Origin of the sequence: Pseudoblastomonas aquimaris, from assembly GCF_035481675.1 — a bacterium.
In the GTDB taxonomy this organism is placed as follows: Bacteria; Pseudomonadota; Alphaproteobacteria; order Sphingomonadales; family Sphingomonadaceae; genus Alteriqipengyuania_B.
Map to the genome: position 1 here is coordinate 447,719 of NZ_JAYJJW010000001.1, position 115,011 is coordinate 562,729.

At 65.1% G+C, this 115,011-nt stretch carries 104 protein-coding genes and 1 tRNA gene (2 of these 105 only partly in view); 35 read left to right on the forward strand and 70 right to left on the reverse strand.

What is annotated here, in order from left to right:
- Positions 1-450, forward strand: partial view of a hypothetical protein gene (locus VCJ71_RS02205; protein WP_324638740.1) — the 3' portion only. Its footprint begins 849 nt before the window's first position; only the last 450 of its 1,299 coding nucleotides appear in the window; its start codon lies beyond the left edge, outside the window; the stop codon is at positions 448-450.
- 75 nt (positions 451-525) lie between these two features.
- On the opposite strand, the gene VCJ71_RS02210 is transcribed toward VCJ71_RS02205, so the two are convergent.
- Both VCJ71_RS02210 and VCJ71_RS02215 read right to left on the reverse strand, forming a co-directional pair.
- On the reverse strand, positions 526-1,245 hold the full coding sequence (locus VCJ71_RS02210; protein ID WP_324638741.1) for an NYN domain-containing protein: 720 nt from the start codon (positions 1,243-1,245) through the stop codon (positions 526-528).
- Positions 1,245-1,895, reverse strand: a complete 651-nt coding sequence (locus VCJ71_RS02215) for a carbonic anhydrase (protein WP_324638743.1) — start codon at positions 1,893-1,895, stop codon at positions 1,245-1,247. Before VCJ71_RS02215 ends, VCJ71_RS02210 begins: the two co-directional genes overlap by 1 nt.
- 59 nt (positions 1,896-1,954) lie before the next feature.
- On the opposite strand from VCJ71_RS02215, the gene lipA reads away from it, so the two are divergent.
- Both lipA and VCJ71_RS02225 read left to right on the forward strand, forming a co-directional pair.
- A complete protein-coding gene (lipA, locus tag VCJ71_RS02220) occupies positions 1,955-2,905 on the forward strand; it encodes a lipoyl synthase (protein ID WP_324638744.1) in 951 nt (316 codons plus the stop codon).
- Positions 2,905-3,366, forward strand: coding sequence for a type II toxin-antitoxin system RatA family toxin (locus VCJ71_RS02225; RefSeq protein ID WP_324638746.1), 462 nt, complete (start codon positions 2,905-2,907; stop codon positions 3,364-3,366). Before lipA ends, VCJ71_RS02225 begins: the two co-directional genes overlap by 1 nt.
- Here VCJ71_RS02225 and VCJ71_RS02230 read toward each other — a convergent pair.
- From VCJ71_RS02230 to VCJ71_RS02240, 3 genes are read right to left on the reverse strand one after another with little or no spacing between them, the layout of a single operon-like run.
- Positions 3,327-3,830 (reverse strand): CinA family protein, encoded by a 504-nt coding sequence (locus VCJ71_RS02230; RefSeq protein WP_324638748.1) that lies wholly within the window; start codon positions 3,828-3,830, stop codon positions 3,327-3,329. The two genes, VCJ71_RS02225 and VCJ71_RS02230, sit on opposite strands and share 40 nt — an antisense overlap.
- 4 nt (positions 3,831-3,834) lie before the next feature.
- Positions 3,835-4,329 (reverse strand): hypothetical protein, encoded by a 495-nt coding sequence (locus tag VCJ71_RS02235; RefSeq protein ID WP_324638750.1) that lies wholly within the window; start codon positions 4,327-4,329, stop codon positions 3,835-3,837.
- 19 nt (positions 4,330-4,348) lie between these two features.
- Positions 4,349-5,557, reverse strand: a complete 1,209-nt coding sequence (locus tag VCJ71_RS02240) for a bifunctional 2-C-methyl-D-erythritol 4-phosphate cytidylyltransferase/2-C-methyl-D-erythritol 2,4-cyclodiphosphate synthase (RefSeq protein ID WP_324638751.1) — start codon at positions 5,555-5,557, stop codon at positions 4,349-4,351.
- A gap of 76 nt (positions 5,558-5,633) precedes the next feature.
- Here VCJ71_RS02240 and dusB point away from each other — a divergent pair, with 76 nt between their 5' ends.
- From dusB to hflX, 7 genes are all read left to right on the forward strand, one after another.
- Positions 5,634-6,650 carry a tRNA dihydrouridine synthase DusB gene (gene dusB / locus VCJ71_RS02245; RefSeq protein ID WP_324638752.1) on the forward strand — a complete coding sequence of 339 codons (1,017 nt, stop codon included), beginning with the start codon at positions 5,634-5,636 and terminating at the stop codon, positions 6,648-6,650.
- Positions 6,647-7,693: a two-component system sensor histidine kinase NtrB gene (locus tag VCJ71_RS02250; protein ID WP_324638755.1), complete on the forward strand. Its 1,047-nt coding sequence runs from the start codon at positions 6,647-6,649 to the stop codon at positions 7,691-7,693. The genes dusB and VCJ71_RS02250 overlap by 4 nt, the downstream gene beginning before the upstream one ends.
- Positions 7,693-9,090: a nitrogen regulation protein NR(I) gene (ntrC, locus tag VCJ71_RS02255; RefSeq protein ID WP_324638756.1), complete on the forward strand. Its 1,398-nt coding sequence runs from the start codon at positions 7,693-7,695 to the stop codon at positions 9,088-9,090. Before VCJ71_RS02250 ends, ntrC begins: the two co-directional genes overlap by 1 nt.
- Before the next feature lie 83 nt (positions 9,091-9,173).
- Positions 9,174-11,396: a sensor histidine kinase gene (locus tag VCJ71_RS02260; RefSeq protein ID WP_324638758.1), complete on the forward strand. Its 2,223-nt coding sequence runs from the start codon at positions 9,174-9,176 to the stop codon at positions 11,394-11,396.
- A gap of 23 nt (positions 11,397-11,419) precedes the next feature.
- A complete protein-coding gene (gene ntrX, locus VCJ71_RS02265) occupies positions 11,420-12,799 on the forward strand; it encodes a nitrogen assimilation response regulator NtrX (protein ID WP_324638760.1) in 1,380 nt (459 codons plus the stop codon).
- 121 nt (positions 12,800-12,920) lie between these two features.
- Positions 12,921-13,466, forward strand: a complete 546-nt coding sequence (hfq, locus tag VCJ71_RS02270; RefSeq protein ID WP_324638762.1) for an RNA chaperone Hfq — start codon at positions 12,921-12,923, stop codon at positions 13,464-13,466.
- Between the two features lie 53 nt (positions 13,467-13,519).
- Positions 13,520-14,779, forward strand: coding sequence for a GTPase HflX (hflX, locus tag VCJ71_RS02275; RefSeq protein ID WP_416379136.1), 1,260 nt, complete (start codon positions 13,520-13,522; stop codon positions 14,777-14,779).
- Here the strand turns inward: hflX and mazG are convergent.
- The 3 genes from mazG to VCJ71_RS02290 form a co-directional block, all read right to left on the reverse strand.
- Positions 14,776-15,528, reverse strand: coding sequence for a nucleoside triphosphate pyrophosphohydrolase (gene mazG / locus VCJ71_RS02280; RefSeq protein ID WP_324638764.1), 753 nt, complete (start codon positions 15,526-15,528; stop codon positions 14,776-14,778). The two genes, hflX and mazG, sit on opposite strands and share 4 nt — an antisense overlap.
- Positions 15,525-17,522, reverse strand: a complete 1,998-nt coding sequence (locus VCJ71_RS02285) for a tetratricopeptide repeat-containing sulfotransferase family protein (RefSeq protein WP_324638766.1) — start codon at positions 17,520-17,522, stop codon at positions 15,525-15,527. The genes mazG and VCJ71_RS02285 overlap by 4 nt, the downstream gene beginning before the upstream one ends.
- Positions 17,523-17,616: 94 nt before the next feature.
- Positions 17,617-20,241 carry a TonB-dependent receptor gene (locus tag VCJ71_RS02290; RefSeq protein ID WP_324638768.1) on the reverse strand — a complete coding sequence of 875 codons (2,625 nt, stop codon included), beginning with the start codon at positions 20,239-20,241 and terminating at the stop codon, positions 17,617-17,619.
- On the opposite strand from VCJ71_RS02290, the gene VCJ71_RS02295 reads away from it, so the two are divergent.
- On the forward strand, positions 20,240-20,377 hold the full coding sequence (locus VCJ71_RS02295) for a hypothetical protein (RefSeq protein WP_324638769.1): 138 nt from the start codon (positions 20,240-20,242) through the stop codon (positions 20,375-20,377). The genes VCJ71_RS02290 and VCJ71_RS02295 overlap by 2 nt on opposite strands.
- Before the next feature lie 355 nt (positions 20,378-20,732).
- Entirely contained in the window at positions 20,733-22,412 is a 1,680-nt protein-coding gene (locus tag VCJ71_RS02300) for a BCCT family transporter (RefSeq protein WP_324638770.1), read from the forward strand.
- On the opposite strand, the gene leuB is transcribed toward VCJ71_RS02300, so the two are convergent.
- From leuB to VCJ71_RS02360, 12 genes are all read right to left on the reverse strand, one after another.
- Positions 22,409-23,452: a 3-isopropylmalate dehydrogenase gene (gene leuB, locus VCJ71_RS02305; protein WP_324638771.1), complete on the reverse strand. Its 1,044-nt coding sequence runs from the start codon at positions 23,450-23,452 to the stop codon at positions 22,409-22,411. The two genes, VCJ71_RS02300 and leuB, sit on opposite strands and share 4 nt — an antisense overlap.
- Positions 23,449-24,027: a 3-isopropylmalate dehydratase small subunit gene (leuD, locus tag VCJ71_RS02310; RefSeq protein ID WP_324638773.1), complete on the reverse strand. Its 579-nt coding sequence runs from the start codon at positions 24,025-24,027 to the stop codon at positions 23,449-23,451. The genes leuB and leuD overlap by 4 nt, the downstream gene beginning before the upstream one ends.
- Complete coding sequence (gene leuC, locus VCJ71_RS02315; RefSeq protein WP_324638775.1) at positions 24,017-25,438, reverse strand: 3-isopropylmalate dehydratase large subunit; 1,422 nt, start codon at positions 25,436-25,438, stop codon at positions 24,017-24,019. Before leuC ends, leuD begins: the two co-directional genes overlap by 11 nt.
- Positions 25,439-25,445: 7 nt before the next feature.
- Entirely contained in the window at positions 25,446-27,005 is a 1,560-nt protein-coding gene (locus VCJ71_RS02320) for a 2-isopropylmalate synthase (RefSeq protein ID WP_324638776.1), read from the reverse strand.
- Positions 26,989-27,267: an ACT domain-containing protein gene (locus VCJ71_RS02325; protein WP_290135053.1), complete on the reverse strand. Its 279-nt coding sequence runs from the start codon at positions 27,265-27,267 to the stop codon at positions 26,989-26,991. Before VCJ71_RS02325 ends, VCJ71_RS02320 begins: the two co-directional genes overlap by 17 nt.
- On the reverse strand, positions 27,257-28,957 hold the full coding sequence (ilvG, locus tag VCJ71_RS02330; RefSeq protein ID WP_324638779.1) for an acetolactate synthase 2 catalytic subunit: 1,701 nt from the start codon (positions 28,955-28,957) through the stop codon (positions 27,257-27,259). The genes VCJ71_RS02325 and ilvG overlap by 11 nt, the downstream gene beginning before the upstream one ends.
- A gap of 23 nt (positions 28,958-28,980) precedes the next feature.
- Positions 28,981-29,988 (reverse strand): ketol-acid reductoisomerase, encoded by a 1,008-nt coding sequence (ilvC, locus tag VCJ71_RS02335; protein ID WP_324638780.1) that lies wholly within the window; start codon positions 29,986-29,988, stop codon positions 28,981-28,983.
- A 10-nt stretch (positions 29,989-29,998) separates the two neighbouring features.
- A complete protein-coding gene (gene ilvD, locus VCJ71_RS02340; RefSeq protein WP_324638781.1) occupies positions 29,999-31,675 on the reverse strand; it encodes a dihydroxy-acid dehydratase in 1,677 nt (558 codons plus the stop codon).
- A gap of 407 nt (positions 31,676-32,082) precedes the next feature.
- Positions 32,083-33,543, reverse strand: coding sequence for a sugar MFS transporter (locus VCJ71_RS02345; protein ID WP_324638782.1), 1,461 nt, complete (start codon positions 33,541-33,543; stop codon positions 32,083-32,085).
- A gap of 110 nt (positions 33,544-33,653) precedes the next feature.
- Positions 33,654-34,865, reverse strand: coding sequence for an MFS transporter (locus VCJ71_RS02350; RefSeq protein WP_324638784.1), 1,212 nt, complete (start codon positions 34,863-34,865; stop codon positions 33,654-33,656).
- Entirely contained in the window at positions 34,858-35,922 is a 1,065-nt protein-coding gene (locus tag VCJ71_RS02355; RefSeq protein WP_324638786.1) for a LacI family DNA-binding transcriptional regulator, read from the reverse strand. The genes VCJ71_RS02350 and VCJ71_RS02355 overlap by 8 nt, the downstream gene beginning before the upstream one ends.
- A gap of 176 nt (positions 35,923-36,098) precedes the next feature.
- The gene (locus VCJ71_RS02360; protein WP_324638789.1) at positions 36,099-39,347 is read right to left on the reverse strand and encodes a TonB-dependent receptor; all 3,249 of its coding nucleotides are present in this window, start codon (positions 39,345-39,347) and stop codon (positions 36,099-36,101) included.
- 208 nt (positions 39,348-39,555) lie between these two features.
- Here VCJ71_RS02360 and VCJ71_RS02365 point away from each other — a divergent pair, with 208 nt between their 5' ends.
- The gene (locus tag VCJ71_RS02365) at positions 39,556-41,073 is read left to right on the forward strand and encodes a tryptophan halogenase family protein (protein ID WP_324638791.1); all 1,518 of its coding nucleotides are present in this window, start codon (positions 39,556-39,558) and stop codon (positions 41,071-41,073) included.
- 12 nt (positions 41,074-41,085) lie between these two features.
- On the opposite strand, the gene VCJ71_RS02370 is transcribed toward VCJ71_RS02365, so the two are convergent.
- Positions 41,086-41,391 carry a hypothetical protein gene (locus VCJ71_RS02370; protein WP_324638792.1) on the reverse strand — a complete coding sequence of 102 codons (306 nt, stop codon included), beginning with the start codon at positions 41,389-41,391 and terminating at the stop codon, positions 41,086-41,088.
- A gap of 255 nt (positions 41,392-41,646) precedes the next feature.
- Here VCJ71_RS02370 and VCJ71_RS02375 point away from each other — a divergent pair, with 255 nt between their 5' ends.
- A complete protein-coding gene (locus tag VCJ71_RS02375; protein WP_324638795.1) occupies positions 41,647-43,209 on the forward strand; it encodes a hypothetical protein in 1,563 nt (520 codons plus the stop codon).
- 96 nt (positions 43,210-43,305) lie between these two features.
- Entirely contained in the window at positions 43,306-46,017 is a 2,712-nt protein-coding gene (locus VCJ71_RS02380; protein ID WP_324638798.1) for a TonB-dependent receptor domain-containing protein, read from the forward strand.
- Positions 46,018-46,079: 62 nt separating this feature from the next.
- Here the strand turns inward: VCJ71_RS02380 and VCJ71_RS02385 are convergent, their stop codons facing one another.
- The 14 genes from VCJ71_RS02385 to VCJ71_RS02450 form a co-directional block, all read right to left on the reverse strand.
- Positions 46,080-46,754, reverse strand: a complete 675-nt coding sequence (locus VCJ71_RS02385; RefSeq protein ID WP_324638799.1) for a response regulator transcription factor — start codon at positions 46,752-46,754, stop codon at positions 46,080-46,082.
- Positions 46,755-46,929: 175 nt separating this feature from the next.
- A complete protein-coding gene (locus VCJ71_RS02390; RefSeq protein WP_290135066.1) occupies positions 46,930-47,097 on the reverse strand; it encodes a hypothetical protein in 168 nt (55 codons plus the stop codon).
- Positions 47,094-47,861, reverse strand: a complete 768-nt coding sequence (locus VCJ71_RS02395) for an MBL fold metallo-hydrolase (RefSeq protein WP_324638801.1) — start codon at positions 47,859-47,861, stop codon at positions 47,094-47,096. The genes VCJ71_RS02390 and VCJ71_RS02395 overlap by 4 nt, the downstream gene beginning before the upstream one ends.
- Positions 47,858-48,634, reverse strand: coding sequence for a TatD family hydrolase (locus tag VCJ71_RS02400; protein ID WP_324638803.1), 777 nt, complete (start codon positions 48,632-48,634; stop codon positions 47,858-47,860). The genes VCJ71_RS02395 and VCJ71_RS02400 overlap by 4 nt, the downstream gene beginning before the upstream one ends.
- Entirely contained in the window at positions 48,634-50,193 is a 1,560-nt protein-coding gene (gene metG / locus VCJ71_RS02405) for a methionine--tRNA ligase (protein WP_324638805.1), read from the reverse strand. The genes VCJ71_RS02400 and metG overlap by 1 nt, the downstream gene beginning before the upstream one ends.
- Before the next feature lie 41 nt (positions 50,194-50,234).
- Entirely contained in the window at positions 50,235-51,179 is a 945-nt protein-coding gene (locus VCJ71_RS02410) for a DNA polymerase III subunit delta' (RefSeq protein ID WP_324638807.1), read from the reverse strand.
- Positions 51,176-51,814, reverse strand: coding sequence for a dTMP kinase (tmk, locus tag VCJ71_RS02415; RefSeq protein WP_324638808.1), 639 nt, complete (start codon positions 51,812-51,814; stop codon positions 51,176-51,178). The genes VCJ71_RS02410 and tmk overlap by 4 nt, the downstream gene beginning before the upstream one ends.
- Entirely contained in the window at positions 51,811-52,923 is a 1,113-nt protein-coding gene (locus tag VCJ71_RS02420) for a D-alanyl-D-alanine carboxypeptidase family protein (protein WP_324638809.1), read from the reverse strand. The genes tmk and VCJ71_RS02420 overlap by 4 nt, the downstream gene beginning before the upstream one ends.
- 116 nt (positions 52,924-53,039) lie before the next feature.
- Positions 53,040-53,987 carry an SPOR domain-containing protein gene (locus tag VCJ71_RS02425; protein WP_324638810.1) on the reverse strand — a complete coding sequence of 316 codons (948 nt, stop codon included), beginning with the start codon at positions 53,985-53,987 and terminating at the stop codon, positions 53,040-53,042.
- Entirely contained in the window at positions 53,971-55,002 is a 1,032-nt protein-coding gene (locus VCJ71_RS02430) for a lytic murein transglycosylase (protein ID WP_324638811.1), read from the reverse strand. Before VCJ71_RS02430 ends, VCJ71_RS02425 begins: the two co-directional genes overlap by 17 nt.
- Before the next feature lie 114 nt (positions 55,003-55,116).
- Positions 55,117-56,286, reverse strand: coding sequence for an alkaline phosphatase D family protein (locus VCJ71_RS02435; RefSeq protein WP_324638812.1), 1,170 nt, complete (start codon positions 56,284-56,286; stop codon positions 55,117-55,119).
- A 4-nt stretch (positions 56,287-56,290) separates the two neighbouring features.
- Positions 56,291-59,725 carry a TonB-dependent receptor gene (locus tag VCJ71_RS02440; RefSeq protein WP_324638814.1) on the reverse strand — a complete coding sequence of 1,145 codons (3,435 nt, stop codon included), beginning with the start codon at positions 59,723-59,725 and terminating at the stop codon, positions 56,291-56,293.
- Positions 59,726-59,931: 206 nt separating this feature from the next.
- Positions 59,932-60,849 carry an isopenicillin N synthase family dioxygenase gene (locus VCJ71_RS02445; protein ID WP_324638815.1) on the reverse strand — a complete coding sequence of 306 codons (918 nt, stop codon included), beginning with the start codon at positions 60,847-60,849 and terminating at the stop codon, positions 59,932-59,934.
- A 13-nt stretch (positions 60,850-60,862) separates the two neighbouring features.
- A complete protein-coding gene (locus VCJ71_RS02450; RefSeq protein WP_324638816.1) occupies positions 60,863-62,179 on the reverse strand; it encodes a NupC/NupG family nucleoside CNT transporter in 1,317 nt (438 codons plus the stop codon).
- A gap of 137 nt (positions 62,180-62,316) precedes the next feature.
- Between VCJ71_RS02450 and VCJ71_RS02455 the strand changes: the two genes are divergently transcribed.
- Together VCJ71_RS02455 and VCJ71_RS02460 are read left to right on the forward strand one after the other, a co-directional pair.
- Positions 62,317-62,406, forward strand: a tRNA-Ser gene (locus VCJ71_RS02455).
- Positions 62,407-62,442: 36 nt separating this feature from the next.
- Entirely contained in the window at positions 62,443-63,657 is a 1,215-nt protein-coding gene (locus VCJ71_RS02460) for a DUF819 family protein (protein ID WP_324638817.1), read from the forward strand.
- Here the strand turns inward: VCJ71_RS02460 and VCJ71_RS02465 are convergent.
- The 8 genes from VCJ71_RS02465 to VCJ71_RS02500 all read right to left on the reverse strand — a co-directional run bounded on the left by VCJ71_RS02465 (position 63,654) and on the right by VCJ71_RS02500 (position 69,634).
- Entirely contained in the window at positions 63,654-63,815 is a 162-nt protein-coding gene (locus VCJ71_RS02465; protein WP_324638819.1) for a hypothetical protein, read from the reverse strand. The genes VCJ71_RS02460 and VCJ71_RS02465 overlap by 4 nt on opposite strands.
- Before the next feature lie 71 nt (positions 63,816-63,886).
- A complete protein-coding gene (locus VCJ71_RS02470; protein WP_324638820.1) occupies positions 63,887-64,615 on the reverse strand; it encodes a sulfotransferase-like domain-containing protein in 729 nt (242 codons plus the stop codon).
- Positions 64,612-65,565 carry an aminotransferase class IV gene (locus VCJ71_RS02475; protein WP_324638822.1) on the reverse strand — a complete coding sequence of 318 codons (954 nt, stop codon included), beginning with the start codon at positions 65,563-65,565 and terminating at the stop codon, positions 64,612-64,614. The genes VCJ71_RS02470 and VCJ71_RS02475 overlap by 4 nt, the downstream gene beginning before the upstream one ends.
- Positions 65,565-66,977, reverse strand: coding sequence for a dihydrolipoyl dehydrogenase (gene lpdA / locus VCJ71_RS02480; RefSeq protein ID WP_324638823.1), 1,413 nt, complete (start codon positions 66,975-66,977; stop codon positions 65,565-65,567). The genes VCJ71_RS02475 and lpdA overlap by 1 nt, the downstream gene beginning before the upstream one ends.
- Positions 66,978-66,985: 8 nt before the next feature.
- Positions 66,986-67,339 carry an acyl-CoA thioesterase gene (locus VCJ71_RS02485; protein WP_416379154.1) on the reverse strand — a complete coding sequence of 118 codons (354 nt, stop codon included), beginning with the start codon at positions 67,337-67,339 and terminating at the stop codon, positions 66,986-66,988.
- Between the two features lie 38 nt (positions 67,340-67,377).
- Positions 67,378-67,872, reverse strand: a complete 495-nt coding sequence (locus VCJ71_RS02490) for a hypothetical protein (RefSeq protein WP_324638828.1) — start codon at positions 67,870-67,872, stop codon at positions 67,378-67,380.
- Positions 67,873-67,894: 22 nt separating this feature from the next.
- Positions 67,895-68,317, reverse strand: a complete 423-nt coding sequence (locus VCJ71_RS02495; protein ID WP_324638830.1) for a hypothetical protein — start codon at positions 68,315-68,317, stop codon at positions 67,895-67,897.
- A 3-nt stretch (positions 68,318-68,320) separates the two neighbouring features.
- Entirely contained in the window at positions 68,321-69,634 is a 1,314-nt protein-coding gene (locus VCJ71_RS02500; protein WP_324638832.1) for a pyruvate dehydrogenase complex dihydrolipoamide acetyltransferase, read from the reverse strand.
- Positions 69,635-69,765: 131 nt separating this feature from the next.
- On the opposite strand from VCJ71_RS02500, the gene VCJ71_RS02505 reads away from it, so the two are divergent.
- Positions 69,766-70,209: a universal stress protein gene (locus tag VCJ71_RS02505; RefSeq protein WP_324638834.1), complete on the forward strand. Its 444-nt coding sequence runs from the start codon at positions 69,766-69,768 to the stop codon at positions 70,207-70,209.
- Positions 70,210-70,230: 21 nt separating this feature from the next.
- Here the strand turns inward: VCJ71_RS02505 and VCJ71_RS02510 are convergent, their stop codons facing one another.
- The 9 genes from VCJ71_RS02510 to radA all read right to left on the reverse strand — a co-directional run bounded on the left by VCJ71_RS02510 (position 70,231) and on the right by radA (position 80,523).
- Positions 70,231-70,746 carry a peroxiredoxin-like family protein gene (locus VCJ71_RS02510; protein WP_324638836.1) on the reverse strand — a complete coding sequence of 172 codons (516 nt, stop codon included), beginning with the start codon at positions 70,744-70,746 and terminating at the stop codon, positions 70,231-70,233.
- Between the two features lie 46 nt (positions 70,747-70,792).
- On the reverse strand, positions 70,793-73,087 hold the full coding sequence (rnr, locus tag VCJ71_RS02515; protein ID WP_324638838.1) for a ribonuclease R: 2,295 nt from the start codon (positions 73,085-73,087) through the stop codon (positions 70,793-70,795).
- Positions 73,088-73,134: 47 nt separating this feature from the next.
- Positions 73,135-74,679, reverse strand: coding sequence for an aminoacyl--tRNA ligase-related protein (locus VCJ71_RS02520; RefSeq protein ID WP_324638839.1), 1,545 nt, complete (start codon positions 74,677-74,679; stop codon positions 73,135-73,137).
- A gap of 104 nt (positions 74,680-74,783) precedes the next feature.
- A complete protein-coding gene (phaR, locus tag VCJ71_RS02525; RefSeq protein WP_324638841.1) occupies positions 74,784-75,338 on the reverse strand; it encodes a polyhydroxyalkanoate synthesis repressor PhaR in 555 nt (184 codons plus the stop codon).
- Positions 75,339-75,442: 104 nt separating this feature from the next.
- Positions 75,443-76,480, reverse strand: coding sequence for an alanine racemase (gene alr / locus VCJ71_RS02530; protein WP_324638842.1), 1,038 nt, complete (start codon positions 76,478-76,480; stop codon positions 75,443-75,445).
- On the reverse strand, positions 76,477-78,111 hold the full coding sequence (locus tag VCJ71_RS02535) for an MFS transporter (RefSeq protein WP_324638843.1): 1,635 nt from the start codon (positions 78,109-78,111) through the stop codon (positions 76,477-76,479). The genes alr and VCJ71_RS02535 overlap by 4 nt, the downstream gene beginning before the upstream one ends.
- 33 nt (positions 78,112-78,144) lie before the next feature.
- Positions 78,145-78,543 (reverse strand): iron-sulfur cluster assembly scaffold protein, encoded by a 399-nt coding sequence (locus VCJ71_RS02540; RefSeq protein WP_324638845.1) that lies wholly within the window; start codon positions 78,541-78,543, stop codon positions 78,145-78,147.
- A gap of 29 nt (positions 78,544-78,572) precedes the next feature.
- Positions 78,573-79,121, reverse strand: a complete 549-nt coding sequence (locus VCJ71_RS02545) for a CvpA family protein (RefSeq protein ID WP_290135092.1) — start codon at positions 79,119-79,121, stop codon at positions 78,573-78,575.
- A 34-nt stretch (positions 79,122-79,155) separates the two neighbouring features.
- On the reverse strand, positions 79,156-80,523 hold the full coding sequence (gene radA, locus VCJ71_RS02550) for a DNA repair protein RadA (protein ID WP_324638847.1): 1,368 nt from the start codon (positions 80,521-80,523) through the stop codon (positions 79,156-79,158).
- A 73-nt stretch (positions 80,524-80,596) separates the two neighbouring features.
- Here radA and VCJ71_RS02555 point away from each other — a divergent pair, with 73 nt between their 5' ends.
- A complete protein-coding gene (locus VCJ71_RS02555; protein WP_324638848.1) occupies positions 80,597-82,903 on the forward strand; it encodes a patatin-like protein in 2,307 nt (768 codons plus the stop codon).
- Positions 82,904-82,910: 7 nt separating this feature from the next.
- On the opposite strand, the gene VCJ71_RS02560 is transcribed toward VCJ71_RS02555, so the two are convergent.
- The 3 genes from VCJ71_RS02560 to dnaK form a co-directional block, all read right to left on the reverse strand.
- Positions 82,911-83,378 carry a low molecular weight protein-tyrosine-phosphatase gene (locus VCJ71_RS02560; protein ID WP_324638849.1) on the reverse strand — a complete coding sequence of 156 codons (468 nt, stop codon included), beginning with the start codon at positions 83,376-83,378 and terminating at the stop codon, positions 82,911-82,913.
- On the reverse strand, positions 83,375-84,508 hold the full coding sequence (gene dnaJ, locus VCJ71_RS02565; RefSeq protein ID WP_324638851.1) for a molecular chaperone DnaJ: 1,134 nt from the start codon (positions 84,506-84,508) through the stop codon (positions 83,375-83,377). Before dnaJ ends, VCJ71_RS02560 begins: the two co-directional genes overlap by 4 nt.
- Before the next feature lie 87 nt (positions 84,509-84,595).
- Positions 84,596-86,521, reverse strand: coding sequence for a molecular chaperone DnaK (dnaK, locus tag VCJ71_RS02570; protein ID WP_324638852.1), 1,926 nt, complete (start codon positions 86,519-86,521; stop codon positions 84,596-84,598).
- A gap of 171 nt (positions 86,522-86,692) precedes the next feature.
- Here dnaK and VCJ71_RS02575 point away from each other — a divergent pair, with 171 nt between their 5' ends.
- From VCJ71_RS02575 to VCJ71_RS02585, 3 genes are all read left to right on the forward strand, one after another.
- Positions 86,693-87,178: a copper chaperone PCu(A)C gene (locus VCJ71_RS02575; RefSeq protein WP_324638855.1), complete on the forward strand. Its 486-nt coding sequence runs from the start codon at positions 86,693-86,695 to the stop codon at positions 87,176-87,178.
- Complete coding sequence (locus VCJ71_RS02580; protein WP_324638857.1) at positions 87,178-87,687, forward strand: vgr related protein; 510 nt, start codon at positions 87,178-87,180, stop codon at positions 87,685-87,687. The genes VCJ71_RS02575 and VCJ71_RS02580 overlap by 1 nt, the downstream gene beginning before the upstream one ends.
- A gap of 79 nt (positions 87,688-87,766) precedes the next feature.
- Positions 87,767-88,312: a hypothetical protein gene (locus VCJ71_RS02585; protein ID WP_324638859.1), complete on the forward strand. Its 546-nt coding sequence runs from the start codon at positions 87,767-87,769 to the stop codon at positions 88,310-88,312.
- A gap of 13 nt (positions 88,313-88,325) precedes the next feature.
- Here VCJ71_RS02585 and grpE read toward each other — a convergent pair whose 3' ends face one another.
- The gene (grpE, locus tag VCJ71_RS02590) at positions 88,326-88,922 is read right to left on the reverse strand and encodes a nucleotide exchange factor GrpE (protein ID WP_324638861.1); all 597 of its coding nucleotides are present in this window, start codon (positions 88,920-88,922) and stop codon (positions 88,326-88,328) included.
- Between the two features lie 18 nt (positions 88,923-88,940).
- A complete protein-coding gene (hrcA, locus tag VCJ71_RS02595) occupies positions 88,941-89,984 on the reverse strand; it encodes a heat-inducible transcriptional repressor HrcA (protein ID WP_324638862.1) in 1,044 nt (347 codons plus the stop codon).
- A gap of 133 nt (positions 89,985-90,117) precedes the next feature.
- Between hrcA and rph the strand changes: the two genes are divergently transcribed.
- Both rph and rdgB read left to right on the forward strand, forming a co-directional pair.
- Positions 90,118-90,831: a ribonuclease PH gene (gene rph / locus VCJ71_RS02600; RefSeq protein ID WP_324638864.1), complete on the forward strand. Its 714-nt coding sequence runs from the start codon at positions 90,118-90,120 to the stop codon at positions 90,829-90,831.
- Positions 90,828-91,457, forward strand: a complete 630-nt coding sequence (rdgB, locus tag VCJ71_RS02605) for an RdgB/HAM1 family non-canonical purine NTP pyrophosphatase (protein WP_324638866.1) — start codon at positions 90,828-90,830, stop codon at positions 91,455-91,457. The genes rph and rdgB overlap by 4 nt, the downstream gene beginning before the upstream one ends.
- Here the strand turns inward: rdgB and VCJ71_RS02610 are convergent, their stop codons facing one another.
- From VCJ71_RS02610 to VCJ71_RS02620, 3 genes are all read right to left on the reverse strand, one after another.
- A complete protein-coding gene (locus tag VCJ71_RS02610) occupies positions 91,458-91,877 on the reverse strand; it encodes a CAP domain-containing protein (protein ID WP_324638869.1) in 420 nt (139 codons plus the stop codon).
- 367 nt (positions 91,878-92,244) lie between these two features.
- Entirely contained in the window at positions 92,245-92,709 is a 465-nt protein-coding gene (locus VCJ71_RS02615) for a CAP domain-containing protein (RefSeq protein WP_324638871.1), read from the reverse strand.
- 114 nt (positions 92,710-92,823) lie between these two features.
- A complete protein-coding gene (locus tag VCJ71_RS02620) occupies positions 92,824-93,363 on the reverse strand; it encodes a CAP domain-containing protein (RefSeq protein ID WP_324638872.1) in 540 nt (179 codons plus the stop codon).
- Positions 93,364-93,410: 47 nt separating this feature from the next.
- Between VCJ71_RS02620 and hemW the strand changes: the two genes are divergently transcribed.
- Complete coding sequence (gene hemW / locus VCJ71_RS02625; RefSeq protein ID WP_324638874.1) at positions 93,411-94,562, forward strand: radical SAM family heme chaperone HemW; 1,152 nt, start codon at positions 93,411-93,413, stop codon at positions 94,560-94,562.
- Positions 94,559-95,455, forward strand: a complete 897-nt coding sequence (locus tag VCJ71_RS02630; RefSeq protein WP_324638875.1) for a tyrosine recombinase XerC — start codon at positions 94,559-94,561, stop codon at positions 95,453-95,455. Before hemW ends, VCJ71_RS02630 begins: the two co-directional genes overlap by 4 nt.
- Positions 95,456-95,458: 3 nt before the next feature.
- Here the strand turns inward: VCJ71_RS02630 and gshB are convergent, their stop codons facing one another.
- Genes gshB through rsmI form a run of 3 tightly spaced genes read right to left on the reverse strand, consistent with a single transcriptional unit; the run spans position 95,459 to position 97,669 of the window.
- On the reverse strand, positions 95,459-96,427 hold the full coding sequence (gene gshB / locus VCJ71_RS02635) for a glutathione synthase (RefSeq protein ID WP_324638877.1): 969 nt from the start codon (positions 96,425-96,427) through the stop codon (positions 95,459-95,461).
- Between the two features lie 34 nt (positions 96,428-96,461).
- Entirely contained in the window at positions 96,462-96,812 is a 351-nt protein-coding gene (locus VCJ71_RS02640; protein WP_324638878.1) for a YraN family protein, read from the reverse strand.
- On the reverse strand, positions 96,809-97,669 hold the full coding sequence (gene rsmI / locus VCJ71_RS02645; protein WP_324638880.1) for a 16S rRNA (cytidine(1402)-2'-O)-methyltransferase: 861 nt from the start codon (positions 97,667-97,669) through the stop codon (positions 96,809-96,811). The genes VCJ71_RS02640 and rsmI overlap by 4 nt, the downstream gene beginning before the upstream one ends.
- A 39-nt stretch (positions 97,670-97,708) precedes the next feature.
- On the opposite strand from rsmI, the gene VCJ71_RS02650 reads away from it, so the two are divergent.
- From VCJ71_RS02650 to VCJ71_RS02660, 3 genes are all read left to right on the forward strand, one after another.
- Positions 97,709-98,881, forward strand: coding sequence for a penicillin-binding protein activator (locus tag VCJ71_RS02650; protein ID WP_324638882.1), 1,173 nt, complete (start codon positions 97,709-97,711; stop codon positions 98,879-98,881).
- A 58-nt stretch (positions 98,882-98,939) separates the two neighbouring features.
- Entirely contained in the window at positions 98,940-100,946 is a 2,007-nt protein-coding gene (parE, locus tag VCJ71_RS02655; RefSeq protein ID WP_324638884.1) for a DNA topoisomerase IV subunit B, read from the forward strand.
- Between the two features lie 76 nt (positions 100,947-101,022).
- On the forward strand, positions 101,023-101,874 hold the full coding sequence (locus VCJ71_RS02660) for an AAA family ATPase (protein ID WP_324638886.1): 852 nt from the start codon (positions 101,023-101,025) through the stop codon (positions 101,872-101,874).
- A gap of 13 nt (positions 101,875-101,887) precedes the next feature.
- On the opposite strand, the gene VCJ71_RS02665 is transcribed toward VCJ71_RS02660, so the two are convergent.
- Positions 101,888-103,360: a methyl-accepting chemotaxis protein gene (locus tag VCJ71_RS02665; protein ID WP_324638887.1), complete on the reverse strand. Its 1,473-nt coding sequence runs from the start codon at positions 103,358-103,360 to the stop codon at positions 101,888-101,890.
- A 95-nt stretch (positions 103,361-103,455) separates the two neighbouring features.
- On the opposite strand from VCJ71_RS02665, the gene VCJ71_RS02670 reads away from it, so the two are divergent.
- Positions 103,456-104,637 carry a vWA domain-containing protein gene (locus VCJ71_RS02670; protein WP_324638889.1) on the forward strand — a complete coding sequence of 394 codons (1,182 nt, stop codon included), beginning with the start codon at positions 103,456-103,458 and terminating at the stop codon, positions 104,635-104,637.
- 52 nt (positions 104,638-104,689) lie between these two features.
- Positions 104,690-105,520, forward strand: coding sequence for a DUF817 domain-containing protein (locus VCJ71_RS02675; protein ID WP_324640855.1), 831 nt, complete (start codon positions 104,690-104,692; stop codon positions 105,518-105,520).
- Here the strand turns inward: VCJ71_RS02675 and VCJ71_RS02680 are convergent.
- The 3 genes from VCJ71_RS02680 to VCJ71_RS02690 are packed head-to-tail and all read right to left on the reverse strand — an operon-like array spanning position 105,480 to position 108,461.
- Positions 105,480-106,724, reverse strand: coding sequence for a M24 family metallopeptidase (locus VCJ71_RS02680; protein WP_324638891.1), 1,245 nt, complete (start codon positions 106,722-106,724; stop codon positions 105,480-105,482). The genes VCJ71_RS02675 and VCJ71_RS02680 overlap by 41 nt on opposite strands.
- 10 nt (positions 106,725-106,734) lie before the next feature.
- Complete coding sequence (locus VCJ71_RS02685; RefSeq protein ID WP_324640856.1) at positions 106,735-107,937, reverse strand: exo-beta-N-acetylmuramidase NamZ family protein; 1,203 nt, start codon at positions 107,935-107,937, stop codon at positions 106,735-106,737.
- Between the two features lie 2 nt (positions 107,938-107,939).
- Positions 107,940-108,461 (reverse strand): DOMON domain-containing protein, encoded by a 522-nt coding sequence (locus tag VCJ71_RS02690; protein ID WP_324638892.1) that lies wholly within the window; start codon positions 108,459-108,461, stop codon positions 107,940-107,942.
- Positions 108,462-108,549: 88 nt separating this feature from the next.
- Between VCJ71_RS02690 and tyrS the strand changes: the two genes are divergently transcribed.
- The 4 genes from tyrS to cysK all read left to right on the forward strand — a co-directional run bounded on the left by tyrS (position 108,550) and on the right by cysK (position 112,490).
- Positions 108,550-109,782, forward strand: coding sequence for a tyrosine--tRNA ligase (gene tyrS / locus VCJ71_RS02695; protein ID WP_324638895.1), 1,233 nt, complete (start codon positions 108,550-108,552; stop codon positions 109,780-109,782).
- Between the two features lie 92 nt (positions 109,783-109,874).
- A complete protein-coding gene (locus VCJ71_RS02700) occupies positions 109,875-110,213 on the forward strand; it encodes a PilZ domain-containing protein (protein ID WP_324638897.1) in 339 nt (112 codons plus the stop codon).
- Positions 110,214-110,310: 97 nt separating this feature from the next.
- Entirely contained in the window at positions 110,311-111,576 is a 1,266-nt protein-coding gene (locus VCJ71_RS02705; protein WP_324640857.1) for an MFS transporter, read from the forward strand.
- Entirely contained in the window at positions 111,573-112,490 is a 918-nt protein-coding gene (gene cysK / locus VCJ71_RS02710) for a cysteine synthase A (protein WP_324638898.1), read from the forward strand. The genes VCJ71_RS02705 and cysK overlap by 4 nt, the downstream gene beginning before the upstream one ends.
- 69 nt (positions 112,491-112,559) lie before the next feature.
- Here cysK and VCJ71_RS02715 read toward each other — a convergent pair whose 3' ends face one another.
- The 3 genes in view from VCJ71_RS02715 to hisI are tightly spaced (at most 52 nt apart) and all read right to left on the reverse strand, a layout consistent with a single transcriptional unit that may run on beyond the window.
- Positions 112,560-114,365 carry an acyl-CoA dehydrogenase C-terminal domain-containing protein gene (locus VCJ71_RS02715; RefSeq protein ID WP_324638899.1) on the reverse strand — a complete coding sequence of 602 codons (1,806 nt, stop codon included), beginning with the start codon at positions 114,363-114,365 and terminating at the stop codon, positions 112,560-112,562.
- A gap of 52 nt (positions 114,366-114,417) precedes the next feature.
- The gene (locus VCJ71_RS02720) at positions 114,418-114,867 is read right to left on the reverse strand and encodes a MerR family transcriptional regulator (protein WP_290135128.1); all 450 of its coding nucleotides are present in this window, start codon (positions 114,865-114,867) and stop codon (positions 114,418-114,420) included.
- Between the two features lie 31 nt (positions 114,868-114,898).
- Positions 114,899-115,011 carry the end of a phosphoribosyl-AMP cyclohydrolase gene (gene hisI, locus VCJ71_RS02725; RefSeq protein WP_324640858.1) on the reverse strand. The gene runs 259 nt beyond the window's last position, so only the last 113 of its 372 coding nucleotides appear in the window; the start codon falls outside the window, past its right edge — the gene reads right to left on this strand; the stop codon is at positions 114,899-114,901.

Genomic DNA, 115,011 nt, shown 5'->3' on the forward strand with positions numbered 1-115,011 from the left:
GACCTTGCCGAGCATATCGAAGCAGCCAATCCGATGCGCCGTCCGGGCGAAGTCGTGGCGATCATCGATCGCGGCTATGAAAAGGGCATTATCGAGCGCAGTGACCAGGCCTTCGCGACTTGGCGCAGCGAAGCGGCCGCGCGTGTCGATGAAGACCGCGGTACGCTCGCCGAAGCGGCGGCCGACGTTCGTGCAGGCGGCAACGCTGGCCTCGCGATCGGTACCGGTGATGGCTACCTGGGTTACGGCATGGCAGCGGAAGCGGAAGAAATGTACCGCGCCGCACTTACGAAACCGGGCGTGAATACCGAAGTGGCGATGATCCGTCTCGGCATCGCGCTGGTGGACCAGGGCAAGTATGCCGAAGCGTCCGAAGTGTTCGCCAAGGTCGAAGGCGCCCGCAAGGCTGTTGCCGACGTCTGGGCGGCCTACGCAGCCAACGCTTCGTAACGACCACAACCATCGAAACGCAAACGGCGCGGCATCCCCAGGGACGCCGCGCCGTTTTCTTTTGCTTGCGAGCTTTTAGCGCAGGCGCTTGATCAGGACCTGATTGCTGTCGTCCCGGTCGACCACGAAATTGTCGAGGCTGCCGAAGAGTTCGGACAGGCTCTTGTAGCCGTAGTTGCGCACGTCGAAGCTGGAGCGATTGCCGGCGATCTGGCCCACCGCCTGCAGCTTCGCGAAGCCGTTCTGGTCCTTCTTCGCTTCCTTGTAGGCGGCCCCGATCAACTCCATCAGGTCGTCGTCGTCGGTCGGCTTGTTGCGCGGGGTCTTGCCGTTCGGCTTGTCGTCCGCATTGTTGGCGATCAGCTGGTTGATATCGATGAAGCGCGTGCAGACCGATTTGAAAGCGTCCGGCGTCTTCTTCTCGCCGAAGCCATAGACGACGATGCCGTCCTGCCGCAGCCGAGTGACGAGCGGGGTGAAATCGCTGTCGCTCGTCATCAGGCCGAAGCCGTCGACCTTCCCCTGATAAAGCAGGTCGATGGCGTCGATCGTCATCGCCATGTCGGTGGCGTTCTTGCCCTTAGATACGTCGAATTGCTGCTGCGGGCGGATGCCGAATTTGTTGGTGATCTTGTCCCAGCGGGATAGGTTGTCCTTGGCGAAATTCCCATAGGCGCGGCGGATGTTGACCTGCCCCAGCTCGGCCATGACCGTGAGGACCGGGTCGATGCCCTGCGGCGTGGTGTTGTCCGCGTCAATCAACAGCGCGATATTCTTGAGGGTCTGTTCGGCCATCAGTCGGCCGCCGGCCGGAATTCGCCGCTGTCTTCGTCGAGCAGGTAGAGGATGCCGTCGGTGATGGCGAAATAGGCGCCGCGTACGGCCAGTTCGCCTGCGGCCTCTTTCTCCTTCACGTAGGGGAAGCTGCGCAGGTTCGCGATGCTGACCTTGACTGCGGCGAGCTCCATCGCCCGCTCGGCGTCGCGCCCGGTGGTGCCCATTTCCTCCGCGATCGGATCGCGCGCGTCATCGAGCATGTGGACCCAGTTGGCGACGAACCCGCCTTCGCCCAGCGCGTTGCCGTGAAGGTCGCGGGTCAGCGCCGCCTGGCAGCCGCCGCACATGCCGTGTCCCATCACCACGACCTGCTCCACTTTGAGGAACTGCACCGCGAATTCGAGCGCGGCGGACACACCGTGCTGGCCGGGGCTGGTTTCGTACGGCGGGGCGAGGGCGGCCACGTTGCGGACCACGAAAAGCTCGCCCGGCGATACGTCGAAGATCTGCGCCGGATCGACGCGGCTGTCAGAGCACGAAATCACCATCGTGCGCGGCGACTGGCCTTCTTTCAAAGAGGCCCACCGCTCATGCTCTGCGGCATAGCCCGTTTCGTGGAAGCGCCGGTACCCGGCGACAAGCTCGTCCATCGCGTTTGTCGTGTTCATGGCTGCTGCCTTGCCCCGCGCCATTGCCACTTGCAAGTGGGCAAACTACATGGACCCCCATGAACGACCTGGCCTCCGCCCCCCAGCCCGAAAAGCGCCCAGAAGAGCGTCCCGTGCGGCAGCGCAAGCCCGACTGGATTCGCGTGAAGGCTCCGGTCAGCAAGGGCTATCACGAGACGCGCAAGCTGATGCGCGACCTCAGCCTGAATACCGTGTGCGAAGAGGCGGCGTGCCCCAACATCGGCGAATGCTGGACCAAGAAGCACGCCACGGTGATGATATTGGGCGACGTCTGCACCCGCGCCTGCGCTTTCTGCAACGTCAAGACCGGCATGCCGCGCATCGTCGACCCGATGGAACCGGAGAATACCGCGATCGCGGCGGCGCAGATGGGGCTCAACCACATCGTCATCACCAGCGTGGACCGCGACGACCTGCCCGATGGCGGCGCGGGCCAGTTCGTGAAGGTGATCAAGGCGCTGCGGCGCGAGACGCCGGACACCACTATCGAGATCCTGACGCCCGACTTTCGTGGCAAGATGCGCGCGGCGGTGGAAGCGATCTGCGAAGCGGGGCCGGATGTATACAACCACAACCTGGAGACCGTGCCGCGGCTTTATCCCACCATCCGCCCGGGCGCGCGCTACTATGCTTCGCTCCGGCTGCTGGAAGAGGTGAAGAGCCACGACCCGATGATCTTCACCAAGTCCGGCATCATGCTGGGCCTGGGCGAGCAGCGGCTGGAAGTGCACCAGGTGATGGACGACATGCGCAGCGCAGATATCGATTTCATCACCATGGGCCAGTACCTCCAGCCCACGCCGCGCCACGCGAAGGTCGAGGATTTCGTCACGCCCAAGCAGTTCGACGCCTACGGTGCGATCGCGCGGGCCAAGGGTTTCCTGCAGGTCGCCTCCAGCCCGCTCACCCGCTCGAGCTACCACGCAGGCGACGACTTTGCGAAAATGAAGCAGGCGCGCGAGGACAAGCTGGCTCGCGCTAACCGCTGATGCCCGGCATTCGCGAGACCCGCAGGCTGCCTTACAGCGCGCAACAGATGTTCGACCTCGTGGCGGACGTGAAGCGCTATCCCGAATTCCTGCCGTGGGTGATCGCCACCCGCGTGCGCTCCGACAGCGAGACCGAAATGGTCGCCGACATGGTCGTGGGCTTCAAGGCGATCCGCGAGAAATTCACCAGCCGGGTGGAGAAGGACCGGCCGGAATGGCTGCGCGTCCACTATATCGACGGGCCTTTGCGCGATCTCGACAACCGTTGGGGTTTCCGCGACATCGGGCCGGGCGAGTGCGAAATCGACTTCTGCGTGGACTTCGCCTTCCGCAACCCGGTGTTCGAACGGCTGGCGGGCCAGTATTTCGACCGGGCCTTCCGCAAGCTGGTAGGCGCGTTCGAAACGCGCGCGGACCAGCTTTACGGCAGCAGCAGCTCCAGCGCACAAAGCGTCGCCTGACGTCGCACTTCGCTGCGGCTCGTGTCGCCGAACTGCTTGCGCTCGGCCATCGGGTCGCCTTCGGCATCCCGCTCCGCCTTGGCGAAGACGACGGTGCCGACCGGTTTTTCTTCCGTCCCGCCGCCCGGTCCCGCAATCCCGCTGATCGCCACGGCGACGTCGGCCTCGCTCGCCGCGAGGGCGCCCTTGGCCATCGCCCAGACGCAAGCGATGCTGACCGCGCCGAATGCCTCGATAATGTCGGTGCTGACATCGAGCTCGGCCATCTTGGCCTCGTTCGAATAGGTCACGAAGGAGCGGTCGAGCACGGCGGAGGAGCCAGCGATTTCCGTCAGCGCCGCAGCGACGAGGCCGCCGGTGCAGCTTTCGGCCAGCGCGACCGTGCGGCCGGCAGCCGCATTCTCCTCCACGACGCGCCGGGCCAGCGCGACGATGTCTTCGGGCAGCAAGGAATCGTCAGCCATCGGATCAACCGCGGCGCGGTGCCTTGCCGTTGCTGGCAGCCTGGTAGATCGTGCCGATCAGCCGCGCGACATTATCCGCCGGCATCGGATCGAGTTCGCGCATGATGTTCTCGATCGTACCGCAATTATCCGGCTTGATCTCTTTCGCGACCATCTGGCCGATCATGGCGAGAACGAAGGGCTGGAGCGCGTCGTCGGGCATCGCACCGAACAGGCCCGCATCGTCTCCGGCGAAGCTTTCCAGCCCGCTCTTGGCGGCCGGCCAGTACGCCTGCGACCCGGCGGTGAACTTGGCCGTCAGCGCCGTGCGGTTGCTGCGCATGTAACCGTCGGCGGCGAAGCGGTTGCCGCACTTGGTGTAGGTCGTGTCCAGCAGTGTCGGCATGGCGAAGCGGATCATCGCGCTGACCTGTTCGCCCGTCAGCTCCTTGTCCTGCGCCTGCGCGGGGGTTGCGGCGAGGCCGGCAAAGGCGGCGAGAGCGAATGCAAGTGTCTTCATGTGCTTGAATCCTTGTTAATCAGCCGAGGACCACGGCGGCACTGGCCTGTGCGGCGATCCCTTCGCCGCGGCCGGTGAAGCCCAATCCTTCGGACGTGGTTGCCTTGACGCTGACGGCATCGACATCGAGGTCGCAAATCGCCGCGAGGCGTTCCCGCATCGCCTGGCGGTGCGGCCCGATCTTCGGTGCCTCGCAGACGAGCGTGACGTCTATATTCGCAATCCTGTACCCCGCATTGCCGACGAGGTCGCAGGCGTGCGCGAGGAACCGATCCGACGATGCGCCGGCCCATTTCGGGTCGCTGGGCGGGAAATGATCGCCGATATCGCCCGCCGCAATCGCGCCGAGCAGCGCGTCGACGATGGCATGGATGCCAACGTCGGCGTCGCTGTGGCCGGCAAGTCCGTGCGTGTGATCCAGCTCCACGCCGCACAGGACGAGGCACTCGCCCCGTTCCAGCCGGTGGACGTCGTACCCGGTGCCGAAGCGGACGGGTGGCTGCTCCGCCGCGCGCCGGACAGGTGCAGGCGCGGGGGCCGGTGCGGGCTGGCTCACCTGCGTTTCGGCAAAATCTTCCGCGAAAGTGACTTTCTTCAGCCGCTCGTCGCCAGCGACGAGTACCACGCCGCCCCCGGATTCGCGCAGCACCTGCGCATCGTCGGTCGCCACGGGTTCGCCCGGCCAGCCGCGGTGGGCGCCGAGGATGGAGCCGAAGTGAAACGCTTGCGGCGTCTGCACTCGCCGCATCGTGCCGCGCGGCGCGGTCTCTCCCATCAGGTCGCCATCGGCCTGCAGCAGCGTGTCCACGACCTCCAGCACGGGAATCGCGCCGTGATGCTGGCGCAGGCCATTGAGCAGCCGCTCGATCACGTCGCGCGGCAGGTCGGGGCGGGCGGCATCGTGGATCAGCACCAGCGAAGGCTCGAATTCGGCGAGCTCCTCCAGCGCGTTGTAGACCGACTGCTGCCGCGTCGCGCCGCCGGTCACGAAGCGGATCTGCGGGAAATCGCCCAGCGCCGTCATCGCCTGCAATTCCGCGCCCTTGGGAATGGCGATCACGATCGGGTTGGCCCCGGCATCGACCAGCGCTTCGGCGGAATGGGCGACCAGCGGCTTGCCGCGATAGTCCGCAAACTGCTTCGGCAGCGCCTGTCCTGCGCGCGAGCCCGAGCCGGCAGCGACAATGATGGCCGCAAAGGGCGGCAATGGCATGGATTCCCCCGTCATCAGCGCAGCGCCTACCGCCTTGCTGCATTTGCTGCAATGCACTATGGCGCTGCCTGACTTTTAAGCAGTTAACACGATGAGCGAAATTCCCGCCCCTCCGCCGCTGAAGCCCATTCAGGTCGGCCCGGTCACGATCGACACGCCCGTGGTGCTCGCGCCTATGACGGGGGTGACCGATCGGCCGTTCCGTGCACTCGTGCGCCGGTATGGCAGCGGGCTCAACGTGACCGAGATGATCGCGAGCGAAGCCGCCATCCGCGAAACGCGCCAGTCAGTGCAAAAGGCGGAATGGGCCCCGATCGAGGATCCGGTGTCTATGCAGCTGGTCGGCTGCGATCCTGCCAGCATGGCAGAAGCCGCGAAGCTGCAGGAAGGCAACGGCGCGGCCATCATCGACATCAATTTCGGCTGCCCGGTCCGCAAGGTCGTGGGCCAGCTCGCCGGGAGTGCCCTGATGCGCGAAGTCCCGCTGGCCACCAGGCTGATGGAATCGACGGTCAAGGCGGTGGATGTTCCGGTCACGGTCAAGATGCGCATGGGCTGGGACCATGCCAGCCTGAACGCGCCCGAACTCGCCCGGATTGCAGAAGACCTGGGCGTCAAGATGATCACGGTCCACGGCCGCACCCGCAACCAGATGTACAAGGGCAGCGCCGACTGGTCCTTCATCCGGAAGGTGAAGGAAGCAGTGTCGATCCCCGTCATCGTCAACGGCGACATCTGCACCATTCAGGACGCGGCGACCGCGCTGGAGCAATCGGGTGCCGACGGGCTGATGATCGGCCGCGGCGCCTATGGCAAGCCGTGGCTCCTGGGCCAGGTGATGCATTGGTGGAAGACCGGGCAGGTCCTCGAAACCCCCAGTTTCGACGAGCAGTACGAAACGCTGGTCGAACATTATCGCGACATGCTGGATCATTACGGGGCCAATGTGGGCGTGAAGATCGCCCGCAAGCACCTCGGCTGGTACACCAAGGGCATGCACGGATCGGCCGACTTCCGGAACAAGGCCAACTTTATCGACGATCCGGCAGTCGTGCTGGACGAGATCGAGCGCTTCTACACCCCCTTCCTCCACCGCCGCGCGGCATGACCGTGGGGCCCGCGCCGGCCGAGCAGCTTTCGGGGCTGATTTTCGCGCTGCTGCTGGTCGATCCTTCGGGCGCGATTGCGGAGGCGAACCCTGCGGCGGAGGTCATGCTGGGCAAGAGCCGCGAACGGCTGGCGGGCCGCCCGCTGGAAGAGGTGCTGCAGCTGTCCGACGAGGCCATCCGCCAGCGCCTCGCCGCCTCCGACACCCAGCTGACCGCGCGGCGTATCGGCGTGCAGCTGTCGGAGCGGCGGCAACTGATCAACCTCACCGTCTCTCCGCTCGCCTCGCATCCCGGCTGGCGGGTCGTCACCCTGTCCGATGCGCGCAAGGACGATGGCAGTTTTGAGGATTCCGGCCGCGCCCCGGCCATCCTCGCGCACGAGATCAAGAACCCCCTCGCGGCCATTCGCGGCGCGGCGCAGCTGCTCGGCAAGAAGCTCGGGGAAAGCGAAATGAAACTGACCACGCTGATCGCGTCCGAAGTGGATCGCATCGCCGGCCTGGTCGACCGCATGCAGTCGCTCGGCAGCGAGCGGGCGCTGGAGCTTGCGCCCTGCAATGTGCACGAACCGATTTACCGGGCGCGCGAGACCTTCACGGCGACCGCACCGGGTATCTCGCTGGTGGAGGAATACGATCCCTCCATCCCGCCAGTGATGATCCACGCGGACAGCCTGGTGCAGGTGGTGCTCAACCTCCTTGCCAACGCCCGCGACGCCCTGCGCGAGACGCCGGAGCCCACCGTCATCATCCGCACCCGCTTTGTCAGTGGCATGACCGTGCGCGCCTTGCGGCTGGGGCGGCCGCTACGCCTGCCCGTGGAGGTGCGGGTGTGCGACAACGGCCCCGGCATCGACCCGGCCATATCCGATCACGTGTTCGATCCCTTCGTTTCCAGCAAGGCGGACGGTGAGGGGCTGGGCCTCGCCCTGGTCAAAAAACTGGTGCGCGACATGGGCGGGCGCATTTATCACGAGAGAAACGAGGCGGCAGGGCGGACGGATTTCGTCATCAACCTGCCGCTCGCCGGAAAGGACGGCTGATGCGGGCACTGCTGGTGGAAGACGACAAGGGCATCGCCACCGTCGTCGAAAGCGCGCTGGAGGGGGAGGGGTTCACCGTCACCGCCTGCGACAGCGTGGCGGCGCGCGACCGGGCGCTGGCGGACGGCAGCTTCGACGTGATGGTAACCGACATCATGCTGGGCGATGGCGATGGGATCGGCACGCTTGACGCGGTGCGCGAACGCCATCCCGACCTGCCGGTGATCGTGATGAGCGCGCAGAACACACTCGACACCGCGGTGCGCGCCAGCGAGACTAACGCTTTCGAATATTTCCCGAAGCCCTTTGATATCGACGAGCTGACCCGCGCCGCGCGGCTGGCGGCCACGGCAAGCGGGCGAACCGAAGCGGCCTCGGGGCCGGCGCAGGAGCTGCCGCTGATCGGGCGCAGTGCGGCGATGCAGGACGTCTACCGGCTGATCACCCGGCTGCTCGACAACGACCTGACCGTGCTTGTCACCGGCGAGAGCGGGACGGGCAAGGAGCTGGTCGCCGAGGCGATTCACGAGCTTGGCCATCGCCGCACGGGGCCCTTCGTGGCGCTCAACATGGCAGCGATCCCGGCAGAATTGATCGAAAGCGAGCTATTCGGGCACGAGAAAGGCGCTTTCACCGGCGCCGTGGCGCGCCAGCTAGGCAAGTTCGAACAGGCGAGCGGCGGCACGCTGTTCCTCGACGAGATCGGCGACATGCCTATGGAGGCGCAGACCCGTCTGCTTCGTGCGCTACAATCGGGCCGCATCCGGCGCGTGGGCGGGGCGCAGGAGATTTCCGTCGACGTCCGCATCATCGCGGCGACCAACCGCGACCTTGCTCCCATGATCGGCGCGGGCACGTTCCGCGAGGACCTGTTCTACCGCCTCAACGTGCTGCCCATAGCACTGCCGCCCTTGCGGGAGCGGCGGGAAGACATCCCGGAACTCGCACGCCACTTCCTTGCGCAGGCACCGGACGAAGGCCTGCCCGTGCGGACGCTTTCGCCCGACGGGGCGAAGCTGCTGAGCGCGCACGACTGGCCCGGCAACGTGCGCGAACTGCGCAACACGATGCTGCGCGCGGCCTTGCTGGCCCGCGAGGAGGAGATCGAGGTGGCCACCCTGCGCCCGATCGTCGGCGAACCGAAAGCCGGCGGCACTGCGGGCACAGGCGAGACAAGCTTCGCCGCGGCGATCGGCGCTTGGCTGGAGCGGGAGGGACCGCCCGAGGGCGCGCTCTATCACCGAGCGCTGGCGACTTTCGAAGTGCCGCTGTTCGAGCATGCCTTGCGCAGCACCAACGGCAATCAGCTGCAGGCAGCCAAGCTGCTCGGCATTAACCGTAACACGCTGCGCAAGCGAATCGTCGACCTCGGCATCGATGCCGACCGCTTTGCCTGAGGCCGGAGATTGCGCCGAATCCGAGGGATAGCCGCCCATTAACCCTTGCAAAAATGCAACAGTGTTGTTGTAACGCCGCAACGATGGACGCCACCTCGCACCCGAGCGGCTCCCGGCCGGTCAAGCGCACGCCGCGCTGGTGGCGCCGCGCGGTCGTGGCATCGCGCAAGGCGAACCTGTTCCTCCTCCTCGAAATCGCAGCGCTCGTCGGGCTGATCGTCATGGCCTGGGCCAGCTATGTCGCCGTGTCCCGTGCGCCGGAAGCCGAGGTGCTCCCGTCGGCACAGGCCGCGACCTTGCTCGTCGGCACGCTGATCCCGGCACTCGCGCTGCTTGTGTTGCTCGGCCGGCGGGCGGCGATCCGGCGGCAGAAGGGCAGCGGTGGCCGATTGCACACGCGGCTGGTGTTTTTCTTTTCGATGGTCGCCGCCGTGCCGACCCTGCTGGTCGTGGTCTTCGCCAGCTTCCTGTTCCAGTCCGGCGTCGAATTCTGGTTCTCCGACCGCTCGCGCGGACTGGTGGAGAACGCCAACCAGTTGGCGCGCGGCTATTACGACCAGAACCAACGCGATATCTCCAACCAGACCGTCACGATGGCGGACGACCTGCGTTCCTACCTCGCACAATATTCGATCGCCTCGCCCGAATTCCAGGAGGGCTATTCCTTCCAGGTCCTCAACCGCGGATTGAGCGAAAGCGCGATCATCCAGCTGGGCGAAGACGGTGTGTCGCGCATCGTCGCCATCGTGGATCCGGACGAGGACGAGCGGCAGCGCATCTCGGGCCCCACTTTCGAGCGGCTGCTGGGCGGCGAAACCGTAGTCACCGACACAACCGAAACGGGTATCGAGGCGATTACAGCCATCGATCTTGAACTTGGCCTCTTCCTCTACGCTGGCCGCACTTCGGATATTCTCACGCTTAGCCAGTACAACAACGCGCAGAACGTCGTCGAAGCGTATGACGAGCTCGCCGGACGAGCGCGAGCATTGCAATTGAATTTCAACATCGCGCTGTTCTTCGTCAGCCTCGCGCTGGTCGGCATCGCCATCTGGTTCGCGCTGCGCTTTGCCGACCGACAGGTTACGCCGTTGACCGACCTCGTATCCGCAGCGCGCAGCGTCGGTGCGGGCAATTACGCCTTACGCGTCGAAGGGCGGCGCGGGGCGGACGAGATCGGCCTGCTCAACCGCGCCTTCAACCGCATGACCGAGCAGATCGAGCGCCAGACGACCCAGCTGGTCGGTGCCAACACCCAGCTCGACGAACGCCGCGCCTTCATCGAAGCGGTGCTGGAATCTGTAAGCGCGGGCGTGCTGTCGGTCGACAACGCGGGCACCGTGCAGCTCATGAACGGTTCGGCACAGAAGCTGTTGCTCGACAAGCAGGGGCCGACGCCGGTGGGTGCTAGCCTCGCCGACCTGGCGCCGCAGATCGAGGCCCTGCGCGAAGCGAACTTGCATAATGGCCTCGTGCAATATTCGAAGGACGGAGAGCTAAAGACCCTCGCCGTGACGCTCGCCAGCGACCGCGAAGGCCATGTGATCACTTTCGAGGACATCACCCGCCAGCTGCTCGACCAGCGGCAGGCGGCATGGTCGGACGTGGCGCGGCGGATCGCGCACGAGATCAAGAACCCGCTCACCCCGATCCAGCTGGCCACAGAGCGTCTGCGCCGCCGTTACGGCAAGCAGATCGAAACCGATGTGGAGCTGTTCGACGAACTGACCGGCACAATCGTCCGCCAGGTCGCGACCTTGCGCAAGATGGTCGACGAATTCTCCAGTTTCGCGCGGTTGCCGAAGCCGGTGTTCCGTAGCGAGGATGCGGTCGACCTGGTCCGCCAGGCGCTGTTCCTGCAGGAAGTCGCGCATCCAGAAGTCGATTTCGGCCTCGCAACCGACAGCGACGCGCTGCTGCTCGCCTGCGACCGGCACCAGGTGGGGCAGGCGCTTACCAACGTGCTCAAGAACGCTGTCGAGGCGGTCGAGGCGCGCAGCCGCACGGCCGAACCGGATTATCGCGGTCGTATTGCCGTGGAGCTGTCTTCGACCGAGGATCACGTCAGCGTGGCGGTGAGCGACAACGGACCCGGCCTGCCCAAGGAAGGCGCGGCGGTGGTCGAACCCTATGTCACGACGCGCGAGAAGGGCACCGGCCTCGGCCTCGCGATCGTCAAGAAGATCGTCGAGGAACACGGCGGCGAGATGCAGCTGGCGCAAGTGGCGGACGGCGGCACGCGCGTGACGCTGAGCTTCGCCCGCGATCCCGCATCGCAGCGGCGCACCGCGGAGGCGGCGGAATGAATACAAGGAAAGGTGAAGTCTGAATGGCGCTCGACATCCTAGTGGTCGATGACGAACAGGATATCCGCGAACTCGTGGCCGGCGTCCTGAGCGACGAGGGCTACGAATGCCGCACCGCGGGCGACAGCACCAAGGCGCTCGCAATGATGGACGAGCGGCGGCCCAGCCTGGTCTTGCTCGACGTGTGGCTGCACGGCAGCCAGATGGACGGGCTGGAAGTGCTCGACGCGATCAAGGCGCGCGAGCCGGACCTGCCCGTCATCATCTTTTCCGGCCACGGCAACATCGACACGGCGGTGTCGGCCATTTCCCGCGGGGCGATGGACTTCATCGAAAAGCCGTTCGAGGCCGAGCGCCTGCTCCACCTCGTCGACCGGGCGACCGAGACCGAGCGGCTGAGGCGCGAGAACGCCAGGCTGCGCGAAGGCTTCGCCTCGTCGGAGGAATACACCGGCAATTCCAGCGCCATCAACGCGGTTCGCGCCACGCTCAAGCGGGTCGCCAGCACCGGCAGCCGCGTGCTTATCACCGGGCCCGCGGGCGCCGGCAAGGAAGTGGCCGCCCGCCTCCTGCATTCATGGAGCCCGCGCGCCGATCAGGCCTTCGTCACCGTCAGTTCCGCCCGCATTACGCCCGAACTGTTCGAACACGAACTGTTCGGGGAGGAGCAGGACGGGAAGCTGGTGCGGCCCGGCCTGCTCGAAAACGCCGACGGGGGAACGCTCTATTTCGACGAGGTCGCGGACATGCCGGAAAGCACGCAGGCCCGCATCCTGCGTGTGCTGACCGAACAGAGCTTCGTACGCGTTGGCGGATCGCGGCAGATCGGTGTGGACGTGCGCGTCGTATCCTCCACCGCGCGCAACCTTGAAGAGGAAATCGCCGCCAAGCGCTTCCGCGAGGACCTGTTCTACCGCCTCGCCGTGGTGCCGGTGGAAATCCCCAGCCTGGCCGAACGGCGCGAGGATATTCCCGCGCTCGTCACCCATTTCTTCGCCCGCTACGCCGCCGAACAGGGGCTTCCGCAGCCGGAGGTCAGCCCCGAGGCGATGGCGGCGCTGCAGGCCTACGACTGGCCCGGCAACGTGCGCCAGCTGCGCAACGTGGTCGAACGCACGATCATCCTCACCCCGCGCGACAAGCTGGGCATCATCCAGCCCGACATGCTGCCCGCGGAAATCTCCGGGGCATCGTCCGACGGGGACGACGGGATCGCGCCGCTGATGGGGGTGCCGCTGCGCGAGGCGCGCGAAAGCTTCGAACGGCAATATCTGCGCATCCAGATTCGCCGCTTTTCGGGCAATATCTCGCGTACTGCGGGCTTCATCGGGATGGAACGCTCCGCGCTCCACCGCAAGCTCAAGCTGCTCGGCATGGCGGATCGTCCGGACGGCAAGGAATAGGTCGCCTGGGCCCGGGCCGATTGGTTCGGAACCGCCCGCCTTCGTGAAGCATTTCAGGCAGGATAGCGCCCATGCGCCAAGCCTGCATGTGCCCCCGCACCAAGAACAGGAGTCATGCTAAATGGCCGACGGAACCCTCTCTGCACGTCCCCGATCCAAGCCGGAGCCTGCTGCGACCGACAAGAGCGGAGCCTCGCAGCGCCCGCAGAACCTGCAGGACGTCTTCCTCAACTACCTGCGCCGCAACAAGATTCCGGTGACCATGTTCCTGGTAAAAGGCGTGAAACTGCAAGGCATCGTTACCTGGTTCGACAATTTCTCGATCCTGCTGCGCCGCGACGGGCAAAGCCAGCTCGTCTACAAGCACGCCATTTCCACCATCATGCCGGGGCAGGAGCTGGACGTCGATCAGTTCACCGGTAACGATGGCGGACGCAAGTCCAGGCAATTGCAGGACATTTTCCTCGCCAAGTGCCGCGACACGCAGGTGCAGGTGACAATGTTCCTGGTCAACGGCGTGATGCTGCAGGGGGAGATTGCCGCATTCGACCTGTTCTGCATGTTGCTGGAGCGTGACGGTTACGTCCAGCTTGCCTACAAGCACGCCGTCAGCACGGTGCAGCCTGCCGAAACGCTCGACCTGACGGACGAAGAGGACGACGCCTGAGTTTCCTGGAAGACAGTGCCGAGGAAGTCACCCGCGGGGCGCGGGCCCTTGTCGTGTGCCCGGACATCCGCAGCGAACGCCGCGACGATGATCCGGACGCGCGGCTGGAGGAGGCGAAGGGCCTTGCGCTGGCCATCGGCCTGGTCATTGTCGACGCCTTCATACTACCCGTTCGCGAGGTTCGGCCGAACACGCTGTTCGGCTCGGGCCAGGTCGAGAATATCGCAATCGCCTGCGAACAGGGGGAAGCGGAGCTGGTCGTGGTGGACGGCGCGCTCAGCCCCATCCAACAGCGCAATCTCGAAGACCGGCTAAAGCGCAAGGTGATCGACCGGACCGGGCTGATCCTCGAAATTTTCGGCGAGCGTGCGGCGACGGCGGAAGGCCGGTTGCAGGTCGAGCTTGCTCATCTCGATTACCAGCAAAGCCGCCTCGTACGCAGCTGGACCCACCTCGAGCGCCAGCGCGGCGGTTACGGCTTCCTGGGCGGTCCGGGCGAGACCCAGATCGAGGCCGACCGCCGGATGATCCGCACCCGCATGGGCCGGCTGCGCAAGGAACTGGAGCAGGTCCGCAAGACCCGTACGCTGCACCGCGAGCGGCGCGGCCGCGCCCCTTGGCCGGTGGTGGCGCTGGTCGGCTATACCAACGCCGGCAAGTCCACGCTTTTCAATCGCCTGACCGGCGCGGACGTGATGGCGGAAGACCTGCTCTTCGCCACGCTCGACCCGACAATGCGGGCGATCCGGCTGCCGGGCGTCGAAAAGGCGATACTGTCGGACACGGTGGGCTTCATCTCGGACCTTCCGACACAGCTGGTCGCGGCGTTCCGTGCCACGCTCGAAGAAGTGACCGCGGCCGATGTCATCTGCCACGTGCGCGATATGGCCAACCCGGACAATGCGGTGCAGAAGCGCCGCGTGCTCGAAGTGCTGACAGACCTCGACGTGATCGACGGCGAGGACGGGACCAGCGAAATCCCGCTTATCGAGGTCTGGAACAAGGTCGACCTCGTCGAAGGCGAGGCGCTGGAGGACTTGCAGTCGCAGGCCGCCGCAGCCGACGATGTCGTCGCCATTTCCGCCGCCACCGGGGAGAATGTCGAGGCCCTGCTGGAGCGTGTTAGCGAATTGCTGACCGCCAACGCGAAGACGTACGAATTCGTGCTCGACGCCGGCGAGGGGCAGAAGATCGCCTGGCTGCACCAGCACGGCGAGGTACTGGCCGACGAGGCCGCGGGCGAAGGCGGTCTCGACCGGCGGGTCGAAGTGCGCCTGACGCCCAAGGAAGCCGGCCGCTTCGCTGCACTTTAAGGCGCTTCGTCCGCTTTCACGGCCTGCCAGAGCGCTTCCTGCTCCTCCAGCAATAGAGCCGAAAACGTCTGGGCCTTTGCCTCCATGGCGCGATAGCGCCGCTCGAACTTGTCGTTCGCCTTGCGCAGCGCCTGTTCTGGCGAAATGCCGTAGGCGCGCACCAAGTTGACCGCGGCGAAAAGCAGGTCGCCCGCTTCCTCCTCCTGCTTTTCCGCCGGGGCCTCGCGCAATTCCGCGACTTCCTCTGCCACCTTGGCGGCAGGGCCTTCGCGGTCGGGCCAGTCGAACCCGTCGCGCGCCGCCCGTTTCTGGAGTTTTTCGGCACGCAACAAGGCGGGAAGCGCGCGGGCGACACCGTCCATGGCGCTCCGCTCGCCCTTGTCGGCGCGTTCGGCGGCTTTCATCTCTTCCCACCGGCCTTCGGACATCGTCCCGCCGGCATCGCCGAAGATATGCGGATGGCGCGCTTCCATCTTGTCGCCGATCGCCCGGGCGACATCCTCGAATGCGAATAGCCCGGTTTCCTCCGCCATGCGCGCATGGAACACGACTTGCAGCAACAGGTCGCCCAGCTCGCCGCGCAGCTCGCCGTAATCCCCGCGCTCGATGGCGTCGGCCACTTCGTAGGCTTCCTCGATCGTATAGGGCGCGATGGTGGAGAAATCCTGCGCGAGGTCCCATTCGCATCCCCGCTCCGGATCGCGGAGGCGGGCCATGATTGCGAGCAGGCGGTCGATCTGTTTCGTCATTTGGAGCCTTCCGGCGCATGGGGACCGAGGGCGGCCTTCACCTCTCCCAGCCACGCTTCATAGGGTTTCCACGCATCCTGCCCCTTGCGATTGATGGGCTGGCGCACCTGTTCGCTGCTGGCGGTTCGCACCGCGCGGTCGGTCTTGTGAAAATCGATGCACGCCTGTTCGAACGGAAGGCCGCAAAAATCCAGCAGCCGGCGGACCTGTCCTTCGAGGTCGTCGAGCACGTCCTCGTGCTGCACCTTCAGGACTTCGCCCGGCAAGACGCGGTCCCAGTGATCCATCAGCCGCACGTAATCGGCGTAGTACCGGCCGACTTCCTTGAGCCCGTATGTGAACTCCTGTCCTTCGGCGAACAGCTGCTTGTAGCCGGAAAAGCAGCAATCCATCGGGGCGCGGCGGGCGTCGATGATCTTTGCGTTGGGCAGGATGAGCTTGATGAGGCCGATATGCCGGAAATTGTTCGGCATCTTGTCGATGAAAAACGGGGCATCGCCGCGATGGACGCGGGTGCTGGCGATGAAATCCGCACCCATTCTTGCAAGCTGCTCGCCAGTCAGGTCGTGCAGGTTGGCCGGATAGGCCGGATCGGATGGCCTGTTTCCGCGCAGCCGGTGGGCTAACGAAAGGATGTTCGGCAGTTCCATCGTCCCGTCGACCTGGCTGTGGCTGGCCAGGATTTGTTCGAGCAGGGTGGATCCCGCTCGCGGCAGGCCGACGATGAAGATCGGGTCGGGTGATGGATCGCCGGCGCCGGCATGTTTCGCGAAAAGCTCCGGCGTGCAGAATTCGCGCTGCCGTTCCAGCTCTTCGCCCATGCGATCCGCATCGTAGCGGGTCTGGCGGCGTTTCAGAGTGTTGCCCAGCTCGTAATTGCGGAACGAAGCTTCGTAATTGCCGGCGTCTTCGTGCGCCTTGCCGAGTGCGAAGGCGAAGTGGACCCGGTCCATGAATGCGAGGTCAGGCCGCGCAGCCTGCCGCTCCATTTCGGCGATTTCGCTTTCGGAGAAGCGATAGGTCTTCAGGTTGGCGAGCGCATAGTAGGCGTCCCCATGGTCGGGCTTCGCAGCAAAAGCCGCGCGGTAGCTCGCCACTGCGTCATCGTGCCGCCCGCGCGTCTTGAGCGCATGGCCGCGGGAAGTCAGCGTGGCCGGGTCGTTCGGCAGTTTTTCCAGAACCTGTTCGAACAGCTCGAAGGCCTGATCGAAATCGCCGGTCTGCATGCTTTCGATGGCCAGGTGGCTCTGGAATAGCGGGTCGGCGGGATTGCGGCGATGAAGCCATTCGGCCTGCTCGCGCGCCTCGGCAAATTTCTGGCGCTGGCGCAGCACCTGGATCGCGTCGAGCCTGAGTTGGAGGTTTTCCGGATCGAGTTCGATGGCGGTTTCAAGCAAGAATTCCGCATCGTCGAGCACCCCGAACTTGGCCGCGATGGCGGCGAGTAGGCGCATGCCTTCGACATTGCGGGGATGCTGGCGCTGGTAATGTCGGCAGATTTCCTCGGCCCTCAGCAGCCGGCCTTCGTGAAGGTGGTTGGTGACAGCGACCAATTCAGGGGGAAGCGCCTCGATCCGCCGCGCCTGCGCCGCCGATGCCTCCGCCATAGCAGAACGACCCGCCACACCGGCAAGTTCGGCTTGCGCTTTCCAGCTTGCCACCAGCGCCGGGTTGAACCGTGTTGCCCGTTCAAAAGCGGCCAGCGCACGCGCATCGTCACCCTTGGCGCGGGCAAGGTGGCCTTCTTCCTGCCATGCGCGACCGTATTCCGGCATGGCAGCGTGAAGCCGCTTGAGCAGCGCCGAAGCAGCCGGAAAATCCTTTAGATAGCGCCGCGCAACTGCGGCGATGTACAAGGCTTCGCCGTCTTCCGCATCATCAGCCAGAACCGTGTTGGCAAGCCGGGCGCCGCCGGCAAAATCACCTGCCTGGAGGGCGGACTGGGCGCCCTTCAACAATGCTGCACGGTCGTCTGTCGCAAGCGTGGTGGTCATGGCTCGGCCCTGCCAGAATTTGCCGGAGCGGAAAAGCGAAGCGGCGGGCAAGGCTTTTGCCCGCCCGCCGCCGCAGTTCGCAGTTCAGGCGCGATCAGTAATCGTAGCCGATACGCACACCCACGGTAAGCGGACGGTTCGTGGTGATCCGCTCGCGGTCGTTGATGTAGTTGCCGGCGACTTCGGCACGCTCGTCGAACAGGTTCGAACCGAACACCTCGATGCGGTAATCCGCCGTCTGGACGCCCGCCGACAGATCCACGATCGTGTAGGAATCGAGTTCGATCCGGTTGATCGTGATGATGTCGGTGAACTTCGATGCCGAATAGGAAACCTGCGGCTGGATGAAGCCGGTCAGGTCGTTGCTGACGTCGAACTCGTACCGCACCCGCAAGTTGCCCTGGAAGGGCGGCGCGTAAGCGAGTTCGTCTCCCACGATCACGTCGTTGGTCGGAGTCAACACTTCGGTGATTTCCGTGTCGAGGATGCTGAAGGCACCCGCAACCGTCAGGCCCGGCACGTCGTACGGTGCGAAGGTGATGTCGCCTTCCACGCCGCGCACTTCCGCGTTCGCAGCATTGTCGCTGAAGAAAAGGTTGGTAATGCTGGGATCGAAAATCGTCGTCTGCAGACGCGCGATATCGACGTAGAACGCGCTGGCGTTGAACCGCAGCTGGCGATCAAGCAGGTCCAGCTTGAAGCCGGCCTCGTAGTTCTTCACCTCGTCCGTCTGCAATTCGAACGGGACGGTGAAGCCCGCGCCGTTGGTTGCGCCGCCAGGGCGGTTCAGCAGACCGGGCCGGAAACCTTCCGAATAGGTCGCGTAAAACAGCATCTCTTCGGTCGGCGTGTAGGTGAGCGTGCCCTTGAAGATCACGCCCTCCGCTTCGGCCTTGTCCGGAGCGTTCAGCGCGTTGAACACTTGCGTCGCCTGCGCGGTCGTCAGGCCGGCAGCTTCGATATCGGCGATGCTGTCACCCTGGTTGAAGGTCTGGCGCAGGGCCGGATTGCAGCTGCCGATGAAGGTGAACTGGCCATCCCCGTCATAAAGGTCGGAGATATTCGTGCCGAACGCATCCTGGTCTTCGGCGGAAAAGCTGTTGCAGAACGAACTGTTCGCATCGCCTTCGAAGTCGACCTTGATATCGTAATACCGAAGGCCGCCCGTCAGCGTGAGGACATCCGGCACGATGTCGAAGCTGGCTTCCCCGAACAGGCCGAATTGTTCGTCCGTCCGCAGAATGTCGTTGCGGAAGATCGTGTCGGCAGGGAAGGGGCCCGGATCGCTCTGGTATCCGCCGGGGAAGGGGAAGTTCGGCTTGAAGGGGCCGAACGGGGCCGCCGCGACGTTGCCGGGGTAGCTGAAGTCGTTCCGCTCGGCGAGCTCGAGGTCGGAATAGAACGCCCCGACGGTCGCGCGAAGCCGGTTTTCCTGTGGTGTGCTGACGCGGAATTCCTGCGTGAACACCGTCGTGTCGGTGACCGATGCGACGTACAGGTTCGGGGCCTGGCAGGTGCCCGACGGCTCGTTGCCTGCGCCCGGATAGGTTACGCTGCCATCGCAGATGTAGTAGGGCAGGTACTGACCGACGAAGAGGTAGTCGGTGTAGTCGACCCGCTGGTTGGCTTCGCGATCGGTGTAGGCGCCGGTATATACCAGCTCCAGGAAATCGAGACGTCCTTCCAGCGTCCAGCTGGTGTTGGAGAAGTTGTCCTCGATCCGGTCGTCTTCGAAGCGCTGCACCTGCAGATCGTCCAGCCCGCCAAGATCGGGATCGGCGAAGAACACGCCGTCGCTTTCCACGCTCTGCCGCGAATGGCTGACGTTGAGGCGCCAGTCGGGCGTGAATTCATACAGGGCCGACAGACGGAAGCCCGCGTATTGCGTGTCGTTGAAATTCTCCCTCGCGATGCCGGCGTTGTCGGCCGCGAGGAAGGTGACGTTGGGGTTGTTGACCGGGTTTAGCTCGTTATCGAAACCCTGGAAACCTGCACGCAGCGCACTGACCGGTACGCCGTTGGAGCGCACGGTGCCTTCCGGCCGGAAACGGGCGCTGCCGGTTAGGTCGATGGTTCCGGCCACATTGTCGATGTAACCGCCCTGGTCGTCGAGATAGACCACACCGCGAAGGGCGAAGCTGTCCGTGACCGGCACATTCAGCATGGCTTCCGCGTTGTAGCTTTCTTCCCCGCCCTTGGTGAAGGACACGCCGCCGCGCAGGCTGGCAGCGAAGGCGCCGAGTTCGGGCTTGTTGGTGATGAGGCGGACGACGCCGGCCTGCGAGCTAGCGCCGAACAGCGTGCCCTGCGGGCCTGCAAGCACTTCGATCCGTTCGAGGTCGGCAGCATAGACGTCGAGGTTGCGGCCCGGCTGCGAGAGCGGCTGTTCGTCGAGGTACAGCGCCACGTTGGGGGCGAGGCCGGCGACGCCGGCCGTAGTCAGGTTCGGCGTGGTCGAGGCTACACCGCGGATATAGATCGTGCTCTGGCCGGGGCCGGAACCGCCTGCGGTCACGTTTGGCAGCTGCTCGAGATAATCCTCGAACGTGTCGATGTTGAGTTCTTCCAGCGACTCCGCATCGATCGCGTTGATGGCGATCGGCACGTCCTGCAGGTCTTCGGACTGCTTGGTAGCGGTCACGACGATCGTATTCACGCCGCCCTGGCGTTCCTGCGCGGCGGGAGTTGCAGCGTCCTGCGCCGCCGCGGGTGCGGCCATGAGCACGGCAATCGTCCCTAGAGACGCGCCGGTTCGAAAGCTTTTCATCTGTTTTCCCCTGTGGATGAGCGCCGGTGCGGATGTCCGGCTGAAAGGCTTCGCAGTCGCCAAGGCGATTTGCGAGAAAAAGACGTGAAACCATAAAGGATTCTCGACCTCGAAGAGTCGAGTAGGCAGCCGAGTATGCGAATCCAACTGGTCGCGGAGACTTATCCAAAGATTGACTCCGGGCGTTGCCAAATTGCGACACGACCTATATCGGACAATCAACATAAATCCGCGGATCGGGAGGCCCGCGTACACGGTGCATCGATTTTTTTCGTTATGGTAAATACGGAAAAGTCGAGCATCCTTACTTTCAGTATAAATAACAACAGATCAATCTGTACTTGAAAATACGCAAGTGCAGCTAGAACAGGTTGCAAGTCAAAACCAGAAACGTTCACATTTGGTCTTGGCCAATGTTTCGATACACTTGGGGAGTTGGATAATTGTCCGAAACCGCCGCCGATCGCATGGCGCCGCCGCTGACCGAACTGTCGATCGAAACGGCAAACTCCGGCTTTTACAACGGCTTCAGCACGGCTGTTACTATCCCCGCGAAGGCGATAGTTGCTTTGCTGATCGGCTGGGTCGTGTTGTTTCCCGAGCAGGCGGCGAGCGCACTCGATGCCGCAAACGCTACCCTGATCCGCGATTTCGCCGGCTGGTACGTGTATCTCGTGGCGTTCCTGATGCTCATCGCGCTGGTGCTCGCCATCGTCCCGCAGTCGGGCAAGCTCAGGCTCGGTGAGCCCGGAGAGGAGCCGGAGTTCGGATATTTCAGCTGGTTTGCGATGCTTTTCGGCGCCGGGATCGGCATCGGCATGCTTACCTATTCGACTGGGGAGCCGCTGGCGCACTTCCAGAATAATCCCGACATCATTCGCGGCGTGCTGGAACCGGTGACACCGGAGGCGGTCCGACCGGCCTATATCTACACCTTCCTGCATTGGGGCTTCGCGGCCTGGGCCACCTACGCGCTCGTGGGGCTCGGCGTCGGCTATGTAGCCTATCGCCGCGGTTTGCCGCTGACGATCCGTTCCAGCCTGGCACCGCTGTTCGGCAAGGCCATGTCCGGGGTCGCCGGGCACATTGTGGACATCGTCGCCGTGGTTGCGACTGTGTTGGGCGTGGCGGTGACGCTTGGCCTCGGCGTCGAGCAATTCGTCGCCGGGCTTTATCGCGTCGGCCTGGGCGACTGGCTTCTGAACGATGAAGGGACGGCTTCGACCGTGGCCATCATCGTCGCGCTCGTGCTGCTGGTGGGGGCATCGACCCTGTCTGCGCTCTCCGGGGTAGGGCGGGGCATCAAGTGGTTGTCCAACCTCAACATGGGCCTGTCCTTCATCCTGCTCGCCGTCTTCGTCATTTTCGGCGCCGGTGTGCTGGGCTTCCAGCTTCTGGCGCAGGGGATCTGGGATTATCTGGTAAACCTGCCGCGACTGGCCCTGACGCTATTTTCCGACAGCGACGGGGAGACCGGCGCGGCAATGCTGCAATGGCAGCTCGACTGGTCGATATTCTACTGGGCCTGGTGGATTGCGTTCGCGCCCTTCGTCGGCATGTTCGTTGCCCGCGTTTCGCGCGGGCGAACCGTGCGCGAGTACGTCCTTGGCGTGGTGCTGGTGCCGTCGCTAATGTGCTTCATTTGGATGGCAATCGTCGGCGGGACGGCCATCGACATGGAACTGTCTGGCGCTGCGGGGGGCACGATCCTCGGTGCGGGCATTTCCGACCAGCTTTATGCAACCATTGCCGTGCTCGCCAGCGAAGGATGGGCGCTCATCCTGTCGGGTCTCGTCGTGATCCTGCTGATGACGTACCTGATCACCTCGGCGGACAGCGCGATCCTGATCGTCAACACCATCAATGCCGCGGGCGAAGATCATGGCTCGCGCCGCCGCCATATCCTGTTCTGGGGCGTCGCGCTGGCGCTGGTGGTCGGCAGCATGCTGATCCTTGGGGGGATCGACGCGATCTCGACGACGATGATCATCGGCGCGCTGCCGTTTAGCTTCGTGGTCGGCCTGATGGCGATTTCCGTGCTGAAGGCGATCGTCTGGGATGTCCGACGCAAGGCGCAAGGAGTGCCGGTCACGTCCGACGCTTGCGCCGAGGCTGCCGACTAGGCCGCGATCCGCTCGCAAACTGCTCCGGCAACGGACCGTGTGGTCGCAGTGCCACCGAGGTCCTCTGTGCCCACGCCCGCACCCAATGCCCCCCGCACGGCTTCTTCAACGGACCGCGCGGCAACCTCCTCGCCCAGCGCGTGGCGCAGCAACATCGCGAACGACAGGATTGCGCCGACGGGGTTCGCCTTGCCCTGGCCGGCGATGTCCGGGGCGGATCCGTGGATCGGCTCGTACAGCCCGCCATGGCCCGAACCTATCGATGCGGAAGGGGCGAGGCCGATCGAGCCCGAAATTACCGACGCCTCGTCGGACAATATATCGCCGAACAGGTTTTCCGTGAGCACGACATCGAATTGCGCGGGGCGCTCGATCAGCTTCATCGCCATGGCGTCGACAAGCACGTGGTCGAGCGCGATGTCGGGATAGTCCTTCGCGACATCCTCGACCACGGCGCGCCACAGGCGGCTGCTGGCGAGGACATTGGCCTTGTCGACCGACGTTACCCGCCCGCCCCGCTGGCGGGCCGCGTCGAAGGCGATGCGTGCGACGCGCTCCACTTCCTCGCGGGTGTAGGTGCACAGGTCGGATGCGGTTTCAGTGCCCTCCGTCTTGTCCCCGAAATAGAGCCCGCCGGTAAGCTCGCGCACGATCAGCATGTCGGTGCCCGCCGCGCGTTCGGGGCGCAGGGGAGAGAGATGCTCCATACCCTCGAAAAGCGAGATGGGACGCAGGTTTGCGAAGACGCCGAGGGCTTTGCGCAAGCCCAGCAAACCCTGTTCCGGGCGCACGCTGCCGCCCTCCCACTTCGGTCCGCCAACAGCGCCGAGGAAAATGGCATCGGCAGCCATGCACGCGTCCAGCGTGGCATCGGGCAGAGGGGTGCCGTAGTTGTCGATGGCGATGCCGCCGAAGTCGTGTGCTTCGGTTTCGATCTCCAGCCCGTGCTTGGTGGCGACAGCGGCGAGAACCGCCTCCACTGCCGCAGTGACCTCCGGCCCGATTCCGTCGCCCGGCAACAGGACGATTTTCGCGCTCACGTCGCCGCCTCGTATGCCGCGATCTCGCCATCGTGCGCCAGCAAGTGGCCGAGCGGATCGACCCCGTTCAGCAGGCAATGCCGCGCGAATGCTTCGGTATGGAAGGCCACCGTCCGCCCCTCGGGCAAGCGCAGCTCTCCTGCCTCGAGATCGAGCGTGACCTCGGCGCCCGGGTTGGCCAGCAGCCATTCGTGTACGTCGGACGGCACCTGCACCGGCAGCAGTCCGTTTTTCAGCGCATTACTGGTGAAGATGTCGGCGATGTCGGAACTGATGACCGCGCGGAACCCGTAGTCGAGCAGCGCCCACGGCGCGTGTTCGCGGCTCGATCCGCAGCCGAAATTGCGGCCCGCGACCAGGACTTGCCGCTCGCCCGCGCCGCTGACGGGGAAGGGCGAGGTGTTCTTGGCCGAACCGTCGGCGGTGTAGCGCCAGTCGTAGAACGCCGCCTTGCCCAGCCCGTTTCGCGAAGTCGTGGTGAGGAACCGCGCGGGGATGATCTGGTCGGTATCCACATTCTCCTGCCGCACGACGAGCGTCTTGGCGGTCAGCGTCGTGAAGGGCTCAGGCTGCATCGCGCGCCTCCTTCAGATAGGCCCGCGGATCGGCGATATGGCCGGCGATGGCGGACGCCGCAGCGGTGGCGGGGCCGGCCAGTACGGTGCGCACATCCTTGCCCTGCCGGCCGACGAAATTGCGGTTGGACGTGCTGACCACCAGCTCGCCCGGCTCGCCCCGGTCGCCGTTCATGGCGATGCACATCGAACAGCCCGGTTCGCGCCATTCTGCGCCGGCAGCGAGGAAAATTTCGTGCAACCCCTCGGCCTCGGCATCACGGCGCACGGCTTCCGATCCCGGGACAACCAGCGCGGTGACGCCGCTCGCCACGGTGCGACCACGCATGACCTCGGCCGCTTCGCGCAGATCCGACAGGCGCGAATTGGTGCAGCTGCCGATGAATACGCGGTCGACCTTCGCAGCGGCAAAGTCCTGCCCGGCGGCAAAGCGCATGTAGTCCGCCGCGTCCTGTTCGTTGGCGTTGGCGGGGCTCGGCATGGCGGCGCTGGCCGCGGTCGCCGCATCGGGGGAGACACCGTAAGTGATCATGGGCTGGATCGCGCCGGCATCGACCGTCACGTCCTTGTCGAAGACGGCATCCTCGTCGGACTGCAGGGTCCGCCAGTCCGCGACAGCCGCTTCCCATGCCTCGCCCTTGGGAGCGCGCTCTCGGCCTTCGAGCCAGGCGACGGTGGTCTCGTCCGGGGCGACCATGCCGACGCGTGCACCGGCCTCGATAGCCATGTTGCACAGCGTCATGCGCCCTTCCATCGACAGGCTGCGCACGGCCTCGCCGCAAAATTCGATCGCGTGGCCGGCGCCGCCGTCCGCGCCTACTTGCGCAATCATCGCGAGCGCCATGTCCTTGGCGCCCACGCCTTCGCCCAGCGTGCCTTCGAACACGACGCGCATCGACTTGGGCTTGCGCTGCAGCAGGCACTGGGTCGCGAGCACATGGCCGACCTCGGTCGTGCCGATGCCGAATGCAAGCGCGCCGAATGCACCGTGGGTGCTTGTGTGGCTGTCCCCGCAGACGATGGTCTTGCCGGGCTGCGTCAGCCCCAGTTCCGGTCCGACGACATGCACGATCCCGCGTCGCTCGTCGCCGAGGTCGAGCAGGTCGATACCGTGCTTCGCGCAATTCGCCTGCAACTGGGCGACCTGCTTTTCCGCCGCCTCCGTGGCGTAGGGCAGGGTGCCGTCCGCCCGCGCGGGGAGGGTCGGCACGGAATGGTCGATGGTGGCGAGCGTCAGGTCCGGGCGCCGCATCGCCAGCCCGCGCTCTTCCAGCACGGCAAAGGCCTGCGGGCTGGTGACTTCGTGAACGAGATGCAGGTCGATGTAGAGGATCGCCGGGCAATCCTCGCTCTCGGGCACCACGACGTGGCGTTCCCACAAGCGGTCGAGCAGCGTTTTCGCTTCGGTCATTTGCGCCTCACGCAGCCTGGTGTGCGGCGGTGGCCTGCACCATCCGGTCGTGGTTGTTGAACGCGGCGAGCAGCGCTTCGGCGGCGGCGACGATCACATCGGTGTTCTGGCTGCGACCGGACACCTTCTTGCCGTCCACCGTCAGTCCGACCTCGATGTCCATCTCCCGCGCCAGCTGGTGCGCGTCGATGGCATCGAGCGAACCGTCCACTTCGGCCGCAATGCAGAATGCGTCGGTCAGCGCTTCGAAGGGGCCGGTGCCGTGGCCTATGGTCGTCAGGCGGCCGCGTTCCTTGTGGTCGAGCACCAGCTTTGCAGTGGGCTGGTCCTTTGCCTTCGTGCCGGTGCGCAATTCCGCGCGAACGAGATGCCAGGTCAGCGCATCCTCGCCGCCGGCCATCAGCGCGATCAAATCGTTGTCCGTCACTTCGCGGCGCGTATCGGCGACGTCCTTGAAGGCGGGAAACAGTTCGGCAATGCGGTTGTCGCCGAGTTCGAAACCCAGGTCGGCCAGCCGGGCGCGCAGGGCATGCTTGCCGCTGTGCTTGCCCAGCACCAGCGTTTGCGCCGGCACGCCGATGTCGTCCGGGTGCATGATCTCGTAAGTCTGGCGATTGGCGAGCACGCCGTGCTGGTGGATGCCGGCCTCGTGCGCAAAGGCGTTGCGGCCCACGATAGCCTTGTTGCGCGGCGGGGCGTTGCCGGTGCATTCGGCCAGCAGCGCGCTGGCGGCATAGATGCCGCGCGTCTGCACGCCCGTGTCGGCGCGGTAATGGTCGGTGCGGGTGCGCAGCGCCATCACCACTTCTTCCATTGCGCAGTTGCCCGCCCGTTCGCCGATACCGTTGAGCGCGCATTCGATCTGGCCCGCGCCTCCGCGCACCGCGGCGAGGCTATTGGCGACCGCCATGCCGAGATCGTCGTGGTTGTGGGTCGAAAAGATGACCCCGTCGCGCACGGAGACGCTTGCGGTGAGGTCGCGATAGAGCTCGTAAATCTCTTCGGGCGAGGTGTAGCCGACCGTGTCGGGCACGTTCAGCACGTCCGCCCCCGCATCGGCGGCACATTGCAGCGCTTCCTTCAGGAATGCGCGTTCGGTCCGGATCGCGTCCTCGGCGGAAAATTCGATCTCGTCGAACCGGCCGGCGCAGGATTTCACGCTGCGCTCGATCTGCTTCAGCACTTGGTCGGTCGAAAGTTTCAGCTTGAATTCGCGGTGCAGCGGGCTGGTGCCGAGGAACACGTGGATCCGCTTGCGCTGCGCCGGTGCGAGAGCGCGCTCGGCCGCGTCGATATCGCCTTCGGTCGAGCGGGCAAGTGAGCACATGGTCGGCCCCTCGATCTCGCCCGCGACGCGACGGATGGCCTCGGCATCGCCCGGACTGGCGGCGGCAAAGCCGACTTCCATGACGTCCACTTCCAGGGCGGCGATGGCCTTGGCCACCATCAGCTTACGTTCCGGCGTCAGGGAGAAGCCGGGCGCCTGCTCCCCGTCGCGCAGGGTCGTATCGAAAATACGGATGCGACGTACGTCGCTTTCTCCGGCTTGGTCAGGCGACTGCGGCACGCGGCACCTCCATGATCGGCGGGGCGTTGGTCAGTTCGGTCGCTTCGGTGACCAGGTGCAGGCGCTGGATCTGGCGCAGCAGCGTGGCCGTGCGGCGCGTGCCGTCGCGCGGGTCGATGGCGACCGTCATGGTCGAGAATTCCATGTCGCTGCCCATCTGCATCGAGCGGATGTTGAACCCGCGCGCTTCGATGAGGCCGAGCACCCGACGTAGCGTGCCTTCGCCGGACTGGAAGGTGATGCGGATATGCTCAAGCGTCATGTTTCGTCTCCATCATTTCGGAGTTGGACTTGCCCGGCGGGACGAGCGGCCAGACGTTTTCTTCCGGGTCGATCCGGACATGGGCCAGGATCGGCCCCTTCGCGGCGCGAAGCCGCTCTATCGCGCCGTCGACTTCCTCGCGGCGCTCGACCGCGAAGGCCTCGATGCCGAAGGCGTGGGCGACTTCGACAAAGTCCGGATTGTCGGACAGGTCGACTTCGGAATAATTGCCTTCGAAGAACAGCTCCTGCCACTGGCGGACCAGCCCCAGCATCGCGTTGTCCAGAAGGACGATCTTGACCGGGATCTGGTAGCGCCGCAGCGTCGCCAGTTCCTGCAGGTTCATCTGGAAGCCGCCGTCGCCGCTGACGCAGTAGACTTCCTTCTCCGGCTCGGCGAGCTTGGCGCCGATGGCAGCGGGCAGGCCGTACCCCATCGAACCGAGACCGCCGCTGGTGAGGTGGTGCTTGGGCGAGGAAAAGCGGCAGTGCTGCGCGACCCACATCTGGTGCTGGCCGACATCGCATGCGGCAACGAAGTCGTCGCCGACCTGCTCCGACAACGCCTTCAGCATGGCGGGCGCGTAAATGCCGTTGCCCGGCGCGTCGTATCGCGGCGCGGTGGTGGCCTTGCTCTGGGCGCACGCAGCTTGCCAGTCGCCGATGTCGCCTGCGGCGAAGTCGATCTGGCGCAGCGCGCGCTTCAGGTCGCCGCAGATGGCGGCATTGGCGCGGCGCAGCTTGTCGAATTCCGCTGCGTCGGTGTCGATATGGACAACGCCGGCGTGGGGCGCGAACGTATCGAGCTTGCCGGTGGCGCGGTCGTCGAACCGTGCGCCGATCACGATCAGCAGGTCGCTTTCCTGGACCGCCTTGTTTGCGGCGATGCTGCCGTGCATCCCCAGCATGCCGAGGAACTGTTCATGCTCGGGCGGCAGGATACCGAGGCCCTGCAAGGTGGCGACTGCGGGGATGCCCGACGCCTCGATAATCTCGCGAGCCAGCGGCGTGGCGTTCGCCCGGGCGACGCCGCCGCCGAGGTAGAACAGGGGCTTCTTCGCGCCTGCGATCAGCTTCTCGGCCTCGGATATCGCTTCCGCCGAAGGGGTGGGCCGCAGCGCGTCGGCCTCCGCGCGGTAGATCGCCGTGCCGGCCTGCGCCTGCTGGACGTCCTTGGGCAGGTCGATCAGGACCGGGCCGGGGCGGCCACCCTCGGCAATCGCGAAGGCCTCTTCCAGCGCGCCCGGGATTTCGTCCGGGTGGCGGACGATCATGGAGTGCTTCACGATCGGCAGGGTCATGCCGAACATGTCGATTTCCTGGAAAGCGTCGGTGCCCATGAACGGCTGCGCGACCTGGCCGGTGATCGCGACCATCGGGACGCTGTCCATGTATGCGTTGGCGATGCCGGTGATGAGGTTGGTCGCGCCCGGACCGCTGGTGGCGAGGCAGACGCCGGCGCGGCCCGTAATCCGGCCATAGGCATCGGCGGCAAAGGCCGCGCCCTGTTCGTGGCGGCACAGGACGTGGCGGACATTGCCGCGCGCGATCGCATCGTAAACCGGCATGATCGCGCCGCCGGGATAACCGAAGATGCAGGTGACCCCCAACGCCTCCAGCGTGTCCACCACCAGCTCCGCCCCGCTGCGCGGAGTGAAGCTGGTGGTGGCGGGGGATGCTTGGGCGTTCATCGGTCTATCCTGCAGCCGCGCGGTTACGCGGCCTTGTCTTTCTTCTGCTGGAGCCACGGCATCATGCCGCGCAATTCCTTGCCGGTGGTCTCGATCGGATGGGCGAGGTCCTCGGACAGCATCCGGTCGTATTCGGGCTTCCCGGCCTCGTTCTCGGCGATCCAGTTCTTGGCGAACGTGCCGTTCTGGATGTCGGTGAGGACGTCCTTCATCCGCGCACGGGTTTCGTCATTGACGACGCGCGGGCCGGAAACGAGGTCGCCGTAGATAGCCGTTTCGCTGATGAATTCGTGCATCTTGGCGAGCCCGCCTTCGTACAGCAGGTCCACGATCAGCTTCAGTTCGTGGAGGCATTCGTAATAGGCAATTTCCGGTGCGTAGCCCGCATCGGTCAGCGTTTCGAAGCCGGCAAGGACCAGTTCGGTCGCGCCGCCGCACAAGACGGCCTGTTCGCCGAACAGGTCGGTTTCGGTTTCTTCCTTGAAACTGGTCTCGATGGCGCCTGCCGTCGTGCCGCCGATCAGGCTGGCGTAGGCCAGCGCCTTGTCGCGTGCTTCCCCGCTGGCATCCTGATGGACGGCAAACAGGGCGGGGACGCCCGCACCGCGCTCGTACTCGCGGCGGACGAGGTCGCCCGGGCCCTTCGGCGCGACGAGGATGACGTCGATGTCGCTGCCCGGCTTGATCCGTTCGTACAGGACGGTGAAGCCGTGCGCGACCAGCAGCGCGTCGCCGGCCGACAAGTTGGGCGCAATCTCGCTGGCAAAGATCTTCTCGTGGCTCATGTCCGGCGTCAGCAGCGCGATGAGGCCTGCGGCCTTCGTCGCTTCGGCGACCGACATGACGGTCAGGCCGTCGGCGCGCGCCTTGGCCGCCGTGGGCGATCCGTCGCGCAGGCCGATGATGACCTCGCAGCCGCTGTCGTGCAGGTTCAGCGCATGGGCACGGCCCTGGCTGCCGTAGCCGATGATGGCGACCGGCTTGCCCTTGACGGCGGCGGGCTTTGCATCGGTATCTTTGAAAACTTTCATGGGTCTTTCCTCAATTCGCAGGGGCTTCGGTCGTGATCGCGCCGTAGGCGGCGGACCCGACCAGGCGGGCATATTTGTCGAAGGCGCCGCCCATGCGCTTTGGCGGGCGGGGCGTGTGGGCGGCGCGGCGCGCATCCCAGTCGATGTCGGCGTCGATCCGGCGCGTCTCGGCGTCGATGGTGATGGTGTCGCCTTCCGCGATCAGGGCGATCGGGCCGCCGACCTGCGCTTCGGGAGAGACGTGGCCGATGACGAAGCCGTGGCTCGCGCCGGAGAAGCGCCCGTCGGTGATCAGTGCGACCTGTCCGGCAAGGCCCTGTCCGGCGATGGCTGCGGTGACGGCCAGCATCTCGCGCATGCCGGGGCCGCCCTTGGGCCCTTCGTAGCGGATGACAACCACGTCGCCGGCCTTGATGCGGCGGTTGGTGACGGCCTCGAAACAGGCTTCCTCGCCGTCGAACACGCGGGCCGGGCCGGTGAAGCTCCTGGTGCCGTAACCGGCGGTTTTCAGGACCGCGCCGTCAGGGGCCATGTCGCCATAGAGGATCGACAGGCCGCCGGTCCGCTTGAACGGGTTGGCGGGCGAGTGGACGACTTCCTGTCCGGGCACCTCTTCGGCTTCTGCCAGTTCTTCATGCATCGAACGGCCCGTGCAGGTCGGCGTGTCGGCGATCATGCCCGCATCGGCCAAGCGCTTGCCGAAGAGGCGGATGCCGCCGGCGGCGAACAGGTCGCGTGCGAGGAACCGACCGCCCGGCTTCAGGTCGGTGATGACCGGGACTTCGCGCGACAATTCGTCGAATGTCTCGATCGGGAAGGCGAAGCCGGCTTCCGCGGCGATTGCGGGCAAGTGGAGGACGGCGTTGGTGGAGCCGCCGCTGGCGACGACGGCGGTCGCCGCATTGCGCAGCGATGCCGGCGTCAGGAACGTGCGGGCGGAGGTGCCCTCGTGCGCCAGTCGTGCAGCCAGCTCGCCGCAGCGGCGCGCCTCGTCGGGCTTGGCGTCGTCGACGGCTGGCGGATCGGCTGCGCCCATGGGCGAAATGCCCATCATCGTCAGCGCCATCGCCATCGTGTTGGCGGTGAACTGGCCGCCGCATGCCCCCGGTCCAGGGCAGGCGTGGCGTTCGATCTCGTCCAGCTCGGCGTCGTCGATATCGCCCTTGGCATGTGCGCCGACGGCTTCGAAAACGTCCTGGATCGATAGGTCCTTGCCCTTGCAGTTGCCGGGCAGGATAGTGCCGCCGTAGAAGATGAGGCCCGGAATATCGAGCCGCGCCAGCGCCATGGCGGCGGCGGGGATGGTCTTGTCGCAACCGACGAGGATGACTGCCGCATCCAGCGAGTGGCCGCGCACCGCGACTTCGATGGAATCGGCGATGACTTCGCGGCTGATCAGGCTGGCGCGCATGCCTTCGCCGCCCATGGTAATTCCGTCGGAGACGACGATAGTGTTGAAATCGACCGGCGTCGCTCCGCCGGCGCGCAGGCCTTCGCGGACCGGCTCCGCCAATGCCTGCAGATGCATGTTGCACGGGGTGACGGTGGACCACGTGTTGACGACCGCGACCATCGGCTGCGCCATCGCCGCATCGTCGTAGCCCGCCGCACGCAACATCGCGCGCGCCGGGGCCTTGGCGGGGCCCTTCGTGATGGCGTCGGAAATCTTCGGTTTCGGGTCGGTCATGGTGTCTCGCGAAGTCGGGGAGGGTGAGGGGCCAATAAAAAACCCCGCTGCCGGTGTGGGAGCGGGGTTTCGGAGGTCCGTGTCAGCCTGTGTCAGCCGATGGGCGCTCCTCCCCGCGTGATCAGGAGTACGAGTACTACGAGCACTAGCTGCACGAGGTCGGCCACGGGTGCCCGATCCTTCGCAAGTGCAGCAGTGGCAACGCGTGCCGACATCGTCTCGTTCCTCGTTCCACGGCAGAGCGCCGCGTTCGCCAGCCTCTTTATATCCCGAGATCCTTCTTGCAAGTAAAAATATTGCGCGAAGGTGAGAAAATCGGGAATGATTTCATCTGAAACCGGTTTGCTGCACAAGCGAAAGGCCGACCCCCGCGTGGAAGCCGGCCTTTGCTGTGACTGCGAAGAGCATCAGGCTGGGCGGCGAGCGAAGATGCCGAAAGCCGCGATGATGGCGTAGCAGACGATCGGCAGGATCATGGCCGTCCTCAAGTCCCCGCCGGCTGCGTCGGCGATAACGCCGAACAGCAGCGGCACCACGGCTCCGCCGAAGATCGCGACATTGATGATACCGGATCCATCGGCGGCCTTGGGTCCAAGCTTCTCGCAAGCCAACGAGAAGATCGTCGGGAACATGATCGAGTTCATGAGACCGACAGCCAGCAGCGTGAAGCCGGCGAGCTCTCCCGAAGACTGGGTCGAGATCGCGATCAGCGTGATAGATCCGATCGCATTGAAGGCGAGGATCTTGCCCGGGCTGAAGACACGCAGGGCCGCCGAACCGATGAAGCGACCGACCATTGCGCCACCCCAATAAAGGCCGATCATCCACTCGACCGCATTGGGATCGCTCCCGAACATCCCATTGAGGAACGAGGTAACGGGGCCGCCGTCGGCCATGACACCGTCCAGCAGCAGGTAATTGATGATGACCGAACCGATGGCCACTTCCGCACCGACATAAAGGAAGATGCAGAGCGCCCCGAACCGGAAGCGCGAGCGGCGAAGCAGTTCGTTGTCGTACAGCCAGATCGCCGGGGCGAGCAGGATGACGAGGAGGCCGACAGCAGCATTCACTTGCAGCGCAAGAAACACACCGGCTGCGACAAGGGCGAGGCCGACCAGATAGCGTCCGGTCGAGACGAATGCGCCTTCGCCCATGATCTTCGGATCGTGCGGCAGGCGGTTGCGGAACATCCAGACCGCTGCAGCGACGATGGCGATCAGGATGGCGACACCAAGGTAACCCTGCCAGATCGCCTGGCTTTCGGCCTGCCGATATTCCTGCAGGGCCGCGCCGGAAAGCTGGTCTGCCGAGACCGTGGCGAGACTGCCAAGAATGACCGCGGTGCCCACGATCGGGAATACGGTGGTGCCGAGTGAATTGAAGGCTTGTGCGAAGGTAAGCCGGCTGTGTGTGGTCGATGGCGGGCCGAGGAGGCTGATGAGCGGGTTCGCCACCACCTGGACGATCACGACGCCGCTAGCCAGAATGAAAAGCGCCCCCAGGAAAATGGGATAAGTCGCCGTCTGGCTTGCCGGAATGAACAGGAGACAGCCGATTATCATCGTCACGAGGCCTGCAACCGCGCCGCGCATGTAACCCAGCTTCTTCACCAGCTTTGCGCCGGGAATACCGATGAGCAGGTATGCGGCGAAAAAGCAGAACTGGACCAGCATCGCTTCGGTCCAACTCAGCGTGAAAAGCTCCTTCAGCTTCGGGATGATCACATCGTTGAGCGAGGTGATACCGCCAAAAATGAAGAACAGGCCGAATACGAAATAGTTGAGACCCGGCGCGTCGACCGGCGGGCGGTCATCCTCGATCGGATTCGGATCGGTGCTTGTGGCAACGTCTGGTGCCAAGGCCATAATGGTACTCTCCCTTTGGTCCGGCCGCGTGCACGGTCAGGACATTCCCTTGTTGGCAGCGTGGCGCAGGGTGGCGGCCCTGTCCAACGCAAATTCGTATGCGCGGCGGCTCATGCCGTTCGCGCGATGCTAAGCAGCAATGCACCCGCCGCAACGACCAGCGCGGCAAGCGCAATGAACAGGCCGGAAAAGCCGAAAACGGGCACCAGCAACAGCGTCAGCCACGGCATGATCATCGACGGCATGGTGTTGGTCAGGTTGAAGATCCCAAGGTCGCGCCCGCGGGTCTGCGGACGGGGCAGGACGCGCAGGGTCTGACTGGTGTGGAGGGCGAGGAACACGCTCGCCGCGAGGCCGAAGGCGACATACCCGGCGATAGCAATGTCGCGTTGGCCTGCCATCGCCATAACGACGAGGCCGACCGATGAAATCAGGCAAGCCGTGCCGAGCGGCAGGATCGGCCGGTTCGTGCGGTCCGACCAGCGCCCCACCACGAGTGCGAAAGGCACCGCGCTCGCCAGGACCAGCCCGAAGATCGTGGCGGCCGTGTTCTCCGTGCTGGAGGGCGAGATCGAGCGGAACCACAGCAGGAAGAACGCAAAGAGCGAGGCTTCGGCAACCTGCACCAGAAGCCGTGCGAGCCACATGCGGAACACGGCGGGTCGGCTGCGCAACGCGTCTCGCTCCGCGATTTGCTCGCGGGCTACGGGGGTCATGAGGCCGGGAGTCGGGACCGGCCGGGCGAGGAGCAGCGCCGGCAGCACCAGCGCGCCGACCAGCGCCACCACTACGGGGAAACGCATTTCGACCGGGACAAGCCAGGTCGAGGTGACGAGCGCGCCGGACAACGCACCGGTCGCAGGCGCGAACGCAAGCATTCCGCCGAGCCGCCCCTTCTGGTCGTCCGGCACGCAATCGCCCGCCCACGCGGCGATAGGGGCGAGCATCATGTTCAGCGCCAGCTGCCATGCCACGATGGCCGCGAGCAGGGCGGGGAAGGTCCCGAAAGAAGGCATGAGCAGCAACAGCGCGGAACTCAGCGCGAACCCCGCCAGCGCCCAGCTTCTGCGGTTGGCGGTAAGATCGCTCGCCCAGCCGAACCCGATATTGGCCACGCTGGCGGCGACCGCCCCGGCCAGCGCTATCCACGAGAGCCACTGGACGACCCCGTCGCCGGCGAGGCTGCTGACATGGACAGGCAGGAGGATGGTGAGGAAGGGGACGTAGGCGACCGCCCCGCCGGCCACCGCTGCGGCATAAAGCCACAGGAACCGCGCCGATTGCTGCGGTTGTCCGGTGGCCGGGATGGCGGCGCTAGCCATGCGATGCCGCGCGGGGAGGGGCGGTGGAATCCCGCACGACCAAGCGTGCGGGGATGACCGCGCGTTCCTCGTCCTCCAGCTCCCCGCGCTTCGCCTGGATCAGCTTCTCCACTGCAAGCGAGGCGAGCTCCGCGATAGGCTGGTCGATGGCAGTCATCGCGGGCACGGAACCGCGCAGCACGGGCGTGTCGTCGAAGCTTATCACTGACAGGTCGCCCGGCACCGACAGGCCAAGTTCGCGTGCGACGTCGAGCGTGGCCATCGCCATATGGTCGCTGCTGGCGATGACCGCGGTGGGAAGGGTTTCGCCGGAAAGGAGGGCGCGCGCGGCTTTTCCGCCGCTTTCGTAACCGAAGTCGCCTTCCCCGAACAGTCCGGCGACAGCGTGGCCGGCTTCGCGCATGGCGTCTTTCCAGCCGTTCGTGCGCCAGTGGCTGAGCTCGTAATAGGGCGAGCCGGCGATGAAGCCGATCCGTTCGTGACCGAGGTCCAGAAGGTGCTGCGTCGCTTCGCGTGCGGCCAGCCGGTCGTCCATCGCCAGCGCGATGCCGGGGGTGGTGCCTTTCGAGCCGATCCGCGCGAAAGGAATGTGCCGCTCTTCCAAAAGGTCGATCATCAGCGCGTTGTCGGAATGCGGCGGGGTCAGGATGACGCCATCGGGCTGCAGGGCAGCAATCGCGTTGCCGAGCTCACGCTCCACGTGCTGACTGTCGGTATCGACCAGCTCGATCAGGATGCGATAGCCGTGCTCTGCCGCCTTGCGCATGCCGCCCAGCAACATCTGGTCGATCCAGTCGCGCCCTTCGCGCGCTTCCCAGTCGGCGATGGTGCGCGCGCGGTCGTTGATCGAGAGGATAAGGTAGGAACGCGACCCGCTCATGCGCTGGGCGGCGATGGAGGGGACGTAGCCGAGCTTGTCGATCGATGCCTGCACGCGCTCGCGCATGGTGGCGCGCACGTTCGGCTCCTTGTTGATGACGCGGCTGACCGTCTGCAGCGAAACGCCCGCATCGGCGGCCACATGCTTGATGGTTACGGATTGGCGGCGGCGAGCCATTGCCCTTCTATCCCTGTCCTACGCGACGATGAAGTCCTTAGCCGCATCGCGGCAGAATTCCCAAGCGGCGGCGGCCTGTTTCCAGACGTTTTACGCGTCCATCCTTCGTGCAAACGACAGGGGCGGACCGCTGCATACACAGTGGCCCGCCCCCGCTTGCGCGTTCGCCTGCTTCCTTAGAAGTCGAAGCGCAGCGCGATGCTGTAACGGCGGTCGTTGCGGAACGCCGAGCGGGTGACCCGCGTGCCGTCGAAGTCGAACACCTGGCTGGTGCGGGTGACTTCGTCGAGCAGGTTCACGCCCTGGATGCCGACCTTCAGGTTTTCCAGAACGTCGATGAACAGCGAACCGTCCAGCTGACCGGTGCTTTCCCCGTAAATCGGCGAGAACGGGAAGATCACGTCACGCGGAGTCTGCAGGAATTCCGACCGCCAGTTGTAGGCGAGACGTGCTGCAATCGGGCCGCGTTCATAGAAGACGACGGCGTTGACCGTGTGCTTCGAGATACCGGCAAGCGGCAGGCCGAGCGAGAACGGACTCTGTTCGGCGCCCAGCGTGTTGTTGGTGAACTCGCCGCCATCGACGTAGGTGTAGGTCAGCTGCGAACCCAGACCGCCGAGCGGGCCCGGCAGGAAGTCGTAGGTCTGCTGGTAAGCCAGCTCGAAACCCTTGAGCGTCCCGTCGTTCACGTTGATCGGGCCGTTGACCAGCACCGGCAGGTCGAGGCCATCGGGGTTATCGAGCACGATACGCGTCGCGCCCGGATTTTCCAGATTGCTCACATCCTTCATGAACAGCGTCGCGGTGAGCGAGCCGACGGCATCGAAGTACCATTCCGCCGACAGGTCGTAGTTCCATGCTTCGGTCGGGCGCAGGTTGCGGTTACCCGTGTTGAGGCCGAACAGCAGGCCGGTGTCGCCGATATCCTGGTTCACGATGTTGAGCGTGTTGTCGAACAGCGCGCCGCCGGTGCGGAAAGCCGCGAGATCGGGGCGGAAGATCGCCTTCGAGACCGCACCGCGGAACAGCAGGCCATTGCCAAGGTCCAGCTTTACGTTGAAGCTGGGGAGCCAATGGTCGTAGGTTTCGTCTGCGAAGTCGTTGAAGATATCGCCGTTCAGGCCTTCAACGAATTCGATCTGCCGCTCTGTCGAGAGATCGCAATAGCCGAGTGGAGTTTGCTCGATCGGGTTGGCGCATCGGTTCTGCAGGTCGGACAATTCCGCAACCCCATCGCCGTCACCACCGCGGTTCGGTGAGGTCGGATCTCCCTCTACTTCATATTCGGGATCATCGACGTAGCCAGGAGTGATGTAACCGATCTGGCCTTCCGAGCGGACATTGGTGCGGGCGTAACGCACGCCGATGTTGCCCGAAAGCGTCGCGCCGCTGGAGAAATCGCGACCGAAATCGAGCCGCAGGTAGGCCGCGCTGGTCGTTTCCTCAATGGGCGTGATTTCCGAAGGACAGAATGGCGAACACGGGATTTCTTCGCCGGTCACCGGGTCGAGATAAATCCGGCCGTCGATCAGCGGGCGACCTTCCGGGGTCAGGGTGAAGGCCTTGATGGCGTTCAAGTCCTGCGCCAGCTCGCCGGAGAGATACTCGCCGACCAGATCGTCACCACCATAGAAGATGGCCGCACCGTCGCCGACAGGCACGGGCACGTTGCCGCGCTGGAAGTTGTCGCCGAAGACATTGCGGACATCGGCACTATCCGGGAAGTCGTAGGCATAGGCGCCGCCACCCGTGGGGAAAGTCCCGGTGCGCGGAGCGCCCCAGTCGCCCTGGCGGGCTGCCCAGGTTGCACCCAGGTTCGACCAGTTCGAGAAGTTCGCCGTGCGCGTCACGCGGCTGCGTTCCGCCCAACGGGCACCGAAGCGGGCCGAGCGCAGGAAGCCGGTGTCGGAGATGTCGTATTCGAAATCGCCGCGCAGCGAGTAGAGGTCGCCTTCGTTGGCCACCTGGTTGTCGAGGTGGAACCAGAAGTAGGTGTTGGCGGGATCGGTGAAATACGCCGCCGGGGACTCGTTCGTCCCCACCTGCAGGAACTGGACGGCCGGGGTTTCACCGCTGTTGTCGATGAACAGGTCGGCGTAAGTCTGCATCGCGAGGATGATGCCGGCTTCGCTGCGGTTGGAGTTGATGTACTGGCCTTCGAAATTCGCGCGCAGGCGATCGGTGATCGCGATATCGAAATCGAGGGAGAAGTCCTCCGTCATCGCCTCGTCCTCGCGCTCGAAGCGCAGGGTTTCGGTCGAGATGCCGGGAACGCCCTGATCGGAGATCTGCGTCAGCGTGCCCGATTGGAACACGTTGCCGTTGAACACGATGTCGTTCGCCGCGGTCGGTACCGGGAAGAACGCATCGTTGTTCACCAGCGCCAGGACCGCGAATTCGCTGAGCGAGGACTGGGTTGCGGCGCGCAGGTATTCCGCAGTGACGACAACGCCGCCGTCCAGCGATTCATACTGCGCGACGGCCGAGTATGCCTGGCGGTCGCGGGTCAGTTCGGTGGTGCGCACGCCGGCGCCCTTGGGAACGATGACGGTGCCTTCGGGCGGGAAGGTGTCGGGCGTCGCGGCATCGCCGGCGAAACCGCCGGAGCCGACCGGACGCGCACGGATACAGCCGGACTGCAGGTCCGCCGCGCGGTAGCAGGGGTCGGTGATCTGCGAGGCATCGGTGCGGGTAACAAGGCGCTGCTGCGCGTAGCCGAGCTGCACGGCAAAGGTGCCGATGCCGGTGTCGAAGGTGTTGGAGCCGAGAAGCGAGAAGCCCGGGGCCCACTCGTCAGCAAGGTCGCCCTTGTTGATTTCGAACGTGCCGGCGAAATTGAAACCAGGATTGTCGAGCGGCTTGCGCGTGACGAGGTTCACGGTGCCCGAAATGCCGCCGTCGATCATGTCGGCGGTGGTGTTCTTGTAGACCTCGACGCGGCCGAGAAGTTCGGGCGAAATGTCGTTGAAGCCGAGCGTGCGGCCGCCGTTTGCGGAGAAGATGTCGCGGCCGTTGAGTTCGGAGCGAACGAAGGGCAGGCCGCGGATGATTACGCCCGAACCTTCGACCGAGAAGCGGTCGGGGTCGTCGCGCTGTTCGAAGCGGCTGATGTTGACACCGGGCACGCGCTGCAGTGCTTCGGCCACCGAACGGTCGGGCAGGGCGCCGATATCGTCCGCCGTCACCACGTCCACGAACGTGTCGGCGTCGCGCTTGATCGACTGTGCGTTTTCGAGCGCTGCGCGGATGCCTTCGACGACGATGACGTTTTCGTCGTCGATCGTGGCATCTTCCTGCTCTGCCGGCGACGCGTCCTGCGCGTAGGCGGGCCCGGCCATGGCGAAGCCCAGCGCGAGGCCGGACACGGTGCAGAAGGCAGTGCGCTTCAGGTGGCGCTGCCGCGGGGTAACGGTGGTGGTTTTCACGAATCTCTCCCTCGTGAGATGCCGGAATCGGCAATTCTGTCCAATGATCCGCGCTTGGCGTAACGGCAATTGTGAACATTCACAATGGGCCGATGTGAACATTCACATTTTTACCGCGCCATCTATTGCAGAAAGGTCACAATTGCCGCATTTCCATCCGTAAGGAGCGCCTGCTAGGGCGTGTGAAACCGACAGCTGCGGAGCGTTTATGCCCATTTCGAAAATCGTGATCGTCGGCGGCGGCACCGCCGGGTGGATGGCGGCGGCAGCCTTGTCGAAGATCAAGGAAGGGGAGGGCGCGCGCCCCGATCGCCCGCTCGACATCACCCTCGTCGAATCCGAAGCGATCGGGACCGTCGGCGTGGGCGAGGCGACGATCCCGCCCTTCGTGGATTTCAACTCGCTGCTGGGCGTGGACGAGGCCGAGGTGATGGCCGCGGTCGGCGGCACGTTCAAACTGGGCATCCAGTTTTCCAACTGGGGCCAGGTCGGGCAGAGCTACCTCCACCCCTTCGGGCAATACGGCTACGAAGTGGACGGGGTCGCCTTCCACCAGATCTGGCAGATGATGCGCGAGCACGGCGACAAGCGGCCGATCCAGGTCTTCAGCCCGGAGACGATGGCGGCCTATTTCAACCGCTTCGCCAAGTCCGAAATGCTGCCCCAGCGCGGCGACTTGCCGAGCATCAATTACGCCTACCACCTCGATGCCGGGCGCTATGCAAAGTTCTTGCGCGACTTTGCGGAAACACGGGGCGTCGTGCGCAAGGAAGGCAAGGTTGCCGATGTCGCGCTGGACGGGGAAAGCGGGTTCGTCTGTTCGGTGAAGCTGGAAGACGGCACCTCGATCGAAGGCGACCTGTTCGTCGATTGCTCCGGCTTTCGCGGGCTGTTGATCGAGCAGGCGCTGGAAACGGGCTATGAAGACTGGACCCACTGGCTCCCGTGCGACCGCGCCGTGGCACTGCCGTCCAACCGCCCCGGCCCGCCGCTGCCCTATACGAAGGCGACCGCGCATTCGGCGGGCTGGCAATGGCAGGTCCCGCTGCAGCACCGCAATGGCAACGGCCATGTCTATTGTTCGAAATACATGGAGGCGGACGAGGCGCTCGACATCCTCCTCGCCAATATCGAAGGCGAGCCGGCCGCCGATCCCAACCACCTGCGCTTCGTCACCGGGCGCCGCAAGAAGTTCTGGAACCGCAACGTGGTGGCGCTGGGCCTGTCGGCAGGCTTCATGGAGCCGCTGGAATCGACCTCCATCCACCTCATCAACACCGGCATCAACAAGCTGATGGCGCTGCTGTCGCTGGACGGGGTGGACCAGGCGCAGGAGGATGCCTTCAATCGTCTGACCGCGAAGGAATATGTGCGGATCCGCGACTTCCTGATCCTGCACTACAAGGCGACCAGTCGGACCGACAGCGACTTCTGGAACTATTGCCGGACAATGGACATCCCCGACACGCTGGAAGAGAAGATCGCCCTGTTCAGGGCGAACGGGCAGATTTTCCGCGAGGAGGACGAGCTGTTCACCGCGACCAGCTGGGTGGCGGTGATGATGGGGCAGGGGATCGAGCCCGGCGGAACCAACGCCATGGCCTATTCACTCGGCCGCGATGTGCTGAAGACGGAGATCGACGGCATCGAGCAATCGATCCGCTACCTCGTCAACGCCATGCCGCCGCACGAGCAGTTCGTGGAGAAATACTGCCCCGCGACATAGCGGGCCGTTGCGCTAGCGCGCCGCCATCCGCGTGCCGTCATCCCGCCGGTCGAGCGCAAGCAGGGCGCGGCGGGCGAGGTGGCGCGAATCCAACCATTCGCCGCTCGCCAATTCGACGCGCCAGCGCGTTTCGTCGGTAACGACTTCTTGCAGGATCGCCCGGGCGGCATCGATTTCGCCCGCATCGGCAAGCTCCATTGCCGTGGCGATCGCCTGGGCGGGATTGGCCGCTTCGGCAGTCACCTCGACCTGGGCTGCCTCCTGCGCGGCAGCGGGCAGCGGGGCGATCAGGGCCATTGCGAATACCATTTTCTTCATCGTGTCTCTCCCAAGACATTTCGTCACGATAGCAGAAATGTGCGTCCTGACCGCGAACTGCAACAAAAACGTAACAGTGTCATAAAACTGTAATTTATTGCTTTGGTTGTCACAATCGTCACACCGTTGTCGCAATCAAGTCACCGTAAAATAAGGGGTTTTGCAAAGAAACTGTCACGCGAGGGGCCTAGTTGAGCGGCCAACGCAGGAGACGCTGCGTCCGATTCTCGGCTTTTCCCAAGGGGGGTTCTTCCCGTGACCAAGTTTACCAGCTCGCTGATCCTCGGCTGTTCCGCGCTCGTATTGTCCGCTTGCGGTCCCGACGACCTCGCGTCGCCCGGCACCGGCGGCAACATCACCATCAACAACCCGCCGGCAACGCCCGCACCCACACCGGCGCCGACCGGGACGCCGACCGTCACCGCAGCCGGCAGCTGCCCGACGATCAACGGCCCGGCTCTGGTCGACAACGGCACGATTTCGGGCCCGACCGGTTCGTATCGCCGCTGCACCCTGCCGGCGCGCTTCACCGCATCGACCACGCTGCCGTACTTCGCCGGCGTGATCTACGAGATGGACGGCCGCGTCGATGTCGGCTCCGACGGCGGCCCGACCCCCGACGGCAGCGACGGTGCGGACGATACCAACGTGACCCTGACGATCGAGCCGGGCGCCATCATCTACGCCAGCGGATCGTCCTTCCTGATGGTCAACCGCGGCAACGAGATCCAGGCAGTCGGCACCGCCGCACGTCCGATCATCTTTACCAGCCGCGACAACGTGGTCGGCTTCAACAGCGACACCTCGTCGGGCCAGTGGGGCGGGATCGTCCTTGCGGGCCGCGCTCCGGTGACGGATTGCATCGCGCCGGGCGCAACCCCGGGCACGACCGGCTGCGAACGCCAGGTCGAAGGCGCCGCCCAGCCAGCCCTGTTCGGCGGCGCGACGCGGAACGACAGTTCGGGCCGCATGAGCTACGTCCAGATCCGCTATTCCGGCTTCGTCCTTTCGGGCGACAACGAACTGCAGTCGCTCACCACCGGCGGCACCGGCACCGGCACCCAGCTCGACAACATCATGAGCTTCAACAGCTCCGACGACGGCGTCGAATTCTTCGGCGGTTCGGTGAACGTGAAGAACCTGATCGTGGTCGGCGCGGAAGACGATTCGCTCGATACCGACACCGGTGTGAAGGCGAACCTGCAGAACGTGCTCGCAATCCAGCGCGAAGGGGCGGGCGACGCCATCATCGAGGCGGATTCGACCAACGCCCTGATCGACAGCACGCCGCGCCAGAACACGCGGATCAGCAACGCGACCTTTATCCACCGCAACGCAGCCGCCGGCCAGGCCCTGCGCTTCCGCGGCGGGACGGACTATGCGCTGACCAACACCGTGGTCTTCGCGCCGAATTCCACCTGCGTGCGGATCGATGACAGTGAAACCATCCGCGCCGCCAACGCTGCACTCGACGATGTAGGCCCGGTGCGGTTCGAATCGGTCGTGCTGACCTGTGCCGACCCGTTCCGTTCGGGCAGCAACGGCGTGAGCGAAGCCGATGCGACCACGCTGTTCAACAACGGCTCGAACACCGAAGCCAGCTTCACCAGCACGCTGATGACCTTCATCAACGGCGCCAACGAGAACGGCGTCGCCGCCTTCGATCCGACGGTCTTCGGCTCGTTCTTCACGAACCTCGGCTACATCGGGGCAGTGAACAGCAGCGGCAACGCCTGGTACGCCGGCTGGACCTGTAACTCGGCCGCCGCCGACTTCGGCACCAACACCGGCAGCTGCAGCACCCTTCCGGTCTACTGAGCCGACGAGATGCGAAGGGGAGGGGAGCGCTGATCGTCGCTTCCCTCCCCTCGATTGTTACGGGGCCAGCGCGCCCCATCCGGGAGCATGATTGAAATGACACGTCCCAGCGTTTTCGCGCGCCGCCTGTCCGCCCTGTTGCTGGTCGGGACCGCCATGACCGTGCCGGCGCTTGCCGTCGCCCAGGGTGCAGGCGCCGCGCCGGCCCTGCCGCCCACCGACACCGCGGAAACGCCCGGGGTCGGTCAGGACGTGGCGCAGGATCCGGTCGCGACGCAAGACGAAACGCTGCAGGACGAGGATATCTCGATCCCCGGCGGCGGCATCATCGTGGTCACCGGCGATGCGATCCAGAACGTGGAGCGCAGCTCGACCCAGGTGGTCAACGTGCTGTCTTCCGAAGACATCGCCCGTACCGGGGAAGGGGACATCGCCGGCGCGCTGGGCCGCGTGACCGGCCTGTCGGTGCAGGGCAACGGCAACGTATTCGTGCGCGGCCTTGGCGATCGCTATTCGCTCGCCTTGCTCAACGGCCTGCCGCTGCCGAGTCCGCAGCCGCTCAGCCGCGTGGTCCCGCTCGATATCTTCCCGACCAACATCGTCGCTTCCAGTCTGGTCCAGAAGACCTACTCGGCCAACTTCCCGGGTGAATTCGGCGGCGGCGTGATCAACCTCACCACCCGTGCCATTCCCGACGAGAGCTTCCTGACCCTGTCCGCCGGCATCAGCGGCGATACGGAGACCACCTTTTCCAACGGGCTCGCCTATTACGGGTCCGACACCGACTGGACCGGCTTCGATGACGGCACCCGCGACACGCCGCCCGCCTTGCAGGCCTTCCTCGACAGCGGCGCGCGCATTTCCGATACGGGCGTGGACCAGACCGCAATCCTGAAGCAGCTGGGCAACCCCAACCTGACGCTGCTGCAGCGCATCGGCGAGCAGCGGCCCAATTTCTCCGGCGGCATCACCGGCGGCACGGCTTTCGACATCAGCGGGGATGCGCGCCTTGGCGTGGTCGCCACGGCTTCTATCAAGAACGGCCTGCAGAACCGCGTTGCCATGAAGCAGAGTGCGATCAACGCCGACCTCGACCTCGACAGCGAATTCGTCGACTTTATCACCGACAACCGCATCCTTGTGAACGGCCTGCTCGGTTTCGGGCTGGAGCTGGGCGAGCACCGGTTCCGCTGGACCAACCTCTATATCCGCGACACGCTGAAGCAGTCGTCGCTGTCGCAGGGCGAGGATTTCCAGTCGGGCTTCTCCAAGATCCGTCAGGAAAACGGCTGGTTCGAGCGCGAGCTGCTCGACACGCAATTCGTGGGCGAGCTGGAGTTCGACGACCTGTCGGTTGACCTGCGCGCCGGATATGCCCGGACCCAGCGCGAGGCGCCGTACGAGTATTCCTTTGAATACGTCCGCACAAACATCGCCAACGATCCCAACGGTGACCGGTTCATCAACGTGCTGGACCGCCAGCGCGGCAGTGCCTCGGTCGTGTTTTCGGACCTCGAGGAAGACCTTTATTACGGTGGTCTCGACATCAGCTACCCGGTTGCGGACTGGCTCGCGGTGACGGTGGGCGGCGCATATACCGACACCGACCGCTTCTCCACGCGGCGCGAATTCCTGATCGATGCCAATACCGACTTCCCGGACAGCGTCGGCGCCTTGCGGCCCGACCTTCTGCTGGGCGATGCGGTGGTCGAATATTTCGACTTCGGCCTGATCGAGACGACGCAGGCCGACCCGGCCTTTGCCGCAGGGCTCGAAATCAAGGCCGCCTATGCCAAGGCGCAGATTTTCCCCGTGTTCGGCGTGACCATCGACGTCGGCGTGCGGTATGAGGATGCGATCCAGACGGTCGACCCGGTGGAAGTGTTCGCCACGCCGACCAATTCTGCCAGTTCCACGTTGCTGGAAAACGACTATTTCCTGCCGGCCGCGACCATCACTTGGGAAGCGACCGACCAGCTGCAGTTCCGCCTGAGCGGATCGAAGACGATCGCCCGCCCGCAGTTCCGCGAGCTGATCTTCCAGACTTATTACGATCCCGACACGAACCGACAGTTCAACGGCAACCCGCTGCTGGTCGACAGCCAGCTGGTCAACGCCGAGGCGCGCGCCGAATACTACTTCGACCGCGACAATCGCGTGTCGCTGGCAGGCTTCTACAAGGATATCGACAATCCGATCGAGGCCTATTCCAGCTTTTCAGACAACGAGCAGATCACCAGCTTCGCCAACGCCCCGCAGGCCGAACTCTACGGCGCCGAGCTGGAGCTGCAGCTGAAGCGCAGCCTCGATACGCTGGGCGGCGGTTTCTTCGAAACCAAGGACGCGGTGCTGGTGGCGAACTACACCTACACCGATTCCGCGATCGCCGTTGCCGAGGGCGACGTGACGCAAATCTTCCCGCGCGGCGCGCAGCCGGCGAGCAATTTCTTCTTCGACGGCGTGCCGCTGACCGGGCAGTCAGACCATCTCGTGAACGTTCAGTTCGGTTTCGAGGACTGGGACAAGCTGCAGCAGCTGACCCTCCTTCTGGCCTATGCCAGCAAGCGGGTGACCAGCCGCGGGACCAGCGGGCTGCCCGACATCCTCGAAGACCCGGGCCTGCGCGTCGACATCGTCGGCCGCCAGGGGCTGACCCTGTTCGGCGTCGAGACGGAGTTGAAAGCGGAGGCGCGCAACATTTTCGGGCGCGGCAAGTTCGAATACCAGGCAACCGACACGAACCGCATCGAGATCAACAGCTACGACCGCGGGACCAGCTTCTCGCTGTCGATCTCTGCGAATTTCTAAAGGGGAAGAGGGCCTTTCCAGATCCCGCCGGCGTTTCAGGCGCGGCGGGAGAGGGGAGGCCCTTACTCGATTTCCAGCAGGTAGCCGCGCGAGCGGACCGTTCGCAGCAGGCCGGCCGCACCGACATCCTTCAGCGAACGGCGCAGGCGGCTGATCCACGCATCGACCGTGCGCTCGTCCACCGGCTCGCCCGTGCGGCCGAGGCCCGCGATGAGGTCCTGCCGCGAATGGAGCCGGTTGGGGTTCTCAATGAAGAAATGCAGCAGGCGGAACTCGCTGGGGCTGAGCCTGACGAGCTGCTTCTTCCAGCGCGCCTGCATCGCCGCAGGATAAAGCGCGAAGTGCCCGGCGATGATATGCGATTGCAGGGCGGCCGGTGCGGCGGAGCTCGTTACGGTCAGCACGCGGTCGAGCAGGCTCTGGCGGGTCACGGGCTCTGTCACATAGCCGTCGGCCCCGGCGCGCATGCAGCGCTTGCGGTCGTCCGCGGTGGCTTCCTCGAGGATGATCGAGATATGGCTGTCGGCCCAGCGGGAATCTGCGCGCAGCGCCTGGCAGAATTCCAGGCCGGAGAATTGCGGCAACAGCCATTCGATGAAAATCCAGCACGTTCCGTCGATCGGATGGATCGGATTGGACGGATCGATCCTGCCGAAGCGAATGACGCGTTCGTCATCGGTGTAGCTTTCCGCCTGCGCCAGTTCCGCGCGCGTCGTGAGGATATTGATCGTGTGCATGCGATCCGCTCGTGAATTCTCTCATGAGCGGAGTGGCGAGCTTATGTGACGCGCCTATGACTGGAGGGGAGATGTTTTGCGACATGGCTCCGCCCGCCGGTATTGCGATGATAATATATATTATGTAAAGTAGTGGCAAGTCGTCGAAGGGGCGAGGCATGGCCCCGGCGCTCCTTCAGATCAGCAAATTGATCAGCAGCGTGACGCCGGTGAAGATCGCGGCCCATGTCAGCGCAAGGACCGCCGACTTCTTCCAGCTCAGGCGATAGGATGCCAGCGCGCTGCCGGCCAGGATCAGCCACCCGAGCAGCAATACGATCTGCAGCGTATCGATATCGTTCACAGCGCGATCTCCATCCCGTCGTATCCGACGTGCACGTTTGCGGGCGTTTCCCGCGAGACGGCATCGTAGTCCATCGAACTGTCGAGATGCGTCAACACCGTCTGTCGCGCGCCCGTCCGCTTCGCGAGATCGAGCGCCATGGCAAGGTTGGCGTGCGTCGGATGCTTTTCCCGGCGCAGGCAATCGCAAACCAGCAGGTCAGCGCCCTTGAAAGTTTCGACCATCTGCTTCGAAATGGCGCTGAAATCCACGGCGTAAACTACCGTTTTCCCATCACAATCGAAACGGAAGCCGGTGCTCTCCGTTGGCCCGTGCGCCATCTGGCACCATTCCACGCCGAAACCGGCGGCCATGCGCAGCCGGTCCAGCGTCTGGAGGTTGACGATGGTCGGGTAGCCGTGCTGGCCTTCGAACACGTAGTCGAAACGCCGCGTAAGTCTCTCTGCGGTCAGCGAAGATGCATAGCCGGCAATCGGCCCGCCGCGCCCGAAGCGGAGCGGCCGCAGGTCGTCGATGCCGTGGCAATGGTCCGCATGGTCGTGGGTCCAGAATACCGCGTCGAGCCGGTCGATACCGTTGTCGAGCATCTGCTGGCGCAGGTCGGTCGATGTATCGACGAGGATCCGCGAGCCCGCCTTGCTCTCGAGCGCAATGGATACCCGGCTACGGCGATTTTTCGGATTGGCCGGATCGCAGCTACCCCAGTCGTTGCCGAGCCGGGGGACGCCGGTCGAAGTCCCGCAACCGAGGATCGTGACCTTCACGCAGTCGCCTTGGCGAACAGGCGATAGAAATTCGCGGTGGTCGTCGCTGCCAGCTCGTCGGGCGCGATGCCGCGCAGATCGGCGACGAATTCCGCGGTGTTGCGGACGAAGGCAGGCTCGCAGGTCTTTCCCCGGTGCGGCACCGGCGCAAGGAACGGGCTGTCGGTTTCCACCAGCAGCCGGTCGGCCGGCACGCGCGCGGCGACCTCCTGCAGTTCCCTGGCGTTCTTGAACGTCACGATGCCGGAGACGGAGATATAAAGGCCAAGCTCGAGCACGATATCGGCAAAATCCGACGATGCCGTGAAGCAGTGGATCAGCGCGGGAAACGCGCCCTTCTCCATCTCCTCGCGAAGGATCCGCGTCGTGTCTTCCTCGGCATCGCGCGTATGGATGATGACGGGCAGTTGCACATCGCGCGCCACGCCGATGTGCATGCGGAACAGGTCCTGCTGCACCTGCCTGTCCGACTTGTCGTAATAATAATCGAGCCCGGTCTCGCCGATGGCGATCACACGCGCATCGTCGGTCGCGGCGCGCAGTTTCTCCGCGCCGAGGTCTTCATGCGCGTCGGCCTCGTGCGGGTGGATGCCGACGCTGGCCCATACGTCCTTCTCGCGGCGGGCCGTGCCGACGACGCGGTCCCATTCGCTGAGGCGCGTGGAGATGTTGAGAAAGGCGCCCACCCCTGCTGCGCGCGCGCGGTCCAGCACATCCTGCTGGTTCTCGACCAGCCCTTCGTATTCGAGGTGGCAATGGCTATCGACCAGCATCACGCATCCTCCTGCGCCGGCAGTTCAAGCCGCGGGAACGCGGGCGTGGGTTTCGCCACGGTAAAGCCGCTTTCGACCAGGCGATCGAACCATGCCGCATCCGCCAGGTCGGCAAAGGATCGCGCGTCCGCGCCGATGCCGAGCTGGTCGAGGATCGACGCGGCCTTTTCCGGCACGACCGGTTGGATGGCGATCGCCAGGTCGCGGATGGCGATGAAGAGCGTCTGCAGCACGGCCTTCATCCGCTCCGGATCGGTTTTCTTGAGCGCCCACGGGGCCTGCTCGTCGACATACTGGTTGCAGGCATAGACCGCCTGCATCCACGCCTCGATGCCGACCGAGAAGTTCAGCTTTTCAAACTCTTCCGGCAGGGTCTTGGCGCAGGCTCGATTAATGTCGTCGAGCAGTTTCCCGTCTTCGGGGGCACGATCGAACTGCTCCAGCACGCCGTCCATGTTCTTTACGATCATGGAGAGCGTGCGCTGCACCAGGTTGCCGAAACTGTTGGCCAGTTCCGCGTTGGCGCGCGTGACGATGGCCTCGGGCGAATAGCTGCCGTCCTGCCCGAAATGCACTTCGCGCAGCAGGAAATAGCGCAGCGTGTCGACGCCGAACTGCTCGGCCAGCGCCATCGGGTCGGTAACGTTGCCGAGCGACTTCGATTCCTTTTGCCCGCGATTGAGCAGGAAACCGTGGCCGAAAACCTTCTTGGGCAGCGGGATGTCCGCGCTCATCAGGAAGGCCGGCCAATAGATCGTGTGGAAGCGAACGATGTCCTTGCCGATCAGGTGCAGGTCGGCCGGCCAGAAAGTCTCCCACAAATCGGTCTTGTCGGGATAGCCGAGGCCAGTGATGTAGTTGGTCAGAGCATCGACCCACACATACATCACGTGCTCGTCGCTGCCCGGCACGCGCACGCCCCAGTCGAAGCTGGTGCGGCTGACCGACAGGTCCTTCAACCCGCCGGACACGAATGCGACCATCTCGTTGCGCCGGCTTTCCGGTTCGAGAAAGCCGGGTTTCTGCAGCAATTTGAGCAACTTGTCCTGGTATTTGGACAAGCGGAAGAACCAGCTTTCCTCGACCGTCCATTCGACCGGCGTGCCTTGCGGGGAGAGCTTTTCGCCCCCCTCCCCTTCGCTCAGTTCCTTTTCGTCGTAGTAGGCCTCGTCGCGAACGGAGTACCAGCCTTCGTAGCGATCGAGATAGAGGTCGCCCTTGGCTTCCATCGCCTGCCAGATCGCCTGGCTGGCGCGGTGGTGATCTTCGTCCACCGTGCGGATGAAGCGGTCGTAGCGCACATTAAGTCCGTCGCACATCTCGCGGAAATAGCCGGACATTTCGTCGGCCAGCTCGCGCGGAGTGATACCCTGCTCCTCCGCCTTGCGGGCCATTTTCAGCCCGTGCTCGTCGGTGCCGGTCTGGAAGCGAACCTCGCGCCCCATCTGCCGCTGGAAGCGGGCGATGACATCGGCGGCAATCGCTTCATAGGCATGGCCGATATGCGGGCGCCCGTTGGGATAGGAAATCGCGGTGGTGATGTAGAATGGCTGGGCCATCGGCCGGGCAAGCTTCCTGCTGGGAACGGGCGGGTGCGGGGTCAGGCCGCCTCCCTATCCGCCGCCGCCGATGCGAGCAAGCTACCGATTTCCATCACCAGCAGGCCGGGATCGAAATTGTAGGTCGGCGCCTGCTCACCAAGGCGGACGACCGCGGCATAGGCATCGGCCAGCTTTCCGAGATCCGCGGGCCCGGTTTCGCGCATGGCGCCGGCCAGCACACTGCGCGCAAGGTCGATGGCCGCCAGCTGCCGCTCTCGCGTCGGTCGCTGGCCCATGGCGGCCGCAAGTTGCCCGCGCAGGACCAGCTGCGGGTCCGGATCGGACAGCAGGCGGACCATGATGGCGTGGAGCGGGGCGAGGTCGAGCGCGATGAAGCGCTCGGCCGCTCCCGGAGAGCCAGCCGCAGCCGCCACCGCTGCGTCACGCACAAAGCGGTCTGCGTCGGGCGCCATTTCGGCAACGAGCCGCGCCACGGCATCGTCTTCGAGCGGGGCGAAACGCAAGGTGCGGCAGCGCGAGCGGATCGTCGGCAGCAATCGGCCGGGCCGATGGGAAACGAGCAGGAAATAGGTCCCCGCGGGCGGTTCCTCCAGGCTCTTGAGCAAGGCGTTGGCAGCGCCGCGCTCCATGTCGTCCGCCGGCTCCACGATGATAGCGCGGCGGTCGCCCAGCGTGGGCCGGGTCGTGATGCGGCGCTGGACCGCGCGGACCTGGTCGATCGTGATGTTGCGCTTGAGCTCGAACGGCTTGCCGTCGTCCTTCTTCTTCTGCTCCTTGTCGTCCTTGGGCAGGTGGGTGAGGTGGAGGATATCGGGATGTGCGCCGTCACCATCTGCGCCCACCAGCGCCCGGGCGGCTTCATCGGCGAAGCTTCCCTTGCCGAGACCCTGCGGCCCGGCGAGCAGCCATGCGTGGTGCAGCCGCGCCCCGCCCAGCGCGGCCTGCCATTGCGACCAGGCTTCCGGATGACGCGCGGCGCTCATGCGCGGCCTTCCAGCAGGGGCTCGATCACCTGCAGGATCCGGGCATGCACGGTGTCCGCGCTGCCGCTGCCGTCGATGACTGCAAAGCGCTCCGGCTCGTCCGCGGCGATCTGCGTGAAGCGGGCAGCCACCCGCGCGTGATATTTCATTTCGCGCCCGCCGATGCGGTCGCTGCCGTCGACGTCGCGCGCGGCGAGCCGCTCGGCCGCGTCGTCTGCCGGGAGCGAGAGCAGCACGGTTAGGTCGGGCAGCAGGCCGCCGCTGCCGACTTCGTGCAGGGCCATGATGTCGCCATCGGACAGCCCGCCACCGCCGCCCTGGTAGGCGCGGGTGGAATCGATGAAGCGGTCGCATATGACCCAGCGCCCCGCCTCCAGCGCGGGACGAATGCGGCGTTCGACATGGTCGGAGCGGGCGGCGGCAAACAACAGCGCCTCCGCGCGCGGTTCCCAACCTGCCCCGGCGGGATCGAGCAGCAGGTCGCGGATCGCCTCCGCACCCGGCGTCCCGCCCGGTTCGCGGGTCAGTTCCGCCGCGATGCCCCGCTCGGCGAGGGCTTGAGCGAGAAGGCGAGCCTGAGTGGACTTGCCCGCCCCTTCCCCGCCTTCGAATGCGATGAATACGCCGCGCGTCACGTGACGATGCCCCGCACACCGTTCCACAGCCGCGTCCAGAAACCGGCCTCCGCCACGTCTTCCGCCGCGACGAGCGGGATGCGGTGACTGCCATGCCCTGCGATGCTGACCTCCAGCTCGGCAATCTGCTCGCCCTTGGCCACCGGTGCCGGGATCGGGCCGAGATACTTGATCGACAGCGACACGTCGCTGGCGGAGGTGCCGCGCGGCAGAGAGGCGTGGATCTGCTGCTCGGCCACCAGATCGACCGTCGCACTCGCCCCGTTCTGCACTTCCGCCGCACCCACCAAGGTGTCCTTGGCGAACAGCCGCTTGGTGGAAAATGCGTCGAAGCCCCATTCCACCAGGTCGATCGCGGCCTTGTTCCGCCCGCGCCCGGTCGGTGCGGCCGCTGTGACGACCACCAGGCGGCGGCCATCGCGGATCGCGGAACCGAGGAAGCCGTACCCCGCTTCGTTGGTGAAGCCGGTCTTGATGCCGTCCGCGCCTTCTACCTTGCCGACGAGGGGATCGTGGTTGGCCTGCGCGATGCCGTTGAAAGAGAAACCCTCGCGCCCGAAGAAGTGGTTGTAGAGCGCCGGATGGCGGGTCGTCAGCGCCTTGGCGAGGATGGCGAGGTCGCGCGCCGTGGTGAAAGTCGCGCCGCCATCCATCCAGCCGTTGGGTGTGCCGAAATGGCTATTGCGCATGCCCAGTTTGCGCGCGGCGGCGTTCATCTCCGCGACCCATTTGTCGACCGAGCCGGCCCCATGGGTGGCCAGCACGATGGCGCCGTCGTTGGCGGAGACCGCAGTGATCCCGCGCAGCAGTTCCTCCACCGTGGCCACGTCGCCGACTTCGAGGAACATGGTGGAGCCTACCCCGCCCCATTCCTCGGCAATGTCGGCGTTCACCACTACCCTCTGGCGCAGGTCGATCTGCTTCGCCGCGAGCTTCTCGAACGCGACGTAGGCGGTCATCACCTTGGTGATGGAGGCCGGGATGAAGCGCCGGTCGGAATTGCGGGCCGCCAGCGTCTGGTTGGTCGACACGTCGAGCAGGAGGACGATCGGCACTTCCTCTGCGGAGGCGCTGGGCGGAAGCTCGCCCGGCGATGCCTGGTCGCCCACCTGCGCGGTGGCGGGCCACGCGCACAGGAGGAGGCAGGCGATCAGGCAGGCGGATTGTTTCGGCCGGAAGATGGCGCGGCTTCCCTTCGGGACCGCTCGCCCATCGGATGGCCGAGTCAGTCGGTTGTGACGATACGCGCGTCGCTATAACCCGCTGCCCGCACCTTGGCGAGCGAGGCTTCGGCCTCTCCACGGTTTGCGAAAGGGCCGGTCCGCACACGGAAATAGCGTCCGGAGCGCTCGACCGTTCCGCCGAGGACGGTGGCCGCCCGGGCAGCACGGTCGTCGGTGGAAAAGGATGCGGCCTGGACGAACAGCCCGGCTGTCTCGCTTGCTACGGGCGCCGGCGGCGGCGGGGCTTCGGCTGGTTCCGAAGGCTGCGGCACGGCCAGCGGGGCCAGTGCGGGGACGGTATTACCTGCTGCCGCGGGTGCAGGTGCGGGCGCGGCGGTACTCGGCGCCACGGCGACCTGTTGCGGCGGCGCGGGGCGCACCGGGACGCTGGCCGGTGCATTGAGCTTGCGCTTCAGCACCTCGACCAGCGACATCGGCGTGTCCATGCGGGACGAGGCGGCCAGCCCCTGGCGCAGCAACGCGCGATCTTCTTCCAGCGCATTGACCCGGCGGATGCGCACGGGCGTGCCGTCGCTTGCGCCTAGGGCCGTCAGCGCACCGGGCGACAGGGCGGCGATGCGTCCGTTCACCATCGGTCCGCGCCGTTCCACGCGCGCGAGGATCGTCTTGCCGGTTTCGAGCGATGTGACCTCGACATAGCTGGGATAGGGCAGCGTCTGGTGGGCGATTGTGATGCCCTCCCCGCCCATATCGTCCGCAGCGGCATAGCCGACTTCGTCGTAATTGAGGACGTCGACAGGCTCGTACAGCAAGCCGTCGATCCGGTAGGGTTCGCCGACGACCAGCGGGTAATCGGCTGCCGGCCCCGTGCGTGGCAGCGGGGCGCTGTACGATGTGCCCGGATTGTCTGCGCCGCCGGCACAGGCGGCCAACGACGTGCTTAACGCCAGGATCGACAGGCGCGCGAAACGCTCAACGGGAAATCTCATCTGCAAGTAGCCCCACACTCATCGCATAGTAGTTCGAGCAGTTATATTCGAGGATAACCCTGTAATTTCCGGTTAAGAGGTACTGCGGCGCGTTCGGCCCGTCGGGCGCGAACAGGCTGGCGAGCACGTCGTCGGCCAGCGGGCGCTGGGGCTGGATGCCGAGCCGTTTCCATTCGCCGACGGTCTTCCACTGGCTGTGCCGCTCGTGCACCCGCTCGCATACGGGAGAGGTCAGATCGGTTGCGTAGGCCTCCGGGGAGACATTGCTCGGCACATAGGCGCGCACGCCCCACGGAATGCCCGGGCGCCAGCCGGAATCGCGGAAATAGTTGGCGATCGAATGGATCGTATCGGTGCGGTTGTCGAAGATGTTGGCGATGCCGTCGCCGTCTCCGTCCACCGCCAGGCGGAGGTAAACGCTCGGCAGGAACTGCGGGTTGCCGAAGGCGCCGGCCCAGCTGCCGACCAGCTTGGAGCGCGGCATGCCGCGGTCGGCGATCTTGAGCAGCGCGATCAGCTCGCCTTCAAACAGGTCGCGGCGACGCCCTTCCCATGCCAGCGTGGCAAGCGAACGGGCGAGGTCGAAATTGCCGCGATAGCCGCCGTAATTTGTCTCGTGCCCCCAGATCGCCATGATGATCTCGCCCGGTACGCCGTATTCACGCTCGACCTGCATCAGGGTCTGGTAGGTCGCGCCATACATATCGCGCCCGCGGGCGATGCGGGTCGGGTTGACGTGAGTATTGATGTAGGGCGCCATGGCGGGATAGCCGCTCCGGCTCGGCGATCCGGGCTGGGCGCGGTCGAGCTCGATCACCCGGGAATTGGGCGTCAGGTCGTAGAGATAGCTGGAAATTGTGGTCTCGCTCACCCCTTGCGCGCGCGCTTTGCCGGCGACGATCTGCATATAGGCATCGAAGCTCATGTCCTGCGCCGAAGCGGCGATTGGCAAAGCCAGAGCGGGGGCAAGAGCGAGGGAGAGAAAGGCGAGGAGTTTGCGGGCGATAGAGATCATGCGGACCGTGATGTCACATCGTACCCGTCCTGCAAATGAATGATCGACGACACGCACTAAAAAGGGCGGCAGGGCCCCTGCCCCGCCGCCCTTTCCGGTGACGATCCGCCGGTCTCAGAAGCTGTAGGTTTCGCCTACGATTTCCTGCCCCTCGTCGTCCATCAGCCGCATCGCCACGCGACGGGCCGACCAGTCGATGTCGAGCAGGCCGAAGTTTTCTTCCGTTATCATCGAGGATGAGCGGCGCGGATCGGGCTCCCGCGTGTCGGCATCGTCGCTCACGAAAGCGAGGTTGAGCGAGGACGAGGTAAATTCGCGGAATTCCTCCTCCATCCCCTCCGGCCGGTGGCTATAGAAAGCGCCCGAATGACGGTCGCCCGACAGCAGGATCATGCCCGATGCCGCGCGGTTGCCCAGCATTTGCAGCAGACGCTGCCGTTCCAGCTGCATCGTGGCCCAGCTTTCGAAGTGATGCGCCTCGGTCAGCACCTGGATCGAGGAGACGACGATGCGCAGGTCGGCAGGCTTCGCCAGCTCCTGCTCCAGCCAGCGCCACTGCTCCGCCCCCAGCATGGAATCGCCGGGATTGCTGGCGAAGGCATAGCCGCCGAGCAGGCGACGCTCTTCCTGATAGGGGTATTCGGTCAAATCGGTACGGAAGAAGCGCGTGTCGAGGATGATGAACTGGACGCGCTGCCCGGCGGGGCCCGCCGTGAAGCTGTCGTAAACGCCGGGACGCGAGCGGACCCGGTCGTTGCTGGCCCAGAAATTCTCGAAGATCGTCTCCGACCATTCCTTTGCAAAAAAGCTGCCGCCGGAATCGTTGGGACCGAAATCGTGGTCGTCCCACGTGGCGAATGTGGGCACTGCGCCGACGAAGCTGGCGAATTCCGCATGGCTCGCCTGCAGTCGGTAGGCATCGACGAAAGTCGCGAGGTCTGCCGCGCCGCGGTAGCCGACATCGGCATAGACGTTGTCGCCGATGGCCAGGAACAGCTGCGGGTCGAAGCTGCCGATGACGGGCCAGGCATCCTGGCTGCGTTGCTGGTGGTTGCAGCTGCCGAAGGCGAAACGGGTGATGGCGCGGGAGCTATCCAGCGCGGGCGTGGTCATGCGCGGCAGGTCCGTGGTGCGTTCGAGCTGCGCGTAATAGCCGCGCAGCGCCTCGGGTGCGGAGCCGGTGGAGGCAATTTCCTGTGGTGCAGATACGCAAGCGGCGGCCCCCGAGAGGGCCGCCGCCATTGTGATCGTGCGCAAGGAGTTCTTGGCGATCGAGATGGTCATCCGATCAGAACTCGTACCGGACGCCGAGCTGGATGCGCCAGATCGAGGAGCTGGTGCTGATGAATTCCTGATCGAACGGATCGAAGTCGGAAACCACGTAGCGACCGTCATCGTCGACACCGCCTTCGACCAGGCTCACGAAGTCGCTGCGGGTGCGGCGCACGTTCCAGCTGTCGTTGAGCAGGTTGAGGAAGTTGTCGAAGTCCGCGAACAGTTCGAACCGGTCGTCGATACCGATCAGGTTGCCCGGCCCCGGCAGCTGCTGGCTGAGACGCAGGTCCAGATCGAAGAACCAGTCGTCGCGGCAGGTGTTGCGCGGGATCGACTGGCCCCGGTATTCGGCGATGCAGTCGTTCTCGTCGATGTAGGCATCGAGCAAGTCGCGCGTTTCTTCCGCAGTCTGGAACCGCGAGTCTTCGTACACCACGTTCGGATCGTTGATGTCCGACGGGATGTAGAGCAGCGCGTTGTTGTTGCCCGACGAGCTGTCGTTGAACACGCCGCCACCGGCGAAGGTGATCGAGTACGGGTTGCCCGACTGCGCCCGGAAGTTGATGCCGAAGCCCGTACGGTAGCCTTCGAATAGCTCTTCGCGAACGGAGAAGGCAGCCGAGAACTTGTGACGGGTTTCGTAGTTCGAGGTCGACACGGCCGGAGCCTGGCGGTCGAACGCGGCGGTCACGTCGTAGGACGAGGTTGCGGTCGAGCTGCCGGTGTTCCGGAAGTTGTCGGCGTCGGTGAACGCATAGCCCAGGCTGACGCGTGTCGAACCGCCTTCGGTGAGGAAGCCGCCGTTGAAGCGCTTCGCCAGGATGAAGGACACGACGTGGCTTTCGTAATCCGGGCCGTTGGTCAGCTGGATTTCGTCGTCGCGCCGCGTGTTGAAGCACGCGCTGGTCACGTTGTCGTATACCGGCGGAGTGCCGCCCGTACCTTGCAGCGTGGCGGAGCAGCCTGCAGCCGTCGGATCGATCGCCGCATAGATGGGGCGACCGTCCACGGTGAAGCCGTTCAGCCCTTCGTCGATGTCGGGGGTCTGCGACAGGTCGACGAAGTTCAGCGTGTTGAGGAAGCGGCTGTAGATGTAATCCACATTCAGCGTCCAGTTGTCGAGGAACCCATCACCCGTGCCGAAGCGCGTGGCGAGGCCAAGGTTCGCACGCAGGGCCTGCGGGACCTTGAAGTTGGGATCCGTCGACTGCGTGTCGGACAGGCCACCAGCCGCTTCGTTGATAGCCGCCTGACGTGCACACTGCGGGAAGCCGGTGAACTGGCCACCCGTCACGACATCGAACTGGCCGTTGGCATCGAGTAGCCCGGCGCATTCGCCATCGAAGGTGTCGCCTTCGCCGCTGGCAAAACCATCGTTCGAAAACGCATTCGAGAAGTAGACCACCGGATCGCCGCCCGAGAACAGGCCGACGCCTGCGGTGACGCGGGTATCGTAGAAGAAACCGCCATCATCGAGTTCGTAAGTGGCTGCGAAACGCGGCAGGATCAGCGGATCGAGATCGTCGAACGCGACGGCGTTGGAGAAGCCGTAGCGACGGATAAACTCGGGGTTCTCACGCGGGGCATCTCCGCTGAAGAACTGGGCGCGAACGCCGGCCGTGATGTTGAGGCGATCGGTCGCCTGCCATTCGTCCTGCGCATAAACCGAGAAGATCGTGCGGTTGAAGCGGGCAGCCGCATCGTTGATGTCGCCCGTCGAACTGGCGCGGATGGTCCCGCCGCCAAGGCGACCGCTTGCGAGGTTGTTGGGGTTCGAGAACACGCTCGAGAACGAGCCCGGCGCAACGAGGCCGGCTTCGAAGTCAGCAAAGCTGTTGAAGAACAGCGTACCGGTCGCGTTGATGGCGAACAGGTTGTAGACTTCGAGGTCGTTGATGTCGGCGCCCAGCTTGAGCTGATGTTCGCCGGCGCGCACGTTCACCTGGAACTTCGCCTGGTCGACCTTGCTGTCGAGCTGGTTGGCCGAGCGGAAGATGCCCGGGCCGGTCGACAGGAAGCCGTTGTCGGTGTTGCCGCCGACACCGTCGGGCGACAGGACGACGAGGCGCACGGTCGGATTGTCGCTCTGCGCTTCACCGAAGCCGACCGGACCCTGGACGTCGCCCACTTCGGCGCGGCTGACGCGCAGCTCGGTTGAGATGTTGTCGGTCCAGTCCGAATACAGGCGGGCCGAGTAGTAGTCCGAGATCGTGCCTTCGTCTTCGAAGGAGTTGAGGCCGGTCAGTTCGTTGAAACCGGTGTCGCTTTCGACGTTGGTTTCCTCGAGGCGCTGGTAGCTCAATTCGAGGCGGTGATCGTCGGTGATCAGCGCGTCGAGACGGCCGAAGTAGCGCTCGCTCGCTTCCGGCAGGGCGCGCGGATATTCGCCGACATCCTGGCCGTAGACATCGCGGGCGATGCGGGCAAATTCGTTGAACTGGTCGATGTTGACGAAGGTGGCCTCGTTCGGGAAGCCGGCGCCGCGCGGACCGAAGTCATTCGAACCGCCAAGATCGGTTTCTTCGTAACCGGCGAAGAAGAACAGGCGATCGGGGATGATCGGGCCGGACAGCGTGGCGCCCCAGCGCTTCTCTTCGAACTCGGCGGGGATGAAGTCGACGTTGTCGATCGAATCGCCGCGCAGGTCTTCGTTGCGGAAGTTGAAGAAGGCGCTGCCGTGGAACTGGTTGGCGCCCGACTTGGTCACCACGTTGACGAGACAGCCGGTGAAGTCGGTGTATTCGACGTCGAACGGTGCAAACTCGACCGAAGTTTCACGGATCGTGTCGAACGGCAGCGGCAGCGAGTTACGCGCTGCGAACGGCGTGCCGTTGAGGCCGAAGACGTCTGCCTGGACGATGCCGTCGACGGTGAAGGTGTTCGAACGGTCGTTCCCGCCGAGGCAGGAGATGCGGTCGACCTCGTTGTCACGGTCGATCGAGACGCGCGGGTCGATGGCGATGATGTCGCGCACGTCGCGAGTGATCGAGGGGAATGCTTCGAGCGATTCCGAACCGAATGCGGTGCCCGGACCCACGGCGAGCTGGGTGGCCTGCACCTGCGAACCGGTCACGACGATGATGTTGCCGTCATCGACCGAGCCCTGCAGCGAGAAGGTGTAGTCGGTGTTGCCCTGCAGCGTGATGAACTGCTCTTCGACCGACTGACCTTCGTAGCCGGCGGCGGTCGCGGTGACCGTGTAGGGGCCGCCCGGGGTCAGGTTGTCGAAGAAGAAGCGGCCTTCCGAGGACGTCGTTTCGCTGCGGGTCTGGCCGGTACGCGTGTCGGTGACGGTGACGGTCGCGCCGGCAAGCGGAACCCCGTCTGCGCTTTCGACGGTGCCTTCGACACCGGAGGTGATCTGCTGCGCGGCGGCGGCAGTGGGCAGCGCCGCGGCGGCAGCCGACAGGCTGACTACGCTGGCTGCGAGGAGATACTTGAGCTTCATGGCGATACGTTCCCTTGAAATGCTATCGTCGCGCGAATCGAAATCGCGTCGAGGGCGGCTAGGGAGCCTTTATGTGTCGCCTATGTGACAGGCTAGGTTCAGGGAGCGCCTGACCCCCGTTTTTGACGGTTGTGACGGGTTTCTTTTTCGCACCGTTGCTGCATTGCAACACAAATTGCGGCCGCTGCGCCCGGCTGGCCGAAACGTCAGGCCAGGTTGATCTCGCGCAGGCGTTCCAGCAGGTAATCGTGGCTGCTGATCGGTTCCGGTGCTTCGTCGCCATCGGCCACGCAGCTTGCCAGCGGTTCGATCCGGAAATCGGGCCGGAAGTGCAGGAAGAACGGCATCGAATAGCGCGAGCGGTGGGCCGCCTCGCCGACGGGGTTCACCACGCGGTGCGTGGTCGAGCGCAGGCGGTAGTTGGTCAGGCGCTGCAGCATGTCGCCGATGTTGACGGCCAGCGCGCCCGGCGGCGGGGAGACGGGGATCCACTCCCCCTCCCGGCTCTTGAGTTCGAGGCCAGCCTCTTCCGCGCCGAGCAGCAGGGTGATCGTATTGATGTCCTCGTGCGCGGCAGCGCGGATTGCGCCCTCGCTGCCTTCGACGGGCGGATAATGGAGCAGGCGCATGACCGAATTGCCCTTGTCCACCGTCGGCGCGAACCAGTCCCTTTCCAGGCCGAGATGGATGGCGATGGCCGAGAGTATCTTTGCGCCGGCTTCCTCGAACTGGGCGTAAAGTTCGCGGAATGTGTCCTCGAAGCCATCCACCTCGCCCGGCCAGACGTTGGGCGGCATGAATTCGGCGAGCGGGTCGCCTTCGGGCAAGTCGCGGCCCACGTGCCAGAATTCCTTCAGATCGTGGATCGACGCGTCCTTGGCCTTTTCCGTGCCGAACGGCGTGTAGCCGCGCGCCCCGCCGCCGCCTTCGATCTTGTAGGCGCGCTTGGTTTCGTCGGGCAGCGCGAAGAATTCGCGGCTCTTCGCTTCGGCGCGGGCAATCAGGTCCTGGTCGATCCCGTGGTCGCGGACGATGGCAAAGCCGTACTCGGAAAAGCTGCGGCCGAGCTCGTCGGCGAAGTCTTCGAGCGGGTTGGCGAGCGAAACGGAGGCAATCTGGGTCATGCCCGGCCCGATATTACGCCAGCATCAGACCTGCAAGCGCCGCGCTCATCAAATTGGCGAGCGAGCCGGCCGCCAGCGCGCGCAGGCCAAGCCGCGCGATGACCGGGCGCTGATTGGGCGCAAGCCCGCCCGTCACCGCCATCTGGATCGCAATCGAGCTGAAATTGGCAAAGCCGCACAGCGCGAAAATGGCGATTGCACGGCTGCGTTCGCTCAGCGCGCCTTCGGCCAGATCCTTGAGCTCGATGAAGGCAACGAATTCGTTGAGGACGATCTTGGTGCCGAACAGCCCTCCCGCGACCTGGGCCTCGCCCCACGGAATGCCGAGCAGCCACATGACGGGCGCGAAGATGGTCCCCAGGATGGCCTGGAAGGAAAGGTCGGGATAGCCGAACCAGCCGCCGATCCCGCCGAGTAACCCGTTGGCCAGCGCGACGAGGGCGACAAAGGCCAGCACCATCGCGCCGACTGCCACCGCCAGCTTGAGGCCGGTCTGCGCGCCTTGTGCGGCAGCCTCGATGATGTTGGATGCGCGCTCGTCGTCGGCCGTGGCTTCCGCCAGTTCGTGATCGTGCGAGGCGTGGCGCTCGGTAATGGCCGCCGGCCCTTCCCCGCTGACCCGCTTGTTCGGCAGGGCAAGCTCGCCTTCTGCGGCGGCGCTGGGCTCGCCGTCGTCCGGCATGATGATCTTCGCCATCAGGATGCCGCCGGGGGCGGACATGAAGGCGGCGGCGAGGAGGTACGGCAGGAATTCCGAACCGAGCAGGCCGGCGTAAGCGGCAAGGATCGTTCCGGCGACCCCGGCCATGCCGACGCTCATCAGGGTGAACAGGCGGCTGGGCGTAAGGGCGGCGAGATAGGGACGGACCACCAGCGGGCTTTCGGACTGGCCGACGAAGATGTTGGCCGCGCTGGCGAGCGCCTCCACCCGGCTGATGCCGGTGATCCAGCCGATCGCCCCGCCCACCCAGCGCACGATGCGTTGCATGATGCCGAGGTGGTAGAGGATCGAGATGATCGAGGCGAAGAAGATGATGACGGGCAATGCCGCGAGCGCGAAGGTGTTCACGAAGGGGTTGGTGTCGGGCGGCCCAAACAGGAAAGCCGTGCCCGCATCGGCATAGCCGAGCAGCGCGGAGACCCCCCGCGCCATCCCGTCAATCGCCGCGCGCCCCCACTCGGTGCGCAAGACCAGAAAGGCGAGCAATGCCTGAAGCGCGAAGGCCGCGCCCACGATCCGAAGGCGGATCCGCCGCTTGCCGACCGACAGCAGGAACGCGATCGCCAGGATCGCCACGATACCGAGAATATTGATCAGCCAGACGGGCACGCACGCCTCCCTATCGGCCTTGCGGCCCTTGACCCAGTGCGACGCCCTCTTTCCCGCCCTTCAGGCCTGTGTCAAACGCCGCTGTGCAGCAAGCGGGTGACAAGCGCGCCCCGCCTCGCTAGCGGGGCTTTGCTCGCGGACAGGTGGCAGAGCGGTTGAATGCACCGGTCTTGAAAACCGGCAAGGGTGCAAGCCCTTCGTGGGTTCGAATCCCACCCTGTCCGCCAGACCATTGAACGATGCCTTGGGAGGGGCTTCGAAACGTGATTTCAGACGACCGGATCATCTTCGGGCTGCTTGCAGCCGTGCTCGCCTTCGTATTCGCGACGCGTGGCCGCGCGGGCTGGGCGAAGTTCTATACTTTCGTGCCGATCATCCTCGTCTGCTATCTCGTGCCGTCGCTGATGGTGACCTTCGGGCTGATCGACGTGAGCGAAAGCCAGCTGTGGCCCGCCGCCAAGGACTATTTCCTGCCCGCCGCGCTGTTCCTGATGACGCTCAGCATCGACATGAAGGGCATCATCGGCCTGGGGGCGAAGGCGCTCATCATGTTCGGCACGGCGACGCTCGGCATCATCATCGGCGGGCCCATCGCGCTGTGGACGGTCGCGCAGTTCGACCCCTCGATCATCGGCACCGGCGATACGGCGGCCTGGCGCGGGCTTGCCACGCTGGCGGGCAGCTGGATCGGCGGCGGCGCGAACCAGACTGCCATGCTGGAGGTCTATGGCTACGACGAGAGCCGCTATGCAGCGCTGATTGCAGTCGACATCATCGTCGCGAACATCTGGATGGTTTTCCTGCTCTACGGCGCCGGCGCCAGCGAGCGGGTGGACCGCTGGCTCGGCGCCGACAGCAGCGCCATCGACCGGTTGCGCGACAAGATGGCCAACTACACCGCCTCGGTCGAGCGGGTTGCCAGCGCCAACGATCTGGTCCTGCTTCTGGGCGCGACCTTTGCCGTGGTCGGGCTGTCGCACCTCGTGGGTACGGGGCTGGAAGCGTTTTTCGCCGATCTGCTGGGCCCCGAAAGCGTGCTCGCCAGCAGCTTCTTCTGGGTCGTGGTCGTCGCCACTACGCTGGGCCTGGGGGCCAGTTTCACGCGGGCGCGCGACCTCGAAGGCGTCGGCGCATCGAAGTTCGGCACGGTATTCATCTTCATGCTGGTCGCGATCATCGGCACCAAGATGAACATTCTGCAGCTGGGCGATGCGCCCGGTTTCATGGCGGTCGGGCTGATCTGGATGCTGGTGCACGTCATCCTGCTGCTCGCGGTCGCCAAGATAATCCGGGCGCCGTTTTTCTTCGTCGCGGTGGGCAGCAAGGCAAATGTCGGCGGCGCGGCCTCCGCACCGGTCGTCGCCGCAGCATTCCATCCGGCGCTGGCACCGGTTGGCGTGCTGCTGGCCGTCCTCGGCTATGCGGTCGGGACCTATGGCGCGATCATCTGCGCGGAGATGATGCGCGCGATCGGTTAGTCGTCAGACTTTTTCTCGCGATCTTCCGGCAAAGTCGTGAGTTCGCGGTACTGCTCCGTCTTTTCCTTCGGATAGCGGCTCGGCGTGGTCGAGCCCTGGTTCATCAGCGCGCGATGGTCCTTGATCGTCTTGCTGTCTTCGTTCGTTTTGTCGGTCATGGGATACTCCTTGCCCCACCAACGGACAGGGCGCGGAAGGGTTTCGCGTGCCCTGCCGCCAGCGCGCACAATCAAGCCGAAATAGCGTGACGCGCGAGCGCTTCGTAATCCGCCCGGCAGGCCTCCGCCGCCCGCGCATATTCGCCGTCCAGATCGGGCATATCGCGCGGTGGCGGCCCGAAACTTGTCGAGGCGTTCACCGCATCGTACCAGTGCGCGCCCCAAACACCGTCTTCTGCATGAGGCCCCCTGGCCCAGCCCAGCATTGCCGGGTCCCAGGCAATGCCCACCGCCTCACACAGCTTCGCCAGCACGGCGGCAGGCGCGGCGAGGATGGCGTCGCTATCGACCACCGGCGGCGCGCTTCCCAGCCGGTCCGCCTCCCGCTCGAAATAGTCGCGCACCTGCGCAAAGCCGAGCTCCTCGACGCTGCGCAATTCGTTCTTCTTGCGATAGCTCGCCACGACCCGCTCCGGCGCGCGGATCAGGAAGGCGTGGCGGTGGCCCGGCATGTCGTCGATGGAAACCGGGCCGACCATGTGATGCGGCATGTGCTTCTGGTACCAGACGGGTGCGCCGCCCGGCGCCTCCCCGGACTGCGCGCGAAGCACCGATTGCCAGTCGCAATCCATGTCGGCGATGGTTTCCGCAGCCATCGGGTGCTGCGCGCCGCTTTGCTTGAGGTACGCGCCATAGAACGGCTCGTCCGATACCGCGCAGTCGCTCCGCGCGCCGAAGCTGCGCATCATCGCGGTCGAGATATTGCGCGGGCCCGACCACATGGCGATGCGGACCGTCACGCCTGTCCCGAGCTTTGCCGAAGGGGGCGCTCTCGTGCCGAAACGTCGGCGCCGATCCGCTCGAGATAAAGCTGCTGCAAGCGTTCCACCATCGGCCCGCGCTCCTTGTCGAGCACGCGGCCGTCGACCGTGCCGACCGGAGCCACCCCGGCGAAGGTGCCTGTGGTGAAGGCTTCGTCCGCGCCGTAGACGTGGGTGAGAGAGAAATTGCGTTCGAAGGTCGGGATGCCCGCTGCCCGCGCGATTTCCAGCACCACGCCGCGGGTGATTCCGTCGAGGCAATAATCGCCGCTGCTGGTCCACACCTCGCCATCGCGCACGATGAAGAAGTGGGTAGAATTGCAGGTGGCGACGAAGCCGTGTGGGTCGAGCATCAGCCCCTCGTCCGCCCCGGCCTGCGTCGCCTGGATACAGGCGGTGATGCAGTTCAGCTTGCTGTGCGAATTCAGCATCGGGTCCTGCACGTCGGGGTAGCCGCGCCGCACGTGCACCGTGGCGAGATCGAGCATGCGGGTCGCGGTTTCCGGTGCAGGCTCCTTCCATTCGGGGATGATGACGATGGTCGCCGGCGTCACCACCACGCGCGGGTCCTGGTACGGCGTGGAGCGGATGCCGCGGGTCACCATCAGGCGCAGGTGCGCGCCGCCATCGTCCATCCCGTTGGCATCGAGCACGGCGTAAAGCCGCCGCTCCAGCTCCGCCCGGTCGACCCCGATGTCCATCGCGATGGCTTTCGCCCCGCGGTAAAGGCGGTCGAGGTGCCGGTCGAGGAAAGCCAGCCGGCCGCGGTGGAGGCGGATACCTTCCCACACGCCGTCGCCCAGCATGAACCCGCTGTCGAAGACGCTGACCTTCGCTTCCTCGCGCGCAAAGTGCTCGCCGTTGACGTCGATCAGGATCGCCGCGTTGCGCGGATCGGGCAGGTAGCTGTGGGTGCCCCGCCCCTCCACTAGATGTGGATCGCCTTGCCGTAGGCCGCGAGCACGCTTTCGTGCATCATCTCGCTCAAGGTCGGGTGGGCGAAGACCGTGTTCATCAGCTCTGCCTCGGTCGTCTCCAGCGTCTTGCCGACGACATAGCCCTGGATCAGTTCGGTCACTTCCGCGCCGATCATGTGCGCGCCCAGCAGTTCGCCGGTCTTCGCGTCGAACACGGTCTTGATGAAGCCGTTCGCCTCGCCCAGCGCGATCGCCTTGCCGTTGCCGATGAAGGGGAAATTGCCGACCTTCACCTCGTGCCCCGCTTCCTTCGCCTTCGCCTCGGTCAGGCCGACGCTGGCGACTTGCGGGTGGCAATAGGTGCAGCCGGGGATGTTGCGCTTGTCCAGCGCATGCGGGTGCACGTCCTTGTTGCCCAGTTCCTGGGCAATGCTTTCCGCCGCGCACACCCCTTCGTGGCTGGCCTTGTGCGCCAGCCACGGGCCGGGCACGCAGTCGCCGATCGCCCACAGGCCCTTGGTCTTCGTGCGGCCATAGTCGTCGATCTGGATGAAGCCGCGGTCCATTTCGACCAGCTTGTCGATGCCGATATTCTCGGTGTTGGGCTGGATGCCGATGGCGACGATGGCGTGGCTGAACTCTTCGGTCGCGACCTTTCCATCCTTCCCCTTGATCTTCGCGGTCACGCCCTTGTCGGAGGCCTTCAGGTCTTCGAGCCCCGTTCCCGTGCGGATCGTCATGCCCTGCTTGGTGAGCGACTTTTCGAGGAAGGCGGACACCTCCTCGTCTTCCACCGGCACGATCCGCTCGAGCATTTCGACCACGGTCACTTCGGCGCCCATGTCGTTGTAGAAGCTGGCGAATTCGATCCCGATCGCACCGCTGCCGATGACCAGCAGTTTCGTCGGCATTTCGGGCGGGGTCATCGCGGTGCGATAGGTCCAGACGCGCTTGCCGTCCGCCGGGGCGAAGGGCAGGTCGCGCGCGCGTGCACCGGTGGCGAGGATGACGTGCTTGGCGGTCAGCTTCTCTTCACCCTTTTGGCCCTTCACCGTCATCGAGGTGGCGCCGGTCATCGTGCCCTCCCCCATGTGGACGGGGATCTTGTTCTTCTTCATCAGGTGAGTGACGCCCTGGCTCAGCTGCTTCGCCACGCCGCGGCTGCGCTTCACCACGGCGTCCAGGTCGGCCTCGATCCCTTGCGCTTTCAGGCCGTAATCGCCGGCGTTCTGCATGTAATGCATGACCTCGGCGGAGCGGAGCAACGCCTTGGTCGGGATGCAGCCCCAGTTGAGGCAGATGCCGCCCAGGTTCTCCCGCTCCACGATGGCGGTCTTCAGCCCCAGCTGCGCGCAGCGGATCGCCGCGACATAGCCGCCGGGGCCGCTTCCGAGAACGATGACGTCGTAATTGGTATCAGCCATAAATCTCTCTAATCATTTGCAGAAAGCGTGGCGGCATCCACCGCGCGCGGTCTGTCGTTTTCGTCCAGAAGAACAAATTTGAAGGTGCCGCTGGCCACCATCGTCTCCGCCTCGCCGTTGCGTTCGCGCGCGATGGCCTCTGCCCTCACGGTCAGCGAGGTGTTCCCGGTGGCCGCGAGGTCGCAATAGACGCTCAGCTCGTCGCCCACCGCCATCGCGCCGGGGAAGGCGAAATCGGTGGCGGAGACGACGACCGCCTTGCCCTGTCCCACCCGGCTCGCCAGCGACCCTGCGCCGAGCGCCATCTGGCTCATCAGCCAGCCGCCGAACACCCCGCCATACGGATTGGTGTCCGCCGGCATGGCGGTGACGCGGATCAAGGGCTGGCGCACTTCCACGATCAGCCGGCCACCATCTCGAGGTATTCGGACTTCACCCAGCCTTGCGCGCAGGGGCTGGAATAGTTCTGCTCCGTCGCCACGGGCGTACCGGTGCCGCAGTCCTTGGCCTGTTCGCTGTCTTTCGAATAGACCACGCCGGACCACTCGCCCGCCGTGTCGCACACGCTGACCATCTGGTCCGGATCGAGCCGGTCGCGCTCTTTCGTTTCCACGCTCGGCGCATCGCGCACGGATAGGTAATTGTCGCCGTCCGGATTGAGGTTGGCGACCTTGGCCGCGGTGCCGCAGGCGTCCATATCCGCCTCCCCACCAATCTTGATCGGTCGCGGAATGGGTCCGTCGTAAGCCATCGAAGGCTCGCCGGACGGCGCTGAGGTAGTGGCTTCTGCGGCCGCCGGCCCGACTTGCGCATCGGCTTCCGCTTCGCCGAGATCCTGCCCCTGCGAACACGCGGCGAGAGCGGCGATCGCCCCGATGGTCACGAATTCGCGCATTCCGTTTCTCCTCTCCGGCAGGCTAGCCCGCAGTCAGCACGATATTGACCGCTTTCACCCAGCCGGCCTTGCACGGCCCGTCATAGGCGCGCTCCTCTGCGACAGGTGACGACACGCGACAGTCGCCCAGTTCCTGGAAGTCGCCGCTGGGATAGACGATGCCCTGCCATTCGCCGCGGCCTTCGCACAGCCAGACGAGCGAGCGTTCGGGCAATTCGTCCAGCGTGTCCGCATGCTCTGCCGGCGCCGCGACGACGGCGAGCGTCGCGTCGGTGCTGAAATCCTCGCTCATGGTGCGGCCCACGCCGCCGCAGGCATCCATGTCCGGCCCGTCGAGCCCGATGGTTACGGCGACGGGGTCGGGGACCACCGGCGGCGCCTCCCACTCCTGCGCGGTCGGGGGCACCGCCAGCGTCGCGGCAAGCAGGATCGCGGTCAGCCGCACGGCCTAGGCCAGCATTCCGAGCGGGTTTTCGCACAAGGTCTTGAACGCTTCCATCAGCTGCGCCCCGTCGGCACCGTCGATGGCGCGATGGTCGAAGCTGCCGGTCGCGCTCATCACCGTGGCGATGCCGAGTTCGCCGTCGATGACATACGGCCGCTGCTCGCCCGCGCCCACCGCCAGGATCATGCCCTGCGGCGGGTTGATGACCGCGTCGAACTGCTTGGTACCGAACATGCCGAGGTTGGAAAGGCTGGCCGTGCCGCCCTGATATTCGTGCGGCTGCAATTTGCCGTCGCGCGCCTTGCCGGCGAGCTCCTTCATTTCCGTGCTGATCTGCGCGAGGCCCTTGCGCCCGGCATCGGTGATGATCGGCGTGATGAGGCCGCTGGGCGCTGCCACGGCGACGGAGATATCCTGGCGCGAATATTCGTGCAGCTCCTCGCCCTGGAAGCTGACGTTGCATTTCGGCACGCGGGCGAGCGCGCGGGCCAGCGCCTTGATGAGCAGGTCGTTGACCGACAGCTTCACGCCGTCAGCCTCAAGGCTGGCGTTAAGCTGCTTGCGCAGGTCGAGCAGCGCGTCGAGGCGCACGTCCACCGTCAGGTAGATATGCGGCACGGTCTGCTTCGCTTCGGTGAGGCGGCGGGCGATGACCTTGCGCACGTTGTTGAGCTTGGTCGCCTCGTACGGCGCACCGAATTCGCTTTCCGCCGGAGTCCTTGCCGGGGTGGCGGGCTTGTCCATGCTCTGTGTGGGAGCGGGAGCCGCGCCCTTCGCCGCGCCTTCGAGGTCCGCTTTCACGATGCGGCCGTTGGGGCCGGAGCCGGTCACGCCGGACAGGTCGATGCCTTCCTGCTCTGCGATCCGCCGGGCCAGCGGCGAAGCGACGATGCGTTTCCCGTCGGGCGCCGGTGCCGGGGAGGATGCAGCGGGAGCGCGGGCGGGCTCTGCGCTCTCGCGGGGCTCCGCCTTGGCAGGCTCGGCCTTCGTTTCCCCAAAGGCGTCCGCCTTCTCAGCGGCAGGCGCTGCTTCGGCTTCCCCGCCGCCGGACGATGCCGCTGCGTCCAGGTCCTCGCCGTCTTCGGCCAGCATCGCGATGACCGCGCCGACCTTCACGCCTTCCGTGCCTTCGTCGATCTCGATGGAAGCGATCGTGCCTTCATCGACGGCTTCGAATTCCATCGTCGCCTTGTCGGTCTCGATCTCGGCGAGGATGTCGCCGGCGGCAACGCTGTCGCCCTTTTTCACCAGCCACTTGGCCAGGGTGCCTTCTTCCATCGTCGGGGAAAGCGCGGGCATCTTGATCGCGATTGCCATGGGTGCCGTAACGTCCTTTCGGGTCAAACCGGTATCGGCGATGCTTTGGCCGATTGCGCCTTTGCGGGCAAGGTCTTGCATAGGCGGACCGCCGCACGCATAGCTATGCAAGAGGGATCGGGAGGATTGCCATGCGAACCTATCTGGTGGTTCTGGACGATACGGCAGAGGCGCAGACCGCGCTGCGTTTCGCAGGCCGCCGCGCACTTGCGACCAATGGACAGGTGCAGATCCTGGCCGTGGCGCCAAAGCAGGACTTCGTCGCGTTCGGCGGTATCCAGGCGACCATCGAGGAAGAGGCGCGCGACCGGGCCGAGGTAAAAGCCATGAGCGCGGCCGGAAACCTCTTTTCCGAAAGCGGGCGGATGCCCAAGATCAGCGTGAAGATGGGCCCGCCCGAAGAGGTGATTGCCGAATACCTCGCCGAACACGAAGAGGTCACCGCGCTGGTGCTGGGCGCGGCAGGCGCGGGCAATCCGGGGCCGCTGGTGACGCACTTCGCGGCCAACGCCTCCGCCTTGCCCTGCCCGCTAATCATCGTGCCCGAAGGTGTCAGCGCGACTGCGGAAACCTGAGCGACGCCCGGACCAATCGGCTCAGGTAAGGTCGCCGCGCGCCGGGTAATTGTTCTCCATCACGAAATCGAGATTGTCGAGCAACTGGTCGATCGGCGGCCGGGTGAATGGCGCGCTTTGCATCTGCGCCATGAACAAGGTGCCGTCCGGCCTCACGAGAAAAAGCCCGGGTTCCGAAAACACGTCCGGCTCCTCGCTGCCTTCGCGCTTCGACGATATGTAGAGGCCCCATTCGCGGGCCTTGTCCTCGCTCATGGAATGGGCCAGCGGCAGGTTGTGCGTTTCCCAATCCTCGTGGCTGACCATCGCGCGTTCCTCGCTGTCCATCGACACCGCAAAGACGTTGATCCCCCGCTTCGTAATCTCGTCCAGCTTGCCGCCGATCTCGGTGAGGTACTTCTTGCAGATCGGGCAATGCTTGCCGCGATAGAACACCAGCATCGTAAAGTTTTCGGGCGACTGGTCGGCGAGCACGAAGCGCGCGTCGATCGTGAGCGGCAGGTCGAGCGACGGGACGGGCTGGTTGGGCTTGAGCATGGACTTCTCCTTTGTCGGTCCAATGGGCGAGCCGGCCGGAGCGTTCCTATTTCCGCTTGCGACCCTGGTGCTTGATGTTGCCCGGGCGGCCACGCCTCCCTGTCATGTGTTTTTGGCCGGTCAAGTGTTTCTGCTTGCCGTCGGGGTGCTTGCCGCGGCCCTTTTTCTTCGGCGCGGGCCTGTCGCCGCGGCGTTCGATCTTCGATGCACCGTCGGGCAATTCGAACTTGAGCGCGCCGGTGAGCGGGTTCGCCTCTGCCAGTCGCAGCTTCAGCTTGTCGCCCACGGCAAAGCTGTTGCCGGTGCGTTCGCCGACCAGCTTCTGTGCCGTTTCGTCGTAGCGATAATAATCGTCGCCCAGCACGCTGACCGGGACCAGCCCGTCGCCGCCTAGGCCGAGGATCGTGGCGAAGAAGCCGAAGCTCTGCACCCCGGTGATGCGGGTTTCGAAAACCTCGTCCACGCGCCCTGCCAGCCACGCCGCGACATAGCGGTCGATCGTGTCGCGTTCCGCCTCCATCGCGCGGCGCTCCGCCTTGCTGATGGCGTCGGCAATCCGGCCCAGGTCCTCGCGGTCGCGATCGGACAGGCCGCTGGTCGCGGGCAGCTTCGCCTTCGGCTTCGCTTGTTCCAGGCCGAAGGCATCGACCAGCGCGCGGTGGACCAGCAAGTCGGCATAGCGCCGGATCGGCGAGGTGAAGTGGGCGTAGGAGCCGAGAGCAAGGCCGAAGTGCCCCGCATTGGTCGGCCCGTAATAGGCCTGCGTCTGCGTGCGCAGCACGGCCTCCATCACCAGCGCCTTTTCCGCCTCGTCGGTCACGTCCTTCAGCATGCGGTTGAACAGGCCCGGCGTGACCACCTGGCCTAGTGCGAGGTTGCGGTCGTAAATCTTCAGCAGGTCGCGCAGGGCGACCAGCTTCTCCCGGCTCGGCGTTTCGTGGACGCGGTAGACGACGGGCGACTTCTTGCCTTCAAGCACCTTGGCCGCCGCGACGTTGGCGGCGATCATGAAGTCTTCCACCACGCGGTGCGCGTCGAGCCGTTCGCGCACGGCGATCTCGGCGATCTTGCCCTGGTCGTCCAGGATCACGCGGCGTTCGGGCAGTTCCAGTTCCAGCGGGTCGCGCTTCGCGCGTGCAGCGGCGAGCAGTTTCCACGCCCCCCACAGGTGCTGCAGGTTCTCGCGCGCGCTGCCATCATCGATGCGGGCCTGCGCGTCCTCGTACGGGATGACTTCGGAAATCCGCACCAGCGCGCGGGTGAAGCGCCAGTCGCGCACCGTGCCATCCTTCGCGATGCGGATGTGGCAGGCCATGGCCGCGCGGTCCTCGCCTTCGCGCAAGGAGCAGACGTCGGCGCTGAGCACTTCGGGCAGCATCGGCACGACGCGGTCGGGGAAATAGACGGAGTTGCCGCGCTTCCTCGCCTCGCGGTCGAGTTGCCCACCGGGGCGGACGTAATAGGACACGTCGGCGATGGCGATCAGCGCCTTGTAGCCGCCTTCCCCGTCCGGCTCCGCCCAGATCGCGTCGTCATGGTCGCGCGCGTCGGCGGGATCGATGGCGACAATGGGCAAATCGCGCAGGTCTTCCCGCTTGTCGGCCGTGACCGGCAGTTTCGCGGCGAGCTCGGCTTCGGCAATCGCCTCGTCGGGGAAGACATGCGGGATGCCGTGTTTGCTGATGGCGATCAGGCTGAAGCTCTTGGGTGCCAGCGGGTCGCCATAGACTTCGACCACCTTCACGCCGGAGCGCGGGCCGCGGCCCGCGGGTTCGGCCAGGACAAGCTGGCCTTCCCCGGCATTGCCAAGGTCCTTGATCGGACTGGACTGGCGGATCTTCTTGTCGGTAGGCGCGAGCCACGGCTTGCCGCTGCCGTCCAGCTCGACCACGCCGAGCAGGCCGTCGGTCTTGTTGGGCAGCGTCTTCATCGGATGCGCGCGCCAGCCGTTACCGGCCTCTTCGGTGCGCGCCAGCACCCGGTCGCCGCGCTTCAACGCGGCTTGCTTCTTCTTTTCGACCAGCCGCAGCCGCGGAGGCGGTGTCGCATCATCGGGAGACCAGCTTTCCGGGATCGCGATGGCCTCGCCATCCTCGATATCGACGACCTTCAGCACGGTGACCTTGGGCACGCCGCCCATCTTGTGGAATGCGCTCGCCTTGCCGTCGATCAGGCCTTCCTCGGCCATGTCCTTCAACAGGCGTTTCAGCGCGATCTTTTCCTGTCCCTTGATGCCGAAGGCCTTGGCGATTTCGCGCTTGCCGGCCGGACGATCGCTGGACTGGATGAATTCGATGACCTGCTCGCGTGTCGGCAGGCCGTATTTCTTCTGTTTTTTCATGTGCCGCCCATGTGGGGTCGCAGGCGGCGCATGTCCACCGCCCGCGCTCAATAGGCCTTGGCGACGTAGATCCGCTCGACCGCAGGCTCCCCGGTGAAGATGCACGCGCCATCGACCGGCGCGCCGTCCATCGGCACGTTTCGCACGGTGAGCTTGAGCGCCTTGAGCTGCTCGACCACTTTTTCAAGCGTGGCTCCGGTCGGCCTGGCCCACTGGACTTCCACCCAGCCCGGGTATTTCTCGCCCGAGGAATAGAACGCTTCGAGATCCTGCATGGTGGCGATGTCGCGGCGGATGCTGGCATCGCGGCGTGCGGCTGCGGCGGCGAAGAGCGCGGACTGGATATCCTCCAGCACCGCGCCGATTCCGGCTGCGGCTTCCTCCCGCGAGGGTGTGGTGAAAGCGGGCTTGCCGCTCGCTTCGTCCCACAGCGCATCGCGGCGCAGCTGGCTGACGGCGCCGTTGTCCATGTCGCGACCGCCGACCTCGATGATGACGGGCGCGCCCTTGCGGACATAGTCCCACCGCTTCGCCGCAGCCTTGCCGGGGCGCGTGTCGAGCAGGACACGGACGGGCTCGCCCAGCGCCGATTGCTCCGCGATCTTCGCGCGCAATTCCTCGCAATACGCGACCAGCGCCTCGTCTTCCGGTTTGTCCCGCAGCATCGGCAGGATCACGACCTGCTGCGGGGCGAGCGCGGGCGGCACGCGCAGCCCGTCGTCGTCGCCATGCGTCATGATCAGCCCGCCGACCATGCGGGTAGACATGCCCCAGCTGACCGTGTGGGCGAGCGCCTGCCCGCCCTCGCTGTCCTGGAAGCGGATGTCGGCGGCTTGCGCAAAATTGGTGCCGAGATAGTGGCTGGTGCCGGCCTGCAAAGCCTTGCCGTCCTGCATCATCGCCTCGATCGACCACGTCTCGACCGCGCCGGGGAAACGCTCATGCTCCGGCTTCTCGCCCGCGATCACCGGCATGGCGACGTCCTCTTCGGCAAAGGCGCGATACATCTCGAGCGCGCGCATGGTTTCCTCGCGCGCTTCTTCCGCCGTGGCATGGGCGGTGTGGCCTTCCTGCCAGAGGAATTCGCTGGTGCGCAGGAACATGCGGGTGCGCATTTCCCAGCGCACGACATTGGCCCACTGGTTCAGCTTCAGCGGCAGGTCGCGCCAGCTTTGCACCCAGCGGCTCATCGCGTCGCCGATGATCGTTTCCGATGTCGGCCGCACGATCAGCGGCTCTTCCAGCTTCGCATCGGGATCCGGCACCAGCCCGCCGGCGCCATCGGCGATCAGGCGGTGGTGGGTGACGACAGCCATTTCCTTGGCGAAGCCTTCGACATGCTCCGCCTCGCGCGTGAAGTTGGCGAGCGGGATGAAGAGCGGGAAATAGGCGTTGGCGATGCCGGCGGCCTTGATCCGGTCGTCCAGCAGGCGCTGCATCCGCTCCCAGATGCCATAGCCCCACGGGCGGATGACCATGCAGCCGCGCACGCCCGATTCCTCGGCCATTTCGGCGGCGGAGATGACTTCCTGGTACCAGGCGGCGAAATCGCTTTCGCGGCGTGTGTTGAGAGCGTGGCGGATGGCGGCCATGGGGATATTCCTGTGCGGGGCTGTTCGGCCCTGTAGGTTCAATGCTGTTGGTGCGGCGCTGGGCCTCTAGGCGGCGGGCCTGCCGCTGTCGAGAAGCGGGCGCGCTATTTCGCCAGCTTGTCGAGCTGTTCCTGCATCGCCGCCATCTGCTTGCGCAGGGCGGCCAGTTCCTCGTCCTTGGACGTCGGCGCCGGATCCGCCGGCTTTGTGGATCCGGGCAACAGCGTTTCTGTGGCGGCGCGGAACATCGCCATGTTCGCTTCGTGCAGCTTGCCGAGCGGCGTCGCCGCCATGCCGCTTTTCAGCGTATCGCCCAGCTTGGACTGGTTCTCGCGGAAGAACTTCATCGACGCATCGAGATAGGGCGGCATCAGCGCCTGCATCGAATTGCCGTACATGCTGATCAGCTGGCGCAGGAAGCTGACGGGCAGCAACTGCTCTCCCCCGGCCTCTTCCTCCATGATGATCTGAGTCAGGATCGAATGGGTAATATCGTCCCCGCTCTTCGCATCGACAACCTGGAATTCCACATTCTCGCGCGTCATCTGGGCAAGGTCGTCCAGCGTGATGTAGCTAGACGTGCCGGTGTTGTAGAGGCGCCGGTTGGCGTATTTCTTAATGATGATCGGATCGTCTGCGGTACCCGTACCCTTGGCCATGCGGTGCTTCCCTGTGTTCCCTCGGCCCAATTGTGCGCCGGTTGCGGCATTTTGCTGCGCAGCATTTCGCTTAGCATGCGCAGCATGTGCACTGCAATATAGCTCTATCGTGCGAAGCGCTGCCCCAGCGTGGTGAGAAGCTCGTACTGTGACAGGCCGGAGGTTTCGGCCGCGGCGGGTAGGTCGTAGGGCAGCTCCAGCCAGTCCCCTTCGCCGAGGTCGGGCGCGGCGGAGAGGTCGACGACGACCATGTCCATCGATACGCGGCCCAGTGCGGGCAGCTCGCGCCCGCCGTGCTGGAACACTGCCTTGCCCGACCAGCTGCGCAGGAAGCCGTCGGCATAGCCGAGCGAGACCGTGCCGACGCGCATCTCCTCGCGCGCAATGAAAGTAGCGTTGTAGCCGACGCTGTCCCCTGCCCCGATCTGTCGCACTTGGAGAATGGCGGCCTGCGGATGCACGACTTGCCGGATTGCGCCGGCGAGCTCTTCGCGCGGTTTGCCGCCGTAAAGGGCGAGGCCGGGGCGCGTCATGTCGAAATGATAGCCGCTGCCGAGCGCGATCCCGGCGCTGTTGGCGAGGCTCTTTGCGGCGTCGGGAAAGTGCGCGAATGTCTCGAGCGCACGGGTGAGTTGCAATTCGTTGAGCGCGCTATCCTCGTCCGCACTAGCGAGGTGCGACATGACGACTACCACATCGAGCCCGGCGACAACCGGGTCGCCGACTTCCGCGGGCGAAATGCCGAGGCGGTTGATGCCGGTATCGACCATCAGGTGGCACTGCCCTCCCCCCGAAGAGATCCACCTCGCCGCCTGGGCGAGGCTGTTGATGACGGGCAGTGCGCCGAGCGCGCGGATGGCCGCGGCATCCTCGTCAGACGTGGGGCCATGGAGAACGGCGATCTGTCCGGCCGGCACATGGGCCGCGACAGCCTCGACCTCGCTCGAATGGGCGACGAAGAAGGCCTCACATCCTGCATCGCGCAGCACCGGCACGGCCAGATCGGTGCCGAGCCCATAGGCATCGGCCTTGACCGCTGCACCCGCTTTCGCCTTGCCGGACAAGCTATCGAGCGTGCGCCAGTTGGCCGCCAGCGCTTCCCGGTCGATTGCCAGCCGTAAGGTCCGCGGTGTCTGGGTCACTTTGTCTCGTCTGCGAAATCGGTCGGCGGGCCACCCGGCAGGCCCCACCAGGCGACGAGGACGCCGAAGCCCACGACCGCGATCGTGTACCACAGGCCGGCATAGACATCGCCGCTGCGCGCGACGATGATCCCCGCGATCAGCGGCAGGAAACCGCCGAGGTAGCCCGCGCCGATGTGATAGGGGATCGACATCGAGCTGTAGCGAATCTTGGCGGGGAACATCTCTGTCAGCAGCGCCGCGACCGAGCCGTATGTCAGGGCCGACAGCATCCCGAGCACCAGCAGCAGGGCAAAGATGCCGAGCACGTTTGCGAAGGGCGGTTTCTGCGGTGTGAAGTCGAAGCCCGACACGCCGAGCGCACGCTGCAGCCCGTCGCGCCGCGCGGCCCCATCGGCGAACCAGCCCTCGTCGATGGCGATCTCCGCATCGCCCGAGGTGAGGCGCAGGTCGTCCGCCTCCACGACATTATAGGCGACGCCGCTGGCGGTCAGCGTTTCGAGGATCTTGCCGCAGCGACTCTGCTCGCGGTCGAAGAGGTCGGCGAAAGGATCGGTGGAGCATTGCGGCCCCTCGACAACCACCGGGTTCGCCTCTGCCGAGGATGCCAGCCCCGGATTGGCGAGCGCGCCCATGCCCCAGAAGATTGGGAACAGCAGGACGAGCGAGGCGAGCGCGCCGATGATGATCGGCTTCTTGCGGCCCACCCGGTCCGACCATTTTCCGACCACGATGTAGAACGCCATCGAGACGAGGCCGGCAGCAAACAGGATGTATTCGACCAGCTGCTCGTCCAGCCGCATCGGCCCGCGCAGGAAGCCGAGGCTGGAGAAGAATGCGGTGTACCAGATCGTGGTCAGCACGCCGGTAATGCCGAACAGGGCGACGAAGATGCGGCGTTTGTTACCCGGATAGGTGAAGCTTTCGACGAAGGGGTTGGCCGCCGTCTCGCCCGCTTCCTTCATCGCCTGGAACACTGGGCTTTCGGATAGTTTGAGGCGCATCCACAGCGAGATGCCGAGCAGGATGATCGACAGCAGGAACGGCACGCGCCAGCCCCATGCGGCGAAATCTTCCGCCGGGATCAGCCAGCGGCAGGCGAGTACCACGGCGATGGACAGCACGAAGCCGCCGACCACGCTCGCCTGGATGAAGCTGGTGTAGAAGCCGCGCTTTTCCGGCGGGGCGTGCTCGGCAACGTAAATCGCCGCGCCGCCGTATTCGCCGCCGAGCGCGAGGCCTTGCAGTACACGCAGGCAGATAACGATGATCGGCGCCGCGATGCCGATAGTCTGCACGGTCGGGATCAGGCCGACCCCTGCGGTCGCGACGCCCATCAGGGTCACCGTGACGAGGAAGGTATACTTGCGGCCCAGCCGGTCGCCGAGGAAGCCGAAAAGGATCGCGCCGATAGGGCGGAAGGCGAAGCCGACAGCGAAGGTCGACCACACCAGCAGCAGGCCGAGCGTGTCGTTATCGACGTCGTAGAACGCGTCTTTCAGGATATAGGCTAGCGTGCCGTAAATGAAGAAATCGTACCATTCGAACACGGTGCCGGCGGAGCTGGCGGCGATAACCAGCCGGATTTCCTTGTCGGTCGGTTCGCGTTGCATCACGGCGCTGTCCGCCATCGGTGAACTCCCTCTCCCTGTCCGGAAAATCGCTTAACGCGCGGGCGCGGGCATGGGAAGCGCGTCCAGCGCGGCCTTCCACGGCAGCATGATCGCCCCGTGCCGGCCGGGATGCGCGCGCGCCTCTGCCAGGGCCTCTATGCCCGGCCAGTCGGGCGCGCTGGGGCCGCCGGCGAGCCAGGCAGCAAGGTGGCGGTTGGCAAGGCGGATGTCCTCACGCGTTCGCCCCCTCGCCGCGGCGGCAAAGATTGCGGCGGCCGCCTGGCCGACGGCGCAGGCTTGCGTGAGGAGGCCGAGGTCGGAGATGGCGTCCCCGTCCAGCGCCAGGCCGAGCTCCAGTGAACTGCCGCACGCGCGCGACCGCGCGCTCCCCCGCAAGGGCAGCGTATCGGTCAGCGGATAGTCGGCGAGCGTGACCGCAAGCGACAGCATTTCGGGCGTGTAGAGCTTGGCGGAGCGGCTCAGTTGCCCTCCTCCGCCGCGCGCCTTTCCTGCTCGGCGCGTTCCTCGTCCGCCAGCCTTGCGCGGCGGGCGGCAATGATTTCCACCATCGCCTTGCTGGAGCTGTCGACCAGCGGATAGGTCCGCGCGTTGACGATCCACGTCGGCCGGCCCTGCGCCCCCCAGATCGTATCGTAACCGAGCACGAGGATGGAGAAGGCCATCACCACGATGATTAGGCCCTTCACCGCGCCGAAGCCGAAGCCCAGCACGCGGTCGATCGGGCCAAGCACGCTGTTGCGCGATGCCTCCCCCATCCGCCCGGCGATCAGCTTCATCGCGGCGTAGGGGATCAGCAGCAGCAGCACGAAGGCGAGCACCGATGCGGCATTGGGGGAATCGAACACGCCCAGCAGCGCTTCGGACAGGTCGGTGTGGAGGAAGCGGATCGCGAAGATCGCCAGTACCCACGACAGCAGCGACAGGATTTCCTGCACGAAGCCGCGCATGAAGCCACCGATCGCGGCCACGCCGACGATCAGGATCACGATAATGTCGAACGCCGTCATCGAAACACCGATCCCTCTGTTTCGTGGCCGACCCCTATGCGCTGCCCATGATCCGGTCAACGAGCTTGGGCAGGACTGTCAACGGATCGTAGCTGAGGCCCCTGGGTTTCTCGCCTGCGTTGCCGGGGCCATACCCGCGCTCGAACCCCAGCTTCATCGCCTCTTTCAGCCGCAGGCCGGCGTGCGCGACCGGACGGATTTCGCCGGCAAGCGAGACCTCGCCGAAAAACACGCTCTTGGCCGGCAGCGGCTTGTCCGCCAGCGCGGAAATCAGCGCCGCGGCCACGGCAAGGTCCGCCGCCGGATCGGTCAGCCGGTACCCGCCCGCGACGTTGAGATAGACCTCCGCGCTCGAGAAATTGAGCCCGCAGCGCGATTCCAGCACCGCCAGCAGCATCGCCATCCGCCCGTTGTCCCAGCCGACGACCGCGCGGCGCGGCGTGGCGCCCGATTGCAGTTTCACGATCAGCGCCTGGATTTCGACCAGCACCGGCCGCGTGCCTTCCAGCGCTGGGAAGACCGAACTGCCCGCCACCGGCTCGTCGCGCCCGGACAGGAACAGCATGGAAGGGTTCTTCACCTCCTCCAGCCCGGCGCCGGCCATCGCAAAAACGCCGATTTCGTCCACCGCGCCGAAGCGGTTCTTGAGGCTGCGCAGGATCCGGTACTGGTGGCTGCGCTCCCCTTCGAAGCTCATCACCACGTCGACCATGTGTTCCAGCACGCGCGGCCCGGCGATGTTGCCGTCCTTCGTGACGTGGCCGACGAGGACCAGCGCGGTCCCGCTCTGCTTGGCATAGCGGATCAGCTCGAACGCGCAGCCGCGCACCTGGCTGACGGTGCCCGGCGCACCTTCGATGGTGTCGGAATGCATCGTCTGGATGGAATCGATCACCAACAGCGCAGGCGGCTCCATCGATCCCAGCGTGGTCAGGATGTCGCGGACCGAGGTGCTGGAGGCGAACTTGATCGGCGCTTGTGCCACGCCGAGGCGCTGCGCGCGCATCCGTACCTGCCCGGCGGCCTCTTCACCGCTGACGTACACCACATCACCGCCTGCGCGGGCGACATTGCCGGCGGTCTGCAACAGCAGGGTAGATTTCCCGATACCGGGATCGCCGCCCATCAGGATGGCGCTGCCCGGCACGATCCCGCCGCCAAGGGCGCGATCGAATTCCTCCAGCCCGCTCGGCCGGCGGACAAGGTCTTCGCCTTTCTGGTCGAGCTTGACGAACTCCACCATCCGCCCCCCGCTCGACAGGTCGTGCTTCTGAGAGAAAACGGTCGCCGGCGCATCCTCGGCCAGCGTGTTCCATTCCGCACAATCGGCGCACTGGCCCTGCCAGCGGTGGTGGACACTGCCGCATGCCTGGCAGACGAAACGTTTCTTGGTCTTGGCCATCGGCTGTGGACCTAAGCGGAACGGACCAAGAACGCAATTGCCAATCGCAGCTATCCCCGCCACTGTGGGGTCGATGCGGCAAAAGGAACTCAGGATCGCGCTGGTCTGCTACGGCGGAGTGAGCCTTGCGGTCTACATGCACGGGGTCACGAAGGAGCTGTGGAAGCTCGCGCGGGCCAGCCGGCATTTCCACGGCGGCCACGGCGAACTGACGCCGAGCGAGGCGATCTACCGCGAATTGCTGGAAACCGTGCAGGACGAAGGGCTGCGGCTGCGCGTTTTGCCCGACATCCTGGCGGGCGCAAGCGCGGGCGGCATCAACGCGGTGTTCCTGGCGCAGGCGATCCATTCCGGCCAGTCGCTGGAGCCGCTGACCGACCTGTGGCTGGACCATGCCGATGTGGAACAGCTGATCGACGAGGAAGCGCGCCCTTGGTCCCGCGCCACCAAGTTCTGGGCGCAGCCGCTGGTCTCCTGGCTGTTCACCCGACCGGGCAACGCCGTGTCGGACAGTGTCGCGCCGGAAACACGGGCAGAGGTGCGGCGCAAGCTTTCCACCCTGATCCGCAGCCGCTGGTTCGCCCCGCCCTTCTCCGGCCTCGGCTTCTCGGACCTGCTCGCCGGGGCGCTGGTCGCCATGCGCGAGGCACCGGCGGGCGACCCCCTGTTACCGCCCGGCCACCCGCTCGACCTGTTCGTGACCGCGACAGATTTCCACGGCGCGCGCCAGCTGCTACGCCTGCACAGCCCGCCGGTGGTGGAGGAGCGCGAGCACCGGATGCCGATCGGCTTCCACAAGCGCACGCCCAGCGGGCCGGGCGCGGCGCTGGCCCACCCGCTCGAGCTCGTCATGGCCGCGCGTTCCACTGCGAGCTTCCCGGGGGCCTTCCCGCCGCTGGAGATTGCCGAGCTCGACCGGCTGGCCGCAAAGCGCGACTGGGAATGGTCGGGCCGGGACGCTTTCCTGCGCCACATCATGCCCGGCCATTTCGCCGACCGCGATGTTGAAAAGGTCGCGCTGATCGACGGGTCGGTACTGGTCAACAAGCCTTTTGCGGAAGCGATGGGCGTGCTCGACATGCGGCCTGCCCAGCGCGAGGTCGACCGGCGCTTCGTCTATATCGACCCGCACCCCAAGACAGTGGCGATCACGGACGACAACCGCACGACCGGCTTCTTCCGCACCATCCTCGGCTCCCTGTCGGCGATCCCGCGCCAGCAGCCGATCCGCGACAACCTGGAAGCCTTGCAGGAGCAATCGCGGGAGGCGGAGCGGATGCGGCGTATCATCGCGTCCTTGCGCCCCGAAGTGGAAGGCGCGGTCGACCGCCTATTCGGGCGCACGCTGTTCCTCGACAGGCCTACGACCAAGCGATTGAAGGCGTGGCGGGAAAAGGCGCAGCAGGTTGCGGCGGAAGGCGCAGGCTATGCCTTCGTCTCATATGCCGAGAGCAAGTTTGCCGGGATCGTCGACCGGCTGGCCGAAAGCATTGCCGCCGCCGCGCCGGAGGAGGAGCGGCCCGACGTCGCAGTGCTTTCCGCCCGGCTGCGCGAGGCGTTGGCAGCATCGCACGTGGAAAGGCTCGCGACCGATGGCGGCGGGGCGAGTGCGGAGGCAATCGAGTTCTTCCGCTCGCACGATCTCGGCTTCCGGGTCCGGCGGCTGCGGCTGCTGGCGCGCAGGCTGGCGCGCGACTGGGAGGCCGATCCGGAGATTTCGGACGAGGCGCTCGATACGGCGCGCGATGCGGTTTACCGGATGCTTTCGCTCTATTTCGAGGCGGAGAAACGGCCCGCGGGCGATCCGGACTTTGCGCCGCTGGCAGCAGGGGCGTTGGAGGAACCGCTCGCCGCGCTGGGCGCGCTGGCCGAGCGCCGCCGGCTGAAGCAATGCGACGAGCAGGTCGAGGAAATGCTGGCCGCGACGCTGGAGGAAATGCCCAAGAACCTGCGCCGGCGCATGCTGCTGACCTATCTCGGCTTCCCGTTCTACGACGTTGCGACCCTGCCGCTGATCAAGAACGAGGCGCTGACCGAGTTCGAGCCGGTCAAGGTCGACCGGATTTCACCGGAGGATGCGAAGTCGATCCGCGAAGGCGGAACGGCGGAGACCTTGCGCGGCACCGAGTTCTTCAATTTCGGTGCCTTCTTCAGCCGCGCCTATCGCGAGAACGACTATCTGTGGGGCCGCCTGCACGGGGCGGACCGGATGATCGACCTTGTCGCGTCGACGATGAACCACCGCCTGCCCGACGCGGCCTTCCACGATTTCAAGCGGCGGTTGTTCATGGCGATCCTGGCGGAGGAGGAGCCGCGCCTGACGGCAGAGCCGCGCCTGGTGCCCGGCCTGATGCACGAAGTGCAGGTGAAGCTGGGTTGACCGCGCCTTATCCGGCGGTTTCGGAAAAGAACTGCCGCGCCGCTTCGGACACTGCGTCCCATGTGTAGGCGAACATCTCCTCGTCCCCGTAATACGGATCGATCACGCTCGCCCCGGCGCGGGACTCGACGAGATCGAGCAGGAGGTGCACCTCCGCCGTGGCGCCCGGCGGGGCCATTGCTTCGAGATCGGCGAGGTTCGTGTCGTCCATCGCGAAGATATGGGTGAAGCGGGCGAAATCCTCTGCCGTCACCTGCCGCGCCCGCTGCCGGGAAATATCGACACCGCCTGCGCGCGCCGCCGCGATGGAGCGGGGATCGGGCGATTTGCCCACGTGCCATGCAGCCGTGCCGGCGGAATCGATCTCCGCTATCACCCCGGCACGGGCTGCTTCGGCGCGAAAGGCGCCCTCGGCGAGCGGGGAGCGGCAGATATTGCCGAGACACACCAGCAGGATTGCCGGCCGGTCGCTCACGCGCCGAACGCGTCCTTCAGCTTGTCGAAGAAGCCGCGGCTACCGGGGCATTCGTCACCGGTTTCCGTTTCCTGAAATTCGCGCAGCAGTTCCTTCTGCTTCGCGCTCAGCTTCGTCGGCGTTTCCACGGTGACTTCCACCACCATGTCGCCCCGGCCGCGGCCTTGCAGCACTGGCATGCCGGCCCCGCGCTTGCGCAACTGCTTGCCGGACTGGATGCCGGCAGGGATGTCGATCGTGTGGGTTTCCCCGTCCATGCCGGGGATTTCCAGCGTGCCGCCCAGCGCCGCGCGGGTGAAGCTGATCGGCACCTGCGTCAGCAGCGAGGTCCCGTCGCGCTGGAAGATCGGATGCGGGCGGACGTGGAGGAAGATGTAGAGGTCGCCCGGCGGCGAGCCCATCGGCCCCGCCTCGCCCTTGCCCGACAGGCGGATGCGCGTGCCGTGATCGACGCCCGGCGGGATGTCGACTTCCAGCGTCTGGACGGTGTCGACCCGCCCTTCCCCGCGGCATTCGTGGCACGGCGTTTCGATGATCTCGCCGCGGCCGTGACAGCTGGGGCACGGGCGTTCGACCATGAAGAAGCCCTGCTGCGCGCGGACCTTGCCGTGGCCGTGGCACAGGTTGCACTGGCGCGCCGAGGTACCGGGTTCCGCGCCGGAACCGGAGCAGGTGTCGCATGTCGCGGCGACTTCCACCTCGACCTGGGCGTCCTTGCCGTGGAACGCCTCCTCCAGCGTGATTTCCATGTCGTAGCGCATGTCCGCGCCGCGGCGCTGGCGTTGCCGCCCGCCGCCGGCTCCGCCCCCGAAGGCAGACCCGAAGATGGTTTCGAACAGGTCGCCAAGATCGCCGAAGTCGGCGTGGCCCGCCCCGCCGTGGCCACCCGCCATGCCTTGGGCGAAGGCGGCGTGGCCCATCCGGTCATAGGCAGCGCGCTTCTGCGGGTCCTTCAGGACCTCGTACGCCGCGCCCACGGCCTTGAAGCGCGCTTCGGAATCGGCGCAGCCGGGGTTGCGATCGGGATGGCACTGCATCGCGATCTTGCGATAGGCGGACTTGATCGTCGCGCCATCGGCCGTGCGAGACACGCCGAGCAGTTCGTAGAAATCGGTTTCGGTCGTGGACACGTGTGTCAGAACCCCCAAACCATTCCGCCACCGGTACCGGCCCCTGGGGGTCGCGGCACCGGTGGCGGGCTGGTTTCCATCGGGCGATTAGCCCTTGTTGTCTTCGTCGACTTCGGAGAATTCGGCGTCGACGACGTCTTCGTCGGCAGAGCTGTCGCCTGCCGAGGCATCGGCTTCAGGCTGCGCGGCGGAGGCCTGCTCCTGCTCGTAGATCGACTGGCCCATCTTCATGGCGAGGTCGGTCAGCTTCTGGCTCTTTTCCTTGATCTGGTCCGTATCGTCGGATTCGATCGCGGTCTTGGTTTCGGCGATGGCGGCCTCGATGTCGCTCTTCAGCGAGGTATCGATCTTGTCGCCGTGCTCTTCCAGTTGCTTCTCGGTCGCGTGGACCAGGCTGTCGGCATTGTTGCGGGCTTCGGCGCTTTCGCGGCGCTTCTTGTCTTCTTCCGCGAACTTTTCCGCGTCCTGCACCATCTGTTCGATGTCGCTGTCGGACAGGCCGCCCGACGCCTGGATGCGGATCTGCTGTTCCTTGCCGGTGCCCTTGTCCTTGGCCGACACGTTGACAATGCCGTTGGCGTCGATGTCGAAGGTGACTTCCACCTGCGGCACGCCGCGCGGCGCCGGCGGGATGCCGACGAGGTCGAACTGGCCGAGCAGCTTGTTGTCGTGCGCCATCTCGCGCTCGCCCTGGAAGACCTTGATCGTCACCGCGTTCTGGTTGTCTTCCGCGGTCGAGTAGACCTGGCTCTTCTTGGTCGGGATCGTCGTGTTGCGGTCGATCATCTTGGTCATGATGCCGCCCAGCGTCTCGATGCCCAGCGACAGCGGGGTCACGTCGAGCAGCAGCACGTCCTTGACGTCGCCCTGCAGCACTCCGGCCTGGATGGCGGCGCCCATGGCGACCACTTCATCCGGGTTCACGCCGGTGTGCGGCTTCGATCCGAAGAACTGTTCTACAACGTCGCGCACCTTGGGCATGCGGGTCATGCCGCCGACCATGATGACTTCGTCGATCTCGTCCTTGGAGACGCCGGCATCGGCCAGCGCCTTCTTGCACGGCTCCAGCGTGCGCCGGATCAGGTCGCCGACCAGCTTTTCAAGGTCGGAGCGGCTGATCGTCTCGACCAGGTGCAGCGGGGTGGAGCTGCCACCTTCCATGCGCGCGGTGATGAACGGCAGGTTCACTTCCGTCGTCTGGCTGCTGGACAGTTCGATCTTCGCCTTTTCGGCGGCTTCCTTCAGGCGCTGCAGAGCGAGCTTGTCGCTCTTCAGGTCCATGTTTTCCTTCTTCTTGAACTGGTCGGCCAGCCACTCGACGATCGCCGCGTCGAAGTCTTCACCGCCGAGGAAGGTGTCGCCATTGGTGGACTTCACCTCGAACACGCCGTCGCCGACTTCGAGGATGGAGATGTCGAACGTACCGCCGCCGAGGTCGTAGACCGCGATCGTCTTATTCTCGTCCTTGTCCATGCCATAGGCGAGCGCCGCTGCGGTCGGCTCGTTGATGATGCGCAGCACTTCGAGGCCGGCGATCTGGCCGGCGTCCTTGGTCGCCTGGCGCTGCGCGTCGTTGAAGTATGCGGGAACGGTGATCACGGCCTGCGTCACGGTTTCGCCGAGATAGCTTTCGGCGGTTTCCTTCATCTTCTGCAGGATGAAGGCGGATACCTGGCTGGGCGAATATTCCTCGCCGCCGGCTTCGACCCATGCGTCGCCGTTCTTGCCCTTCACGATGTCGTAGGGGACGAGATCCATGTCCTTCTTGGTCATCGGATCGTCGAACCGGCGCCCGATCAGGCGCTTGATCGCGAACAGCGTGTTGTCCGGGTTGGTCACTGCCTGGCGCTTGGCCGGCTGACCGATCAGTCGTTCGCCGTCCTTGGTGAAGGCGACGATGGAAGGCGTGGTACGCGCGCCTTCGGAATTTTCGACGACCTTGGGCTTGCCGCCGTCCATGACGGCAACGCAGGAGTTCGTGGTGCCGAGGTCGATACCGATAACTTTAGCCATGTTTCCCCATTCCTGGTTTCATTTGGTTGGACGCCGCCGCGTTGCCCCTTCCGTCATCGGCAAGAGGCGCTTGGGCAGCTCGATTGTGAGGCGGATATAGGTGCGGTTTTCCTTGGCACAAGAGACGCGTCTGGCTAGTCCCGCATTGGAATTGACCCGAGGGGGAATACGATGCGTAACACGATTTTTGCCGCCTTCGCACTGGGTGCGGGCTCGCTGGCGCTGGCCGCTTGCGGCAGCGAAGAGGCACCTGTGGAACAGACGCCTGCCGACACGGTGGAGGGCTTCGAAGTGTCCAATGCGCGGCTGATCCTGCCGGCTGTGGCGGGCAATCCGGCGGCGCTGTATTTCGACCTTTCCTATAACGGCGAGCGCGGCATTGCGCTGCGCGGTCTCGAGGTGGAAGGCGCCGCCAATGCCGCGCTGCACGAAATGGTCGAATGGGCCGGCAAGATGGACATGAACGAGATGGGTCCGATGGCGATGCAGCCGGGCGACAATGTCTCGTTCGAACCGGGCGGCAAGCACGGCATGGTCTTCGAACTGCCCGACACGGTGAAGGCGGGCGACACGGTCACCGCCCGCATCGTCTTCGCGCGCGGCAACAAGCACGCGTTCGAAGCCGAAGTGCGCGATGCCGGAGACGACCGCAACTGATGGAAATCGATGCGCAAGACAGCGCGGCCTGCCCGGTCGGCGGGGAACGCCGCCTGACCGAAGGCGAGATCGCGCTGGCGCAGGGCGTCTTCGGCAACGCCATCGCCTATGACAAGGTCACCATCCGGCGCAGGAAATGGTTTCCGCTCCAGCCGCGCCGGGTGGTCATGGCCCCACGCGGGCATTTGCATTTCCACCCCGGCGGGGAGGATTACTGCGACGACTTTTCTTCCGCATCGCTGACACGGCAAGGCCTGTTCGTCCACGAGATGACCCATGTGTGGCAGACCCAGCAGAAAGGCGAATGGTACCTGCCCCTGCGCCGCCATCCGTTCTGCCGCTACGATTATGCGCTGAAGCCCGGCTGGTCGCTGGAGCGATACGGCATCGAACAACAGGCGGAAATCGTCCGCCATGCCTTCCTGCTGAGGAACGGCGCCCGCCTGGCCGGCGCGGTCGACCCTGCGCCGTATGACCTTTTGGTGCGGTTTCCGGGGTCAAAGTCCTGAAATTCGTCCGCGGAGGATTGACCTTAAATATCGCTTTCAAAATTTACGGGTGCCGCCACCGACGAAGGGGTAACCGGTCTTGGAAAAGAGACTTCTAGCAAGCGTATTTTTTCTCATTTTCGCCGGATGCTCGGCAGGGAACGTTGATGGTTTCAGGGTCGCCGATACCCAATTTACGATCTCGAAGATCGATCAATCGCAATACAAGGTGTCGAGGCCAATTGGGACCGAGGACGCCGGATTTATCTTCACTCTGGATCATGACGTCTATTCCAGCGTGGTTTCGGTGCAAAGTGCGCGTCAGCTTTGCAGATCTTCGGCTGCGAAGGGACCTAATTACCGGACTGGCGCATGTTCGGATCGCGACATCGATTATAGCAAAATTGTGCGAGTAAACGGTACCGGCACAAATTTTTGGGAATATCGAGATGCGAACGGATCACAGATCGCAACCTGCTATGCAACATTAAGAACTGGCACGTGCAATTTCGATCGGCGATACAGCGCCGTTATCTATTCCATGTCCATTCCTGACGACAGGATTGGCGAAATGAGGATGGCGAGCAAAACCGTCGAAGATCTACTCCTGAAATGGGAGCGGGGACCAGCTAGTCAGGCGCTTTAGCGAGGAATGTATCTCAACCCGGCTTCTTCGCCACGCCGACCATGGCCGGGCGGAGAAGCCGGTCCTTGATCATGTAGCCGGCCTGCATTTCCTGTACGATGGTGCCTTCCTCGGCAACGTCGGTCGGGACCTCCATCATCGCCTGGTGCTGGTTGGGGTCGAGCGGCAGGCCCATCGCGGCGATGCGGGTGATGCCGTTCTGGCCGAAGACCTTTTCCAATTCGCGCTGGGTGGCCTGAATACCGGTGACGAGGCCCTTGAACTTGCTGTCTTCGCGCAAATCCTCGGGGATCGACTGGATCGCCCGGTCGAGATTGTCGGCCACCGACAAAATGTCGCGGGCAAAGCCGGTCGCGCCGTAAGCGCGCGCATCCTGGATGTCCTTTTCCAGCCGGCGGCGCACGTTCTGCGTGTCGGCGCGGGCATAGAGCACGTCCTGCTTCGCGGCCTCCAGTTCCTCGCGCAGCGCGGCGAGTTCGCTCGCGCTGCCAGCTGCATCGTTACCGGCGTCGTCATTGTCGTCGCCCGGGGTGTCGAGCATCTCTTCCGGCACGCCGGCCAGTTCTTCCGCCACCGCGGGGTCTTCGTGCTCGCGCTTGGTATCGTCCATGTCGTTCGTTTTTCCAGATTATCCGATGAGTTTGCCCAGGGAACGGGCCGTGAAGTCCACCATGGGGACCACTCTTGCGTAATTCAACCGCGTCGGGCCGATCACCCCCAGCACGCCGACCACCTTGCCCTCGCGGTCGCGATAGGGCGAAGCGATGACGGACGAGCCACTGAGCGCGAAGAGGCGGTTCTCGCTGCCAATGAAGATGCGGGTGGCTTCCGCCTCGCGCGCGTTCTCCAGCAATTCGACGACCGACTGCTTGCTTTCGAGGTCGTCGAGCAGTTGGCGCACGCGGTCGAGATCGGCGATGGCTGCCTCGTCCAGCAGCTTGGACTGGCCGCGCACGATCAACACGGGCCGCGCGTCCGCATCCTTGCTCCAGGTCGCGATGCCGCGCTCCACCAGGCTGCGGCTGGCATCGTCGAGCGCGCTGCGGCCGGACAGGATTTCGCTTTCGATGGCCCGCGTCGCCTCCGCCAGTGTCCGACCCTTCAGCCGGGCGCTGATGTAGTTGGCCGCCTGCTCCATCGCGCTGGCCGGGGTGCCGGGCGCGATGGCGAGCACGCGGTTCTCGATATGGCCGTCCTCGCCCACCAGCACCGCCAGCGCCTGTTCGCGCGACAGGGGAACGATGCTCATCTGCGCAACCCGTGGCTCCCGGCGCGGCACCATGACGAGGCCGGCGCCCGCGGTAAGGTCGGACAGGAGCGCGCTGGTGCTTTCGAGCGCGGCCTCGATCGGGCCGGCTTCGGACAGGCGGCTCTCGATGGCGGCACGCTCGCTCGCGGTGGGCTCTGCCACCTGCATCATGCCGTCGACGAACAGCCGTAGGCCGCTTTCCGTGGGTACGCGGCCGGCGCTGGTATGCGGCGCCGCGAGGAGGCCCATGCGTTCGAGGTCTGCGAGAACGGAGCGGATCGAGGCGGGGGACAGCTCCACCCGGCCATCGTCCGCGAGCGTTTTGGAACCCACCGGCTGCCCGCTCGCCAGATAGGCCTCGGCGACGAGGCGGAAGATCTCGCGCGCACGTTCTGTCATTTCGGATACGGGCAGGTCGGCCATCGCCTTCGCTTGTAGGCAATGGCGCACAGAACTCCAACCTTCGCGGGCGCGCGCCCTTCCCTTTCGCCCCCCGTCGACTATGGGCAATGGCAACGCCCACGCGCAGGCCGATCTGCGCTTAACGGAGAATACCATGCGACCTTCAGGCCGTGCCCCCGACGAAATGCGCGCCATCACTATCGAGACCGGTTTCACCAAGCATGCCGAAGGGTCCTGCCTGGTCTCCTTCGGGGAAACCAAGGTGCTGTGCACCGCCAGCATCGAAGAACGGATCCCGCCGTGGCTGCGCGGCAAGGGCGAAGGCTGGGTCACCGGCGAATATTCGATGCTCCCCCGCGCCACCCACACGCGTGGAATGCGCGAAGCGGCCAAGGGCAAGCAGAGCGGGCGGACGCAGGAAATCCAGCGCCTGATCGGCCGGTCCTTGCGCGCCGTCACCGACCTCAAGAAGCTGGGCGAGCGGCAGATCACCCTCGACTGCGATGTCATCCAGGCCGACGGCGGCACCCGCACGGCTTCCATCAGCGGCGCGTGGGTCGCCCTGCGCCTGGCGGTCAACACGCTGATGGAACAGGGTTCGATCACGCAGGACCCGCTGACCGGCAAGATCGCCGCGATTTCCTGCGGCATCTACAAGGGCAATCCGGTGCTCGACCTCGATTACGACGAGGATTCCAGCGCCGACGCCGATGCCAATTTCGTCCTGATCGAAGGCGGCCAGATCGCCGAAGTGCAGGCGACGGCAGAAGGGGCGACGTATGACGAGGAAGGGCTGCTGCGCCTCCTGCGCCTTGCCCGCATCGGCTGCGACCGAATCTTCGCGGCACAAGACAAAGCGACCCGATGACCCGGCGCCTCAGCTCCGGCAAGTTGGTGATCGCCACGCATAATGCGGGCAAGTTGAAAGAGATTTCGGCCCTCCTCGCACCGCACGGCGTATCCTGCATCTCGGCCGGATCGCTCGGCCTGCCGGAGCCGGCGGAAACCGGCACGACCTTCGTCCAGAACGCGCTGATCAAGGCCCGCGCCGCTGCCGAGGCGAGCGGGATGCCGGCGCTCGCCGACGACAGCGGGCTTGCCGTCGATGCGCTGGGCGGGCGGCCCGGTGTCTACACCGCCGACTGGGCCGAACGGCAATGGTTCGAAGGCCAGGCCGGGCGCGACTGGTACATGGCGATGGGCAAGGTCGAAGGCCTGCTCAGCGAAAAGGGACCTGATGTCGATCGAAGCGCTGCCTTCCACTGCGTGCTCGCGCTGGCGTGGCCGGATGGGGAGCAGGCCGTTTATGAAGGCACCGCGCCGGGGTCGCTGACTTGGCCGCCGCGCGGCGAAATGGGTTTCGGCTACGACCCCGTCTTCGTACCGCAGGGCCGCGAGCAGACTTTCGCGGAGATCGCGCCGGAAGAAAAACACGCCATCAGCCACCGCGCCGATGCCTTTGCCAAGCTGGTCGCCGAACAGTTCGGCGGCTGATCAGTAGGCGAACTGCCCCACCACATTGCCGGGTGGGGCGTAGCGGCACACTACCACATCGCGCCCGCCCCCGGTCGCCAATCCGCAGCCCAGCCGCGTCGTGTCGCGCCAGATGATCTGCGTGTAATGGCCCACGTCTCCCCAGTTGCCGGTCTTGCTGACATAGGGGAAGCGGTCGTGGATGTAGTACTGCTTCTCGTCGATCCACGCGCCGGCCATGTCGTCATAGCTGAACCGGCTCGCGGTGCCGGCCCAGAGGTTTTCCCCCTGCCCTTCGCGCTCGCCGGAGGGGCTGTGCTGGAATTGTCCCGTGGCGGCCAGCTTCTCGGCATAGGCCTGGGCCTGCTCGACGAGCTTGTCGTCCTGCACCAGCGCGGGCGTGCCGACTTCGCCTCGGGCCGCGTTGTGAAGCCGGAGCATCGCCGCGTCGAAGGATTCGTCACCCGCGCCGGTGGTACCGGTGGGCGAAGGGCTGGGCGATGGGCTCGGATTGCTCGGGCCCGACAGGACGGGCGTCAGACCCGGATTGCCGGATGCCGTGGGCGTGGGAGTGCCGCCGGACGATCCTCCTCCGCCGCACCCGCCCAGGCTCGAAGTGACGGCAAGCGCGAGTACAATTTTCGATGAATGGCGACCGATCCTCATGTCCGCTCCCTTGCCGTCCCCACGATGAATGGCGGGGCAACGATCACGGTAAACGACGCGGTGTCAAAACCGCTCGTCGCGCTTCGGAAACTGGTGGCAGGCTTGCCGAGCGAAAAGCGCGGCAGGCCGCTGCCGGAAGGTGTCAGCCGACGACAATGCCGTTGACGTTGCCTGTGGGGGCATAACGGCAGACAAGGTAATCGTCGCTGGCATTGCTCGCCATCGCGCATCCGACCTCGGTCGTCGCGGGCCAGATGATTTGCGTGTAGTGGCCCACGTCCATCCAATTACCCGTCGTGCTGACATCGGGGAACTGGCCTTTGCGGAAATAGCGCTTCTCCTCGACGAACGTGCCGAGCATGAAGGACACGGGAAAGCGCCCCCGCGTACCGCGCCACAGGTTTTCGCCATTGCCGAAGCGGTCATCGAACGCCGCGTGTTCGAAGTGGCCGGAAGAGGCCAGCTCCGCTGCGTAATCGGCGGCCTGCGATGCCAGCGTCGCGTTCCACAGCAGGCCGGGCAGGCCCACTTCGGCGCGCGCGGCATTGTGGATCGAAAGGACCTGGTTTTGGAAGCCCGGTGTGGCGATCGCGCCTTGTGTGCGCATCGGTGCCGCCCCGGTGCACCCGGCTGCCGCAATTATGGCCAGGCTGGCGACAAGGGTTCGAAAGGCGTTCATCGGCATCTCCCCGCCGGCAAGTGCCGGTAATGCCGCAGGATATCAGCCGACCGGCTGGCCGTAAACATTGCCTGCCGGCATGTAACGGCAGACGAGAAAATCGTTGCCTTCCCCGCGGGCGATGGCGCAGCCGACCTCGCGCGTCTGCGGCCAGATGATCTGCGTATAGTGGCCCACGTCGGACCATTGCCCGGTGTTGGAGACATCGGGGAAATTGCCCGCGCGGAACATGCGCCGTTCCTGCAGGAAACCGTCGATCATCTGCGCGGGGCTGTAATATCCGGCAGAGCCTGCCCACAGGTTCTCCCCTGCCCCGCCGCGCTGGGCGCGGGTCGAATGCCGCATCGTGTTGCTGCGCGCCAGTTCGTCTGCCCAGACCTGCGCTTCGCGCGCCAGCTTGCCGCTCCAAGACAGACGGGCGAGCCCGAAGCGGGCGCGTTCGCGGTTGTGCTGCTCGAGGATCGTCGCAGCGACATTGCGCGCGCCGTTGGCCTCTGCCCGAGGCACGGCAAGCGCGCCCACGACAAGTGCGATGCACAGAATGAATGCGCCGAATGACGCGATGACCCGTCCCGTTCCCATGCCGCGGAACTTGACGCGCGGGGACTTAACAAAGACTGAAAGCGGCAATGGCGCGCGCACTCTATATCCACTGGCCCTTCTGCCTGGCTAAATGCCCCTATTGCGACTTCAACAGCCATGTGCGCGAACGGATCGACGCAGACGGTTTCGGCGCGGCGCTGCTAGCCGACATGCAATACGAAGCACGGTCTGCGGCGGCCGAAACGCTGACGTCGATTTTTTTCGGCGGCGGCACGCCTTCGCTGATGCCGCCCGCGCTGGTCGGGCAATTGCTGGCAGAGGCCGAGAAACTGTGGGGCTTCGATCCGGCGATCGAGATCACGCTGGAAGCCAACCCGTCCTCGGTCGAAGCGGCCAATTTCTCCGCCCTTGCCGCTGCGGGCATCAACCGCGTTTCGCTCGGGCTACAGGCGCTCGATGATCGGACACTGCAATTTCTCGGGCGGCTACACGGCGTGGAAGAGGGACTTGCGGCGCTGGACGTCGCGCAGGCGCATTTCGACCGCGTGAGCTTCGACCTCATTTACGCACGGCCCGGCCAGGCGGCGCAGAAGTGGGAGGCGGAGCTACGCCGCGCCCTCTCTTTCGGCACGGGGCACCTTTCGCTGTACCAGCTCACCATCGAGCCCGGCACCCGCTTCGAAACGCTGGTCCGCAAGGGCGAACTGGTGCCGCTGGACGATGATGCTGCGGGTGATCTCTACGCACTGACCGCCGAAGTGACAGGCGCTGCCGGCCTGCCCGCTTACGAGATCAGCAATCACGCCCGCCCCGGAGAGGAAAGCCGGCACAATCTCGCCTATTGGCGCTATGACGATTACGTCGGCGTCGGCCCTGGCGCGCATGGGCGACGGAACGGTTTTGCAACGCAGCGGCACCGCAAGCCCGAGAACTTCCTCGCCGCCATTGAGCGAAATGGCCATGGCCTTTCGGAAGAGCGTGCCCTCGGCCTGCGCGAACAGGCAAGCGAGGCGCTGCTGATGGGCCTGCGCCTGCGCGAAGGGATCGACCTGTCCGCCCTCGCCGCCCGTTTCGGCCTTGCGCGCCCCGCGCTGGTCGATCTGGAGCGGGTGGCGTTTTACCGCGATCTCGGCATGATCTGGGAGCGCGGCGGACGCATCGGCGTGAGCCCCGAAGCGATGCCCCTGCTCGATGCGCTGCTTGCCGAGCTGGTCCCGGCGGAGCTGGTAATGCCATGACCTCTTGCGGACTGGTGGCGCAGTGGGAGCGTTATCTGGCGGAAAACCGCCGCCGATCCCCCCACACCGTGCGCGCCTATGCAGCCGGTGCCCAGAGGTTGGTCGAGCGGTTGGGACTGTCCGATTGGAGCGCGGTGGCCGACCTGACGGCAAGGGACCTGCGCGGCCAGCTTGCCGCGCGGCGGGCGGAAGGCATCGCGAACACTTCTGCCGCGCGAGAGCTCTCGGCGCTCAAGGGCTTTATATCCTTTGCCCGCCAGCAAGTCGGCAGGGACGATGCCGACGCGCCGCGCCTGCGCGGTCCGCGCGTGAAGAAGGGGCTTCCCCGCCCCGTCACGCCCGACGATGCCGTGGGCCTTGCGGAAACCGTCCGGGAACAGGCGCGCGAGGAATGGATCGGCGCGCGCGACGCGGCGGTTCTGATGCTGCTCTATGGCGCGGGAATGCGCGTGGCGGAGGCCTTGTCGCTGACGGGGGCGGACCTGCCGCTTGGCGAGCAACTGACCGTAACAGGAAAGGGCGGCAAGCAGCGCGTCGTTCCGCTCCTACCCGCCGTGCGCGAAGCGGTGGCGGAATACGAGCGCACGGTGCCGTTCGCCTTGCTTCCCGACAAGGCGCTGTTTCGCGGGGCACGCGGAGGCGCTCTCGGCCAGGGCGCAGTGCAGAAGGTGACCGCCAGGGCGCGGCAGGTGCTCGGCCTGCCGGCAACGGCGACCCCCCATGCCTTGCGCCACAGCTTCGCCACCCACCTGCTCGGTGCCGGGGCGGACCTTCGCAGCCTGCAGGAACTGCTCGGCCATGCGAGCCTGGGTTCGACGCAAATCTACACCAAGGTCGATGCCGCCAAGATCCTCGACAGTTACCGCTCCGCCCATCCGCACGAGAGGGACTGACCGTCACATCGCCGCGTGGCGGCGCTCCAGCGCGTCCCAGATCAGTCCGGGCGTGTCCGTTCCGTTGAACTTGTCGATCGCGACGATGCCGGTGGGGGACGTCACGTTGATTTCGGTCAGCCATTTGCCGCCGATCACGTCGATGCCGACGAAGACCAACCCGCGCTTCTTCAATTCCGGCCCCATCGCCGCGCAAATCTCCTGCTCGCAATCGGTCAGTTCGGCGGCCTCGGCGTGGCCGCCCTGCGCGAGATTGGAGCGAAACTCGCCCTCCCCCGGGAAACGGTTGATCGCACCGGTGACTTCGCCGTCGACGAGGACGATCCGCTTGTCGCCTTCCGCCACTTCGGGAAGGAAAGGCTGCACCATGTGCGGCTCGGGCCAGGTCTGGTTGAAGACTTCGCTGAGCGCTGACAGGTTCATCCCGTCCTCGTCGATGCGGAAGATTGCCTTGCCGCCATTGCCATGGAGCGGTTTCACCACCACTGCACCATGCGTCTTGCGGAATTCAACCAGATCGGACAGCTGCCGCGCGATCAGCGTCGGCGGCATGAAGCGTGCATAATCGAGCACGAACATCTTTTCCGGCGCGTTCACGACTTCGCGCGGATCGTTGGCGACCAGCGTGGTTCCTTTCAGGCGGTCGAGCAGGAAAGCGGCGCTGATGTAGCCCAGGTGGAACGGCGGGTCCTGCCGCATGAGCACCACGTCGATGTCGCGGGCAAGGTCGATCCGGCGGCGCTCACCCATGGTGAAATGGTCGCCTTCCACCCGCTGGACCCTAACCGGGGCGGCGTGGGCGGTGATCCGGCCGGACGGAGTGCCATCGGTCTCGTAAGCGAGCGAACCGACGTCGTAGTGCCACACCTCGTGTCCGCGCGCTTGTGCGGCCAGCATCAGCGCAAAGCTGCTGTCACCGGCGATGTTGATGCCGTCCAGCGGGTCCATCTGCACTGCGACGCGTAAGGCCATGATCGTCTCCGTTCGTCCCGCGACCGCCGATGGGTCAGGGTTGCCAGGCGTTGGCGATGTGGCGGGGGAAGCGGCCGGGCGCAAGCAGGATCACGTCGAGCCGTATGTCTTCGCCGTCGGTGGCGTATTCGTGGGCGACGGCCTCCACCGCGGCAGCGACGCGGGAGAGGCGCCGCTCGTCGATGGCGTCGTCGAGTGCGGCAGCGGTCTTGCGCCATTTGACCTCGACGAATGCGATCAGCTTGCCCCGCCGTGCGATGAGGTCGATCTCGCCGAGCGGCGTCTTGCGCCGCCGAGCGAGAATCGACCAGCCTTTCATCTGTAGCCACAGCGCGGCGCGATCCTCCCCGTCCCGCCCGCGTCGCTCGGCAATCTGCCGCTTCATCGGGCGCGGAGCTCCATCGCGCGCGCATAGAGCGTCTTGCGGTCGAGGCCGGTAGCCTTGGCCACCTGCGCCGCCGCCTGCGATGCCTTCTGCGTCTGAAGGGCTTCGAGCAAAAGCGCGTCCGCATCCTCGGCCGACGCCGTTTCGGCAACCGGCGGTCCGATCAGGAGGACGATTTCTCCCTTGGGTGGGTGGTCGGCGTAGTGAGCCTGGAGGTCTGTCGCGCTGCCACGCCGGCATTCCTCGAATTTCTTGGTGAGTTCCCGCGCGACTGCCACTTCGCGCGACGGGAATTGCCGCCCGATTTCCGCCAGGGACTTCAACAGGCGCGGCGCGGTATCGAAGAACACGAGCGTGGCCGGAACGCCCGCCAGTTCCGCCAGCGTGTCGGCGCGGGCCTTGTCCTTGGCGGGCAGGAATCCGGCGAACAGGAAGCGGTCATTAGGCAGGCCCGACAGCGTCAGCGCTGCGACCGGTGCGCTGGGTCCGGGCAGCGTGGTGACATAATGCCCCGCCGCCTGCGCATCACGCACCAGTCGGTAGCCGGGATCGGAAACCAGCGGCGTGCCCGCATCGCTTGCCAGAACCACGACGCGGTCGACCAGCGACGCGACCAGCCGCGCCCGGTCCTTTTCGCCGGCATGGTCGTCGTAACGCCACAACGGCTTCGAAATACCAAGATGTTTCAGGAGCTTGCCTGTGACGCGCGTATCCTCGCACGCAACCCCGTCGCACGCTTCCAGCACCGCGACGCCGCGCCGGCTGATATCGCCGAGATTGCCAATCGGGGTGGCCAGTATATACAGCCCGGGTGTGAGGGGACCGGTCTCGGTCTCGATTTCGGGCGCATCGGTCACGGCGCGCCTTGTGACGATTTTACGCGGGAGCGGCAAGTTATGCGTTTTGGGGTCGACAGGCGGTTTTTCGTAACGGCGGGGCTTGGGCTTGCGCTGGGTGGATGTGCGGTCATCCCGAAAGTCGACGCGGGTACGGCGTCCGATGGCGGCTCCGGTGCGACGACGGCACCCACCGGGCCGACCGCCGGTGCCCTGCCTTCCGGTGACGAGACGAGGCACCGCATCGCCTTGCTCGTACCCATGACCGGCGCCAATGCCGACACCGGTCAGGCGATCGCCAACGCCACCACCACCGCGCTGCTCGATACCAATGCCAGCAACCTGCGCATCACCACCTACGATACCGGGACGGGTGCAGGCAGCGCCGCCGCCCGCGCGATTGCCGATGGCAACAAGCTGATCCTGGGCCCGCTCCTGTCGGAAAACGTCGGCGCGGTCCTCGCCCAGGCGCGCCCGGCGGACGTGCCGCTGATCACCTTTTCCAACGACATGACCCAGGCCGCGCGCGATGTGTTCGTGATGGGCGTCCTGCCGGGCCAGTCGGTGCAGCGCACGGTCGATTATGCGCGCGCTGCCGGCAATTCGCGCTTCGCCGCCCTGATTCCGGATGGCGAATACGGCCGCCGCGCCGAACTCGCCCTGCGCGATGTGCTCGAGGCCAACGGCGGCCAGCTGGTCGCGCTGGAGCGGTACGAACGTGGCACCAATTCCATTACCGATGCGGCGCAGCGCCTGCGCAATCGCGGCGGCTACGACGCCGTGCTGATTGCCGATACGCCGCGCCTGTCGATCACGGCAGCCGGCAACGTGCGCGGCAATGCCGGCGTCCGCATCCTCGGCACCGAGCTGTGGGGCGGCGATGCCAACATCGCCAACGCCAGCGCGCTCGACGGCGCGTGGTTCTCCACCGTGTCGGACCGCCGCTTCCGGAGGTTCTACGACAGCTACCAGCAGCGTTTCGGCAGCGCACCCCCGCGTATCGCTACGCTCGGCTACGATGCCGTCCTGCTGACGCTAAACGTGGCGCAGGACTGGCGCGTCGGCCGCGATTTCCCGCGCGCGGCTCTCACCGACAGCGACGGTTTTCTCGGCCTCGACGGTGCGTTCCGTTTCGATCGCAACGGCGTGATCGAGCGTGCGATGGAAGTGCGCCAGGTGCGCGGCGGCGAAGTCACGGTGGCAAGCGAGGCGCCGACCACTTTCGCCGACTGACGATAACTCGGCCCGCCCTGCTTGAGCGCTGCGGCGGGCGGGCGCATAGCGACCTCCTATGTCCGAAGACCTGTTTGAAAATGCGCCCGCAACGGGCGGCGATTACGATTCCTCCGCCATCGAGGTGCTGGAGGGGCTGGAGCCGGTGCGCCGCCGCCCTGGCATGTACATCGGCGGGACGGACGACCGCGCGCTCCACCACCTTGCCGCCGAAGTCATTGACAACTCGATGGACGAGGCTGTCGCCGGCCATGCCAACCGGATCGAGGTCGTTCTTGAAGAGGGACCGGAGGGTACCGCCGGCACGCTCAGCATTTCGGACAACGGCCGCGGCATCCCAGTGGACGAACATCCCAAGTTTCCCGGCAAGTCCACGCTGGAAGTGATCCTCACCACGCTGCATTCGGGCGGCAAGTTCTCCGGCAAGGCCTACGCCACCAGCGGCGGCCTGCACGGCGTCGGCGTCAGCGTGGTGAATGCGCTCTCGGTAAAGACGCGGGTCGAGGTCGCCCGCAATAAGGAGCTGTTCGTCCAGGAATTCGCGCAGGGCCTGCCGCAGGGCAAGATCCGCAAGGAAGGCGCGGCGCCAAACCGGCGCGGTACCACGGTTACTTTCACGCCCGACCCCGAAATCTTCGGCGACCGCAAGTTCAATCCCAAACGACTTTTCAAGATGGCGCGGTCCAAGGCCTACCTGTTCGCCGGGGTAGAGATCCGCTGGAAATGCGCCCCCTCGCTGGCAAAGGACGACGTTCCGACCGAAGCCTCGTTCCAGTTTCCGGGCGGGTTGGCGGACCACCTGGCAGAACAATTGGCCGGGCGCGAGTGCGCGACCAATGATCCTTTCGCCGGCAAGCAGGATTTTCCCGCCAGCGACGACGGCCAGATGCAGGGCAGCGTGGAATGGGCGATCGCCTGGCCGCTGTATTCCGAAGGATCGACCAGCTGGTACTGCAACACCGTGCCGACGCCCGATGGCGGCACGCACGAACAGGGCCTGCGCGCGGCGCTGGTCAAAGGGCTGCGCGCCTTCGGCGAACTCACCAATACCCGCAAGGCGAAGGACCTCACCGCCGATGACGTGATGAACGGCGCCGAGGTGATGCTGAGCGTCTTCATCCGCGATCCGCAATTCCAGTCTCAGACAAAGGACCGGCTGACCTCGCCCGAAGCCGCGCGACTGGTCGAAAACGCGGTGCGCGACCATTTCGACCACTTCCTCACCGACAACATGGACCGTGGCAAGGCGCTGCTGGGCCAGGTGATGGAGCGGATGGACGAACGCCTCGCCCGCAAGGCGGAGCGCGAGATCAAGCGCAAGACGGCCACCAATGCCAAGAAGCTTCGCCTGCCCGGCAAGCTGACCGACTGCAGCGGCGAAGGCGACCGGGAAACTGAGCTTTTCATCGTTGAAGGCGACAGCGCAGGCGGCAGTGCGAAGCAGGCCCGCGACCGCAAGTCTCAGGCAATCCTGCCGATCCGCGGCAAGATCCTGAATGTCGCGAGCGCGACGGCTGAGAAAATCCGCGCCAACAGCGAAATCGCCGACCTGGTTCTGGCGATGGGCTGCGGCACGCGCAAGGACTGCGACCCCGACAACATGCGCTACGACCGCATCATCATCATGACCGATGCCGATGTCGACGGCGCGCACATCGCGACGCTGCTGATGACGTTCTTCTTCCAGGAGATGCCGGATGTGGTGCGCAAGGGGCACCTCTACCTCGCCCAGCCCCCGCTCTACCGCCTGACTGCGGGCAAGGAAAGCCGCTATGCCCGCGACGATGCGCACCGGCGCGAGCTGGAAGAGACCGTGTTCAAGGGCAAGAAAGTGGAAGTCGGCCGCTTCAAGGGGCTCGGCGAAATGAACCCGCAGCAGCTGCGCGAAACCACAATGAATCCCGACACCCGCAGCCTGGTGCGCGTGACCCTGCCGCCCGATTTCGAACAGCGGGCCAAGGTGAAGGACCTCGTCGACCAGCTCATGGGCCGCAATCCGGAACACCGCTTCAACTTCATCCAGAACCGCGCCGGGGAACTGGACCGAGACGCCATCGACGCGTGATGGCCGCTTCGCCCTTGCGATAGCGGCCCCCTCCCCCTAACGGCTTAACCGCACGATTAAACCGTTCGAGGATTCCATGACCGACCAGCGTTTCGACGGCACCAGCAACTATATTGCGACCGATGATCTCAAGGTCGCGGTCAACGCGGCGGTGCTGCTGCGCCGCCCGCTTCTGGTGAAGGGGGAGCCCGGCACCGGCAAGACGGTGCTGGCGCACGAGATTTCCAAGGCGCTGGATGCCCCGTTGATCGAGTGGAACGTGAAGTCCACCACCAAGGCGCAGCAGGGCCTCTACGAATACGATGCGGTCGCCCGCCTGCGCGACGGGCAGCTCGGCGACGAGCGCGTCCACGACATTTCGAATTACATCAAGCGCGGCAAGCTGTGGGAAGCTTTTACCAGCGAGCAGCTGCCCGTCTTGCTGATCGACGAGATCGACAAGGCCGACATCGAGTTTCCGAACGACCTGCTGCAGGAACTCGACCGGATGAGCTTCGACGTCTACGAAACGCAGCAGCGGATCGAGGCGAAGGAGCGGCCGATCGTGGTCATCACCTCAAACAACGAGAAGGAATTGCCGGACGCGTTCCTGCGTCGCTGCTTCTTCCACTACATCAAGTTTCCCGACCGGGAGACGATGCAGGAAATCATCGGCGTCCACTTCCCCGATATCCAGAAGACGCTGGTCAAGAAGGCGATGGATATCTTCTACGAGGTGCGCGACGTCCCGGGCCTGAAGAAGAAGCCCTCGACCAGCGAATTGCTCGACTGGCTGAAGCTGCTGATGAACGAGGACATGCCGCTAGAAGTGCTGCAGGACCGCGATCCGTCGAAAGCGATTCCGCCGCTGCACGGCGCGCTGCTGAAGAACGAACAGGACGTGATGCTGTTCGAACGCCTCGCTTTCATGTCGCGCCGCCAGAGCTGACGCGTTTCGGCGATCAGCGCTTGTCGTCGATGATGTAAGGTATTTCGAAGTCGCCCCAGCGGCGGCCGTTGACGAACAGCGGCACGAACACGTTGCGCACCACCATGTAATCCTTGCCGTCGCCGTCCTGGCGATAGACGGCCATCATGTACGGCGCGCGGCTTTCCTTCGCCTTGCGGTCGATCGGGCCGAGCAGGATGAGGCCGTTGCGGCAGTGTTTCGTATCGTGAGCGATGTCGCCGGTGGGCGCGCGCGACTTGTCGCTAACATGGGTCGGCAGGAAGCCCTTCATGTCCGCTGGCGAACACATCGGGATGCGCGCATCTTCTTCGGTCACGCGGTCGAGCACAGGGCGCCAGTTCTTGTCGGTCCAGTCGGAAAAGCGCGTGCGGTAGCGCTGCGGATTGCTGCCCGGCACGGGCAGGTAATCGTTGTCGAACACGTCGGCCTCGCTGATCTCGCCGGACGCGATGGCCTGCTCGACCCGGTCGACAAGCTGCTTCGTCACATCCTGCGCCTTGGCGACCATTTCGCTGTCTTTGGGCGAGAGGCCCGCCTTGACGATGGTGTCGAACATCTCGCTCGCCGTCAGCTCCAGCTCTTCCATCCGGCTTTGCGAGTGGACGAGCTTGCTTTCATTCTCGATCGCTGCGGCGTCGAAGGTCTCCAGCACGTGCTGTACCTTGCCGACATGGTCGCTGATCGTGCCGGTCGCGCGGGCGATCTGGTCGTTCTGCTTGTCGACCTCCTCGACCAATTCCGCGACGCCGCTGATCGTCTGGTCGATGCTGGCGATGGAGGATTTCGCATTCTCGCTGGCCTTGGCACCGTCCTCGATCTTCGCGATCACGGACTTGGCTTCGGACTCCAGCGCCTCGATCGTGTGCGAAATTTCGTTCGTGGCCGTGCGGGTGTCGCCGGCAAGCTTTTTCACCTCGTTGGCGACGACGGCAAAGGCGCGGCCAGCCTCGCCAGCGCGCATCGCCTCGATCGTGGCATTGAGCGCGAGAATATTGGTGGTCTCGGCGATCTCGTTGATGTTCTGCGAGCTATTCTTCACCTGGTCCATCGCCGCGGCAAATCCGGTGACGTGCTGCGACAGGGTTTCGACGAGCTCCAGCAAATGTCCGACCTGGTCGAGCGAGGACCGGATCAGGCTCGTCCCCTCCCCCAGCCGGGAAATTGCGCGTTCGGATAGCAGGCGCGCTTCGTCGCTCGCCTGGGTGACCTTTTGCTGGTCCGCCTCGAGCTCGGCGACCGTGCCCAGCAGCTCGGCGTGTTCGTTGCGCAGTCTTTCGGAGCTCTGGATGACCTTGCCGATAACGCCGGCTACGTCGGAACAGCCGACGGCGACCTCGCCGCAGCTGGCCGGCACGCGGGCGAGCATCGCCTCGTCGAACGCCGGGCGAACAGCGCCGTCCACTGCAGACCTTAGCTGCTCGTCCAGCTCGTGCTGGCCCGCAGGCGTTATCTTGCTATATTCCATTCCGTGCGCACCCCTGTGTGTGCTTGCAGCGTGTATGCGCACGTGGTTACCGTCCGGTAAATTTTCGCATCCCGTCACGGAGAGTTTCGCAGCCGATGTTCTACAACTTCATGGACGAATTGCGCAGCGCCGGGATCGCGGTGACGCCGAAGGAGCACCTGGTGCTGCTGGAAGCGCTGGAGCGCGACGTGATCGAGCAGTCTCCCGAGGCGTTCTACTACCTCAGCCGCGCGACATTCGTGAAGGACGAGGGGCTGCTGGACCGCTTCGACCAGGTCTTCAACAAGGTCTTCAAGGGGATCCTGACCGATTACGGACAGGAACAGGTCGATGTGCCCGAAGAATGGCTGAAGGCGATCGCCGAGAAGTATCTTTCCGAAGAAGAGATGGCCAAGATCAAGGCGCTGGGCGACTGGGACGAGATCATGGAGACGCTGAAGAAGCGGCTCGAAGAACAGCAGAAGCGTCACCAGGGCGGGAACAAGTGGATCGGCACCGGCGGCACCAGTCCGTTCGGCAACTCCGGCTACAATCCCGAAGGGGTGCGCATCGGCGGCGAAAGCAAGCACAAGCGCGCCATCAAGGTGTGGGAGAAGCGCGAGTTCCAGAACCTCGACAACACGAAGGAGCTGGGCACGCGGAACATCAAGGTTGCGCTGCGCCGCCTGCGCCGTTTTGCGCGGGAAGGCTCCCCGGACGAGCTCGACATTGATGCGACCATCGACGGGACGGCAAAGCAGGGTTGGCTCGACATCCACATGCGTCCGGAGCGCCACAATGCCGTAAAGCTTCTCCTGTTCCTCGACGTCGGCGGATCCATGGATCCTTTCATCAAGCTGGTGGAGGAGCTGTTCAGCGCGGCCACGGCCGAGTTCAAGAACATGGAGTTCTTCTACTTCCACAACTGCCTTTATGAGGGCGTGTGGAAGGACAACCGGCGGCGCTGGCAGGAGCGCACGCCGACGTGGGACGTGCTCCACAAGTTCGGCCACGACTACAAGATCATCTTCGTCGGCGATGCGGCGATGAGCCCGTACGAGATCACCCACGCGGGCGGCAGCGTGGAGCATTTCAACGAGGAGCCGGGCGCTGCGTGGATGCAGCGGGTGACCAACACCTATCCCGCAACCGTCTGGCTCAATCCGGTGCCCGAAAAGCAGTGGAGCTATTCGCAAAGCACCAAGATGCTGAAGGAACTGGTCAACGACCGGATGTATCCGCTGACGCTGGACGGGCTGGACGATGCGATGCGGGAGCTGAGCCGTAAGCACGGATAGGCCGCGCGGCCCCACAGTCAGCCACAGCCGTTTCCATCGCGTCCGCGCGCAGCTGGAGGCGTTCGAGCCGCGGCCGGGCTGGCGCGCGTGGGCCTTTGAGTTCCTGCTGTTCGGTTTCAAGCAAGGCTGGGCCTGCCTGTTCGGCGGTTTGCTGCTGGCCCTGCTGCTGGCGACACATTTTTTCTACCCGGACGATGCGCCGCTGCATCGCTACGACTTCCTGACCCTTGCGGCGATAGCGATCCAGGCGGGCATGCTGCTGCTGCGGCTCGAAACCCTGCGAGAAGCGGCGGTGATCCTGATCTTCCACGTGGTCGGCACTGTGATGGAGCTGTTCAAGACCGCCGCGGGATCGTGGATCTATCCAGAGGAGAGCCTGCTCCACATCGGTGCGGTGCCGCTTTTTTCCGGTTTTATGTACGCGGCCGTCGGCAGCTACATCGCGCGGATATGGCGGATCTTCGATTTCCGCTTCACCCGATATCCGCCGCCTTGGATTACCTGGCTCCTGGCCGCGGCGGTTTATATCAATTTCTTCGCCCACCACTGGACGGTGGACATCCGATACGTCCTGTTCGCGGCGACGCTGCTCGTCTTCGGGCGCACGCGCATCCACTTCCGCGTGTGGCGGACCTATCGCTGGATGCCGCTGATCGTTGGCCAGTTCCTCGTGGCGGTGTTCATCTGGTTAGCCGAAAACATCGCGACCTTCGCCAATGCGTGGAATTATCCCGGACAGGAAGCGGGCTGGGAGATGGTCGGCCTATCCAAGCTCGGCAGCTGGTTCCTGCTGATGCTGATCAGCTTCGTGCTGGTGGCCCTGGTCCAGCCTGTCCGCCCGCTCAGCCCGCCGGATCGTCGATCGAATTCGGCGGGGTCGTGAACCAGCGCGGCCCGCTCTCGGTCATGGTGAAGCAGTCTTCCAGCCGGATGCCGAATTCACCTGGCAGGTAGATGCCGGGTTCGTTCGAAAAGCACATTCCGGGCGCCAGCGCCGTTTCCTCGCCGCGGACGAGGTTGATCGGTTCGTGCCCGTCCAGCCCGATACCGTGGCCGGTGCGGTGCGATGTACCGGGAAGCTTGTAGTCGGGCCCGTAGCCCAACCCTTCGTAATAGGCGCGCACCGCATCGTCGACTTCGCCGGCGCTCCGCCCCAGCTGCGCCGCTTCGAAGGCGACGTCCTGCCCTTGGCGCATCTGCGACCACACGAGGCGCTGTTTGGGCGTGGCTTCGCCGAACACCATGGTGCGGGAAATGTCGGACTGGTAGCCGTGGACGTTGCAGCCGCAATCCATCAGCACGACCTCGCCCGGGCGCACTTCCTGCGGCATGCCGGTGCCGTGGGGATAGGCGCTCGCTTCCCCGAGAAGGACGAGGGCGAATTCCGGCGAGCCGCCCATCTGGCGCGTTGCGGCATTGATCATCCCGCCGATATCGGACGGCGTCATGCCCGCCTCGATGCGGGGGATGACGTCGCGATAAGCGGCCTGCGTGATGTCGTTGGCGACCTGCATCAAGGCGAGCTCGGCAGGCGACTTGAACATGCGGCATCCGCGCACGACCGGATTGGCGCTGACGATCCGCGCGTCCGGCATCGCGGCGGCAAGACCGCCCACCGCGAAATAGCGCACCGTTTCCTCGATTCCGACCTGGCCCTTGTCGAGCCCGCGCGCCGCCAGCCACGCGGCCACCTTGGCGAGCGGGTCTTCATGCTCGTCCCACGTCGCGACCTCGGCCTCGATGGCGAGCGATTCGCGCACCGAAGGCTCTTCGAAAAATGGCGTCGTGACCACGCATTCGCCCTCGCGCGTCAGCACGGCGCCCGTCAGCCGCTCGCTGCGCCACCAGCGTACGCCGGTGAAATAGGTCAGGCTCGAGCCCGCCTCGATCAGCACCGCGTCGATATCGTTCGCCCGCATCAGCGCAGCGGCGCGCTGGATGCGCATGGCGCGTTCTTCGGGCGTAATCGGCTGCGCGTTGGCGGCCAGCTTGGGCAGCGCATCGCTCTGCCGCGCGGCAAGGCCCACCGGCGTGGCGGCAGCGACGGCACCCAGGCCGGCCAGCTTGGCGAAATCGCGGCGGTTCATCGTCGTCTCCTCAATACAGCAGCAAGTCGGCGACCTGGTCGCGCCAAGCGGCCTCGTCCTTTGCCGCCATCGCGTCGAGGTCGGCGGGCGTGCTGGCGGGATCGTCCACCCACTCGCGCAGGGACGGCCCGCCGTTGATCACGTCGATCGCCAGCGTGTCCTCCGTGTATTCGTATTTGAATTCGAGCCCGCGCCAGATCGGATAGTCGGGATGGAGGTTGCGGATGGCCTTGAAAGCCAGCGCCTGCAGCCGCCACGGCCGAAACGCCTCGTGATCGTAGAATGCCCCTTCGGCATGGATCATCAGCGCGTTGCACAATTCGCCGGCGTGTTTGTGGAAGGTCGGCTCGAACCAGCAATCGCGCAGTGCACAGCCGGCGAGCCATTCGGGCGCAATCCGCTCCATCTCGGCAAGCACCGCCTTCGCGTCGATGTCCGGCGCGCCGAAGAGCACTTCCAGCGGACGGGTCGTGCCCCTCCCCTCGCTCAGGGTGGCGCCTTCGATCATCACCGTCCCGGCATAGGCGCGCGCCATGTTGAGGCTGGCGGCGTTGGGGCTGGGGTTGATCCAGATGCGGCCGACGGGCCAGCCGTGGCCTGTCCCATCAGGCTCGTAGCCCTGCATCCCCACGACGCGATAATCGACGTCGAGGTCGAAGTGACGGATGAACCACTTGCCCATCTCGCCCATCGTCAGCCCGTGCCGCATCGGCATCGGTGCCGCACCGACGAAGCTTTCCTGGCCGGGCACCAGCAAGGTGCCTTCGACCGGACGACCTGCGGGGTTCGGACGATCGAGCACCCACACGGTTTTGCCGTGCTTCGCCGCCTCCTCCAGCAAGTAGAGGAGCGTGGTGACGAAGGTGTAGATGCGGCAGCCGAGGTCCTGCAGGTCGAACAGGAAGACATCGGCGCTCGACATCATCTGCCCGGTCGGTCGGCGCACTTCGCCGTAAAGCGAGAAGATCGGGATGGCATAATGCGGATCGGTCTCGTCCGCCGTTTCGACCATGTTGTCCTGCTTGTCGCCCTTCAGCCCGTGCTGGGGGCCGAAGGCGCTGGTGACGTTTACGCCGGCCGCAATCAATGCATCGAGGCTGTGCGTCAGGTCCGCGGTAACCGAGGCCGGGTGCGCGACGAGGGCCACCCGCTTGCCCTGCAACTGTTCGAGCAGCGCCGGATTGGCCAGCAGGACGTCGATACCGAACAGCACGCTCACAGGCGGCCTGCCAGGTTCAATGCGCGGCAGACTTCGCTATGGAACTCGGGCTTGCCGTCCGCGAAAGCCAGCGCCCAGAATTGCAGGTCGCCTTCCTTCGTCTCGATGATGGCGTTCAGCGCCACGCTGGCGGGCAGCGGCAGGGCGCTATCGATGCTGGCGGTTAGTTCGAGAGAACGTGCATTGTTTGTACAGGTCTGCTCGATCCGCTCCACGGGGGCATCGCGCGAATTCAGGCGGAAGTCGTCGAAATCGTAGCACGCCCACCGCAGCGAAGGAGAGAGGTTGAACTCGCGGTAATAGCTGTCGCCTTCCGGCTGCCAGAAAATTTCGAAACAGGTCGTCTTCCAGAGGTTGTCCATCCTCTCCGGCGCTGACTTTTCCGGAACGACGATTACGTCCATGTCGCCTTCAACACGGAACACGGCCTCGCAACCGCTCTCGGTGGGATGGATTTGGGCGGAGATCGAACGGATCGGTCCGGCGGTGCAGTCAGGGTGGAGGACAAGCTGGTGCATGGCCCCATCCTATCGCTGCAAGCGCGCCCGCCCGCAAGGCAAGACTGGGCGCTTGGGAACAGCCGCGTTCGTTGCTAGAGGCCGCGCCATGAGCAGCTACCACTCCGACCTGATGCGCGTCCTGGAAGGGCGCGGATATATCCACCAGACGACCGACGCGGGCGCCCTCGATGCGCTTGCGGCAAAGCAGGTTGTGCCGGGCTATATCGGCTTCGACGCGACCGCGCCGTCGCTCCATATCGGCAGCCTGGTGCAGATCATGATGCTGCGCCGGCTCCAGCAAACCGGGCACAAGCCGATCGTGGTTATGGGCGGCGGAACAACCAAGATCGGCGATCCCAGCGGCAAGGACGAAAGCCGCAAGATGCTGACCGCGGCGGATATCGACGCGAACATTGCGGGCATCCGCACCGTGTTCGAACGGCTTCTGACATTCGGGGACGGCCCGACCGATGCGGTGATGGTCAACAACGACGAATGGCTCAGTGAACTCGGCTATATCAAGCTGCTGCGCGATGTCGGGCCGCATTTCACGGTCAACCGGATGCTGACGTTCGATTCGGTAAAGCTGCGGCTCGACCGGGAACAGCCGCTGACTTTCCTCGAGTTCAATTACATGATCCTGCAGGCGTACGACTTCGTCGAACTGGCGCGCCGCTACGACTGTCGATTGCAGATGGGCGGCAGCGATCAGTGGGGCAATATCGTGAACGGGATGGAGCTCGGCCGCCGGATGGAAAGCCGCGAGCTGTTCGGCCTGACGACGCCGCTGCTTACGACCGCCGACGGGGCCAAGATGGGCAAGACCGCATCGGGTGCCGTTTGGCTCAACGAAGAGCAGCTGCCAGCTTACGATTTCTGGCAATACTGGCGCAACGTGGACGACCGTGACGCAGGGCGTTTCCTGCGCCTGTTCACCGATCTCCCGCTGGACGAGATCTCCCGACTGGAGGCGCTGGAAGGCAGCGAGATCAACGCTGCCAAGGAGTTGCTCGCCAACGAAGTGACGGCATTGGTGCGCGGCCGCGAGGCTGCCGAGGCCGCCGCGCAAACCGCGGCGCAAACCTTTGCCGGCGGCGGAATGGGTGACGACCTGCCCGAAGCGACCGTGCCGCCCGAAGGCATGCCGATCGTCGCCGCGTGCACAGCGCTCGGCTTCACCGCCTCCAACGGCGAGGCGAAGCGCAAGGTCGCGGAAGGCGCCGTGAAGCTAGACGACGAGCAGGTTTCCGATCCGCGGCACCAGGTGACGTTGGGCAGCGGTGAAACGGCTCGCCTCAGCCTCGGCAAGAAGAGGCACGGCATCCTGCGCGGCGCGTAAGTCCTCTTACCGGACGGTTTCCCCGCAGTTTACCGTTTGTCAGTCAATGCCGTGCATACCCCATCCCCAGCCACTTGTACGGGGAGCAGACAGTGTCGGCAGGAGCACAACTTTCGGTAACGGACCAGCGCCGTTCCACGCGTCATCCGGTGGACCTTCCGGTCATCGGTGAGCATCGCGCCAAGGGCGATATGCAGCTGCATATCACAAATATCTCGGCCCACGGTTTCATGATCGACGGTGCTGCCGATATCGATCGCGGCGACCGCGTGGTGATCCGCCTGCCGGATATCGGCCGGATCGAGGCGCATTGCATCTGGATTGCGGGCGAACGGTCCGGCTTCCAGTTCGAACGCATCCTGCGGCTCGACGATTTCAACACGATGATCAAGACGGTCCAGCCCAACCCGCGCCTGCGCCGCCGGCGCTGACAAGTTGCCCTTCGCCGCCCGATAGCGGCGGCGACTTCACAAGCGCCCGGCGCGGTGCCATGGCGCGCAGGTGAGCGCCAAGCCTTCCCCTTTCCGCATAGGTAATTTCCGCGCCTACTGGGTAGCCCGGCTTTCGATGACGCTGGCGCAATACGCCATGCTGCTGATCATCGGATGGCAAACCTACAACCTCGCCCGCGACGGCGGCATGGACGTGGGCGCGGCCTCGGGACAGCTGGCCCTGATCGGGCTTTTGCAATTCTTGCCGCTGTTCGTGCTGACGCCGTTCTCCGGCCTAGCCGCCGACCGGCTCAACCGCCGGGGCGTGGCGCAGATGACCATCGCCTTGCAGATGGTGTGCGCGGGCAGCCTGGCCGCGCTGTCGTGGTTCGACCTCATCAGCATTCCGTGGTTGTTTGGCATCGCGGTATTCCTCGGCATTGCGCGCGCTTTTAATGGCCCAGCCCTGTCCGCCCTCGCCCCCAACCTGGTGCCGAAAGAGATCCTTCCGACCGCCATCGCCCTGTCCTCCATCGCTTGGCAGAGCGGAATGATCGTGGGTCCAGCCATCGGCGGGTATCTTTACGTCGTCGACCCGGCGATGCCTTATGTCGCGGCCTTCGCGCTGTTCGCGATCGCGCTGCTGTCGCTCGGCTTCATCGGCCACGTGCCGCGCACGCCGATTGCCGGCGCCCAGAGGCCGATCGGGCAAGTGGTCGATGGTCTCAAATACGTGGTCCGCAACAAGATGGTGCTCGGCGCCATTACGCTCGACCTGTTCGCGGTCTTCCTGGCCGGGGCGACCGCGCTGTTTCCGGTATTCGCCCGTGACATCCTGCAAGTCGGCGCGACGGGCCTTAGCCAGTTAGCCGCTGCGCCTGCCGCCGGTGCGGCGATAACCGCGCTGTTCTTCTCGTTCCGCCCGCTGAAGACGAACGTCGGGCCCAAGATGTTGATAGCAGTGGCGGTATTCGGGCTGGCCACCATCGGCTTTGGCTTCTCGCGTTCCATGACGCTCAGCCTGGCGCTGCTGTTCGTCGTCGGCGCGGCGGACATGTTCAGCGTCTATATCCGCCAGTCGCTGATTCAGCTGCACACGCCCGACGAAAAGCGCGGCCGGGTCTCCGCGGTTTCGCTGCTGACAATCAGCGCATCCAACGAATTCGGCGATTTCTTCTCCGGTACGCTCGCTTTTATCATCGGCCCGGTCGCCGCAGTCGTGACCGGCGGCGCCGGCGCGATACTAACCGTGGCCTTGTGGGCATGGGTGTTCCCGGTGCTGCGAAAGACCCGGACCTTCGACCCGCCCGATGCGTTGCAAGAGCAGACCGAAACGAAAACAAAGCAGGAGCAACTGCCATGAAAGCCGACACCATTCTCGCCACCATCGGCGGCACCCCGCACATCCGCCTCGGCCGGATGTTCCCGGACCACGAGGTCTGGGTGAAGAGCGAACGCGCCAATCCCGGCGGATCGATCAAGGACCGCATCGCCCTCGCCATGGTCGAGGATGCGGAAAATTCAGGCCAGCTGAAGCCGGGCGGCACGATCATCGAGCCCACCAGCGGCAACACCGGCATCGGCCTCGCCATGGTCGCCGCGGTCAAGGGCTACAAGCTTGTGCTCGTCATGCCCGAAAGCATGAGCATTGAACGCCGCCGACTGATGCTGGCCTATGGCGCAAGCTTCGACCTTACGCCGAAGGAAAAGGGCATGAAGGGCGCCATCGAGCGTGCGAGCGAGCTGGTCGAGCAGACGGACGGTGCATGGATGCCGAGCCAGTTCGACAACGAAAGCAATTACAAGGTGCACACCCGCACCACCGCACAGGAGATCATCGAGAATTTCCGCGATACGCCAATCGATGTGATGATTACCGGCGTGGGTACCGGCGGCCACATCACGGGCTGTGCGGAAGAGATGAAGAAGGTCTGGCCGGACATGAAGGCCTATGCCGTCGAACCGCAGGGCTCCCCGGTGATCAGCGGTGGTCAGCCGGGTCCCCACCCGATCCAGGGCATCGGCGCGGGCTTCGTTCCGGAGAACCTGCATACCCAGTCCATCGACGGTGCTATCCAAGTCGATCCCGAAGACGCGAAGGAGATGGCTCGCCGCGCCGCGCGCGAGGAAGGCATGCTCGTCGGCATTTCGAGCGGCGCGACACTGGCCGCGATCGCACAGAAACTGCCGGACTTGTCCGCCGGTAGCCGTGTGCTCGGGTTCAATTACGACACGGGCGAGCGGTACCTCTCGGTGCCGGACTTCCTGCCCGAGTAAATTCGCGGCGGAAGAAAAAAGGCCGGCTCCCGTCACCGGGGCCGGCCTTTTCACTGTTTGTCGCCGTGATCAGGCTGCGGTGGCGAAGGCGTCTTCGCCCAGTTCCATCATCGCTTCGCTGCCGGCCTCGATCTTGCGGCGCAGGGCGCCTGCATCGGGCAGGTAGCGTTCGGCGAAGTAGCGGGCGGTCACCAGCTTGTTCTGGTAGAACGCCGCATCATTGCCGCCTTCGGCAAGCTTGGCCTGCGCCACGCCGGCCATCTTCAGCCACATGGTGCCGAGCGCCACGATGCCCATGATGTGCATGTAGTGGTGCGCGCCGGCGCCCAGGTGGTTGGGGTTCTGCATTGCGTTCTGCATGAACCACATAGTTGCCGCCTGCTGTTGGCCCAGCGCCTTTTCCAGCGCCTCTGCCAGCGGAGCGAGCTTCTCGTCTTCCTTGCCCTTGGCGATCTCCTCGCCCACGAACTTGAACCACGCCTGGATCGCCCGGCCGCCGTTCTGACCCAACTTGCGACCGCACAGGTCCATCGCCTGGATGCCGTTCGTCCCTTCGTAGATCTGCGCGATGCGGGCATCGCGGACGAACTGTTCCATGCCCCATTCGGCGATGTAGCCGTGGCCGCCGTAGACCTGCTGCATGTTGGTGGCGACTTCATAGCCCTTGTCGGTGCCGTAGCCCTTGATGACCGGGGTCATCAGGCTGATGAGGTCGTCGGCAGCCTGCCGCTCTTCCTCGGTCTGCGCCTTGTGGCTGAGGTCCTGCTGCAGCGCGCCCCACAGGATCAGCGCCCGCATACCTTCGTTGAAGGCCTTGCCGTCCATCAGCATCCGGCGCACGTCTGGATGGACGATGATCGGATCGGCCTTTTCCTGGGGATCGGCCGGACCGGTCAGCGCGCGGCCCTGGCGGCGGTCGGTCGCGTAGGTAACCGCGTTCTGATAGCTGACCTCTGCCTGCGACAGGCCCTGCACGCCGACGCCGAGGCGGGCGGCATTCATCATGATGAACATGGCGGCGAGGCCCTTGTTCTCCTCGCCGACCATCCAGCCCTTGGCGTTGTCGTAATTGAGGACGCAGGTCGAATTGCCGTGGATGCCCATCTTGTGCTCGATGGACCCGCAAACGACGCCGTTGCGATCGCCCAGCGAACCGTCGTCGTTTACGAGGAACTTGGGCACGATGAACAGCGAAATGCCCTTCGAACTGTCCGGCGCGCCCGGCGTTTTCGCCAGCACCAGATGGATGATGTTTTCGGTCAGGTCGTGCTCGCCGGCCGAGATGAAGATTTTGGTGCCGGTGATGGCATAGCTGCCGTCGGCCTGCGGTTCCGCCTTGGTGCGGATCATGCCGAGGTCGGTGCCGCAATGCGGTTCGGTCAGGTTCATGGTACCGAGCCATTCGCCCGCGACCATCTTGGGAAGGTATTTTTCCTTCTGTTCCTGGCTGCCCTTGGCAAGGATCGCATTGATCGCACCGGTGGTGAGACCAGGGTACATGCCGAACGCCTGGTTGGCGCTGGAGATGAATTCCTCGATCGCGAAGCCGATTACGTGCGGGAGGGCTTGCCCGCCGAACTCTTCCGGAGCGGTGAGTGTGCCCCAGCCTGCCTCGCGGAACTGGTCGAACGCATCCTTGAAGCCGGTCGGCGTGGTGACTGAGCCGTCCTCGTGCCGGGTGCAGCCTTCCTCGTCACCGACCCGGTTGAGCGGCGCAAGCACGTTGGACGTGAACTTGCCCGCTTCGTCGAGGATCGCGTCGACGAGGTCGGGGGTTGCGCCTTCGAAACCCGGCAGGTTGGTGTAATTTTCGAGGCCCAGCACATCGTGCATCAGGAAACGCGTGTCGCGGGTGGGGGCGGTATAAGTCGGCATCAATCGGCTCCTGGAAAGAAGTCAGTAGTCGGGGGTTTAAAGAGCCCTCGCCTCAGTCGCGTTTCTGCGGGAGGTCGAGCGCTTCGATGGTGGAAACGAATTCGGTCAGCTCGGCGATCGAGGAATCGATGTCCTCGCGCTGGCGCTTGAGCTTCTCGATCTTGTCGGTGCAGCGTTCCACGGTGACGCGGCGCTGTTCGACGCGGCCGTCGCCGAGATCGTACAAGTCGATCAGTTCGCGGATTTCGCCGAGGCTGAAGCCCACATTCTTCGCCCGCATGATCCATGCCAGCCGCGCGCGGTCGCGCTTCGAATAGATGCGCGTCAGGCCGACCCGCTGCGGGGCGATAAGGCCTTCGTCCTCATAAAAGCGGAGCGCACGCGCGGTGACGTCGAACTCGCTCGTCAGGTCGGAGATCGCGTAATTCTCGCGCCCGCTTGCGTCGGGGCGTTCGAGATGGGCGCGGCCATGCGGATGGAGTTTTGCAACGCTGCTTGCCATGCAGCCCTTGTAGCTATCCTTTACGTAAGCGTCAAGACTTCACCTTTCGGAGAGCGCCGTCTTCCAGCCGGCGATAGAAACAGCTGGTCGCACCGGTATGGCAGGCAGGGCCGGCGGGCTCGACGATCAGCAGCAACGCATCCT

Bases quoted from the DNA above. Each gene is read 5' to 3' on its own strand.
- ntrX (WP_324638760.1), top strand. From the start codon at position 11,420: ATGGCGCTCGACATCCTAGTGGTCGATGACGAACAGGATATCCGCGAA.
- VCJ71_RS02580 (WP_324638857.1), top strand. From the start codon at position 87,178: ATGGAAATCGATGCGCAAGACAGCGCGGCCTGCCCGGTCGGCGGGGAA.
- VCJ71_RS02505 (WP_324638834.1), top strand. From the start codon at position 69,766: ATGCGAACCTATCTGGTGGTTCTGGACGATACGGCAGAGGCGCAGACC.
- VCJ71_RS02240 (WP_324638751.1), bottom strand. From the start codon at position 5,557: ATGACGGGGGAATCCATGCCATTGCCGCCCTTTGCGGCCATCATTGTC.
- VCJ71_RS02485 (WP_416379154.1), bottom strand. From the start codon at position 67,339: ATGCCGGCGGACACCAATCCGTATGGCGGGGTGTTCGGCGGCTGGCTG.
- ilvC (WP_324638780.1), bottom strand. From the start codon at position 29,988: ATGAAAGTTTTCAAAGATACCGATGCAAAGCCCGCCGCCGTCAAGGGC.
- parE (WP_324638884.1), top strand. From the start codon at position 98,940: ATGTCCGAAGACCTGTTTGAAAATGCGCCCGCAACGGGCGGCGATTAC.
- VCJ71_RS02235 (WP_324638750.1), bottom strand. From the start codon at position 4,329: ATGAAGACACTTGCATTCGCTCTCGCCGCCTTTGCCGGCCTCGCCGCA.
- ilvG (WP_324638779.1), bottom strand. From the start codon at position 28,957: ATGAACGCCCAAGCATCCCCCGCCACCACCAGCTTCACTCCGCGCAGC.
- tyrS (WP_324638895.1), top strand. From the start codon at position 108,550: ATGAGCAGCTACCACTCCGACCTGATGCGCGTCCTGGAAGGGCGCGGA.
- hemW (WP_324638874.1), top strand. From the start codon at position 93,411: ATGGCGCGCGCACTCTATATCCACTGGCCCTTCTGCCTGGCTAAATGC.
- rdgB (WP_324638866.1), top strand. From the start codon at position 90,828: ATGACCCGGCGCCTCAGCTCCGGCAAGTTGGTGATCGCCACGCATAAT.
- VCJ71_RS02430 (WP_324638811.1), bottom strand. From the start codon at position 55,002: ATGATCTCTATCGCCCGCAAACTCCTCGCCTTTCTCTCCCTCGCTCTT.
- VCJ71_RS02295 (WP_324638769.1), top strand. From the start codon at position 20,240: ATGAGCACGGCAATCGTCCCTAGAGACGCGCCGGTTCGAAAGCTTTTC.
- VCJ71_RS02345 (WP_324638782.1), bottom strand. From the start codon at position 33,543: ATGGCCTTGGCACCAGACGTTGCCACAAGCACCGATCCGAATCCGATC.
- VCJ71_RS02350 (WP_324638784.1), bottom strand. From the start codon at position 34,865: ATGGCTAGCGCCGCCATCCCGGCCACCGGACAACCGCAGCAATCGGCG.
- hrcA (WP_324638862.1), bottom strand. From the start codon at position 89,984: ATGGCCGACCTGCCCGTATCCGAAATGACAGAACGTGCGCGCGAGATC.
- VCJ71_RS02620 (WP_324638872.1), bottom strand. From the start codon at position 93,363: ATGGGAACGGGACGGGTCATCGCGTCATTCGGCGCATTCATTCTGTGC.
- VCJ71_RS02535 (WP_324638843.1), bottom strand. From the start codon at position 78,111: ATGGCGGACAGCGCCGTGATGCAACGCGAACCGACCGACAAGGAAATC.
- VCJ71_RS02425 (WP_324638810.1), bottom strand. From the start codon at position 53,987: ATGAGATTTCCCGTTGAGCGTTTCGCGCGCCTGTCGATCCTGGCGTTA.
- gshB (WP_324638877.1), bottom strand. From the start codon at position 96,427: ATGGCCTTACGCGTCGCAGTGCAGATGGACCCGCTGGACGGCATCAAC.
- VCJ71_RS02380 (WP_324638798.1), top strand. From the start codon at position 43,306: ATGACACGTCCCAGCGTTTTCGCGCGCCGCCTGTCCGCCCTGTTGCTG.
- VCJ71_RS02215 (WP_324638743.1), bottom strand. From the start codon at position 1,895: ATGAACACGACAAACGCGATGGACGAGCTTGTCGCCGGGTACCGGCGC.
- mazG (WP_324638764.1), bottom strand. From the start codon at position 15,528: ATGACGAAACAGATCGACCGCCTGCTCGCAATCATGGCCCGCCTCCGC.
- VCJ71_RS02230 (WP_324638748.1), bottom strand. From the start codon at position 3,830: ATGGCTGACGATTCCTTGCTGCCCGAAGACATCGTCGCGCTGGCCCGG.
- VCJ71_RS02660 (WP_324638886.1), top strand. From the start codon at position 101,023: ATGACCGACCAGCGTTTCGACGGCACCAGCAACTATATTGCGACCGAT.
- VCJ71_RS02445 (WP_324638815.1), bottom strand. From the start codon at position 60,849: ATGACCCAGATTGCCTCCGTTTCGCTCGCCAACCCGCTCGAAGACTTC.
- VCJ71_RS02545 (WP_290135092.1), bottom strand. From the start codon at position 79,121: ATGACGGCGTTCGACATTATCGTGATCCTGATCGTCGGCGTGGCCGCG.
- VCJ71_RS02325 (WP_290135053.1), bottom strand. From the start codon at position 27,267: ATGACGCTTGAGCATATCCGCATCACCTTCCAGTCCGGCGAAGGCACG.
- VCJ71_RS02225 (WP_324638746.1), top strand. From the start codon at position 2,905: ATGCCCGGCATTCGCGAGACCCGCAGGCTGCCTTACAGCGCGCAACAG.
- VCJ71_RS02555 (WP_324638848.1), top strand. From the start codon at position 80,597: ATGCGGCAAAAGGAACTCAGGATCGCGCTGGTCTGCTACGGCGGAGTG.
- rnr (WP_324638838.1), bottom strand. From the start codon at position 73,087: ATGAAAAAACAGAAGAAATACGGCCTGCCGACACGCGAGCAGGTCATC.
- VCJ71_RS02575 (WP_324638855.1), top strand. From the start codon at position 86,693: ATGCGTAACACGATTTTTGCCGCCTTCGCACTGGGTGCGGGCTCGCTG.
- VCJ71_RS02370 (WP_324638792.1), bottom strand. From the start codon at position 41,391: ATGAAGAAAATGGTATTCGCAATGGCCCTGATCGCCCCGCTGCCCGCT.
- VCJ71_RS02690 (WP_324638892.1), bottom strand. From the start codon at position 108,461: ATGCACCAGCTTGTCCTCCACCCTGACTGCACCGCCGGACCGATCCGT.
- VCJ71_RS02715 (WP_324638899.1), bottom strand. From the start codon at position 114,365: ATGCCGACTTATACCGCCCCCACCCGCGACACGCGTTTCCTGATGCAC.
- VCJ71_RS02630 (WP_324638875.1), top strand. From the start codon at position 94,559: ATGACCTCTTGCGGACTGGTGGCGCAGTGGGAGCGTTATCTGGCGGAA.
- grpE (WP_324638861.1), bottom strand. From the start codon at position 88,922: ATGGACGATACCAAGCGCGAGCACGAAGACCCCGCGGTGGCGGAAGAA.
- VCJ71_RS02410 (WP_324638807.1), bottom strand. From the start codon at position 51,179: ATGAGCGCCGCGCGTCATCCGGAAGCCTGGTCGCAATGGCAGGCCGCG.
- ntrC (WP_324638756.1), top strand. From the start codon at position 7,693: ATGCGGGCACTGCTGGTGGAAGACGACAAGGGCATCGCCACCGTCGTC.
- VCJ71_RS02355 (WP_324638786.1), bottom strand. From the start codon at position 35,922: ATGGCTCGCCGCCGCCAATCCGTAACCATCAAGCATGTGGCCGCCGAT.
- metG (WP_324638805.1), bottom strand. From the start codon at position 50,193: ATGGCCCAGCCATTCTACATCACCACCGCGATTTCCTATCCCAACGGG.
- VCJ71_RS02365 (WP_324638791.1), top strand. From the start codon at position 39,556: ATGCCCATTTCGAAAATCGTGATCGTCGGCGGCGGCACCGCCGGGTGG.
- VCJ71_RS02500 (WP_324638832.1), bottom strand. From the start codon at position 69,634: ATGGCAATCGCGATCAAGATGCCCGCGCTTTCCCCGACGATGGAAGAA.
- dusB (WP_324638752.1), top strand. From the start codon at position 5,634: ATGAGCGAAATTCCCGCCCCTCCGCCGCTGAAGCCCATTCAGGTCGGC.
- VCJ71_RS02640 (WP_324638878.1), bottom strand. From the start codon at position 96,812: ATGAAGCGGCAGATTGCCGAGCGACGCGGGCGGGACGGGGAGGATCGC.
- VCJ71_RS02650 (WP_324638882.1), top strand. From the start codon at position 97,709: ATGCGTTTTGGGGTCGACAGGCGGTTTTTCGTAACGGCGGGGCTTGGG.
- VCJ71_RS02615 (WP_324638871.1), bottom strand. From the start codon at position 92,709: ATGCGCACACAAGGCGCGATCGCCACACCGGGCTTCCAAAACCAGGTC.
- VCJ71_RS02260 (WP_324638758.1), top strand. From the start codon at position 9,174: ATGGACGCCACCTCGCACCCGAGCGGCTCCCGGCCGGTCAAGCGCACG.
- VCJ71_RS02210 (WP_324638741.1), bottom strand. From the start codon at position 1,245: ATGGCCGAACAGACCCTCAAGAATATCGCGCTGTTGATTGACGCGGAC.
- dnaK (WP_324638852.1), bottom strand. From the start codon at position 86,521: ATGGCTAAAGTTATCGGTATCGACCTCGGCACCACGAACTCCTGCGTT.
- VCJ71_RS02285 (WP_324638766.1), bottom strand. From the start codon at position 17,522: ATGACCACCACGCTTGCGACAGACGACCGTGCAGCATTGTTGAAGGGC.
- VCJ71_RS02440 (WP_324638814.1), bottom strand. From the start codon at position 59,725: ATGAAGCTCAAGTATCTCCTCGCAGCCAGCGTAGTCAGCCTGTCGGCT.
- VCJ71_RS02435 (WP_324638812.1), bottom strand. From the start codon at position 56,286: ATGACCATCTCGATCGCCAAGAACTCCTTGCGCACGATCACAATGGCG.
- VCJ71_RS02665 (WP_324638887.1), bottom strand. From the start codon at position 103,360: ATGGAATATAGCAAGATAACGCCTGCGGGCCAGCACGAGCTGGACGAG.
- VCJ71_RS02250 (WP_324638755.1), top strand. From the start codon at position 6,647: ATGACCGTGGGGCCCGCGCCGGCCGAGCAGCTTTCGGGGCTGATTTTC.
- hfq (WP_324638762.1), top strand. From the start codon at position 12,921: ATGGCCGACGGAACCCTCTCTGCACGTCCCCGATCCAAGCCGGAGCCT.
- VCJ71_RS02670 (WP_324638889.1), top strand. From the start codon at position 103,456: ATGTTCTACAACTTCATGGACGAATTGCGCAGCGCCGGGATCGCGGTG.
- ilvD (WP_324638781.1), bottom strand. From the start codon at position 31,675: ATGACCGACCCGAAACCGAAGATTTCCGACGCCATCACGAAGGGCCCC.
- leuC (WP_324638775.1), bottom strand. From the start codon at position 25,438: ATGACCGAAGCGAAAACGCTGCTCGACCGCTTGTGGGAACGCCACGTC.
- VCJ71_RS02520 (WP_324638839.1), bottom strand. From the start codon at position 74,679: ATGGCCGCCATCCGCCACGCTCTCAACACACGCCGCGAAAGCGATTTC.
- VCJ71_RS02290 (WP_324638768.1), bottom strand. From the start codon at position 20,241: ATGGCCGCACCCGCGGCGGCGCAGGACGCTGCAACTCCCGCCGCGCAG.
- VCJ71_RS02540 (WP_324638845.1), bottom strand. From the start codon at position 78,543: ATGCTGTCGCTTGCGGTCACGCTCGCCGACTATCCGCTGACCGATACG.
- cysK (WP_324638898.1), top strand. From the start codon at position 111,573: ATGAAAGCCGACACCATTCTCGCCACCATCGGCGGCACCCCGCACATC.
- VCJ71_RS02385 (WP_324638799.1), bottom strand. From the start codon at position 46,754: ATGCACACGATCAATATCCTCACGACGCGCGCGGAACTGGCGCAGGCG.
- VCJ71_RS02680 (WP_324638891.1), bottom strand. From the start codon at position 106,724: ATGAACCGCCGCGATTTCGCCAAGCTGGCCGGCCTGGGTGCCGTCGCT.
- VCJ71_RS02400 (WP_324638803.1), bottom strand. From the start codon at position 48,634: ATGCTGGTCGATAGCCATTGCCACCTCGAATACGAAGGGCTGGTCGAG.
- phaR (WP_324638841.1), bottom strand. From the start codon at position 75,338: ATGGCCAAGGGTACGGGTACCGCAGACGATCCGATCATCATTAAGAAA.
- leuD (WP_324638773.1), bottom strand. From the start codon at position 24,027: ATGCAGCCTGAGCCCTTCACGACGCTGACCGCCAAGACGCTCGTCGTG.
- VCJ71_RS02610 (WP_324638869.1), bottom strand. From the start codon at position 91,877: ATGCTCCGGCTTCACAACGCGGCCCGAGGCGAAGTCGGCACGCCCGCG.
- rph (WP_324638864.1), top strand. From the start codon at position 90,118: ATGCGACCTTCAGGCCGTGCCCCCGACGAAATGCGCGCCATCACTATC.
- VCJ71_RS02465 (WP_324638819.1), bottom strand. From the start codon at position 63,815: ATGACCGACAAAACGAACGAAGACAGCAAGACGATCAAGGACCATCGC.
- radA (WP_324638847.1), bottom strand. From the start codon at position 80,523: ATGGCCAAGACCAAGAAACGTTTCGTCTGCCAGGCATGCGGCAGTGTC.
- VCJ71_RS02720 (WP_290135128.1), bottom strand. From the start codon at position 114,867: ATGGCAAGCAGCGTTGCAAAACTCCATCCGCATGGCCGCGCCCATCTC.
- lpdA (WP_324638823.1), bottom strand. From the start codon at position 66,977: ATGGCTGATACCAATTACGACGTCATCGTTCTCGGAAGCGGCCCCGGC.
- VCJ71_RS02510 (WP_324638836.1), bottom strand. From the start codon at position 70,746: ATGCTCAAGCCCAACCAGCCCGTCCCGTCGCTCGACCTGCCGCTCACG.
- VCJ71_RS02490 (WP_324638828.1), bottom strand. From the start codon at position 67,872: ATGCGCGAATTCGTGACCATCGGGGCGATCGCCGCTCTCGCCGCGTGT.
- lipA (WP_324638744.1), top strand. From the start codon at position 1,955: ATGAACGACCTGGCCTCCGCCCCCCAGCCCGAAAAGCGCCCAGAAGAG.